Below are 109,244 nucleotides of genomic sequence, written 5' to 3'. Positions count from 1 at the left end.
CCCGCCCGTGGGGCCCGCCGCCGCCCGCCGCCGGACGCCACGATGGCGGGGCGGCCGGAGCACGAAGAGCGGGGGCCCGGCCTGTCGGCCGGGCCCCCGCTCTTCGTGCTCCGTGAAGTGCTCAGGCCGCGGCCCGACCCTCCGAACCCGAACCGGGCCGGATCAGCAGCGCGGCCAGCAGCGCGATACCCGCGCACACCGCCCCGGCCGTGAACCCCAGGGACATCCCGGACCGCGAGGCCACCGCCACCAGCATCGCCAGACCCAGCGAACCGCCCAGCGTCTGCACGGCATTGAGCATGCTGGAGGCCGCCCCGGCCTCCCCGCGCCGCAGCCCGGACGTCGCCAGCACCGTCGGCGGGATCACACAGCAGGCCATGCCCGCGCCCAGCAGGAGGAGCGGCGGCAGGATCCCGCCCGCGTACGAGGAACCCGGCCCGAGCTGCGACAGCCACAGGTTGCCGGTGAGCAGCAGCGCGGCGCCGCCGGCCATCAGATAGCGCGGCCCCAGCTGTCGCTCCAGCCGTACGGCCGCCCACGCCATCACCGCCATCGTCGCCGCGAGCGGCGTCAGCGCCAGCGCGGCGCCCAACGGGCCGTACCCCGCCTGCTGCTGGAAGTACCGGTTGAGGAAGAAGTACGCCCCCATGATCGAACCCGGCACGGCCAGCGTCCCCACGTACGCGAGCACCCGGTTGCGCGACCGGAACAGGTGCAGCAGGACGATCGGATGCGCGGCCCGCCGCTCGACTCCCGCGAACACCGCGAAGAGCACCACGGCGCACGCCACGCACACCAGCGCCCGCACATCGCCGAGACCCTGCTCCGCCGCCCGCGCCAGCCCGTACACGAGCGCGGCCGCGCCCACCGCCGACAGCAGCGCACCCGCCACGTCGAAGCGGCCCGGATTGCGGCGCGTCTCCGTGATCGCCACCGGCCCCAGCACCAGGATCAGCACGCCGAGCGGAACGTTCAGCAGCAGTTCCCACCGCCAGGAGCTCAGCGAGGACAGCGTGCCGGCCAGCAGCAGACCCCCGGCCGTACTGACCGCGCCCGCCGCCGTGCACACGGCGATCGCACGCTTGCGCGGCGCCCCCTCCTCGAACATGCTCAGCACCAGGGCGAGCCCGCTCGGCGCGGCCAGCGCCGCCCCGACCCCCTGCACCACCCGGATCACGGTGAGCAGCTCCACATCCGACGCGAGCCCGCGCACGGCGGCCGCCGCCGTGAACAGGGCCACGCCGGTGAGGAACACCCTGCGCCGGCCGAGGATGTCCCCGGCCCTCCCGCCCAGCAGCAGCAGACCGCCGAACGCGAGCAGATAGGCGTTCAGCACCCAGGACGAACCGACGTCCGACAGCCCGAGATCGGCGCGCATGCCGGGCAGGGCGATGTTCACGATGGCGTCGTCGAGCTGGATCATCGCGTTGCAGGAGGCGATGACGGCCAGGGCGAGCCCCGGCCGCGGCCGCCGGGCCTTCGGCGGGGGCTGTGCCTCCACGCGCGGTTCGAGCACGGGCGCGGACATGGCAGCCTCCTGACGACGGCAAACGGATTCCCGACACTGTCCCGCCGGCCCCTGGAGATCCCGCTGAGCCGGGCCGGAGGCCTCCCGCCGCCCGCCCGCCGGAAAACGCGGTGGGCAACCGGACAGGCCATGAGTACGTTGCCCGCATGGATCACAAGGCCGACCACCCAGCCACCGAGCACCCAGCCACGGACCACCCAGCCACGGACCACCGCGACGCCGACCGCCGCGCCGCCCTCGACAAGCGGGCCCTCGCCGCGGCGGCCGTCACCGTCGTCCTGTGGGCCTCCGCATTCGTCTCCATCCGCGCCGCTGCCCCGCACTACGCGCCGGGAGCCCTCGCCCTCGGACGCCTGCTGACGGCTTCCCTCGCCCTCGCGGTCGTCGTCCTGGTCAAGCGGGTCCCGCTCCCACCGCGCCAGGCCTGGCCCGGCATCCTCACCTCCGGACTGCTGTGGTTCGGGCTGTACATGGTGGCGCTGAACTGGGGCGAACAGGGCGTGGACGCCGGCACCGCGGCCATGGTCGTGAACATCGGCCCGATCGTGATCGCCCTGCTCGGCGGCTGGCTGCTGAGGGAGGGGTTCCCGCCGATGCTGCTCGCGGGCATGGCCGTCTCCTTCGCCGGCGCCGCCGTGGTGGGCCTGTCCACCTCGGACAGCGGCTCCGCCTCCCTCGGCGGCGTCCTCCTCTGCCTGCTCGCCGCACTCGCCTACGGCGCCGGGGTGGTCTCGCAGAAGCCCGCACTGACGTACGCGACCCCGCTCCAGGTGACCACGTACGGCTGCTTCGTCGGCACCGCCGTCACCCTGCCCTTCGCCTGGCAACTGCTGGCCCAACTCCCCGGGGCACCGCTGACCGCCACCCTCAACATGGTCTACCTGGGCCTCTTCCCGACCGCTCTGGCCTTCACCACCTGGACGTACGCCCTCTCCCGAACCACCGCCGGAAAGATGGGCGCGACGACCTACGCGGTCCCCGCCGTCGTGATCCTCATCGCCTGGACGGCCCTGAACGAGGTCCCGGCCCCCCTGACCCTCCTGGGCGGCGCGATCTGCCTGACCGGAGTGGCCATCTCCCGCAAGCGCCGCACCCCCCGCTGAACACCGGGCGGAACCAAGATCAGCTTCGGCAGAGGTCCGGATGGGCTGGGTAGGCCCCGTCAACACAGGCTGATCGCCAACCGGCCCGCGCCACAGCCCCCGTCCCGGCCCCGGCCGAAACGGGGGCTGTCCGGTCTCAGCCCGCCGGCTGGGCCGGCCCGGCGGCCCGCCCGCCGCAGAACACCTCGTTGACGAGCCTCTTCTGCGCCTTTCCGAACAGCTCCGCCGCCTGCGCGAAGCCGAGCTCGGTGTCCCCGGTGGTCAGCGAGGCGGTCAGGGTCGTACCGCCGTCGGGCGTGCTGTACATCAGCGCCGCCCAGCCCCAGAAGCCGCCGTTGTGGGTGAACAGGGTGCCGCCGCACTCCGCCTCCTGCACGAACAGCCCCAGGCCGTACCCGAGTTTGGGGTGCGGCGTGCGCATCTCGGCCAGCAGCGGGGCCGGCAGCAGCTTGCCGCTCATCAGGGCGGAGAAGAACGTGTGCAGGTCCCGGGTGGTCGAGATCATGTCGCCGGCGGCGGAGATCCAGGAGGCGTTCCCCCGGGTGACGTCGACCGTCTTCCACTGGCCGGCGTCCTGGTAGGTGTAGTAGCCGTGGGCGTGCGGCTCGGAAATCTCCGGCGAGGCGTCGGGCACCGCGGTGCCCGACAGGCCGAGCGGGCCCAGGATCCGCCGCTGCATCTCCTCGGCGAACGGGCGGCCGCCGACGTTCTCGACCAGCAGCCTGGCCAGGACGTAGTTGGTGTTCGAGTAGCTCCAGTCCGTCCCCGGCTCGAACCGCGCCGGCTTCGACAGCGCCAGCCGCACCAGCTCCTCGGGCCGGTAGGTGTGGAACCGGTTGTCCACCCACTCCTGGCCCTGCCAGGGGATCCCCGGCGCGGTCGTCCCGTCGTCGTAGTACTCGCCGGTGTAGTTGAACAGTCCGCTGGTGTGCTGCAGCAGCATCCGCACCGTGATGCGCCGGTCCAGCTCGAATCCGGGCAGGAAGTCGGCCGCCGGGCTGTCCAGCCCGACCTTTCCTTCGGCCACCAGCTGCAGCACCAGGGTCGCGGTGAAGGTCTTGGTGTTGCTGCCGATCCGGAACCGCCCGTCCGTCGGCGGCTTGGCGCTCTCTCCCAGCTTGCGCACCCCGGCGCTGCCGACCCACTCGCCCCGCGGATCGTTCACGCGCAGCTGCACCCCGGCGAAACCGGAATCGACGATCTCCTGGATGGCCTTCTGTAATTCCGGGCGGTGCTGCCCGGCGGTGGTCTTCGGTGTGAGGGACATGATGGCGGGCTCCTTCTGGCTAGAGGCTGCGGGCGGTGATGTTGCCGTAGGCGGTGGTGGCGTGGATGGTGAGGGGGGCGGTGGTGCCGTCGGTGTTGTTGAGGGTGTTGTGGATTCGGCCGTAGGTGGTGCCGGCGTCGAGGGTGGCGGAGGTTCCGCGGGCGGCGCCGACCGTGAGGTCGCCGGCCTGGGTGCGCAGGGTGAGGGTGCCGCGGGTGGCCTCGGTGATGTGGATGTCGCCCTTGTGGGTGCTGATGTCGGCGGGGCCGTTCAGGCGGCCGATGCGGATGTCGCCGGCGAGGAGGGTGAGGCGGGCGCCGGCGGTCTCGTCGAGTTTGACGGTGCCCTGGGCGCCGTTGAAGGTGACGTCGCCGAGGCGTCCGACGCCGCGGAGTTCGGCGGCGGCCGTCGTGGCTTCGACGCGGGAGCCGGCGGGCAGCTGGACGGTGACCTCGATGGCTCCGGAGCTGCCGAGGAACCGGTTCTTCGCCGGTGCGGCGCCGATCCGCAGGACGCCGTCACCGTAGGCGACCGTGGCCTGCTCCGCCGCCTTCACGTCGCGGCTGTTCGAGGCGTCCGCGGGACGCACCTCGACCGTGGTGTCGGCCCGGTCGGCGGCGATGAACCGGATGGCTCCCGCGGGGACGTCCAGGACCACGGAGACCGGCGCGGGGGTATCGAACTTCTGCATGGTGTTCTCCTGCTGCTCGTTGTTTCTGACACCAGAAACGCTACGTTGTGTTCACCATTGCAGCAACACGCTCGTTGCGAATAAAAGTCATCAGCGCAGCTCAGCGGCATGTAATCGTTGCAATGTCTGTAAATCCAATGCAACGAATGCCCTACTGGTCGTTGCATTGGGGGAGAAGTGAACGCTATGCTGGGGGCATCAGGAAGACGAGGGAACGTACGCAGGGAGATCGCGATGCCGGGAGGCAGGCTCACTCAGCAGGAACGCCAGCAGATCGCACTGGGCCTGGCCGACGGCCTCGCCTACGCGGAGATCGGCAGGCGCCTCGACCGACCCACCTCGACGGTCACGCGCGAGGTGATGCGCAACGGCGGCCCCACCGCCTACCGCGCCGACCTGGCCCACCGCGCCACCGAACAACGCGCCCACCGGCGCAAGCAGACCGCACCCCGAGGACCGCAGGAGGCGGCGTCCCCGCACGCCCACGGACGGGACCCCGAGGCGGTACGCGCGTACGAGGAGGTGTTCACCACCCTCCTCATGCAATCGGGCCTGCCCAAGATGATGTCCCGGGTGCTGACCTGCCTCTACACCACCGACGCGGGCAGCCTCACCGCGTCCGAACTCGCCCAGCGCCTCCAGGTCAGCCCGGCGTCCATCTCCAAGTCGATCACGTTCCTCGAAAGCCGAGACCTCATCCGCCGGGAACGCGACGAACGCCGCCGCGAGCGCTACGTCGTCGACGACGAGCTCTGGTACCAGTCGATGGTCGCCAGCGCCCGGGCCAACGCCCAACTCGCCGAAACCGCACGGCAGGGCGTCAGCGTCCTCGGCCCCGACACCCCGGCCGCCGCCCGCCTCGAGGGCATCGCCCGCTTCGTCGACTTCGTCGGCGAGAGCATCACCCGTGCCGCGGAACAGGCCCGCGAGATCCTCTACACGAAGCCCGAATCCACGCCGGGCTGACGCCTCCTCGGTCGTGCGCGCGGAGTTCAAGGAATGGGGAGCGCCGGGTCGACTGGTAGGAGCCGGCGCAGCAGGGACGCCCGCATCCACGAGTACCGCCGCACCGAGGACGGCTGGGTGACGTCAGGCGCAGCGGGGCAGACCGGCCACCTCGGCGACCCGCGCGCTCCAGGCGCGCCGAGGCCGTGCGCTCAGGTCTGGCACTGCTTCGTGGAAGCAGGGGACCAGCCGCTCCAGGCAGCGCCGTCGGCCCGCGCATGCACCCGGATCTCGACCTTCACGGGACCGCACACCCGGGTCGTGCTTCCCACTTCGAGAGGGCCGATGGACTCGCCGGCCGGGACATGGGAACGACCGCTGCCCACCTTCTCCCAGTGACCGCCCTTGACCACACGGAAAAACGCTTCGTAAGAAACGTTCAGCCCCTTCTTCCCCGTGTTGCGCGCCTTGATGTACGCCGTGATCTCCCGCGTGGGGAATTCGCCGACAGACCCCCGCTGGGCACTGATGCAGCCGTTGACGGCCACACGGCCGGTCGACGCACCCCCGCCACAAGCGACCGCCGCAGCATGAGCGTTGGCCGGCACGGTCAGTACGGCCACCGCGGCTGCGCCCAGCATCGTTCCGATACGCCTCACATACACGTCGTTCCACACCCTCCGTCGGACCGGTCTTCTCCGAACAGACCATGGCCCGCCCCGGGGCACGACGAGCAGAGCCTCATCGGGTTTTTCGCCCGAACGAGTGCAGGTACGGGTGCAGGCGCATGGCAGCGGATGACAGCGCCGTCCCGCGTCACGCCGTCTGCCGGCGGGCCCGTTTCACCTCGCGGTCGATGGCCCAGGCGTCGGCGACCGGCCCGAGGTGGCCGAGCTTGTCGGGGTTGATCACCGAGCGGATGGTCTGGATCTGCCCGTCGAGCACCTCGAGGGTCAGGGCGTGCAGCACCTTGCCGTCCCGGTCGAGGAAGATCGCTCCGGGCTGGCCGTTGAGCTCGTGCTGCTCGAACGTCACGTCGACCCGGGCCAACAGGGGGACGACGGAGGCGAGCAGCCGGGCCGCGTTCTCCGCGCCGATGACGGCCCTGGCCAGCTGCGGGGCCTTGCCGCCGCCGTCGCCGACCATCGACACGTCGGCGGCCAGCAGGCTCTGCAGCCCGTCGACGTCGCCTTCGCGGAGGGCGTCGAAGAACCGCGACGCGAGCTCCCGCCGCTCCTGACCGTCCGCCTCGAACCGCGGCCGCCCGTCCTGCATGTGCCTGCGCGCCCGTACCAGCAGTTGCCGGCACGCCGCCTCCGAACGCCCCACCGCGGTGGCGATCTCGTCGAAGCCGAAGGCGAACACCTCACGCAGTACGAACACCGACCGCTCCAAGGGGCTGAGCCGCTCAAGGAGCAGCAGCGCCGCCATCGACACCGAGTCGGCGAGCTCCGCAGCGCGTGCCGGGTCCTCGTACGGGTCGGTGAGCAGCGGCTCGGGAAACCACGGTCCGACGTACTCCTCCCGCCTCACCCGGGCGGAGCGCAGCACGTCGATCGCGATACGGGTCACCGTGGCGGACAGGAACGCCTTGGCCGACGCGGGCCGGGTCGGCGATGCGTCGAAGCGGAGCCAGCTCTCCTGCACCGCGTCCTCCGCCTCGCCGACGCTGCCGAGAATCCGGTATGCGATCGAGAACAGCAGCGGCCGCAGCTCCTCGAACTCCCCGACCTTGCTCACGTGGTCTCCCTCCGCGCACTCCTCCGGCCGGCCGGACGCGAGCCGGCACGGCATCCTACGAAGATCAGTGGAACTGGCCCGGCTCGTAGTCGCCGGCCGGCTGCTGGGCGATGATGTTCAGCCGGTTCGCCGTGTTCATGAAGGAAACCAGGATCGCCAAGGCGGCGAGCTGCTCCTCGTCATACTGCTCGGCGGCACGCGCCCAGACCTCGTCGCTGACGCCGCTGCCCGCGTCGGCGACCCGGGTCGCCTGCTCCGCGAACTCCAGAGCCACGCGCTCGGCCCCGGTGAAGACCGTCGCTTCCCGCCACGCCGCCACCAGGTGCAGCCGCACCGAGGACTCGCCGGCGGCTGCCGCATCCTTGGTGTGCATGTCGATACAGGCGGCGCAGCCGTTGATCTGGCTCACGCGCAGCGCCACCAGCTCCTGCGTCGCCGCCGGCAGGGACGACTCCTTGATCGCCTTGCCCGCCGACATGAAGTGCTTGAAGGCCTTGCCGGCGGTCGGGCTGGCGAAGTAGTTCAGGCGTGCGTCCATCGTGTGCTCCTCCGTCGTCGTCACTGGCTACACCCCCGAGACGAGGCAGCCCGCCTCCCTGTGACACGTGGCGTGTGTGACCCGCGTCTCCCCGCTGCCGGGGGCCGCCGTCTGCCCTCGGTGGCGAAGCAAATAACGGGTTGCTTCTCGGCGTTGGTGCTGGATGCAATGTCCGGCACGGCCCCCGGGCAACCGGGTAACCGGCAAGCGAATCGTCACAGGGGAGACGCCAGCGCATGACTACGCCACCACCGCCGCTCAGGGCGGCTCGAACTGATGGACCATCCGTCCGGATCGGCGCTCTCGTTCCGCTGACTCGGCCCGGCTGGGTCGAGGCGGGCCACCACCTCCTCGCCGGACTGGAGCTGGCCGTTCGCGAGGTCAACGACGGCGGCGGCATCGCCGGAAGGCCACTCGAGCTGGTGGTCCGGGACACCGCGGCTGATCCACAGAGGGCCGCGGCGGCCGTAGACGAACTGGCCGGCCTGGGCGTCGCCGCCGTGGCGGGGGAGTTTCACAGCGTCGTCGCCCGCGCCGCCGCCGCCAGGGCCGACGCCCTCGGCCTTCCGTTCCTCTGCTCGTCAGCGGTTCTCGACGCGCTCACCGAACAGCCGACGCAGTGGGTCGCGCGCCTCGCCCCGCCGCAGTCCCGCGGCTGGCAGGTCTACGCGGACTTCCTCCTCGGCGCGGGCCACAGCCGCATCGCCGTAGCAGCCCAGCCGAGTGTCTACTGGGCATCCGGGACCCGCATCCTGCGGGAGTACCTCGCTCCACGCGGCGGCACCGTCATCGAACTCGACATGAGCGCGCTCACCCCCGCGGCCGTGTGCGACGCACTCGTCGAACACCGCGCTACAGCCCTCCTCCTCCTGGTCGGCCACCCGGAGCCGGCCGTGTCGATCGTCACGTCCGTCCGCCGCGACCAGCGCCTCGCCGGGATCATGATGGGAGCCCCGGCCGGGCAGCCGGAGTTCACCGAATGGTCGACGTCGCTGGGCGACGACAGCGCCGCGATCCCGTTCTTGCGCTACCTGCCCGAGCGCTTCAGCCCCCTCGGAGTACGAGTCGAGACGGCCCTGCGCGAGCAGCTCTCCGAAGCGCCCTCCTTCGTCGCCTTCGAGGGCTACGACACGGTCGCCGTCCTCGCCGATGTGCTGCGTTCTCACGGCGCGGACCGGGCGCGCATCGCCGCATCCTGGCCGCACACGGCAGTCGAAGGCACCCGCGGGCAGATCCGGTTCTCCCGCACGCCAGGCGTCGGCGTCTGGCAGTGGGCTCGGACCCCGATCCAAGTCGTGGACCGGGATCCGGCGGCACCCGATCGCTTCCGGGTCCTTCACACCGGCTGAGAGGGGGCGCGGCGCAGGCCCGGGTGCGGGTCCAGGCCCAGGTAGAGGCCGGCGACGGCCTGTCGCGGGGTGGTGGGCAGGGGCAGCATGTGGCTCGTCCCGTGGCCGCCGAGCCCCCGCGCGGGGCTGTCGCCCCCGGGGCGGCGTACGGTCCGCAGGAAGGCGCCCACGGCATCCGTCTGGCTGTCGTGGAGGTCTTCGGTACCGGTGACGATGTCGAGGAACGACTCGTGCAGCCGCAGCCGCGCCTGGTCGCGGCTGCTGAGCGCCTGAGCGGTGCGGAAGTACGCGTCGCGGCCGTCGTGGACGCGGTAGAACGCGCCGACCAGGACGAGGAGGCGTTCGTAGGCGTGCCGGTAGGCCGTCTCGTAGAAGCCGCGGGCCGCGTGCTCGTCGACCTCGCCGCGCAGCACACTGCCGATGGCCGCGGCGGCCAGCAGGCCGCTGTACATGGCCAGGTGCACGCCGGTCGACAGCAGCGGGTCGAGGAAGCAGGCGGCGTCCCCGGCGAGGAACCAGCCCGGCCCGCAGAACTTCTCGCTCACGTACGAGTAGTCGCTCTCGGTCTTCAGCGGGCCGGCCTGCCGCGCCCCGGCGAGCATGCCGGCCAGCCGCGGGCACCGCGCCAGGGCATCGTCGTACACGGACTGGAGGGAGCCGCCCGCCGCCGCCCTGGCCTGCTGGAACGAGCGCTTGTCGGTGACCAGGCCCACGCTGAGGGTGCCGTCGTGCAGGGGGATGGCCCACAGCCATCCGTGGTCGGGCAGGGAGAACACCCCGATGGCCCCACGGGGCGCGCCCTCCAGTGGCGCCGCGCCGCGCCAGTACGTCCACGCGGCCACATTGCGGAAGACGTCGTGGAAGCGACGGGTCCGCAGCTGCCGGGCCGCCAGCACCCCCGCCCGCCCGGAAGCATCCACCAGGTGCGCGAACCCGATCCGCCCACCGGCACCGCCGACGCCGGCCCAGGAGGCCTCCACCGCCGCCCGGTCACGGCCTTCACCGGACCCGGGACCCGGCTCGAAGCCCACCCGCCGCACACGCGTCTCCTCCCGTACGTCGGCCCCCTGCGCCCGGGCGTGCTGGAGCAGCAACCAGTCGAACTCGGACCGGATCACCTGGAAGCTGTAGGCGGCGGGCCTGCCCGGTTCATCGAACCCCAGGGGCCACTCCTGCCCGCCCCAGCCGTAGAAGGCGCCGGTCTTGCGGACGAAGCCGTGCTTCTCGATCAGCTCCCGGGCGCCCATCACGTCCAGGACCGGCAGCAGGGACGGCAGCAGCGACTCCCCGATGTGATAGCGCGGGAACCGCTCCCGTTCCAGCAGGGTGACCTGGTGCCCGGCCCGCGCCAACAGGGCCGCGGCGGTCGCGCCGGCCGGGCCGCCTCCGACGACCAGGACGTCGGTGCGTTCACGCATGCTGTGCTCCTCACGGGAGTCGGGCACTCACACGATCGCCGATTCACCGGGTGCCGGGCGCCGCCCTCTGCCACAGTGCCTCACCATGACGAGTCAACCTCATGCGGCGCCGCCCCCGGAAGGCATCCTCGCGCCAACCCGCAGGACCGACTCCGCCGACACCACCAACCCGATGGCCCCGCTCACGGTGGGAGTCGAGGAGGAGTTCCTCCTGATCGACCCCGGCTCCCGCGCCGTCAGCCCGCAGGGCCCGCAGGTGGCGGCGCTGGCCGCCGGCGAACTCGGCGACCGCGTGGGCACCGAGCTGACCCGCTATCAGGTGGAGGTGCGCACCGACCCGCACACCGGCCTTGCGGCGGCCGCCGAGCAGATCCGCACCACGAGAGCCGCCCTCGCACGCGCGGCCTCCCGCCTCGGCCTGCGCATCGCCTCCACCGGCACCCCGGTGCTCGGCCAGTCGGCCCCGATCCCCGTCTCACCCGGCCCCCGGTACGCGAAGAGCGTCGCCGTCTTCCGCGCTCTGGACGACGAGCAGACCGCCTGCGCCTGCCACATCCACGTCGGCGTGGCCGATCCCCGCGACGCCATCGCGGTGAGCAACCACCTGCGGCCCTGGCTCCCCACGCTGACCGCGCTGACGGCGAACTCGCCGTACTGGGCAGGCCGCGACACCGGGTACGCCAGCTGGCGGAGCACCACCTGGGGGCGCTGGCCGGTGGCCGGCCCGCCGCCCTACTTCGAATCCCCCGCCCACTTCGAGGAGCTCGTCGAGCAACTCGTCGCCGTCGAAGCGGTCATGGACCGCGGCGGCCTGTACTGGGACATCCGCCCCTCCCACCACCTGCCCACCCTCGAGGTACGCGTCGCGGACGCGGCCCTGACACCCGAGGACACGCTCCTGCTCGCCGCCGTCGTGCGCGCCCTCACCGCCACCGCCCTCACCGCCATCCGCGCCGGTGACCCGGCCCCCCGCCCGGCACCGGAACTGCTGCGCGCCGCCTGCTGGCGCGCGGCCCGCGACGGACTCGCCGGGCCCGGCATCGACCCGGTCACCGGCCGGCTGGTCCCCCACAGAGCCCAGGTGGACCGCCTGCTGGAGCTGATCTCTCCCGCGCTGCGCCGACACGGCGACCTCGACCTCGTACGCACCCAGTGGACGCGCCTGCGTGCCGAAGGAACCGGAGCCGACCGCCAGCGGGCCGCCTACCGCAGCCGCTCCAGCCTCGACGACGTCGTCGACTACGTGCTCTCGGCCACGTGCCCCACACGGACGGCATGAACGAAAAACCCCCTGGGGACCGCCGCGCTCGGCCGCGTACGCTCGCCCGCATGCCCCGCTCTTCGCACAAGCCCCGCCGGCTCGTCGCCGACGGGCGTACCTACCTGTGGACGGTTCGCCACGGCCACTGCGTGCTGGAAGACGGCGGCTGCCGCAAGACCCTCACCCTGCGCTCTCACCCTCCGGGCACCGGCGGCCTGCTGCGCTTCGTCTTCGACGAGGGCCCTGGCCGGTACGTCGCGGGCTTCACCACGGGGTCGGGGGAGGTGGGAAGCGCCGGCATCGGCGCCCTGAACCTGCACGAACCGGGCACCGTACGGTTCCTGCTCGACACGGCGCTGGCCCGCGGATGGGAACCGGGGGAGAGGCGGGAAGCGAAGGCCGACGGCTGGACCTTCCTCGAGGCAGCGGTCGCCGCACGGACCCGCGCCCCGCGGTCGTGATCGCTCACGCGACGGACCGCACGGTTGCCATTCCTAGGACCTCTAGGTTAAAACTAGGGCTCCTAGGGTGATGGGAGGGTGCATGGCGCGGGCAGGGCTGACGGCGGAGCGGGTGACGGTCGCGGCCGCCGAGCTGGCGGACGAGGTCGGGCTCGACCAGGTGACCATGTCGCAGTTGGCGCGGCGACTCGGCGTGAAGGATGCAAGCCTCTACGCGCATGTCCGCGGCCTGGAGGATCTGCGCGGCCGGATCGCGCTGCTGGCGGCGGACGAGAAGACCATCCGTATCGCGGAGGCGACCTCCGGACGGGCGGGCAAGGACGCACTGGTCGCGTTTGCCGACGCATGGCGGATGTACGCCCACGAGCATCCAGGCCGCTACACGGCGACGCAGACCCCGATCCGGATCGACCCCGAGCTGGCCGCAAAAGCGGCCGGACCACGCCGCGCCGTCGAGCTGACCTACGGCATGCTGCGCGGCTACGGGCTCACCGAGCCCGACCTGACCGACGCGGTCCGGTTGCTGCGCAGCACGTTCCACGGCTTCGTCGCCTTGGAGGCCGCGGGCGGGTTTGCGCACGAGCGTTCGCCGCAGCAGTCCTGGGTCCGAGCCCTCGACGCCCTCCACATCCTCCTGGAGCACTGGCCCCCGTCCCGAGAAGGAGACTCCGCATGACTGCCCCGACCATCGGCAGCCTGCGCGTGAACGGCGCAACCCTGCACTACGAGGTACGCGGCCAGGGCCCGCTCCTGCTGCTGATCCCCGGAGGGGCGGGCGGCGCGGCTTCCTTCGACGGCATCGCCGACGGCTTGGCCGCCGAGTACACCGTCGCGACCTACGACCCGCGCGGCATGTCCCAAAGCACGCTGGACGACCCCGAGGCCGAGCAGAGCGTAGCCGAACACGCCGACGACGCCCTGCGGATACTGGAACTGCTGTCGCCCGATGACCCCGCCCGGGTGTTCGGCTCCAGCTCGGGCGCGATCGCCGCGCTGCACCTGCTCACCGCCCATCCCGAACGCATCGAACGCGTCGTGGCACACGAGCCGCCGGTAGTGGAGGTCCTGCCGGACGCCCCCGAACACCGCAGGCTCATCGCACGCGTACAGGCAACGTTCCGCACAGAGGGGCTCATGCCGGCGATGGCCGTGTTCGCCGCGGGCCTCAAGAAGGACGGCGAAGCCAACGAGCCGAAAGCCGAGATCAAGCTTCCACCGCAGGCGGCGGCGCGGGCTGAGCAGACGATGGCCAACCTGCCCTACTTCGTCGGGCGCATCGTGCCGAGCTTCATGTCCTACGCTCCGGACATCCACCGACTGGAGGCACTGTCGAACCGGCTCGTGCTCGCCTGCGGCCAGGACTCACGCGGCGAGCTGCCCTACGATCCGGCTGCCTTCCTGGCCGACCGTCTCAGCACGGAACTCCTGCATTTCCCCGGCGGGCACACGGGCCTGACCACGCACCCCGACGAGTTCGGCGAGCTCCTCCGGAAGGCACTCCGAGCCTGAGGCCGAGTCAATCCGCGCGGCGCCCTGCGGGCCCTGCGGGTGAAACTGCCGGGCGCCTGTGGCACGCAGCGGGCCGAAAACCTCCCGTCTGCCGCGTCGCGGACGGGGCGCCCCCGTTGCCCCCATGGCTTGCACACAGGTCTGCCCCGGCAGAGCGCTGGTGGAAGCGCTCTACCGGGGCGCGGATCAGCTCATCGGCCCATGCCGGGCCACTTCAGGAATCCCTTGACCACGTCCTTGGGGGCGGGAAGGGGGTTGGGGTCGGTGATCGCGTTGATGACGGGCTCGCCGTACTTGACCCCGTGGTAGAAGGTTTCGGCGGCTGCCTTGCAGGCGGCGAAGTCGAAGGGCATCTGGGAGGTGGGCTGGCGTGCCTGCTGGTGGCAGACGTTGTTCATGTCCTGGAGAAAGACCTCGTCGACCCGTGCCTTTCCGTTCGGGTTGGAGCGGAAGGCCTTCTCACCGTGCAGGTCCCGGTAGTTGCGGTACCCGAAGTCGTGCCGGACGCATGCGGCGGTGAAGTCGTAGCCGGCGACGGTGTTCTTGGCGGGGAGGTTGCATGCGTTGTTCGTCCAGCGGAATTCGTACCGGTCCGGCACGCCCCTGCGGTGTGCGTCGAGTGTCTGGAGCCAGTCGGCGGTGGCCTCCGGGCCGAGCTGGGTGAGGCTCTCCAGGCGGGCGATCTTCTCCGTGCGGGTGGCTGAGACTGCAGGGGAGCCGAGATCGCGCCACTTGTCGTTCGCGCCACTGCCGTCGTACTTCTGGACGGAGCGGTGGTCGGCGGCGAGTCGGTAGAGGCGGTCGCCGCTGGTGGCGAAGGCGGCCGCCCGACCACCGATGCGGTTCCACTTGTCGGGGTGGCCGTTGTATTTGTAGAGCTCGCCCGTGTCACGCATGGTCTTGTACAGGGTGTTGCCGGCGAAGATGTCTTCGGCGGGCCCGCCGACGGGCTTCCACTCGTTCTTCTTCCGGTCGTACTCGACGACGGCCGCGCGGTCGGGGGTCAGGCCGAAGAAGCTTTCGTCGGTGACGGCGAACGTGGCGCCGGGACCGCCCGCGAACTTCCACTTCCCGTCGTACCTGAAGACCTTCTTGTCGTCGGGGTTGGTGGCGTACAGGGCGTTGTCCGGGCCGGTGTAGAGGTTCTCCGCGCGCTCGCCGACCTTGTCCCACTTGTCACCCCGGCCGCTGTACTTCCAGACCCCGGAGTGGTCGGGGCTGATGCCGTAGAGGTTCTTGGAGGTGGCGGCGAAGGTGGCGCCGGGACCGCCGATGCGCTGCCACCCGCGGCTCTTCGCGTCGTACTTGGAGATGTCGCCGCGCCCGGGTTCGATCGCGTAGACGTTGCCACCGCCCGCGTAGAGCTTCTGCGCGGCGTCCTTCACCTTCTGCCAGTTGTCCTGGTGCGCGGACCATTCGTAAACGGCTTGGTCGCCGGCCAGCGCGAAGACGGACTTTCCGACGGCGACGATCTGCTTCATCGCCATGGGCTGTGGGGCGGAGGCCTGGGACCTGGGTGCTGCGTTGGCGGCGACGCCGAGGGCGATCACGCCGATCATGAGCAGGCACAGCATGCGGATGCCGCTGTGGAACCTGCTCCAGAGGGCGGCGGCCCGTTGCGTGGCCTGTCGGCCGTCGCGGGGCATGACAGGGTGCATGGTGATCCCTTTCCGGGACATTTGACGGGATGGAAACCGGGTGCGGTGGGCGCCGCTCAGAAGCCGAAGAGCCAGGTCCAAAGCGAGATCCGGACGGTGGGGGCGCAGCCTCCGCTGGGCGTGGGAGCGGAGGTGTCCGGCTGGGCGGCGCTGATGGCAGGGCTGGGCGCGGTGCCGGCCGGCGGCTCCGCGGCAAAGGGCGCGGGCGCAACCGGGGCGGTCGTGCTCGCCTTCGGGCTCGGTGCCGTGGTGGTGCTCGGCTTCGGCTTCGCCTTCGCCTTGGGCTTGGCCGGCGCCGTGGCCGTGGCCGCAGGGGAGGGCAGGGCGGTTGCTGTCGGTGCGAGCTGCGCGGGCTGTGCGGGTGCGGTGGGTCGGGCCGGCACCGGTGCGGACGCCCGGGTGGTGATCTTCTTGTAACGGAGGGGAATGTAGGCAGTGCGGGGGTAGCCGGCGATGCGGCTGTCGTGGATGTTGGCGCTCTCCTTGCGGGCGGGGCGTCCGCTACGGCTTTCGCTGTAGTACACGAAGTCGCCCTTGGCCTTGTCGGTCCAGCCGCCGAACAGCACGGCGTGGCTCCGCGGGTGGTCGAGGGCGTCGCCGGCCTCGAGCTGGTCGAAGCCGGCGAGCCGGTTCGCGACGGAGGGCAGGGTCTTGGTGGTCATGCTGTCCTTGAGCTGCCAGGCCATGGACACGAAGCCGGAGCAGTCCTGCCGGTAGAAGCCGCCGGTCGCGCCGTCCTTCCACCACAGCTTCTGGCTGTAGGGGACGGCTTCCTTCACCCAGTGCTTGGCACGGGCTATGACCTGCTCGCGGGTGACCGGCCCGCCCGGGGCCGCGCCGTTGCCGATGGTCCCGGTCGACGAGGGCTTCTCGTAGTGGGACGTACTGCTGGCCTGGGCGGGTACGACGGTCAGGCCGACGGCCATGATCAGGCCGGCCAGGGCCGCCAGGGCCTTGGGCCGGCGGATGAACGGTCGCTTCACGGTGGTCCCTTCGCTGCGGTGGGGCCGCTGCCGTGGTTGGCGGAAGCGGTGGAACACCACGCTGGAACCTGATCTGATTATCCGTCGGGGCGTGTTGGTGTCAGTGCAGGTCAGCGGTCGTGGGGGTACCGGACAACCGCGAACTTGCACGAACGTCCGCGAACACGCAGACAGCCGAAGAGGGGGAGAGATGAGCAGAGCGGGACGTCCGCCGGGCCCGTTGAAGGGGCGCACGCCCGAAGCCAACGCCCTGGCGCGGTTCTTGCGGGAGCTGACCGCGGAGGACACGGTCAGCCGGCTCGAAGAGCGCTACCAGCTGAGCAGGAGCGTGTGGAGCGAGTACCGCTCCGGCGTGAAGATCATCCCGCTTGCGCGGCTCAACCAGATCATCGAGAACCGCTACCCCCGCGACGCCCGCACCAGAACGGACAAGCTCCAGCAGGCGCGCCGCCTCCACACCGCTGCGGCGACCGCGGCCCCCGCGCCGGCCCCACCTCCGGATCCGGCTGCGCGTTCCGGACCCCCACCCACAGCCGGACATGAAGGGGGCCAGGGCAGCGCGCGTGCGGAGAACGGCGGCCCGGGCACGGATGGCGCTCCCGTCATGGCCGATGCAGAACCGATCCCCTCGGCGGTTTCAGCGGCCCCGCCGCCGTCGCGGGACCGAGCCGTCAACGAGCCGGCCGCCGGCACGGGCCGGCGCAAGGGGCGCGGGCCGCGCGCCGGGCGACGGGGACGCTGGAGCGCGCCCGCGCAGTGGGCGGCACTCGCGGCCCTGGTCGCGGTACTGGTGATGGCCAACCATTACGGCAGCTCGCAGAAGACGTCCGACAGGACCTCCTCACCAGGAGACACGGCGCAAGAACAGCCGATCTCAGCACCTGCCGCGCCGGACCCCCCTGCCACCACCCCCACACCGCTGGAAGGCTCGGTCCCCGCGTCCCCGCCGCCGTCGAGCTCCGGGGAACAGACACCCCCGCCGGTGCCGTCCGGCTGGCACATCGTCCGGGCGAAGGCGCTCCGCCTCGCCGTCGCCGTACCCGACGGCTGGAGACCGGACGTCGACAACGCGCTCCAGTCCACCTGGGTCTCTCCTGACGGGCGCTACGTGATCGGGGTGAAGCGGGACGACAGCAACGGTCGCACCGCCCAGTCGGCCGCCATGGGACAACTCGCCTGGTACGGCAAGACCGAGGAGTCGAAGATGGAGGCCCTGACGGCCGAGACCCACGCGGACGGACAGGGCGGGAAGGAGGCCGTGCGGCTGGAGCTGGACTACCACTGGCCCGCGCTGGAGGTCCCCTGCCACCGGACCGAACTCTTCGTCGCCGGCGAGGGCGGCCAGGTCTACCAGCTCCTCGTCAACGACCAGCAGTACGACGAGCGGACCACGGACCTCCCGCAGCTCCTCGCCACCGCCCGCGCCCAGTGGCGTACGGACCTCACCGACTGACCCCGAACGCACACGGCGGCGCCTCCGACACCGTAGGGGGCGCCGCCGGGCCGTGCCGCGGCTGTGTCACGAGACCTGCCTGTGACTGAGCTCTTTGGCGAGCCGGGCCACCAGCAGCTCCACCCTCCGCTCGGCGTCCCCCGGCGGCAGCCGTCCCGCCCGGGTCAGGGTTGCCAGGCCGTGCAGGGCCGCCCAGAACACCTCGGTGAACAAGCCCGGGTGGACGCCTTCCCCGGCGACCTCGCCGAGAGTCTCCAGCAGGGCGGCGAAGGCGTCCTTCAGGGGCTCCGGGGTCTCCTCGGCAGCGAACGCCAGGCCGCCGTCGAGCTGGAACATGGCGTCGTATACCGCCGGGTTGCGCTCGGCGAAGTCGAGGTAGGTGCGGGCGATGGCGGTGACCCGGGTGCGCGGGCCGTCCGCGGCGGAGGCCGCGGCCCGCAGCGCCGCGGCCATCTCGGTGGCGCCCTCCAGGGCGACGGCGCCGATGATCTCGCGCTTGCCGCGGAAATGGCTGTAGAGGACGGGCTGGCTGTACTCGATGCGCTCGGCGAGCCGGCGGGTGGTGACCGCGTCCCAGCCCTGCTGCTCGGCGAGTTCGCGGGCCGTCGCCACGATGAGGCGCTCGCGACCCGCCCGTTCGCGCTCCTTGCGTTCCTGTACCGACATGATTCGATCCTAGCATCGCTAGACAAGCGAGCGGCAGTAGTACTAGCGTTGCCTCATCAGCTAGCGATGCTAGATACCAGAGGGGTCGTCATGCTCAACGCACTCGAGGTCTTCACCACCGTGGTCGTCGGCGTGATGGTGGGGGTGGAGTTCTCCGTCGCCTTCGTCATAAACCCGATCCTCAACGCACTCCCGGAGGACAGCGGCCAACTCGGCCGCGCCCACGGCGGCCGGATGCTCGGCGCCGTGATGCCGGTCTGGTACATCGGCTCGCTCGTCCTCGTCGCGGTCTGGGCCATCGCCGGATGGCACCACCCCGGCACCGGCCTCGTCGTCACCGCCGGCGCGCTGCTGATCCTCAGCGTGGTCATGTCGCTCCTGCTGCTCGTCCCGATCAACAACCGGAACAAGACCTGGACCCCCGAGAACCGGCCCGAGGACTGGAAGGAGCAGATGCACCGCTGGGACCGCTTCCACTACGTCCGCGTCGCCGTCATCATCGCCGCCTTCACCCTGCTCGTCGCCGCCCTCACCTGAGCCCGCGGGCCACACCACGCCGGCTGGACGGTGCCCCGCCGTGGCACGCTGCTGAGCGCTCTTCCTGGCCGGACGGGCCAGGCAGAGCGCACGCCGTGTCAATACGAGCCTCACTGCTGCTGTTCCCGCCAGCGCGGATGAACCCTCGAACCAGCTCAACCAGCTCGGCCAGCTGAGCCAGGCCACACAGGCTCTCGATCCTGTGCTCGGCCCGTCCGAGGCGCCAATGGCCTCAGCGCCGTAATTGACCAGACGCGCCATCCACGACGCTCAGCGGGCGGGCGGGACGGAGAGCTCAGCCGTCGGGAGTCAGGAGCCGCCCAGGCCCCACGCATCGAGTCCGCCGTAGACATGGGCCCTCAGGCAGTGGGGGGCGTCAAAGCCCGAGGCTTCGCCGCGGTAGACGGCGATGAGCGAGTCCTTGCCCCGCCACCAGGTGTCAGCGAGTCCCTGGACTTCAGGTACCGCCTCGAATCCGTCGAGGTCCAGCTCTTCGACGGCGCCGCCTTTGATCTTCGTGATGGTGTTGGCCCAGTAGCCCGCGTGGTCGGCCAGTGCCAGGGCCTCCACCCACCCCTCTGTGCTGGCGTGCAGCGGTGTCCAGTGGTCAGCGTCGATCCCGAACTCGCCTCCCGGCCCGATCATGAACCCGTGGGCCATGGAGACGCGACAACCGCCGGCCGGGAACCGCCATCCGTCCGCGGCCGACCCTTCGGGCACATCGGCTTCCAGCACCCGGGGGCCACCCTCGTATGCGGGGGCAGGGGGCAGAGCGATGCCACCCCAGCGTTCTTGGAAGGCCACGGCCCGGTCGATCTCGGCAGCGGGTATCCCCTGCTTGAGCCATACCTCCCGACAGAGCGTGAGGTCGCGGCGGGGAACACAGAGCCCGTGCGCCTCAACGAAGTACCGAGCTCGTCGGCTCAAGCCTTCAGGCGCCTGAGGGGTCAGCGGCACTCGGTTGCCCGCCGTCACGGCTTCTGCCGCTCACAGGAGCAGGCCGGTACCGTGGCGGCGATCTCCCGTTCAGGGCGATGCGCACCACCGTATGAGCAGGTGAATCCGAATGTACTGGCCATGACCGGAGCCTAGTGATCGCCTCGGCCACCCACGTGCGGGCCCCTCTTGCGGCGCCGACGGCCCAGTGGCTTTGTTCACGGGTTGTGGTTCTGGCTCAGGTTCTGGTGGTGCGTCACGGTGAATGCGGTCACCCCACCTGAGCCGGACGGCGTGTCTGCAATGCCTCTCTGCTCCCGAGCCACGCAGCCAGTTTCTCCGACTTGAGGACTATTCATCGGGGGGTGATGCGGCGGTGTGTCCGCATGCCCGGCGCCGGTCTGTTGTGGCTTGATCGTCGGGCGGCCCCAGGCGGGGACCGGAACATCCATCCCAGTCGCCATCCCTGGTCGAGGAGTCCCGAGCGTGAGACTGACCAAGCACCATGCGGTATCCCCACGACGTGGCGCCGAACGGCTGCGGCATCCGGTCCGGCGCAGCGCCCTCATGCTCGCCGTGGCGGCGCTGCCGGCGGCGTTGGTGGTGCCCCTGGCCACGCCCGCCGAGGCTGCGCCCGTGACCGTCACCTTCAACTCCGGAGTCAATCAGCCCTTCACCGTGCCGTCCGGCGTTACCCAACTGACCATCACCGCCACCGGCGCCGCAGGGCAGAGCGGGATCAACGGAGGGATGGGCGGTGACGGCGCCACCGTCACCGGCACCGTCAACGTACCGTCGGGGACCACCACCCTCTACGTCAACGTCGCCACGGGCGGAGGCACCAGCGGAGACCTGACCGACTTCGGCGCGGGCGGCGGAGCCAGCGACGTGCGCACCTGCGACTCCACCATCCCGAGCTGCGTCCTCACCGGCGAGCCCGCCACCGACCCACGCCTGATTGTCGCGGGCGGCGGAGGAGGCGGCGGAAGCATTAGCCCGGTCGCACCCATCATCCTCACCGAGGCCTTCGGAGGAGACGCCGGAGTCACCGGTCAGGCGGGCGGCAGCAGGCCCACCGGCGGCGGCGGAGGGGGCGGAGGAACTCAGACGGCCCCCGGCGCAGGCGGCGCCGGATGCTCCGCCGAAAGCGAACCCGGCGCTCCTGGTGGCCCCGGTACCGGCGGTGACGGAGGAGATGCTGGTTATGAAGGCGGAGGCGGCGGAGCCGGCTGGTTCGGCGGAGGCGGCGGCGGCGGCTGCGACCAAGTCACCAGCGACGGCTTTGGGACGGGTGGCGGTGGTGGCGGGTCCAACCGCGTTCCGACGGGCGGTACCTCCAGACTCGCCACCGGCCCAGCCATGGTGACCATCACCTACGAACAGGGTGGCGGGAACAACGGGGGAGGCGGCGGGTCGATCCTGCCCGTCAACCTCAACGGCATCCTCCCGATGTTCAACAACGTCAGCATCAACAACAACATCAACAGCCCCGGCGCTAGCAACACCACCACACAGAACTTCGGCCTGAACACGCCCTGAAGACGCCGCTTCGGAGCGTGCAGTGAGGTGAGCGGGGCCGTACGTGGCGGTCCCGGCGAATGCCGCCGGGACCGCCCCTGGTCTCCATGCGATTCGGGCGGCAGCGCTTTGACACAGCAGCAACACCCGACTCCGACGGGTTGCTCGTCCAATACGGCACGCATGCCTTCAGCGGGCGACCGATGTTCACGGTAGACCCCACGCGGCAGTTCGGCATCAGCGATGCCGATGCCGATGGTGAAAGCCAGCCCAGCCACCTCCGGCACTCACGCAGTCTCGGCTCCGTGGACTTTGCTGAGGATGCGCACGACGCTCCAGATCCGTGACTCACTCTTCCAGCGACGACGGCCAGACGTACCCGTAGGCTTCGGCGCACTCTCGATAGCCCGCACAGACCACCGCGCCGTTCAGGGGGTGCGGGCGCTGGAGGGCGGCGACGATGCGTTCGGTCTGGAGGTCGGGGCTTTCTTCGGTCACCGCGAACCCGATCCTCAGCTGGATGAACGGATCGGCGCTCTCGCGCGGAACCACCAAGGAGACAAGGACCTGTCCGGGGTCCGAGTCCCACACGGAGACCCAGAACGTGTCACTGTTCCACGCGGCCAGGGGATTCGGCACGACGAGCAACTGCTGATCCACCAGGTCGGCGACATCCCACGCCGGCGAAGGCCGCTCCGCCAGAGCCACAGCGCTCCCCCCATTCGGACCTACGCGCCCCAGCCCGGAGCACACACAACCCCTCCACATCGAGTACCCCGCGCGGGACGAGGATGAGGCACTTTCTGCACCGATGCCGAGTGAAGAGTCGCGGACGTTCCAGGTGAACCTCAGCGATCCAACGCCCGTGCCGAAGCCGGCCAGGCGCGTGCCGAAGTTTCCGTACACGGTCTCGCATCTTGATCCCGAGCGATTCCGCCTCCGGGTGATCGTCGGCACGCCAGGAGATGTCACGTGGCGTGTCGATGTCCATTGGCGATGCAATGGACAGTCAGGCATTGTGGTCGCTGACGAGGAAGGACAGCCCTTCCGGCTGGTAACGCCGTTGCCGCCCAGTGCCTGGCCGATCACGCCCCGTGCGGTGACTCGCACCCGGCGAACCCTGGCAGTGTGTCCGTCATGAGCTCCCAGTCCGCGCACCCCACACCGGTCCGCCACCACGACCACGGCACGTGGCTCGTCCAGTTCACCGGCCGGGTGCTCGTGGTCTGCCCGAGGTGCGGTGGCCGCGCGCTCGTCGTGCCTGTGCCCGGCCTCGCGACCCCGAAGTACTTCAGCGCCCTGCTGTTCCAGCCCCGCCGCCTCTCCTGCGCCGGGTGCGGGGCGGTCGTCGGCTGGACGGCTCAAGAGCGGGGCGCCGGCCTGGTCGGCGCGGTGCCCGGCGGCACCGAGGACCCCTTCTTCCGGCGGCCGCTCTGGCTGCAGACCCGCTGTGCGGGACGAATCCTGTGGGCCTACGACGAGGAGCACGTCGACGCCCTTACCGCCTATGCAGGCGCTCGGCTGCGCGAGCGTCACGCCTCCCCGACCATGGCGATGTTCGCCCGGCTGCCGGCCTGGATGAAGTCGGCTGAGCGCCGTGACGACGTTCTGGCCGGTCTGGCGACCCTCCGGGCTCTCGCCCGGCTCTCGGCTCCCGCCGACCGCTCCGACGCGGCCCACGAACGTGGCGACCGCCCGCGCCACCACGGCAGCCTGCTGTTCCGCGGCGGCCCGTACTAGAGCGTTTCCCTCGGACCGTATTGCTCCCCGGACGGGGCGGCATCGGGAGGACGCTCTTCCTCGACCTGGGCAGCGGCGAGACCGTATGAGCGCCGGCGGCGGCGCTCTGCTGATCGCCCTCCTGACCAGCCATGGCCAGCGGCTCCTCTACATTCCCGGCCGAACCGTCCACCAGGCCTCCCGTGCTACCGGGGCGACGGCAAGACCGACGCGAAGGACGCCTGCGTCATCGCCGGCCGTTACGGTTGCCCGCATGAATGAGAACACCTACTGGACCTCTGCGCCGGACCGGATCGTGCGCGGCTCGATGAGTCTGTGTCACCTGACAGTGTTCGAGCCGCCATTCAACGTCGACGCCCGTAACCTGCCTCCCAACGACCCCGAGCGGGCACGCGCGTTCGTCGAGTCGTTTGAGGGCATCGAGGCCGTCCTGGAGGACCTCGGGCCGCGCTCGGCGCAGACCCCGCTCCCGTCGGCAGCACGGTCTGACCTGGACATCGTGCACGCTGCCGCGTGGGGCGGCATGTTGAGCATCGTGACTCCCGCGTTCGCGACCGACGGCAACGACGAGCCGCTCCGGTTGGCGGCGAAGGAGTTGCGGGAGCGGTTCCCGGATGCGCGGATCGTGGGACGGGTCTCCTACCACGGGGGGATGGAGCACACCGAGAACATCGTGTGGTTGCCGGACGGGGCGATGTTCCACGCATCGGGATGGCCGCATGACGAGCCGTTCGTCATCTCGGGCGATCCGCGCGCGGTGATCGCGTCCCTGGATCTCAGGGGGTGGATGGTGGACAACGCCGGCGTCGACCTGGACGAGCCCGCGAACGAGGTCTACTGGGCGGGCCTGGGGGGCTTGGCGCTCGGCCATTCGGATCCGTGGGGGTGGGAGGAGATGGAGACGACGGCGTTCCGTGTGCGGCACTCCGAAGACGCGGTCAGGGACATGGAGAGCTTGTACTTCGTCTAGGCGCAAGTCGCCGGGTGCCCCTGGGGCCGAGGGTCGTGACGTGTGAACTGGTGGCCCGCACAGTGGTGTTGATGCTCCGTCGACACGCCTTAACTCGTCTTTACTCGTGACGGGTGAGGACTATGGTGGTCGGGTGGCGCGTACATGTCACGGGGGCCCACGCGCCGCCCACACCCCCCTCAAGGCCCCACCGGAGAGGGAAAGACGAGCTCTTGAACTTACACATTCGCATACCGTCCAAGTGGCGGTTCGCGGCCAGGTTCACGGCCGCTGTCGGCCTGACGGCCGCGATCGCCACAACGGGGCTCCAGGCCGTCGAGGCCGCACCACCGAAGCTGCCGCCGGTCTCGGCGAAGATGAAGCCAGGATCCGGGAAGCGCTGCGACACCCGCAACGGCCTCCCGGCCGCCCCGACGACACCGCCGGGCTCCGGGTTCCCCGACAACCCGACCGGGAACCTGTACAAGGACACCGCCCTCCCCAGGAACTTCGAATTCGACCTTCCGGGACAGGCGTACGACGGCCTTCAGACACCGACAGCCGCCCAGAAGACCGAGGCCCTGTCGAAGGTCCCCGGGGACCTGGACAAGAACGTCGACGCATGGAAGAAGATCGCCAACGCGTCGGGGAATCCTGCGGACCGGGCGATGGAGATTTACGCCCGGTACTTCGCGAACAAGGAGAACCTGGGCTTCAAGCACTGGTTCGACAAGCGGTACATCCGCAACCAGATCAACAACCACAAGGGCTCGGGCTTCGAACGGCAGCTCGTCAAGGACTACAAGCTGATCGGCCCGGACTGGCTGTGTGAGGTCACCGTCGAGCTGTTCGACAAGAACGGCGACAAGGTCGGCGAGCGCCGGTACGACGCCTACAACCAGAAGAGCAAAGAGTTCAACGAGTTCAAGTCGAACTCGAAGCTGACGGCGAAGCAGCTTGCGAAAGACCGGGTCGTCGCCAAGTCGATGCCCGACCACAAGTTCCGGTTCACCGGCGCGAAGCCCTTCACCAAGGGCCAGATCAAGCACATCGACGACCTGGAGCGCGACGTCCGCAACATGCGGAACGGGAAGACCGGGCAGGTGCGCGGAAACCAGCGCATGTACAACCCGGTGCCCAAGACCACCCCGATCAAGGGGTACTCGGACCACCAGCGGTGGTTCGCGCCCGCCTGCCAGACCACAACGCAGCTCGCGGCGGTCGGCGCCAACACGTGCGGCACCCGCGGCCCCGCCAACGACCGGGCCCTGTCCTCCGGGAAGAACCTGGAAGAGGCGAAGCGCTACCAGCGGGACGCCAACCGCCTCGACCCGAGGGGCACCCTCCCCAGGGGCGGCCCGGGCGGCGTCGACTTCACCACCATGGAACTCCGGTACGTCGGCGGCCTCGAAAAGGGCAAGGGCATGACCTACTCCATGCGCGCCGACCAGATGCCCGACCCGGACAACAACCCCGGCTTCGGCGGCGAAGCCCGGATGCAGCTCTCCTCCGACGCCCTGTTCACCTGGCTCGCCCTGACCCCCGAAAAGTTCTGGGTCAACCTGAACCCGGACCAGCCGGACAAGGTCATGGACGCCAAGTTCGGCAAGACCGACGCCGGCCGCGTCCTCCTCGACGCCGACCTGGTCATGAAGCACGACTTCTCCGAGGCCCTGAACCCCGACAAGCATCCCGGGGGCAAGCTGTACTGGGACACCGCGCCGCGCCGCAACGGCATCCCCTGCTTCCCCGGCACCCGCTTCTGGATCGAGCCCGACGAGGCCAAGGTCCGCGAGCAGGACGGCGGGATCTACATCCTCGAATCGCCCATGGACGTCTCCGCCGAATGGCTGGACGTCGACTACACCGTCCCCGGCTCCACCGAATGCACCGACCTCTCGGACGCCGAGAAGAAGGCCATCGAACTGTCGGTCAACGCCAACATCGTCCCGGTCATCCAGGAGCGGGTGAACAAGGACCCCAAGTACGCCGAGCTGCGCGCCGTCTACAACGCCCGCGTCGCCGCCGAGTACATCCGTCAGCAGGACGCCAAGTCCCCGACGGACTTCCACGACATCATCAACTCCAACGACGTCTCGGCCTGGCCGATCCGCGCTCCGCATGAGGACTGGACCCGCGAAAAGGTCTGGGACGAGTACATGCAGTCCATCAAGGAGGGCATCGAGTGGTTCGAGCTGGAGTACGGCGGCAAGCTGTACAAGCAGGGCGTCGGCGGCGTCGACTTCTCCAGGCAGCCCAAGCAGAACATCCCCAAGGCCCAGTTCGACACCCAGAACCGGGACCTGGACAACACCACCGTCAACTCCGTCAAGTCCGATGACGCCTCCTACCGGGACCTCGACACCCTGTACCTCGGCGCAGGCCCGGCCGCAGAGGGCAGCGGCGAGGACCCGGGCGGCGAAGATCCCGGCGACGACCCCACCCCGACACCGACCCCGACCCCGTCGGGCACCGGCAAGCCGACCAACCCCCCGACGACCCCGGCCCCGGACCCCACCAACCCCGGCGGTGACGACACGCCGCCCGCACCGGAGGACCCCGACGGCGACCTCGCCGACACCGGCTCCCACACACCGGTGGGCCTCATCGCCGGTGCCGCCGCTGCCCTCGCAGCGGCCGGCGTCACCCTGACGTGGTGGATGCGGCGCCGCCGCACCGCGCAGGAATAGCCGGACCAGGCACTCACGTCCCACAGTGAAGGGCCCCACCCGTAAGTACGCGCCGGGTGGGCCCCTTCGCCGTCCCCGCCCAGGATCCAGACGGGCCCCCGCGTGCCCACACCAACGCGGCTGCGGCGGCTGATGTTGATGGGGACCGTAACTGGCGGGGCCGGGGCCGGGGCGACCCTGTGCGCGGGTGCCTGGCGGGCCAACTTCATGGTCGACGCCGATGGTGAGCCGCACTCGTACGGCTCACCCTTTTGAGGGTGCATACCTTCCCCCGTCGCTGTCACCAAGCCATCTGCAACGCTCTTCAGGCTGGCCAGCTGACCTGCCCGCTCTTGACCTGGAGTACATCCGGAACCTCGGCTTCGTAGAACCTGAGGAATCCGACCCCTACCGCGCCATCCTCGAGCAGGTGCGTTTCGTGAGCCCTTGTGGCCAGCCAGCAGAGCAGCTCGCCGACCTTCTCGAACTCGTCCGGGTGGATCTCCTGTCGGGACGTCAGCGACCAGCCCTCCCGCGGCAGGTCCGCGCGGTTGGCCAGTGTCGAGCAGAGCACACCACCCACCCGCGATGCCGCTCCGCGCCTGGCCAGTAGTGGGTAGGGGTCCTCCTCAATCACGGGGATCCCCGAGTCGTCCACCACCACGACCGGGAACTCGGTGATGATGGACAGTCGCTCCGGTTGGGGTCCGATCCCGAGATGCCAGCTCAGTTCGGCGAGCTCCTGCGCGGAGATCTCGTCCTGCAGGTCGACGCTGATCATCAGCTCATGGATGTCACTCACCCGGTGAACCCTATGGCCGACCACCGACAAGGCGAGCGGCGCCGACAGTTGGTCCTGGGGATGTGGCCAGGGGTGAGGTGTCGGCCTCGGGCTGTGGTCGCGAGCAGTGGGGAGGGGCTGGCGGGCGGTGTTTACGGCCTGTCCGGGACGCCGAGCGGTGCGGTGAACCGCGGCTGCCAGCCTTCCTCCGTCAGCACCACCAGCTGGACCGCAGCCGCACGGGTGTGGAGCGGCAGCAGGCTGGCGATCGCAGCGCGGACGTGGGCGGAGGCTGTCGGGTTGTCTGCACCCATAGCGACCGTGACATGGGCGGCGGGCTGCGCCCCGAAGCGGCCGCTGTACGGGCGCAATTCGGGCCACTGGGCGCGGAACGCATCGACGATCGTTTGGAGTCCCGGAACGGTGACGGCGACGAAGCCGGACGCCGTTACGACCTCGTCCAAGAGCAGATCGGCTGCCGGAAGACTCGCAGCCAGGGAACGCACGCCCTTCTCGTCCTGATCTGTCAGTGCCGATTCCGGCACGAACGGGTAGAGGAGCGAGACGTGCGCCGGCACCTCAGGACGCACCAGAGCCGGGTCGATACGCCACGCCGCCTCGAGGAGCGGGGCGGCATCGGGCAAGGCAATGACGACGGCAGTGGTCCCTGGCTCTGGCACGCCGTCATCATCGCAGGCCAGTCCACTAATGCGCCCATTGCAGTCCGAGGTGGCCGAGGGCAACGACGGTGCCCGCTCCCGTCCGGGTCGTGCTCGATGCGGGTTCGTCCGACGATGCCGCCTGCGACACCGCGGGTGATTGCCACTAGGTCGCGGCGGTAGTTGTCATCGCGGGTTCGTCGTCGTTGTCCCTGGTCAGGGGTCGGTCTACTTCGGGGTTGTAGATGAAGTACACGAAGGCGGCGATTGCCAGCCAGACCACGATGGGTAGCCGCGGGGTTGTCCGCGCCTGGCCGGGAGTCGGGCGCCATGCATGTGCGTCCGGGTGCATCCAGTGGGATCCGGACGGACGCTGGGAGAGGGCTCGGGAGCGGGCGCCCGAGCCGTCGGTCAGCGAGCACGTCATGGGAAGTGATCGGCATGACTCACCGTTCTCGGACACAGCGCCTCGTGATGCTCTCGGCCTCCGTAGTCCTGATCGCAGGGGGTGTGCCGGCTTCCACCACAGCGTTCGCCGCCCCCTCCGCCCCTGCGTCGCTGCACGTCACGGCCATGACCGGTACGCCCACCGTGGACTGGGTGGAAACCACCGATCCGCCCAGTGGCATCACCGCCGAGCTTCCCGGGAAGGCCACCGTCCGGAAGACGACCGTTTCCATCGAAGGCAAGGCCGTCGACGCACGCGTGTACGGCCTGGATACCCCGGACGGAGCGGTCGGCTTCGCCGTCCACGATATGCCGGGCGACCAGTACCCGCTCGAGGACAATCTCCAGCGCGTTCTCGAGTCGTACATGCAGAACACCGCCGAGCCTCTGACCAGCAGCAACGTGCGGAAGGTGACGTTCGACGGCCGTCCTGCCCTCGACGCGCGTCTGACCTCCGAGACAGACAGTGAGCCCGTGACCGGCTTTATTCGCCTCATAGCGGACGACAAGCACCTCGTGCAGGCGCTGGTCCTCGGTCCCGAGGCGAACGAGGAGGCGCTGAAGGCAATGCAAGAGCGGCTCCTCGCCGGCCTCCGCATCCCCTGACCCCGGACCCGCGGCGCCCGGGAAGCGGTGGTCACGCGGGTCCAGCTACGGCGGAGAGGAAGCGCCACAGATGTTGCTGGTCCTGGAGATGCAGGACGGTGCGGAGGAGGTGCGGGTGCCGGCGGCGACCAGGGGCCACACCTCCCGGGAGCTCGCCTTGTCCCAGCGCCTCCTGGCCCGCTTCCGGGAGGGCACGGCAGACCCCCGGACCCTCACGACCTGGAGCCGGGACCACAGCGGTGGCCGCCCGAAACCGCCCGAGCGCGAAGCCCTCCTGCAGGAGTGGACACACGCGTGAGCCCGGCGGGCGGACGGCGCAAATCCGCGCAGGGCCGCCGCCTGGCTCAGGACGCGGCGGCCCGGCTGCGGCAGTACCACAGCGCCGTGGCCGAGCGGCACCAGAGGATCCGCGACGGCGACACCGCCCAGTGGCGGCCCCGAGTCGCCGCATAATTCCTCGGTAAGTAGAGCGCGAAGGCGCTCTGGGTGAGCATCGCCCAGCGCTCCTCCTGGTCGCGGGATCAAAGCAGCCGCGAGCGCACGAGCTGCCGGTCGTGCTCGGGTAGATCGATGACGTAGAGCCGGGCTCGGCTGATGCCGACGCCGATCTGGCCGAAGGTCTCGAGCTCCTGCCAGCACATGGAAGCAGTACTTGCTCGGGCTCGGCCAGCGGGGCCGGCCGCCAGGAGGCTCCCATCGGGTGTCGCCCGTCGCGATGGATCCACACCGTCATCGCTGGCCAGGGTTGGCCGTCCAGTGCAGGGGCCGCAGTGCGGCTTCATCCATGTCTGCTCCGTGCCGTTGTATTTGGGTCCACCGCCAGAGTATGGAGCCACGGCTCGCAGGCAGATCGGACAGCGGGGGGAGCAGCTGAAGCAGCCGCCAGACGGGATGCTCCCTTCACTGGTGGCTGTGCGGCCATCCGTCACCCCGAGCGGCGAGGAGCCGTTCCAGGAGGATCTCGCGCTGCGCGTCTTCCATCTTCTGGAAGACGAGGTCGGCAACCCCGTTTCCGTCATGTCGTCCGTCTGAGGTTCGTCGCTCGCAGGGGCGCTGGCGGCGGGGGACGGCGGCACGTACTGAAGGGTTTCCCTCAGACCGTCTTGCCTCCCAAGGCGCCTCGCACCGGTCGTGGCACGGAACCGTCACTGTCCACCGTCGATGCGCTACGGGGCCGGGGGCCCCGGCTGTCGGTGCCGGGCGCTAGCTTGAGCGGCAGCACAGCACGTCGGTCGACAAACGGGGATCCAAATGCGGTACCGCTTTACGTCCTATCACCCGGCGAATGACGCCGAGGCAGCAGTCACGGACGGCACCAGGCTGGGCGGTCTGCCGCACTGGCTGGAGGAGCCGCAGTGGCCGGTCGACCCGTACGAGAACGAACTCGCGCCGTTCATGGGGCAGTTCCGGGTCCCGGCGGCAGACGGCGGCGGGGACGGGGACCGGATGGTGTACCTGTTCGCCATTGGGTTCTCGGGTGAACACGCTACCGTCGTCCAACCGGGCGGGCAGGTCACCGAGTCCTTCGAGACACGGGGAGCGGCCACCGGGCCGACCGACCTGGACCGGGTCCATCTGCTCCGGGTAGAGGAGGAGGTCGACTTCTCCCACGTCGAGCGGGAACTCGAGCCGGTCGAGGACGAGCACGATGACGACCGGGAGGAGCGGTTGGAGGCGCTCTACGAAGAGCGCCAGAAGGACGCTGCAGGCAGCATCCGGATGAACCAGCTCGGCGGCCCCGACGTGGTGCCGGTCTGGTTGCAGCGCGACGACCTGCCGGGCGAGGGCTGGCAGCTGATCGCCCAGCTCGACTCCCGCCAACTGCCCTTCGATGTCAACTTCGGTGACAGCGGGGTCGGATACCTGTTCTTCTCGCCGGACGGCAAGAACGCCGAGTTCTTCTTCCAGAGCTGCTGAGCGGTCGGGCATAGAGCGTCACCGGTTCCGCCCCGTGGCCTTCGAGTCCGCCCCCGCCGGCAGTCCCGTCCCCGGCCCGAGCCGCCACCCGGCTGGGCGGGCAGCCGCACCGGCTGGAGGAACCGCAGTGGCCGTACTCAGAGACCACCACACCCCGATGAATTTCCTCGGGCAGTTCCGGGGGCGCGGTCAGATGAGCTCCGCGCCTGGCATATGTGTCCGTGCAGATCAGCAACTTCCGATGGCCACGTAGTGCACGGTGGTGCTCAGTCCATCCGAATCGACGTACATCTCGTACTGAACACCACCGGCGCACGTCGTACCTGCGTAGACGCCCGAAGAGTCGACCCTAGTCGTCGGGCCTTTGCACCCGCAGTGATCCGTAGACAGCCGATGAGTCAGCCGACATGGTTCAGACGGCAACCGGCCCCTCGCATTGCCGAGGTCGCCAGCTCGCGTCCGAATCGTGAGTTCAACGGCGATGTTGGCATTCAGGTCGACTCGGAATTCGTACAGCTGCTCCCCGTCTCTTGTGCGGCGGTCAGTGGGTACTCGTTCGCGGATCGCTTCTTCCGGTAGCCAGATGATGGGTCCGTCGCAGTCGCATGGGTCCGTCGAACACTCGCACCACTGGAGGGGAAGGTGGTCTGCGCCACCGATCCTCAGCGCCAGATCCGCCGGAACGTCCACCGGGACGCCCATGAGCTTCCTCGTGGTCTCAGCCGTCAGGCGCTGGTTCCTCGCTTGACCGTAGCTGCGCATGCCGATCGCCCTTCTCATGACGAATAGGGAGCGATTCACGCGATATGCCCAGTGAAACACCGAAGCGACTGGTCGGCATCTGAGGCAAACGGCATGTGTGCGGCGGCCAGGGCGTGCGCTGCCGCCGGAAAGAGCCGAGGGCACCGCGCCTCATTCGGCCGACGCCGAAACGCCGCGCGCGGTTCACCAGTCGACCGCGCCCCAGCCGCGGTTCGTCTCGGGGGGAGAGGGAGGGTGCCGGGGGGCGCGGCCGCAGCGGCGGAACATACGACGGGTCATCGGATCGGGTGGCGGCGTCTCGAGCACCCACGGCAGATGGACGTGCAGGTGCTCAACTTCGACCTCGCGGCCGCGGTCCCGGAGGGCGCGGGCCAGGGTCCAGCCAGTCCGCTCGCGCTCTACCGGACTACCGAGGGGTTCCAGCCGTGACGAGGGCGAGGGCGGCGGCCACGGTGTCGTGCAGGGTCTCGGCTACCGGTACCCCGTGGCGGCGCGCGACGTAGATCAGGTAGCGGTTGCGCTCGGGGTTGGGGCAGTCGGGCGGGCATCCGAGGACGGTCCTGCCGGTGGCGACGTCGAGGCCGAACTCGACGTTGGTGGTGAAGCCGGGGAGCGACATGAGGTCACGGGGGATCCAAAAAAGGATCGCGTCGGCGTACCGACGGGCGCCGGTCTCCCAATCGACCTGATCGTCGTAGTGGGCAGCGCGGAAACCGCCCCGGGACTCAGGGGTGAGGACGGTCAGAGGCTGTCGGCCGGTCCACTGGTGGGCGAGCTCGCCTATTGCGTCGGGCCGCCAGGAGGGGACGGGGCTGTCGGCGCGCGGCGTGGGGCCCGCGAGGAAGACGCTGGGTCCGGCGGTCGGAAGGGGTTCGCGAGCGTAGACGAGGATCGGGGGCACGGTCATCGGGCTTCTCCGGTTTGTAATGGGGTCCAGGGGAGCGGCAGCTGGTCGCCGCTGGTGCGGGGCACAACGTGGACATGCAGGTTCTTTGCGATTCGGGTGTCTCACGAGACCGGAGGATCGCGGTGGCATCAGCTGGCCACGTTCACCCAGTGGGGACTGTCGGCAGTCCCTCCGATTGACTCTGAGAGATGCTCCGTCGTGTGTGACCCTGCCAGTAGCGCTTCGCTCTCACCCGGACGCGGCACGGCACGGTGCCACGTGGGATCAGCGCGACTTTGATACGCCAAGGTGCTGATGTTTCTGCGGGGCTCTTAAGCGGAGATGGCTACGTGCCGATGTCGTCAGGGGAAGTTCGCACTGGCTTCCGGAGCATCACTCCATTTGGTTCCGTGAGGAGAATCGTATGAGTCCTGGGTCCAGGGCGAAGTCGTGTCCGAACCCGCTCCCGAGTAAGCGAAGGTGGGTGGTCGGCGGGGCGATCGCGTTGGCTCTCGGGCTTGGGGGGATCGCGAGCCCCGCCGCAGCTGTGGCGCAGGGCGACGAGAGGTCTGCCACTCGGCGCGTTACCTCCCCCTCGGGCGGGGGCGACTGTATCTCCACGCCCCAAAGCCTCCTGGGGCTGCTGGGCGGGGTGCTTGGGGCCGACAGAGGCTGCCCGGCCGGGCCTCCCGGGCCTCCCGGGCCTCCCGGGCCTCCCGGGCCTCCCGGAAGTGCGGGGTTGACAGGATTTGATCGGGGATTTGCCATTAGTGGGGTGATTACTCCTGGGGGTACGGCAACTATCACCGCGCAGTGCCCCTCAGGAAAGATGGCCACTGGTGGAGGGTACGACCGCTCAACAGGAGTTCAAATCCGGAGAAATGGGCCTACTGCGGACGGTACGGGCTGGACGGTCCAAGGTGACAACCTCACCAACACAAGTGAGAGTTTTGCGGTTTGGGTCGTCTGCTACGACGCGGCCAGCTGACAGCGCGTTTTCGGCAGTGGCCCCGCCTTCGGCGGGGCCACCCGTGCGACCGGCAGGGAATACGGCCATCTCAGGGACAGGCCCTCCACTCGCGGCCGCCCATTGGGGCGCACCCGCCTACCGATCACATGCGTGTGCGTCGACGTGGCCTCCCGGAAGAGCCCATGCGCCCTCGAAGGGCGGACAGCCCCGCTCGATCAGCAGGACGTCACCGCCAGGGGGCAGGGCTACCACGTCGGCGATGTAGCGGATGGCCTCTGTCTGGGACATATTCGCCTCTCGATCGGGATGGGCTAGTGGTGGTGGGTGTCGGCGACGACGAGGAACTGGTCGCTGGCGAGTTCCATGACGACGCGGGCGTCGGTGCCCTGGGCGCGCTGGATGGCGGCGTATTCGTCGGTCGGGCCAGGAGCCGCGGGGGTGGCCGGCGGGGAACCGCTCCAGGACGGTGCGCTGCGCGGGGAGAGTGGTCGTCATCGCGCGAGGCCGTTCTCGTAGGCGTCGATGAGGTCGCTGATGGCGTCGGGGCTGGCTGCCTCGCCGACCCACTTCCCGTCCACGGTGAACACCGGCACGGTGTCGCGGTCAGCGTTGAAGACCGTCGCGTAGTTGCCCCAGCGCTCGATCACGAGGTCGTACAGCACGGGGGCCGGCGCTGCGTCCAGGACCTCCAGGGCCTCGACGGTGAGCCGGGCCGGGGCGTCCGGAGCATCGGACTGGACGACGGTGCCGGTGACACGCAGGAGGTCACCGGGCTGGATCTCGCGCAGCAGCACTTGGGCGATACGCGGGTCGCCTGTGGTGCAGGCGTACACGGTGTCCGGGGCGTCGGGGGCAAGCCGGTCTGCGTCGGCGGGGGAGTGGATCAGGTCGAAGATGGCGGTGCCCCAGCCGGTGCCGGGGGCCGGGATCGCGTCGACGTAGCCGTCTATGGCGATGTGCGTCTGGGAGTTCATGAGCTGGCCTCCGCCAGGGTCTCGGTAGAGCGAGGTGAGCGAGGTCGAGGGGTATGCAGGGCTTGGAGCAACCGCTCTGTGTTGCGCTGTTGCTCCTCGGAGGTGAGCGGCCGACCCTTGGGGCCGTGCCTGTGCCACATCGGGTGGGGAGGCGGCTCTGGGTAAGCCAGGGCCTGGTCGACGTCGTGCTGCGTGCTGTTCATGGGGGCCTCCAGGTGGAGGGGGTCAGGCGTGGTCGTCGTCGCGCCGGCGCTTGGCCTGGACGGCGGAGGCGAACCGGCCGAGGCGGCGGGCGTCGGTGGGGTTCGCAGCGAGCCAGTCCTCAGCGCACGCCTTGTCGGACGGGCTCCCTGAAGGGGGAGCGCATCGGCGTGGGCTGTTCGCACAGTGCGCAGGGGCGGTCCTGCCAGCGGTCGAAGTGCTGGGCGTCGCGCCGGTCCAGCAAGCCGCCGGGAACCGGGATCTTGCCCGGCTCCCGGAGCGGCTTCTTACCTCGGGCGCGGGTCATGGCCGCAGGCGGTTCAGCCTGCTCGCCCCCACACGGCCGTGCCCGGCCTGCCCGCCCGGCGGCCGTTGATGGACGGCACCGTGGCGTGCCGCGACGTCGCGAGGACGGCGCGGCCGGAGTGCTTACCGTCGTAGAGGGCGGCGTCGGCGGCCCGCTGCAACGTGCTCAGGTCGCGTACGCCGATCACGTCCGGCGTCGCGGCGCCGACCGAGGCGGCGACGTCGATGGTGCGGCCGTCGTCCAGGGTGACCGGCGCGTGCAGCCTCCGAACCAGCTGCTCCAGGCGGTGCGCGCGGCGGGCCGGGTTCAGTCGCAGGACCACGGCGAACTCGTCGCCTCCGAGCCTGCCCACGGCGGCGCTTGGTACCGCCCATGACGTGAGCCGGGCGCCCAAAGCGGCGAGGACGGCGTCGCCCGTCGCGTGGCCCATGCCGTCGTTGATCCGCTTGAAGTGGTCAATGTCGACCATGACCACGGTCAGGTTGTCGCCGTGGCGGGCCAGGAGCCGCCGGGCGCGGGCGGTGTAGGAGTCACGGCGCAGGAGGCCGGTGAGCGGGTCGCGCTTCGTTGCGGCGAGGCGCCGGTGCAGTGCGATGGCGTGGATGGTCCAGCCGGTCAGCGGGAGAGCAGCTGTGGTCAGTAAGAGGGTGCGCTGCCCGATCCGGGCCTGAACGCGCGGGAGGGACGACATACTTGGGTTCTCCGTCTCGTCTCGTACGGGATTGGTGGGCCCGGGACAGCCGTCGAAGCCGCCAAGCAGAGCGGCTGTCCCGGGGCAGAGCTACATCTCGAAGGCGTTGGAGTTGAGCCAGCTGTACGGACTCCTCCAGGGGCCGGCCTTCGCGGCGGCCCAGTCGAGCTCCCAGCCGGGCCGGTAGCCGCACGCGCCCCAGCCGTCCGGCCGCCCGTGGAGAATCTCGAGTCCGGCCTCCGTCGCGGCGCGCGCCTCGTCGTAGACCTCGTGTGCGGCCTTGACGGCGGCGCTGCTGCTGTCGGCCCGTCCGGTGAAGACGTGCACCCCGCGCAGACCGGCGGTGCTCCGTATCGGGACGTCGACCTCAAAGTACGGGTGGGTCATGACGTCCATCTCCTCTCGTGATCGTGGTGGTGAGGGACCACCGCGACCGCCCCGGCCCCGGCCGGGCGGCTGGGGTCGGCGCAGCACGGAGTGTCCGTCAGCCGTGGACCGCTTCGAGAGCCGACGCTTCGAGGTCGGCGCGGCCGTCGGGGTCGTCGTCCTGGTCGTCGTCGACGTGGTCGGCGTGGACGGTGCAGACAATGTCCGGGTCGTTGTCCATGGCACCGGTCAGCGCCCGGTGCAGGTCGATGACCGAGTAGACCGGCGCCCAGGCACGCCCGGGGCATTCGTCGCCGAAGGGGCAGGGAAGAAGAACGTTGAAGCCGAAGTCGCCCGCTCCGTCGGCGTCGTCGCGGTACGCCAGGGTGAGGTACTGCTGCCCGAGGTGGACCTGCGCGACGCGGTCCCGGACCGACACCAGGTTGGAGCCGGGCTTCCACCGCCACAGCGGCAGGATCTCGGGACCGAAGTACCGGCGGACCAGGAGCAGGTCACCCAGGCCGTCGCTGCCCTCGCGTCCGAGGTCGGCTTCGCGGGCCTGGGACAGGCGACGCAGGAACGGCTCCAGCCGGCAGAGGCTGTCGGCGAACAGGACCTCGTTGAATCCCTCGGACAGCAGCGCCGGATGGGAGTGCACCATCGCCTTGTGCTGCCGACGGACCGTGTCCTCCGGCACGCTCCGGTTGGCCGCCTGCCGCTCGACACACACCGAGGCCGGCGTCGACATCATGACCGCGACGGTGTGCATCCCGTGGCGCTTCGCGGCAGCGACCAGCGGCGCCCTGGCGTGGTGGGTGACGTTGGTCGCGTCGATCAGCGTCGTGGCCTTGCGGGCCATCCGTCGCTCCAGGAGCAGGTGCATGTCGTCGACCGCGTCGGCGGTCGCCTCCTGGTTGCCCGGGTCGTCGCTCACCGCGCCTCGCAGCGCGTCCAAGGAGAGCACCTGGGACGGGGGTCAGGTTCGGGCCAGCGTCGACTTCCCGGCGCCGGAGGGCCCGATGAGCACCACCAGGGCGTTCTTGTTCAGTTCCAGATCGAGCAGCTGCATGCTGGAGTTCTCCTGATCTCGAATGTGTGAGGGAGTGGGTGGCTGGCCCTTTGCCGATGCGCGGCCACCCTGCGGTCCCGGCCCGGCTTGTGTGGCCGGGGCGGGGCTGTTTCAGATGCGCACCGGGCTACTTCCGGGGCGGGTGCGGCTGGACCAGGAACTGGGTGCCGGTGCAGCTGGAGTACGGCTTGGCGGTGAGGAAGTCGGGCTCGCTCTCGGTGAGCTGGAGCATCGTCTGCTTGATGAAGTCGGCCGGGCGCTGGAGGTCGACCCGGTCAGCGTGGAATTCGCTCAGGCTGACGTAGTGGGGGCTGTAGGTGCCGTGCGGGCGCAGGCTCCAGAGCCGGGAGCGCACGATCGTCGCGGCTTCGGTGTCGTCGGGCGCGGCCGGGATGCCGCGGTTCATCGCGCGGCAGCCGGCGGCGTGGTCGTTGGCGAGTGCGGCGGCCTCCGTCTCCGTCAGCCGCGAGCGGCGGCTGTCGCTGGTGGCGCGGTAGGTGCAGCCGAGGCAGGCGGCGGCGAAGTAGGGGGTGCCGCGGTCGCCGTCGGTGGTGTAGACGAGGACGATCGCGCCCTCGCCCTCGCCGAGGGTGTTGCGGTAGCGCTGGGCGACGGTTGTGCCCGGCGGCGTCCAGAGGGCCGGGTCCTGCGCGTCGGTGCGGCGGGCGAACAGGCTGCTGAGCATCGGTGGCTCCTTGGAGGTCGTTGATCAGGCGGCGAGCCGGTGGGTCACCGGGGCCGTGGAGGCGAGATAGGTGTCGGGGCTGGGCTCGTAGCCCTTGTGGCACGGGTCGCAGCAGCCCTGGGTGCGCAGCGGGAGGCAGAAGTAGTAGCGGCGTCGGCACTCGGGGCAGGTCTGCCGTGCTGCCATCGCCTGGCCCAGCGCGCGCTCCTGGGCGAGCGTCGGGGTCCGCTTCGGCCTGGCGAGGTCCACGCTGTAGAGCCAGGCCCGGGTGGGGTGGTTGCACGCCTGCTCGGGCCGGTAGGAGCCGTACTTGCAGCGCAGGACCCCGACCGGGCCGTGCCCGGCGGGGCTGAGGTTCAGCGCCCGTAACTGCCTGCGCGTGACCAGCCCCTTGGGACAAGCGCGCCGGTCGTATTCCGAAACCAGCGGGTGCCAGGGATCTGGACGGTGCTCCGGCGAGAACCCGCCGGCGTGGTGGTCCTGGGAGGAAGTACCGCGCGGGTTCGCCTTCGCCGTCTGGGACAAGATGGGGCCTCCGATCTGGAGGGGGCGTAGGGATGGGTTACGACCTGCAAGCAGTGATCGCTGAAAGGGAGGCGCTGCGCGGCGTGGCGCGGGAGCTGCCCGCCGCTCGGCTGGCGTCGATCGGACAGGGCCTGTCGCTGATGCCAATGACGGAGGCCCTGTTTGATTCCGTCGCAGACGGCAGTGGCGTAGAGGCGTTGGGGTTCTGGCGGCTGCCAGGAGGGTTCGAGAAGACCCTCGCTGCCTGGTCAGCCGGTGGGCCGGTGGCCTACGTGGAAGCTGAGTACTTCGGCGGCGTGGGCGAGCAGCGGGCTGTCGTGTGGGATGGCGGCACCATCGCGCTGGGCCCCCTTCACGTGGAGGAGGGCCAGTCCTTCCCGCCAGCCGGCAGTCCGATCTCTCAAGCGCTGCGGCGGTTGGGCGCACTGGCGCTCGCCGGCGAGGACGAGTTCTCAGCTGTGGGGTTGGGCCGGCATCGACACGGCGAGGCGTGGATTGACTGACGCGCGACTTCCGGATTCCCGCACTCACGGGCAAGTTCCCGGCTCACCTCGCGGAATGTGCCCGTGAGTGCGAGAACCTCGTGCGTTCGCTGATTCGCCCGGTGCAGGTTGCTCACCTGCGCACTTGCACGGATGCGACCGCGGTACGTCTCGAGGAACCCGCGTGAACTCCAGTTGGCAAGGTCGCGGTGCTGCGTGGCACACGTTTCGCCTCGCGGCGGCGCCTCTTCCGGGGCGGGGCATCAGCTGTTCCAGGTACCCGGGAGCCGGGAGGAACGCTGCGGGTAGCGGGGGCCGGGACGCTGCGGGCGGGGCCGGCCGATCCGGCGACGCGGGCGGGGCATGAGCACGAGCGGTTCCTCCAGACGTCGGTGGACAGCACCGCGCCACGCCGACGTGGGGTTCGCCGGCGGGGCTCGCAGCGTGGCGGCCGGGCGGCCTGTCCGGTCCTCGCCCGCAAGGTGCGGGCGAGGACCAGGCAGCGCGACGGGTCAGCGCTTCTGGAGCGGGTGCACGTTGTCGGGGGTCGCTTCCGCCGGCGGGGCGGCCGGGGCAGGGACGTGGATCTCGGGGTGGATCTCGATGCCGGGGGCCGCGTTGTGGACGAACAGCGACGGGCGCAGGGTCAGACCGCGCAGCGCGAGGGCGGAGGCGGCGGTCCAGGCGAGGACGGCGAGCCCGGTGGCGATGGTGCGGCCTTCGTCGGGGGCGGCGCTGTAGACCATGGCGATGCTGGCCGCGCCCCACGCAGTCCAGGTGATGCGGGCGCCGCTGCTGCGGGCGAAGCCGCCGATCAGGCCGAAGAGGCCGACCAACTGCCAGACGGTGTAGACGGTGGAGGCGCTGATCGACAGCGAGGCAGAGTGCGCGGCGACGTACGTGCGGATCGGCTGGTCGATCACGGCGAACACGCCGGTGGAGGTGTCGGTGCCGACCTGGACGCGGGGCGCGGCCGTCAGCAAGCCGTGCAGCATCGCGGCCAGGGCGTCGGTCGCGCTGTCCAGCAGCAGGATGACGAAGCAGATCCCGGCGAGTCCGATCGCCGCCTTCACCCAGTTCGCCATGCCGTGCCAGCCGAGCGCGGGGGCGCAGCGCAGGTCTTCCCAGCGGTCGTGCAGGAAGCCGCCGTCGTCCCAGGCGTCGGCCCACCAGGCGCGCAGGGCCGCCGTGCGCGGCTGCTTGTCGTCGAGTTCTTCGAGCAGCAGGGGCGCGGCCGCGGGGAGGCCGTGGGCCTGGCCGTGGCCGGCGGCCGGGTGCTCCTGGCGGGGGCCGGGGATGTTCGGGGTGCGGTCGTTGTGGTCAGCCACGGTCGGCTTCTCCTTCGAGGACGGTGACGGCGCGTACGGGATGGGAATGGCTCTGTTGCCGGGGCCTGGTGGTGCGACAGGCTGGGGCGAGGCCAGGGAGCAGCAAGGGGGCGCGATGGCAGTCGAGTTCGATTCGGTGATCGCCGACGGGGTGATCTATCCGGCGTTCACGGACGACGACGGCGTGCTGTGGATCGACGACGAAGAGGACTACGAGGTCGTCGTCGACCACGCGATCGTCGACGGGGTGATCTACGAGGCGGAGGTCGATGAGTACGGCCGCCTGCTGATCTACCTGGACGACTGAGCGCGAGGGCTGCCCGGGCGGCCTGCCCCGTACTCGACTCCCGGCCGTGCGGGCGGGGTTCGAGTACGACGCAGGGTGTCCGGTCAGTTGTGGATGTCGTTGCGGGTGCGGGCGAAGAACATGCCGCGCGTGGTGCTGTGGCTGTTGATCTCGGTCCGCATGGTGACCGGGCCCTCGTAGATGTTCTTGGTGACGACGGAGCGGGCGCGGTTGATCGCGCCGCCGATCGCGGTGGCGGCCATGGCGAGGCCGGCGAACGGCAGGGTGACCATCAGGACTCCGGCGAGGCTGACGGAGGCGAGGCCCTGCAGGACCAGCCAGGCGCCACAGCCGATGCCGGTGACCCCGGCGCCGACGCCGATGGAGGCCACCGCGATCCCGGCCGCCCAGGCGGGCACGATCCGGTGGTCGGGCTGATGGACGGGCGGGGTGTCGCCGTAGGCGGGCACGGGGGAGTGGTCGCGGTACGACGTCGGGAAGTGGGCCGGCTGCTCGGTCCGGAAGCTCGCGTCCATGATCCGCTTGGCTTCGGCGGCGGCCTCGGCGTCGGTCATCGGGCGGCCGGCGGTGGGGTGGAAGTCCATCGTGCTTCTCCGTTCGGGTACGAGCGCGCCCTCCCGGCCGGGACGGCGAGGAGGGCGCGAGGGGGAGGGTGGGGGCGGAGCGGTCGGGGCTACTGCCGGTGGGCGGCCGCCTCGAGTTCGGCGAGCGTCGGGTACTGCCGCAGCCGCAGGCCGGTCTCCGGCTCGGGCTGGTCCTGGACGCCGTTCTTGCGTCCGGCGAGCAGCAGCTCGGTCAGCAGCTGGCGGGCCTCGGGGTCGTTGGCGAGGACGGCGGCGGCTTCGTCGATGACGAACAGGGGGCGGTTCATGGTGGTCTCCGATCGGTTCATGAGGCGGGCTATCCGAGGGTGCTGATCCATCCGGCGATGCCGCTGATCGCGTCGTTGATGGCGGGCGCGATGCCGGTGGAGGCGAGGGAGAAGCCGAAGAGGATGGCGGCGAGCGCGGGCCACAGCCGCAGGTAGCCGGTGCGGACCAGGACCACGACGAGGACGCCGGCGAAGAAGACCAGAGAGACGGTCAACGCCACAGGAAGTGAGCTCCTTCGGGAAGGCCGGCGGCCGGGCGGGCTCGGGGCCCGGCCCGGCCGGGCGGTGAGGGGTTGGGGTTAGGCCGTTTCTTACCGATCATCCGATCGTTGGTTGATGTGTGTCGTTGACTGACGCCCAGTGGGCGCGGATCGAGCCGCTGCTGCCGGACCGGACACCTCGGCGGGGTGGGCGATGGCGTGATCACCGGCAGGTGATCGACGCGATCGCGTTCAAGTACCGCACCGGAACGCCGTGGATGGACCTGCCCGAGCGTTTCGGCTCGTGGAAAGGCGCCCACAGCAGGCTGCGGATGTGGGCCATCGACGGCACGTGGGAACGTGTCTTCGCAGACTTGCTGGCCCAGGCCGACGCCGAGCACGACTTGGACTGGGTCGTCGCCGTCGATTCCACAATCGTCCGCGCCCACCAGCACGCCGCCGGGGCCCGTCAAAAGGGGCTCCGGCCGGCGAGCCGGCCGATCATGCCCTCGGACGCTCCCGCGGCGGGCTGACCACGAAGATCCACCTCGCCGCCGACGGCCGCTGCCGGCCGCTCGCGTTCATCCTCATACCCGGCCAGGCCGGTGACGCACCGGCGTTCACCCAGGTCATGGCCGCAATCCGGGTTACAAGGCCGAACGGCAGGCCACGAACCCGCCCCGTCGTCGTGTTGGCCGACAAGGCGTACTCGTCCCGCGCGATCCGTGAGCACCTGCGCAGACGCAGGATCCGGGCCGTGATCCCGCAGCCAGCCGACCAGATCGCCAACCGCAGACGACTCGGTAGCAAGGGCGGCCGTCGGCCGGCCTTCGATCGCGAGGCCTACAAGCAGCGGAACACCGTCGAACGCTGCATCAACAAGCTCAAGCAGTGGCGCGGCCTGGCCACTCGTTACGACAAGACGGCTACCAGCTACCAGGCAGGGCTCCACCTCGCGGCCATCTTGATCTGGTCAGCGAGGTGATCCCAAAAGCCGGCCTATGAGCTGGAGCGAGAGGACCTGCCCCAATTCGGCGGCATCAAGTCCCAGGAGTCGTAGCAGAGCCACTCGCTGAACGTGACGGGGTGGGCGCTGCCCATGTGGTCGAGGGACAACGGGATGATCAGGTCGCAGGTGGCGCGACCATCCCACCACACCGTGCCTGCGAGTGGGCCGGTTACCGCCAGCAGAGTGTAGAAGGCGCAGCCGTTGTCCTGCAGGGTCACGGCTCCGGCGGTCTTCCGGTCTTCGAAGACCTCGTATTCCCTGTCCCAGGCCTGCCAGGCATCCGCGTGGTCCGGCCCGTTGGTGAAGTCCTCCAGGCGGGGTTCGCGTGCGTCCAATTCGGCGTTCGCGTTCACGTAGGAGTCGGGGTGTGGAAAGGGCAGGGCAAGCAGCTCCGCCAGAGGCTGACGGTCCGCGCCCCAATCCCAGCCCCACTCTTTTCGACAGGGCCGGAACACCGGCTTGGCGGGCTTCGCCTCCTTGAGGTACGCGCGGTAGACGGCCGGGAAGGAAACACCGAGCTCGTGCTCGGCCATGACCAGCTCTTCCTCGGTCAACGGCGGGGATATGGACTGGTGGTGCATGGTGTCGAGCCTAGAGCTGACCGAGCTGTGCGTGCCACGGGATGAAACGTACGCTGCCGCCACATCTCTACGTCGGTCGGATGATCCACAAGAAACGGCCTAGCTAGTTCCTGATCGCGGTCAGGCTGTTGCGGACGCTGCCGAGCTTGACCTCGCGGCCGCCGTCGGCGTTGACGAGTTCCAGGATCTGGAGGGCGTCCAGCGGGTCGTCGTGCGCGTCCAGGACGGACTGGATGCGGTCGCGCAGTGTGCGGGCCTTCGGCTTGGTCGCGGCGGCCGGGACCGGCGAGGGTGCCGTCTTGGCGCCGCCGCCGCTCTTCTTCTTGCCGCCTCCGCCGCCTTCGCCGTCTTCGTCTTCGTCGGGTTCGGGGAAGACGGCCCGGTACGCCTCCATGCCGTCCAGGCGCTGGCAGTAGGCGTCCCCGATGAGGCCCCAGGCGTCTTCCTCGATCTCGGGCGGGGCGCCTGGGCCGTAGAGGTTGAGGACTTCCGGGTCCAGGCCCTCGGTGGGCTCGTCGGAGCCGATGTTCCAGAACCGCATCTTGCTGGTGGGGTAGCGGCCGTTGACGTTGTAGGCGGTGCCCTGGGTGCCGGGCAGATCGCTGTCGTCGTGCTCCTCGTCGAACTGGCTCACCAGGTCGACCTCGCCCGCGTACTTCGGGATCGGGGCGAGGACCTGACCAGCGGGCAGTAGGCCGTCGGTCACCAGCTGCTTCATCATCGAGCTGGTCCAGCGGAGCAAGACCACCTCGCCCTCCTTGAGCATCGCGCGGAGGGTGTCGCTGCCGCCCATCTCCTCGAGGTGGCCGGCCTGGGCGAACAGGCCGATGCCGACGCCGAGGGAGCGGCCGGTGCGGCCGATGTCCTTGATGTAGAAGGTGGCCTCGTCCCGGTAGGGCGCGCCCTTCTCCAGCAACCTGTTGGCCTCGTCGATGATCTGGTAGATCAGCGGGTCGGGCCGGTCGCGCAGGAACTTGGAGCGGCCCAGGCGGGCGTAGCGCTCCTGGCGGTCCATCATGGTCAGCCACGTGGTGCGCAGCTGCGCCATGGTCCCTTCCTGCGTGGTGACCCTCCAGGCCACGTTTCCGTCCGAGCCGGGGGCCGTCTGCCCGAACGCCTCCGGTGCGCTCTGGCCACCCTTGAGGTCGGCGTAGAGCACGGCGATCCCGGAGCGCTTCATCGCGGCGAGGATGATCTGCCCGGCGGTGGACTTGCCCGCGCCGGTGGTGCCGAACAGCAGCAGGCGCTGCGCCGAGCCGGAGGCCGGGTCGTACAGGCGCAGCAGGGAGGGCCGGCCGTTGTGGTAGCGGCCGATCCAGATGCGGCCGCGGGCGTCCATGACCAGCATCTGCGGGTCGGCGAGGATGACGCGGGCGAGCGGGTCGTGCGGGTAGATGGTGACCAGGGCCTTGGTGCCCATGACGCTGGTCTCTACCGCGAGCCGGTTGACGTCCGCGATGTGCAGGGCTGCGGCGAGGCGCTGCGGGTGGTAGGTGATGATGTCGCCGGGCTCGGCCGCTTCCACGGTGAGCTCGTAGATCCGGCTCATGCTCCGAGCTCCTTGGCCTCGTCGTCGGGGATGTCGACGGTGCGGATCGCGGTGATGACGGTGGAGGGCATGCCCTTGGGGGCGATGAGCTTCTCCCAGGCCGTGTAGATGTCCATGGCCGCCTCGGGGGCCTGGCCGACGGTCAGCCGCCGCACGCCTGCGCCTTGGCGGGGCACCGGGGTGATGGCGATCTCGTCCTCGGGCCAGTTGATGGCCGCGGACAGCTCCAGCAGGTCGATCTTCGGGACCGGCTTGCCCGGGAGGGTGGAGCGGATGACGGCGGTCATCGACTGGTCGCCGGTGCGTTCGATCTGCTCCAGCACCGTGTTCGGGGCGGCGCCGCCCTCGATGGCGACGTGCTGCGCCCAGAACAGGGCTTGCGGGTGCTGGGGGCCGGCGGGGACGTCCTCCTGGACCAGGAGCTCGCGGGTCTGCTCGATCGCCTCGGGGGTGAGCGACTTCTCGCGGCCGACCAGGATGCGGGCCACGCGGGCCGGGCGTACGTAGAGCACAGCGGCGGTCCAGCCGGCGTCGGCGAGGAGCTCCCAGTACCAGTCGATGCCGGGGGTGATCCGCTGTGCGGTGAGCAGGACGGCCATGGAGACGGAGGGGGCCATGTAGAGGCCCATGGCGGTGTTGCCCGTCGGGTCGCGGCGCAGGGTGAGCGACCAGGCGGCGCCCCATCCGGCGCAGCCGAGGGCGGCCAGGACGGAGGGGGCGTAGAGGTCGGGGGTGAAGGCGCCGGTGGCGAGCGCGCCGGTGCCGGCCACGGTGGCGACGCGGCCGAGGGCGTTGCGGGCCAGGGCGAAGCGGCTGCGTAGGGGGCCGAGGCGGATCATCGGTGAGCGCTCCTTCGAGGGCATAGGGAAGGGCGGCGAACCCTCTTGGGGTTCGCCGCCCTTCGTGCTGGTGCGGGATGGGTGGGTCAGCGGTTGCTGTAGAAGGTGCGGTCGGCCATCTCGATGCCGTCGGGCATGTTGTTGGCGGCGTCCGCGACGGCGCCGTAGTCGGCGATGTGCCCGTCGGCGGTCTCGTGGAAGAGCGTGGACATCTCCTCGCACTCCACGGCCATGGCTTCGGCTTCGTCCTTGCATGAACGCATCACGGTCGCTGCCTCGCGGTGCTCGTTGACGGTGGACTGATCGACGCTGAGAGCGGCGGCCTGGTCGGCGAGCCTGTCGGCCGACTTCGCGCAGTCCTCCACGTACTTGAAGGTGGAGCGGACCTGCTGGGACAGGCCCGCCATGGTGGCGCTGGCGGCGGTGAGCTGCGCGACGACGATGCCGAAGCGGACGGCGCCGACGATGGCGGAGCCGGTCTTCTGGAGAGCGCCGCCGATGACGGGTACGAGGTCGGACATGGTGGGTTCTCCTATTCGACGTGGTAGTCGCGCTCGGCGGGGGCGGCGTGTCCGTGGTCGCGGGTGACGTCGGCGAGCGGCTTGTGGCGGCGCTCGGCGTTCTCGCCGGCGGTGCGGATGGCCTCGGAGGCGGCGGGGAGCTTCTCCGCCAGGGCCTCCGCTTTCGCCTTCACGCTGACGGCCTTCTCGGCGAGGATCAGGACCCAGCCCTCCAGGACGCCGGGGACCTTGAGTTCGACGATCTTCGTGTGGAGGGCCTCCAGCCGCGTCATCATCTTTTCGCAGCCCTCGGCGGCGGCGTTGGCCTCGTCGACGCCCGCCATGATCTCCTCGGCCATGTCGGCGTCGGAGTCGATGACGTCGTAGATCGTCAGGTCGCTGTCCGCGTACTGGGTGCTCGGTGCCTTCGTCGGGACGGGCACGGTCACTACGGTTCCTCCTGTCCTTGCTGCGGGAATCGCTCCGGCGGGAGCCCCGGCCCGGCGGCGCGCCTCACGCTGGCGTGCCTCCCAGACCTGGCCGCCAGCCTGTTCGACGGTGATCGTCGTGCCCTCGCCGTAGCCCCAGCCCGGGGGAGGGCCGAACCCTCCGGCCGGTGCCGTGTCCGGACCGGACGTCGTGGCGGAGCTGGTGGAGCTGGGCGGGTCCGGCTCCGGCTTCCCGGAGCGGCGCGCGCCCGCCCGCTCCCACCAGCCGCGGACCGCACGGCGCTTGTCGCCCTTCGGCTTGGAGGCCGGACCGGCCGGCTTCGGACCGGTCGTGCCCGTGCTGCCAGTGGGGCCGGTGGCCGGGCCCGGTCCGGGCTTGCGCGGCCTCTTGGTGAGGCGGACCTTCTTCCGCAGGTTCACCTTCGGAGTGGGGCCGGTGGGACCTGCGGGCGCGCCCGGTCCCGGCTTGCCGGGCCTCTTGGTGAGCCGGACCTTCTTGCGCAGGTTCACCTTCGGAGCCGTACCGGCCGCGGTGGTGGTGGCGGGCTTGGGCTTCTTCGTGAGGCTGACCTTCGGCGCCGTGCCGGCCGCTGTGGTCGTGCTGGGCTTGGGCTTCTTGGTCAGGTCGACCTTCGGAGCCGCCGCCTGGGTGGCCGGGGTCGTCTTGGGCTTCTTGCCGTTGAGGATCCGGCCGACCGTCCGGTGCCGCAGTGCACCGCGGATCGTTGTCGGTGTCGCCGCTGCTCCCGTGCCGGTGGTTCCCTTGGGCTTCTTGGTCAGGTCGACCTTCGGGGCTGCCGGATCGGGCTTGGGCTTCTTGCCGTTGAGGATCCGGCCGACCGTCCGGTGCCGCAGCGCGCCCCGGATCGTCGCCGGTGTCGCTGACGATCCCGAGCCCTTGGTGAGGTCGACCGGCTTGCGGCCGGTCGGCGTCCAGGAGCCGGTGGTGATGCGGTCGGCGACCCGGGCCCGCGCCGCGTCCTGGACCCTGGGGCCGCGGTCCGGCTTGGTCGTGCCTGTCGTCTCCTTGGTGTCCTTGCCCTTGCCGTCCGTGCTGGACGTCGGGGTCTTGGGCTTGGGGCCGTTGCGGACGCGGTCGGCGGCACGGTCGCGGACGGCGTCCCGGATTCCCGGGGTGCGCGTGTTCGTCGGTGTCGGGGTCTTCGGCTTGGGGCCGTTACGGACCCGGTCCGCCGCGCGGTCGCGGACGGCTCCGGAGAGGCCGCCGGAGTTGTTCCGCGTGACGGCTGTCGGGGTCTTTCCGCCCCCAACTCCGAGCTTTCCGCCACCCTTTGTCCCGGAGGGCTCCAGGGCGCCCTTGCGGCCTCCGCCGCCGCCTCCGCGCCCGCCGGTGCCCTGCGTGGGCGTACGGCCACCAGAGCCCCCGCCAGGGGCCTTGCTGGGCGTCTTAGATCCGGAGGTCCCCGGCGACTTGGAGCCGCTGGGGGAGCGGAACGTGCTGGGCGCGGAATTCTTTCCGGAGCTTGTCCGACCCCCTCCGCCGCCCGACGTGCGGGTGCTGCGCCCGAATTCGGGACCGGGCTGCAAACGGCTTTTCTGGCGGGCCGCTTCCACTCCGGTCTCGGCTTTATCGGCCGCCGCCCGCTGCTGATCTGCAATGGCCCGATGGTGTTCGTGGCGGGCTTTCAGATAAGCGGCGGCATTCCATGCACCGCGCATCGCAGCGACGGTAATACCGGCCATCATCACCACCGACATGGCAGCGATTCCAGGCCCCTGCGGGCTGTCCGGGATTCCGGGGTCCGCGTGTGCGGCCGTCGTGCTGCCGCCTCCGCCGACGTCGGAATTTCCCGCCACCAGCAGGGAGGGCGGGGGCGCCAGGGTCGGCAGGGCGGTCAGGGTGGGGGCGGCGGCCCCGGGGGCCGGTGGGCCGCTGCCCACCGGCCCCGGGATCGTCAGCCCGCCGGGGAAGCCGAGGACGGTCCCCCCGGCGTCGTCGTCGGCCATCGGCCGTCTCCTTCCATCAGTCACTCCGGGTCACGGATCCGGGGGGCCTCACGCGCGCGTATAGGCGCGCATGTTGGGCTCCCCGGATTCACGGGGGTGAGGTGGTGATGATGAGCAGTGATGAGCGCGGAGCGTTACGGCGAGGTCGGCCGGCCCTGCTGCTCCGTCGTCCAGCGCTGGAGCAGCAGGACCAGGTCGGCCCACGCCTTGTCGTCGGTGCCCGCCAGGAGGCGGGCCAGGTCCCACAGCGCGGTCGCCCGCGCCTTGTTCGTGGTGGTCTCCGCCAGGCGCTTGTTCCAGCGCGCCGTCTGGCCCTTGGAAAGGTGGCCGGGCACTTATCAGGCCCTCTTTTCCAGGAAGTCCAGGAAGGTGTTCTGACCGCCGTCCGTGCCGGTCTTCTGCACGACTCCCTTTCCGTCGCCGGTCGGCTCGGCCAGGGCGCTCGTGAGGCCGTTGAGGTGTCCGGCGTTGTTGACCGCGCGGCCGGTGGCCAGGCCCTTCTTATTGGCCTTTTCCAGCTCCTTCTTCTCGGCCTTCTTCTCGCGCCTCTCCGGCAGTTCGACGTAGCGCCGCTGGAATTCGGCGTCGAGCTTTCCGGCGTGGTTTACGGCGTCCCGCAGGTCGCTTTCGAGCTGCGCCAGCGGACGCGAGGCGAGATAGGCCCGGATTCGGGCCTCGAAGGGCTTGTCCGCGTCGAACTTGATGTTCTCCAGGTCGGACCGGTACTCGCCGAGCAGCGCCCTGACCTCGTCGGCCATCTGCCGCAGCCGCTCGCGCTGCTGTGCGGCGTACAGGGCGGTTCCGCCGGGCTTCATCAGGTGGTCCGAGGTCCACCGGTTGTTGTTCTCGGGCATGGCAGAAGACCTCCAGGTCTCGGGGGTGGGGAGGGGAAGGGGTTCGTGGGTCCGTGTCCCCGAGGCGTGCGTGCGGGGCCGGGATGGTGCTCGGTTCGGGCTGGCTGTCCGCGCCCCGCTCGGGGCGGGCGCGGACAGCGGGCCTGCCGGCCGTGGCCGTCACCGGTCCGCGCTCACGCTCGGGGAGCGTGGGCGCGGGCCGGGGGCGACCATGAGCGGCAGGGAGGTTGAGCGCCGGATGGGCGCTCAGGCGTTGACCGGGACGCTCGCCCCGGCGCTCACGCTCGGGCTCGCCGGGGCGCTCGGGGTGCCCTCTTCGACCTGCTCGCGCAGGCGCTGGGCGGTCGGGCGGGAGACCGGCTCGTCGGACAGGCCCGCTTCGGTGAGCGCGTCGCGGATCTCGGTCCACTGCGGGCGGCGCCCGAGCTCGGTGTAGAGGAGCCGGATCCGTTCGTGGCGGCGCTCGGTGAGCGCGCCCTGCTCGCTGCGCGTACGTGCGCTCTCCGCTCGGTGAGCGTCGTCGTCCTCCCCGGGGCGCTCACCATCGTGAGCGCCTGCGGTGAGCGCCGGGCGCTCACGCTCACCCTGGGCGTTGCCCGAGGTGAGCGCGCTCACCTCGGGGGGAGCGCCGCCCGCATCCGGGTGAGCGTCCGAGCTCTCCTCCACGCGCTCGATGGTGTGAGCGTCCTCGGGGGTGAGCGTGTCGGCGAGCACGGCGGGCGCGCTGCCGAGCTTGAGCGCCATCCGCTGCTCCAGCGGAGCCTTCCACCGCCACAGCAGACCGAACTCCTCGCGCAGCCGCGCTCGCAGCCAGGTCTCCTGCTGAAGGCGGGTGAGCGCCTCCTCGTAGGAGGTGATCTCCCACAGGATCATCCGCCGGCGAAGGCGAGCGGTGGGGATCGGGGCGAGCACCCAGCGGCTGCGGCGCACCGTCTCCATCCGCACCTTGCCGGTGACCGCGCCGATCCGCGTGGCGTACACGTGGGAGGCGATCTCCGAGAAGACGACCCAGAGCAGGGTGAGGGCGGCGTGCCCAAGGCGACCGGAGGCGCTGTGCGACGCCGACCAGTTCAGGTACACGGTCACCGCCGTCAGTGCCCGGGGCACCCAGCGGATCCAGCGCAGCTCCATCCCCATGCGGATCAGGACCAGGTTGGCGCCGGTGAACGCGGGGATGGCAACGTCGATGCCGACCGGGAGCAGCCACGGCCACTCCCAGCCCCACCCGGCGGCCTTGGCCTCCAGGGCGGTGTAGGAGGAGAGCAGGCCGAGGGTGGAGACGACCGCGGCCGCCAGGACGATCCCGACGACCAGGACCAGCTCCTGCCCGGACAGCGGCGGAACACCGCCGACGGGCCGGGCCTCGTCGCGGGCCTTGCGCCGCTTGGCGCGGGACTCGGCCCGGATCTCGCGGCGGCGGGCCCGGCGCACCGTGCGCTGGGTCGCGGCCTCAAGGATCCGCTCGGCCTCGGCCAGCGCCTGCGTGGCTGCGGCCTGGTCGGCCGTGGCCTTGGCCGCTGCCTCCCGGGCCGTCGCCTGGTCCGTCTCGGCCTGCTCCCGCAGCCGGGCGACGTCCTTGTCGACCGCCGTCCGCAGCTCCTCAGCGGAAGCGCGGGCGTCGTCCAGGGCGCGGTCGGCGTCGGCGCGAAGGCCGGCGGCCATCTTCTCCGCCCCGGCCCGCACCTGCGCGGCCTGTTCGTCCGCACTCCCGCGCGTCCGCTCCGCGTCGGCACGGGCACGCTCCAGGACCTGCTCGGCGTCCTTGGCCGCGCCCGTACGGGTGTCGGCGGCGGTGCGCTCGCCCTCGGCGAGGAGCTCGGTGCGCTTCTCCGTCGCGTCTGCGAGGACCTGCGCTGCCTCCCGTCCGGCCTCCATACGGACCCGCTCCGCGTCGGCGGCCGCATCGGTCAGGGCGTCCTGCGCCCGGCGCCGCGCGTCGGCCAGGGCCTCCTCGGCCTTCCCGGCCGCGGCCGTGGTGAGGGCCTCGGCCTCCCCGTGCGCGTCAGCGAGCAGCTGCTGCGCCGCCGTCTTGGCGTCGGTGCGGACCTGCTGGGCGTCGGCGGCCGCATCGGTCGCGGCGTCCTCGCGGATCCGGTCGGCGGCCTTGGTGGCGTCGGCCAGGAGGCGGGACTGCTCGGCGGTGGCCGCCTCGGTGAGGGTGGCCGCCTCCGTGCGGGCGTTGTCGAGCAGTTCGGCGGCGCGGGCCTCGCCCTTGGCGACGATCTGCGCGGCGTCGGCGGCGGCCTGGTCGCGGAGGTCAGCGGCGCGGTCGGCTGCGTCGGCCAGGACCGGGTCAGCCTCCTCGTGTACCAGCGGCACGGTGTTCTCGGCGGCCGGGGCGGCGGCCTGGTCCGGGACGGTGGTCTGCGGTGCCGACGGCCGGGCGGCGGTGCGGGGCTGCCGCTTGGGCTGGCCCCGGCGACGGGCGGTGGTCTTGGTGGCCACGGGGGATGTCCTCTCGTACTTTCCGGCGCCTCCGTGAGGAACGGCACCGCGGGGCAGCGTCGGTCGGTAGGGTCAGGACCAGGTCCTCCGAGGCCCCGGCAGCTCTAATGCCGAGGACTCGGAGGACCGTTGTGCTGCGGGGCTAGTGGTCATTCGTGGGCGGGCAGCTCCGGGCGGCGGTTGGCCGTCAGGTGCTGCTGGGTGAGCCAGGCCATCGCGGCCGCCGTCATCTCGTCCGCCGCGCCCACGGTGTTCAGCGGGGCGGTGTCGATGTCACGCATCGCGTCGGCCGGCGGCAGCAGCCGCATGTACGCGCCCTGCGCGTCGTTGATCACGCCGCCCTTCACGGGCAGCAGGGTGTAGCGGACCCCGCCGGAGACGTAGGTGTTGACCCAGCTGACCCGGCAGACGACCGTGTGGTTCGGCTCGCCGCGCCAGAACCGCTCCGGATCTCGGTAGAGCACGAAGTCGTCGCGCTGGAACGAGACGGCCTGGCCCTTGGCCGTCGCGGGCTCGGAGAAGGCGTGCATACAGGCTCCCTGGGTGAGGTCCGGACTGTCCGGCTCCCAGTCACCGCCCGACGGCCGTCAGGGTTCGGCGGCCGGGTCGGGCGGATCAGGCAGCCGTCAGGCCGACCACGAGGTGCTGTTGGCCAGGGTCGCCGCATGGAACGCGGCCGCGCTGGTCTTCCCGCTGGGCGCCGTGCCGCCGATGAGCGCGTGGGTATCCGCGATCCGGAGGGAGAGCGCGGTGTCCGTCGGGCCGGTGGGCCTGTGCGGGTCGACGATCCGGCCGTCGGGGAGCAGCTCGCCGGTGTCCTCGAAGACCAGGACGGCGTTGCAGAGGAGGCTCCAGCCCTGCTCCGGGTGGGAGGCCACGACGCGCGCGGCCTCCCGGTCCGGGCTGTCGGCCGTCGGGCACTTCGGGGTGTGCGTGCAGAGCGAGTCGGGCAGCCGGGTGGTGCCGGTGGCCGCCGCGGTGTCGAGCAGGGTGCTGGTACGCATGAGCTCTCCTGCGGGGATGCGGGCCCGAGACTCTCCCGGGCTGGAGGCGTGCGAAAGGCCGGCCGCCCGTCTGGCGGGCGACCGGTCTGGTCGAGCGGCGCGGTGCGGGACGGAAGTTGGGTTTCCGTCCCGCACCGCGGTCAGCCGTACGGGGTGTCAGCCGTGCAGGCGTCGGCCCAGCTCGTGGTTCTCGTTCGTGCGTCGGAGGTTGTCCTCCAGGCGCTTCTGGTCGGCGTCGCTCATGCCGCCGCCCTGTTCTTCTTGTTGTTCCGGGCCCGGTTGCGGGCGGCGCGGCGCTTCATCGCCCGCCGCTCGTCCTCGGACAGGCCGCCCCACACGCCGGTGTCCTCACCGGACTCCAGCGCCCACTGCAGGCACTGCTCCATGACCGGGCAGCGGCGGCAGACGGCCTTGGCCTCCTCGATCTGCAGGAGCGCCGGGCCGGTGTTCCCGATGGGGAAGAACAGCTCCGGGTCCGCCTCGTCGGCGCAGACCGCGTTGTGTCGCCAGTCCATCCCGGTCACCGCCCCTGTCCGACGACGGTCATCTCGGCGAGCGTGCGGCGGGCCCTGCGGCCGGCGCGGGCCGCGCGACGGTCGCCGTCGGCGGTGAGGTGGCGGACGAGCTGGTGGAACGCGGTGAGGTCGTCCGGCTCGAAGCCCTTCTTGTTGTCCTCACGCTCGATGTCGTCGATGATCCCGGCGTTCGGCCGAGGCACCACACGTGTCATGCTGAGCTGCATCAGGTCCTCCGATTCAGGTCCTGGACAGCCCCCGGGGGCGCAATCCCCGGGGCTGTCGTCGTTCAGGCTGCCCGTACGAGCAACCACGGCCCCGGCCGCCCCCGATGGATGCGGGGCGGCCGGGGCCGTGGTCGATCGTCGCGGTGTTCGAGTCAGGCGGCTGCCGTGACCGAGCCCTTCCTTGTGTACTGCTTGCCGAGCTCGGCCTGGCGGCGGTCGTGCGCACCCGGGTCCTGCGGTGCCAGCGGAAGCTCGGGGCCGCGGAACTCAGAGAGCGACCCTGCGAGGCGCTCCGCGCAGCGGTTGTTCGCCGTCTCGACCTCCGACCCGCCGTGCTTGGCCCACTGCGCCTTGCGGGCAGTCGGCGCCGTCTGCTTCCGCATGGTGCGGCGCTCCTGGCGCTCCTGCTCCTCGCGGGCCTCTCGGCGGGCGGGCTCCTGGTTGAGCGCGAGGACGTAGCGGCGGGCCAGGATGCCGCCGTCCGTGCAGTGCTGGCCCTTCACGCACCGCGTGCAGCCCTTGCGGTGGGCGAGGTAGGACTGCCGGGCCGTCTCCAGCGTGACCTCCGCCGTGATCCGGGAGACCGGAGCGGCCAGGGCCGGGAGCGGCTTGTAGAACTGCTGCGCGGCGCGCCGGTTGTCCTGCGGCATTGCGTCGCGTAGCAGGCGGTTCTGCCTGGCCTGCCAGCGCTGTACGTCGATGTCGATGACGACGACCTGGTCGGTACCGGGGCAGAGGGTGTGCTTCTCGCCCTCGGCGACCTTGTCGGAGATGCAGTGCTCGCGGATCTTGAGGACCTTGTCGCCCATGATCCGGCGCCAGGTGCGGCAGTCGGGGCAGGCGATCGACTTCGCCTCGTCCGGGCGGACGTTGAAGTCCTCCGGCGCCATGCTGCTGAGCAGCAGAGGCGCGCGGCGGTTGGTGTTCTTGGACCGGTTACGGCCGGGACGGATGCGGGGCATCGAGACCTCCTGACGACGCGGAAGCGGGTGCTGCCTTCTCTGCCGCGCCAGGCCGGCCTTTCGGCTGGTGGTCCTGACGGACAGACAGCGCAGCAGCGCTGTTCGAGGTGGATCAGGTGGAGCTATTCGGTACAGGCGCCTCGGCCGGGGGAGCTCGGCTCACCCCACTGCCTCCCGTCCCAAAGGACGGAGACCCCCACTGTTTTGCGGTGGTGCTCACTCGGTGCTCCCGAAGGACACGAGCTTTACGTACAAGGTGCACTATGTGTATAAGGTTGTCAAGGAGGTGTTACCAATGACGACCCCGACCCTGCACCCACTGCTCTCCGAGCCCATGTGCTGCACTATGAGCAGCTCAAGCAAGCGGGCACATGAGGAAGGAGCAGCGGTGGGCAGCGGTCAGCCGGAGTACCAGCGCGTCATGGAGGACCTTCGCCAACAGATTGCCGCTGGTCGTCTTGCAGTCGGAGATCCGATTCCCTCGACAGCCAAGTTGGGATCGCAGTACGACGTCTCCAGCACCGTGGTCCGGCGCGCCGTCACCGAACTGACCGCCGAGGGCATTCTGTATGGACAGGCAGGAAAGGGCGTATTCGTCCGAGCCCGGCCGACTCCTGTCGCAGCGCAACCTTCCACGGCCGACCTTGCTGCCACAGTCGAGAGGCTTGAGGCAAGACTTGAGGCCATGGCCGCCCGACTCGAAGCCCTTGAGCAACAGCGGAAGAACTGATCGCTCCACACCAACTGAAGCAAGTTGACCTTGCACAAGGCACCTCCTCATCCAGAACCCGGCTGCGCTGCTGGAGCAATCACACCGCGTGCACTGCGGCGGGGACATCACAGCGCGCTGTCGAAGCACGTACACGGGTTTTCAACATCCGCGTACACACGGGATTTCGGGCCCACGCCCTAGGCTCGCGGGCATGACGATGACGGAGGGGCAGAGGGTGGGGAAGCAACGAGCGGGGTGGCGGCCGGACCGACTGCGTGAACAACGCGAAGCACACGGTCTGACCCTGGAAAAGGCTGGCGAGCGACTTCGCGAAGTCGCTGAGCGGGCCACGTTGAAGGGGATTCCCGCCGCGAATCCGCAGACGCTTTGGCAGCACGAGCAGGGCGAGGTCTACCCGGGCCCGCACTACAGGCGGGCCTACTGCCTTCTCTACCGGGCCACGGAGCCCGACCTCGGCTTCCGCAATGCTCTGCCGGGTGAGGAAACGTCCTTCAAGCTCACGCCCATGGACGATCGCCTCAATGGCTCGCACGTCTTGGCTGTCGAGCGGGCGATTCACCGAATCGGACCTGGATCCGGCTCAGGGGAAGGCGATCACTTCGCCCTGCAGCAGCGCATCATCGACGCCTGGAAGCGGAGGCACACCGGCGGCGATCCGCACCGCCCCGTCCTGATCCTGGTCGGCGGGTACGCCGGCAGCGGCAAGACCGAGCTCGCGAGGTTCTTCGTGCAGCTCACCGGCTGGCCTCTGCTCGATAAGGATCCGCTCACCCGACCACTGGTGGAACGCCTCCTGGTTGCGTTGGGCGGTGACCCCAACGACCGGCACACGGAGCTCTACAGGGAGCGTGTCCGGTCGGTGGAGTACGACTGCCTCATGCAGTCAGCCATGGCCAACATCAGGTGCGGGATCAGCACGGTGCTGACCGCGCCGTTCATCGCGGAAATGACCGACACGGCTTGGATGCAGCGCCTGGCCAACCGCGCAGGGGCTATGGGCGTCGACGTCTTCCCGGTGTGGGTGCGCTGCGATGAGGAGTCGATGCGGGAGTACATCACCTTCCGCTCCGCAGCTCGGGACGCGTGGAAGCTCCAGCGCTGGGACGAGTACATGGCAACGATCAACCTGGACCTGCGCCCTGCGGTGCCGCACTTGGTCGTCGACAACACATTGGGCACCGCGGTGAGCCTCGCTGATCAGGCCCGGCAGGCGATGGGGGCAATGTACGCATGACCGCGAAGCAGGGAGTCGTCCTGTACGGCCCACCGGCGGCGGGCAAGGACACGGTCACCAACGCGCTCACCGAGCTGCGCTCGACGTACGCGCAGTTCGCGCGACTCAAAGTCGGATCGGGCAAGTCTGCGGGGTACCGCATGGGCACGGCGGAGCAGCTGACCGCGCTGGAGGCCGCTGACGCCGTCGTCTACGCGAACTCCAGGTACGGCAACACCTACGTCATCGACGCACCGGGCCTGGATGCCGCGTTCGCCGCCGGGGTGCCAGTAGTGCACCTCGGGCAGGTCGACGGTATCCGGGCCCTGGTCGACGGCTACGCGGCCGACTGGACCGTGGTCCTGCTCTGGTGCCCGCTCGAGGTGACGGCGCAGCGGTCTGCGGGCCGGGGCGACAGTGACACCACGGCGCGCTTGTCGGCGTGGGAGGCGACCCGCGAAGACCTGGACGCGCACCCAGACGTGGTCTGGGACCTGACCGTGGACACCACGACGGTGTCGCCGCAGGAGGCTGCGCTGCTCATCGACCGGCTGCTGGCGCAGGGGGCTGGGGCGGCAAGGGCATGAGCGCGGGTTACGGCTGGGCGAGGCGGTCCAGGGCGTCGGTGAGGGTGAGCTCGCTGTCGTCCCTGACCTCATGCCACCGTGACAGCGTGGACGCGGCGGCGTGCAGCATCTCGGGCGGCAGCCCGATGGCCGTGAGCGTGTCGGCGGCTTCCTCCAGCTCCGGGCCCCATCGCCAGGCGCGGGCCGCCGTCTTGGCGACGTACTCCGGCTCCGCGAGGTACGAGTCGGTGCGCCGAGAGGCGATGTCGATGAGCTCCTGGTCGACGCCGTGCTCACGCGCCATGCCGACCGCGAGCGCCACCAGCACGCGACTCGTCTTCTGGAACGATGCGTACGACAGCTTCAGGGCGGAGGCCTTCCCGACTTCCGTGCCCAGGGTCCTCGTCTTCACGGCGGTGCCTGCGAAGAGCGCCTCGATCCGCGCGGTCGCGTCGGCCGGGCCCGACAGGTACAGCGTCGGCGCTTTACCGCGTACGGGCGGGGAGCCAACGACGCCGCCGTCCACAACGGTAGCGGCCGGTTCGAGCAGCTCGGCAATCCGAGACGCCCGCTCGGGGCTGATGGCGTTCGCCTCCACATACACCCCGGTAAAGCCGTGCGCAGCAATGTCGCGAGCCAGGTCCTCGGCGGCCGCTGGTGGGCAGAGACTGATGGCGATGTCGCTGCGGTCGAGCAGCTCGGGCAGCGTGCCCACCGGCGTCAGGCCGAACTGCTCGGCGCGCGCCCCGGACGCTGTGCTGCGTCCCGCCTCACACCAGAGGACGGCGGCGGCGTTGGCCGCAGCGCAGGCGGCGACGGCCGCACCCATGCTGCCGGGGTGGAGGATGCCGACGGTGGGCTGGTCCACGGTGCTACTCCGAAATCTCGTTGAGCAGGATGGTGATGGCGTCGGTGGCGTCATCAACGCTGTGGTCTGCGGGCTGAAGGCCCTCGGGCCAAGGCCGACCACGAAGCCAGATGGTGCGCAGGCCCGCCTCGTGCCCGCCTCCGATGTCTCCGGCCGGGTTGTCGCCGATCATCCAGCCGCCGTCGGCCAGGCTCCGTCCGCAGCGGCTGGCCGCGAGCTCAAAGAGTTCGCGGGCGGGTTTGCGGATCTCCAGGTCGCCGGAGGCCGCGACGCCGTCGACCAGGTCGGTGATGCCGGCTGCGGCGAGCTTGGCCCGCTGGATGTCGCCGGCCCCGTTGGTGATGATGCCGATAGTGCAGGCCGCCGCGCGCAGTTGGCGCAGGCCCTTGAGGACCTCCGGTCGGCAGGTGACGGCCCCGGCGATCAGATCGACGTACTCCTGCCACAGCTGCTCGGCGGGCTCCGTCAGTCCGAAGTAGGTGCGCAGCTGGGCGAAGTCACTGGGGTTCGCGCGGTCGGCCAGCGCGGCGCGAAGCCAATGCTCGATGGGGGTGTTGAAGGCGTGGGAGCGGCACAAGGCGGGCACGGCATCGCTGAGCGCGGCCTGACGGTCGATCAGCGTGCCGTCCAGGTCGAAGAGGGCGAGCATACAACCGACCCTATCGAGGGATTGCTTGACGCCCTCCCAGATCGGTCCCGTGGTGTATCTTTCGGGGAAACATCGATCATGAGAGGTTGGGCCATGACCGACGCGGACCCCCTGCAGCGGGTGAACGCCCTATTGGACGACGTCCTGCCGCCGCCGCGTGTGCGGCAGCGGCTGCGCCTCGCCGCGGGCCTCACCCAACTGGAGGTCGCTGAGGCCGTGGGCGTCCAACGCCTCGCTATTGCTCGTTGGGAGCTGGGGCAGGTTCAGCCGCGCCGGCCTCACCGGGCCGTCTACATTCACCTGCTCAAGCGACTCGCGGAGCGTTTCCCCGAGGCCGCACAGCTGGATGAGGGCATGCCGACGCCGATCTCCGAGAGGGGATCGGGATGACCTAAGGCCATCGACCGCGCGCACCAAGAAGCGGACTAACCTCCCGCTGGCCTCGCGCGGCCCGTCTACCGACCGGGCTCTTAACCCGTGTCGGCCGCTCAAGTCCCAGTTCCTAGCTGGTCCTGAGCTGCGGCTTATCAAGCCGCCCATTTCCAAGTCGGCCCCTCATCAGGGCCACTGCACCACCGGCCACTAACCACGGCCACCACAGCCGTAGCAGCACCGATCCGCATTACCTGCGGCCCCCACCACAGGGGCTTCGCAGTTCAGCAGGACCGGGAGGGGAGGAGAAATCTCCCCCCGCCCGATCGGTGTCCGCCTTCTTCTCACGAAGGGGGCGGCACCTGACGCATCCGCACACCCGGTCGTCCAGCCCGGAGGGCTCGGTCGTCCAGCTATACGGAAGGCAGGTCGTTCTCATAGTGCACGAGAGTGGTGTCCGCTGTCAGCTTGACCTTGTCCGTTTCACCCCGGTTCGGGCTCGGCAGGCTTCTCGCGTTACGGGATCGGTATCCCGTTCGCGGCGGCATGAGCGATTCGTACCGGAAGTGGGTTTTCCGGTACGCCCCTACGAGAGCAGCGCTCTCCGGGACTCCTTGGCGAGCCCTATCGCGGTGTCGATCGCCTCGCTCATGCACCCCGTCGCGAAGATCATTGGCAACGCCGTCGACGGACGGCTGTCGCCGTCCCCGACTCGCGTCTGGGAGACCGTCGTCCCGCGTGGCGGGACAAAGTTCAAGATTTCTGCCCGCCGGGCGGGAGTGAACCGGGTCCTCGCCGCTTACCGGACTTTGTCCACAGGCTGTCTGCACCAGGCTGCCGAGATGATCTCTATCTCCTCCGTCCGGGCGGGCCGGTGAGTGCCGTGGCGGCGCCGGCCGCCGTGGTACTCCCCGCTCCGCGCCGGGCGGCCGACGACACTCGAGCGGTCGCCGTGATGCCCGAGCTGTTCGTGGCCGAGGCGTCGCAGTGGCTGTCGACCTCCTCGGGCCGGATCGCGGGCGAGGGCTACTCCTGGATGCAGGCGGTCCACTGGGTCGCCGGGTCCGGGCTGTATCAGCCGCGGCGGCACCGGTCGCACGGGCCGCGCTCCTTCGGCCCGACGACCGTGCGGGTCGCCCAGGAGCTCGCGGCACTGTCGCCGTGCCGTCCGGGCATCAAGTACCTGATGCGCCGTGTCGGCCTGTCGGAACGGGCGGTGCAGGACCACCTGCGCATCCTGCGGGAGACCGGGCTGCTCGCGTGGATCGTCAAGGGCACGCGGGTAGCCGGCGACGGCGGCCAGGCGTCGGAGTTCGCGCGGATGATCCCTGTGGAGTTCGACGTCGCGCTGGGGATCCGGACGGTACAGCGGGACCGGGACGCTCCGGCGTACACGCGGGCGGTGTCCGGGATCGCGGAGTCCGGCCGGGAGCTGATCGCGAAGCTGGCGAAGAAGGCGTCCCGGAAGGTGCGCAAGCCGCGGTCGAAGACGTCCTCGAAGGCACCGGCGAAGGGTGCCCGCGAGGCTGCTGATCAGGGCGTTGTGACGGCTGTTTCCGGCGATGCCCGTTGCACCCCAAAGCAGGTGGGTACCTCTAGCTCTTCTTCTGCCGGTACTACTTCGCTTCCCTCTGAGAGCAAGCTCGTCAGCGGGGAAGCCCAGTTTTCCACCCCGAAGAAGTCCAAGGGCAAGGACGGCGGTCGCCGGGGCCTGAACGTGGTCGGCCGCCGTTTCCGGCTGGCCGGTGAGCTGGTCCGTCAGGTGCCGTGGATGGGCCGGGCCTCGGTGGCCCGGATCGCCTGGATCCTCAGCGAGGTCGCGGACGCCGGCTGGACCGCCGACGAGATCATCGCGTTCCTCGACCTCGGCGACGCCCCGGAGCGGGTCCACCGGCCCTCCGGGTTCCTCGCCGCACGGCTGGCAACCGCCGTGGCGCAGTGGCCGACCGCTGAGGGCCGGGCTCGAGCTGTCCAGGCGTACCGGGACTCCCGGCGCGCCGAGCAGGCCCGCCACCGAGAGTGGGAAGGCCAGTGGCAGGCACCGAGGAGCGAGTCCGTCCGCCGCCTGGTCGCCCAAGCATTCATCCCGCGTCAGCAGCAGCCGGCAGACGACGCCCGGGGCGAAGTCCTGCCCGCACAGACCGGGATCGACGACCTCGACCAGGAGCAGCAGCGCGAGCTGCGGGTGATGGCCCGGGGCGAGTTCGCGCGCGGCGAGACCACGCTCGTCATCGGCGCGGTCGACACGTTCGGACAAGCCGCCGCCGAGCGGCTTTACGGCGCTGACCTGGTGCGGCGCGCACTTCGACTCACGAGCGGCAGGCGCAGCTCGCTGATGGCCCTCGGAAAGCGGTAGGAGGCCGAAATGACCGAAACGATCACCCACAGCCAGCAGGACCGGGACCAGGAGCAGCCGGGTCCGGCCGCAAGGGAACTGTCCGGTGTCGACCTGGCCCGCGTTGCCTTGCACCAGGCCCGCGAAGCCGCCAAGGCCCGCGGCGCCTCGGGCAGCACCCGGAAGGCGAAGCAGGATTCCCGTACGGCGGGTGTGCGACGTGACGGGCGCGAGGTCGCCGGGTTCGGCGCCGTCCTCCAGGGCCTGCTGGCCGACCGGGCCTGGGACATCCCGGCCGCAGGCGGTGGCGTCCTGAACCAGTGGCCGGACATCGCGGACGCCGTCACCTCGAACCTGTCCGCGCACGTCACAGCGGCCGCCTTCAACGCGGACAGCGGGCAGCTAGACCTGCGCCCAGACTCTCCCGCATACGCCACCCAGCTCCGACTGCTCAGCACCCGCATCATCGCCGCGGCCAACGACCGGGCCGGGACCGAGGCCGTCCGAACCATCCGGGTCCTGACCATCGGCAAGACCACGGTGCCCGAGCCCCGCACGCCCGCTCCGGCACCGGCCACCGTGCCCGAAGCGCCGGTGCTGACCCGGGACATGGCCCCCGACGGCTTTCACCGGGCACTCGCGGCCCACCAGGCCGTCCCGCGCAGGCGAGAGATGGCCCTGGACACCGCGCAGGCAGCCGCCCGGCAGGCCCGCGTGCTGCGGGAGCTCAGCCAGTGGGCCTTCCCCGACCCGGAGGAGGTCGCCGACGAGCAGCCAGCGCCGATCGACAGCGCAGTCCTACAGCGGCGTCGCAAGTTCGCCGCCACCGAAAGCGCAGCCCAGCACCGGGCCCGAACCGAACCGCCCAGCGGTCCGGGGCAGCGATTCTCCGGCCGCAAGGCGCCCGCCGCGGTACTGATCCTGCCCGGACCGTGAGCGGGCGGGCAGGATGACGTCACGCAGCTGCTCCGGGCAGCGACCGGCGGTCGGGGCCGTTGTGCTCGCGCCATCTCGCACTGGTCACGCTGCTGGTGAATTGGCATCACCAACGCCTTCATGGACATGCGGCTTCGTGAAAGGGATCGCACACCGGTGACAGCGGACTTGCGCGCAGTGTGGCGCGACGTGGCCGGTGAAGCAGCTGACTGAGTGCGCCCCAGCCATATAGCCCCATTCGGCACGTGAGCTCCCGATCAGCCGGCACACGGCAGCGCGTTGGTCCAGCGCGTAGCGAGGGGTGTACCTGTGACCGGGGTCTGGGGTGGGTTACGGCCAGCCGCCGCCGGACTCGCCCGGATCCGCTTGCCAACGGCGGTGCGTGGCACGTCGGGCTGTGTGCTTAGGACGGCACCTATAACACATCCAGCCCAAGCCCTCCACGACCTCCCTTTCCGGTACCGCTCCGACTTTGCCCGCGTCGCATCCCTTGCCGGCACAGATCAGTCGCGCCCCCTTACTCGGCGGCTGGGCGACCGTGGGTGCGGTGGCAGGCCGCTGGTAACGGATGTGGCTGCTGTGGCGGAAGGCGTCGAAGTGCTCGCATTCGCGAGGGTGGGCGTCAGGCACGGTGCTTTCGGCAGCGTGGGCGGGGCAGTGCTGGTCACGCCAGCGAACGCTCTCCTTGTAGCTGACATTGTTCAGGCTCCACACCCACATGGTTTGGCCTTCCCAGAGCGGGGCGTCGCCGTTGCGGTCGCGAGGGTAGGGGATCTCGATCTCCGCCCACTCGCCCTGGAAGCCCGCCCGATCATCGCGCACCTGGTTCTCGCACCGCTGTCTTGTTGCTTCCGACAACGCGACGCACAGCAGCTCATCGGCCGTCGTAGGAGCGAGGAGGTGCACGGAGTGGTAGGCGATCACGTCCCGGCGAGAACAGCGGCCACCTGGCTCGCGGCCAGTGGTCTTGTCGTCGTTCTCCGCCCCGGTCAGCGGCGCCGAGAATCTCCCCTCCCGAATCGCGGACTGCATATTGATCGCGGACTGCCGGTGCAGATCGGCAAGACCCACGTCCGTGAACCCTTCATGCTCAATGCCCGGACAGATGGCCGGGTGCGCGATCCAGCACGTGTCTTCCACCGAGCCGAGGCGGGCGACACCGGCATCCACGCTCCACCGCGCCGGAGCCGGAACCCGGGAGGTGGGGAACTGCTTAGGCATCAAGGGAATCCTGCCGCCGTCAGCCCGGTCGAACCACCAGACCAGGTTGTAGCAGTACAGGCAGCGCCCCGTGTTGTCACTGCGCAAGGACTTCGACGGTGCATGGGGATGAATGCGCATGGCCTTCGGCATCTGGCCGCCGCTGTCCCAAGGAGCCGTGTTCACACCCCCCTTTCTAAGGCTCCAGCACATGCCGAGTACAGGAGAATCGTGAACCTGGGGGAGACCGGCATCGCCATAGTCCAGGAGGGTGCATGGAGCAGCGTCAAGACCTAGCCCGCCTCGCACTGCAACAGGCCAAGCAAGACGCCCGATGGCGACGCGGCAAGCGCGTTCCGCAACGGCGAAGCCGGCCCAGGTCGGGCCCGGTGCCCCTACAGACGGCCTTCTCCGACCTGCTGCGTGAACGCGGATGGGTCATCCCGGCCCTGAACCCCTTGTTCACGGCCTGGCCTGCCATCGTAGGACCGGAGATCGCCGCGCATGTCACAGTGGTCGACGTCGACGGTGTCCAGTTCATCGTGCGTGCCGACTCCAAGGCGTGGGCCTCCCAGGCGCGGCTCCTCGAGCCTCAGCTCGTCGCCCGCCTGAACCACCACCTGGACCACGAGGCTGTCCGAACTCTCCGGGTCCTGTCCCCGCAAGACCCGCAGATCCCAGCGGAAAAGGTCCCCCTCTGGCGACGAGACGGCCTGGTCACCACCGCGCCTGCCTCCGGAGCCTCCAACGGCGCGCAGCAGCCCAGCGACGAAGAGCCGTCCACCCCCTTCTACGCCCCACCAAACCCACCTGGCGCCCCGCCGGCGGAGCAAGCCGTTCGCCACCTTGCACTGGCCCGCGCCCGCGCGGACAGGCGTCCTTGAGAGCCACATGAGGAGGCACACGGGCTGGCTACCCTGACCAGGGGCACCTGCGCACGGTGCCGGACAGCGAGAGGAACCACATGGCCGAGGACGGCATCGAGCAGGCCCAGCCAAACGACCTGCAGGCGGAAAAAGCTGTCCTCCACGACATGCTGATCTCCACCGACGCCATCGCAGACACCGTCGAAGTCCTCCACGGCCACGACTTCTACCGGCCCGCCCACGCCATCATCTACAACAGCATCCTGACCATCTACGCGGCGAACCAGACACCCAACCCGTTCTCCGTGTGCGAGCACCTCACCAAGATGGATCAGCTCGACGAAGCGGGCGGCACTGACTACATCAACGGCCTTGCCCGGCAGAAGGCCGGCGGCATGAGCCGAGCGAAGAATGCCGAACGGGTGCGGTCAACAGCCAAACTCCGCCGCCTGCAGGCCGCTGCCCTGCACATCCACGACCTCGCCGTCGACGGCACTCCGGAATTCATCGACCGTATCGCCGACGCCGCGGAATCCGAGATCTTCGCAGCCACCGCCGAGCACCCAGACAGCGTCCCGCCCGCCTTCGTGCTCGGCGAAATAATGGAAGACGCCCTCGATGAAATCGAAGCCGTCGGCCGACGGGGCGGCAACCTGATCGGCGTACCCACCGGCTTCACAGACCTCGACTCGCTAACCGGTGGCCTCCATTCCGGCCACCTCACCGTGATCGCCGCCCGCCCTGCCATGGGCAAATCCACGCTGGCCCTCGACATCCTCCGCTGCGCCAGCATCAAGAACAACCTGCCCGCCGTCCTGTTCACCCTGGAATCCAGCCGGACCGAAGTCGCCATGCGGATCCTCTCCGCCGAGTCCCGCGTCGCACTCCACCACATGCGCTCAGGGACCATGACCGACGACGACTGGACCCGCCTGGCCCGGCGCATGCCCGACACCTCGAAGGCCCCGCTCTACGTACAGGACAGCGCGCACGCCACCTTCACCGAACTCCGGGCGCAAAGCCGCCGACTGCGCAGCCAGCGGAGCATCGAACTCATCGTCGTGGACGACCTGCAGATGTTCACGTATGGCACCCGCCCGTTCTCCTCCCGATACGAGGAGATCTCCGAAATCGCCCGCTGCCTCAAGCTCCTCGCCAAAGAGCTCGAGATCCCGATCCTGGCCGTATCCAAACTCAACCGCGGCCCCGAACAACGAGCCGACAAGAAGCCGCAGCTCAGCGACCTCCGGGACTCAGGCGCGCTGGAAGACAATGCCGACCTCGCGATCCTGCTCCACCGCGAGGACGCATACGAAAAGGAATCCCCCCGCGCAGGCGAGGCGGACCTCATCGTGGCAAAACACCGAAACGGCCCCACGGCAACCATCACAGTGGCCTTCCAGGGGCACTACTCACGGTTCGTCGACATGGCATCCACCTGACAGCCGCACCACCTCGCCGATCAGCCCGGCACAACCTCAAGACCCGACAGGCAGGAGCAGAGCATTGACCCACCACGACGCGTTACCGCAACGGCGAACCATGGAAACCAGCACCTCAATCCCAACACCATGGCCCGACCTGACCGACCTCGCCGAGCTGAACTTCCGCCACAAGGTGGGCATCATCGCGCAGCGGGGCAGCCGGGAAGCCAAAGTCGGCCGGGACATCGCCGTCCACGCCGCGAAGGCCGGCGTACCAACACTCCTCTACACCGGCTATCCCCCCAACGAACAGCCCGACTGGCTCGCCGTCGACGAGACTCCCAACCCGACCCCCACAGACGTGAACGCACGGGCACAACGACTGATCAACGGCGAGAAACCCTCCTTCGTGGTCATCGAGCGCTACGAACGCCTCAGCCCCACACCACCGCCGTACCGCGAATGGGACGACCCCATCGACGACCCGGACGAACCCGAGTCCCGGGCAGACCAGCTGATGTGGTCCGTCAGGGAAATCAGAATCGACCTGCCCCTCCTGCTCACCACCGTCGTCGATCCCGAACCGCAACTCTCCCGCCGGATGGCCACCTGGCTGCACATCGATCACCCCGCGATGGTGATGACCGATGTCTGCAAACCCACCCTCGTCGTGCACCGCACCAGCCCCCAGACCGTGGACACACGGATGGAAGTCGACCCCCACGAATACCGCACTGGATCTCGAAGCACCTTGCAGTGGACCCCGCTGAACCTGCGCCAACCCTGAACAGGACGTTCGGGCCTGGCGGGCTTGCATCCTCTCCCTGCCAGCCCCCGACCCGGGTGCGTACGGGTGCGCGGCCATCCGGGCGGGCACCGGCTGCTCCCGCCCTGCCGTAGACCACAAGATTCTCGAGGCGGCGGCACCAGCCGCCGCCCTACTCGGCAGCCAGCGGCACCCGCTGCGCCGGTGGAGCGCGGATACCGCCGGATGGATACCGCCGCGCGATCGAGGCAGCACTGCGAGGCCGTCCTGCCGTGCGCCGCCGCGGTGCCGTATTCCATAGGCGACTACCTATGAAACACCCGACTCGTCGGGCCCTACCTTCTTCCCATCGAGCATCCGCTGGAGGGATGCCAGAACCTCTTCGTTGATGGCTCGCTGCTCAAGAGACAGGCCGGGATCGGCGAGCTTGGCTCGCACGTTCTCGACCGCGGACCTGATAGCCGGCCCCGCGTCCGACGCCTCTGCCTGTTCAAGAGCCATTCCTCCCCGCCGCCTGTTCTGAAACTGCTCCCGGGTGATGTGACCGTCCCGGAAGGCCGCCTCCCACATGGACTCCGCATGGTCCGCGTCGAACCTCGTCTCCCGGAAGCCGTAGTCCGTGTTCTCGTCCGGCACTGGGTCCGCCCATGGGTCGGGTTCGTACGACAAGCCGTAATCCGGGCTCCCCGGGCCATAGACGTCCGCCTGTCCCGCCGACGGATCCGGCTCGTACGACAAGCCGTAGTCCGGGCTTCCGGGTCCGTATTCCTCTTCCTGCCCCTGTGTCATGTGACATCCCCTCCAGCTCGCCTGAGTCGAAACGAGCCTAGGACTCCTTGCCTACCCAGGGGGCAAGCCGACGAAGGCCGTAGTCCGGGCTCTTCGACCACATCCGCGCTGTGATGCCCAAGCCCTGCCCGCCGGCGGGCAGCGGCGGCTCCATGTGTGCGCCGCCGCTGCCGGGCTGGGGAGCCGTATCCGCGTGGTCACCCGCCCCCACCTGGAGGCCCTCTGTCAGTGGCGCCTGCTATCTGCTGTCCTGTCAGATACGCCGCGAGTACGCCGGATCGCCAGGAGATGCGATTCATGCCTTTCACCGCGCTGCACCCCGCCCTGGGCCGCCTCGACGCCACCCTTGCCGACCTCGGGCACAAGCTGGACTGGGCACAGATCCACAAGGCCCGCCCCCGGATCCAGCTCGCCTGCCCGGAGTGCGACTGGACTCTTCATCCGAAGGTCTCCCAGTACGGCGTGCGGTTCTTCTGCCACGACCCGGGACGGCCGCCGTCGTGCGAACTGTCGAATGAATCGTGGGAGCACCACATGCTCAAGCTGGAGATGGCGGGCGCGATCCGGGCAGCCGGGTGGTTCGCCACGCTGGAAGTACCGGCCGAGGACGGCTCCTGGCGCGCGGACGTGATGGCGGCCTCGACAGATGGCACCCGGAGGATGGCCTGGGAGGCACAGTTGTCGCCGATCACCCTGGACGACATCCAGGCACGCACCGACCGCTACCTCGACGAGGGCGTCCGAGTGTGCTGGGTGTCCCCGCACAAACGACCGCCGCGTTGGATCAGCGCGGTGCCCGCGGTCCGGGTGCGCGCCCCGGAAGAACATGAGCCACAGCTCTGGATGGTGGACGACGGCCTCGCTGGCTTCGATTACGCCGCTGGCCGTTGGATGTTCCGCGAGGAGGAACTGGTCCAGTTCGTCCGGTGGGCGCTCCACGGGCAGGTCGTTCCGGTCGAGAGCATGCCGCGGTACCGGCGGGTGTACCGCGTCGTCGACGGCGAGCAGCGGCAGTTTCGGCGCGGTCAATGGTGGACGTCTGCGCAGTCAGCCGCGGCCCAGGAGAAGCACAACGCGATGCGCCAGCGCCAAGAGCTGGCGAGGGAGGAACGCGAAGCTCGCCAGAAGCAGTTGGAGGAGGAGGCTGATCGGCAGAGCCGGCTGCGGGCGGAGCAGGAGCAGGCCCGGAGGGCGGAGGAGGCTGAACGGCTTCGGGAAAAGCGGGCGGAGGAGTCCCGCGTCTACTGGGAGAAGGTGCGTCAGCTACGGGAGGTGGAAGATGCCCGGCGGGCCCGAGAGAAGGCGGCGGAAGACGCGCGACTCGCATTGGAGCAGGCCCAGCGGGAGGAAACGCAGCGGTTGGCGCTGGAGACCGCGAGGACGTGGTGGAGCAAACTGTCGCAGCAGCAGCGGACCGAACTGCTCACCGCCGTTGCCGAATACGCATGGCGCGAGTCGAACGTTCGGGTCGACATCCCGGAGAAACTGATGATGTCCTCGGAGTACGCCTACGGAGTGCCGGTGTACACGACGGGGAAGCGACGGCTCTTGTACGGGGTCGTACGCCCCTGCCCCAGCCTGGTCGCCGCCTCACCCGGAATCGTGCGCCTGCACGCCTTCGCGCGCAGTGCCCAGGAGGCCCGGAAACTGGCCACAGTGATTCCCGAGGGCCGGATCACCAACCTGGACCTGCCCGAGCATGAGCAATTGACCATGTGCTGAGCTGCCGCGGTCTAGCACCAGCGCTTCTGACCCACCCGCGGCTGCCTCTCCCACGCGGCCGGGCGGAGGCCCTAGTGGAGGAGCGCGCGGAGGACTCCGGCCGGTGTGGCACGTCTTGCGGGGCAGCGTGTTTCCCCCGGCTCCGGCGACGGCAGCAACCCTGGGGGCAGCCGAAGGGGAGGGGCGGAGCGTGCAGGACGACTTACTGGTGGTCGGGTTCGATCTGGAGACCCGTCGGGAGGTACACATCGCCGAGGGGCCGCCGGAGCGCTGGAAGCGCCTCGGGTACGGCGGCACGGGTCAGCTGGTGTGCTTCTACTGCTTCCACGGGTTCGAGGCCCCGGTGGGGACCCGGGTACCGCTGGTGACGCGGGGGCGGCTGGGCGGGAAGGTCCGCCGGCACTTCGCGCACCCACCCGGGCAGGCCCCGGCCGGTGGCCACGGCCCGGAGACGGTCTGGCACATCACGACCAAGCACGTCCTGGCGGCCTGGGCGTGGTCGAGGCCCGGAGTCGACCGGGTGCGGCTGGAGCAGTGGACGGAGGATCACGACCGGCGGGCCGACGTCGAGGTGCTGCTGCAGGACGGCACGAAGGTCGCACTGGAGGCGCAGCGGAAGCTCATGACCGACGACGGTTGGCGGGCCCGGCACCGGGACTACGCGCGCCAGGGCGTGGTCGACGTCTGGTTCTGGCGGCCGCGGGTGCACTTCCCGCACGTTGTGCTCGACGAGGGTCTGCCGGTGTGGTTCTACTCCGTCTCGAAGAGGGAGGCGGCGACGTCGGTGGCGCGGCCGCACGCGCAGGTGCACCAGTGGTGGCAGGCGCCGGATCTGTCGATGTTCGGGCTGCACCACCCGCCGTGCGCGTTGGACGAGCTGGAACGGGTGGCGATGCCGCTCCGGACGCTGGGGCTGGGGCCGGGTGGTGCGGTGCTGCCGGAGGACCTGCAGAAGCGGTTACTCGATTCACAGCTGGCGATGCGGGAGGAGGCGGAGCGTCGGAAGGAGAGCGAGGTCCGGTACGCCCGGGCGCTCCAAGCGGCCCGGGAACGAGCGGCGCGGGCACCGGCTCCCGAATCCCTTCCGCCTCTGCCCCCGGTGCCGGCGGGCGGTCTGCGGTGCGAGGTGTGCCGCCGTCCGCTGGACCCGCTACTGGCGAGGAACCGGCGCCACATCCTGTGCTGACCTCTCATTGACCCCGTTAGACCGGTTGGGACTAACGGTGGGGCGGGCACTTGGACCGGCCGTTCCCAGCCAATGCATGCGGCGAATCGGGCAGTCCACTCCGAGTACACCTCGTCACCGGTGCGCTCGTTGATCCGTTTGTTGCGGATCCGGTCGGAGGTGCCGCGCTGGAGCTGGTGGAAGTGGATGGTGTGGCTGTCGGTCGCCGTGTAGAGCCCCACGGGGAGGCTGACCAGCCCGAATGACAGGACCCCCGCCCATACCGACGCGCCATGACGCTCACCGCCTCGATGCCATGCCCCTTTGGCGGGCGTCTTCCCGGTCACGGCTGGTGCATCCCTGATGGGCGGGACGGCCTCATTCGGTTTCGACTGCCCCGGACGCAGCTGCGGGCATTGAGTGCTCAGGTCCCACTTCGGACCGCTGGCGCCGGGCCGGGTTGGTGAGAATGGGACGTAGTGCGGCGATCAGTTCGGCGTCGGGCGGTGGGGCTTCTGCGACCCGGCGGTGGATGTATTCGATCATCTCGTCGCCGAGGAGGGCTCGGCGCTCGGCACGGTTCACCTGGCGGTTCCTTCCGTGTGACGGCATACGGCAGCACGCCCGGCTGCAGGCCCCCGGGCAGGCCGGCATGCAGCCGGGCTTTGGCTGACCAGCGGAGCAGGTCAGGGTGCGGTCTCGTAGACGACGGTGGTTGTCGGGCAGTCCTCTGCCAAGCCGAGGAGGGCCTGGCGCTCGGCGTCGTCGGTGGCGAGGTTCCAGCGGAGCTTGGTGCCGACCCAGGTGGCGGCGTAGGTGCAGTGGTAGGAGCCGTCCAACGGAAGCCATTGCGCCGGGTCCTTGTCGCTCTTGGACCTGTTGGAGGCGGCGGAGACTGCGATCAGCGTGTCCGGGGACGCCTGGTCGTTCGCGTACGCCTCGCGGCGGACAGCGTCCCAGCCGTAGCCACCGGAGTCGTGCACCTCAGCCAGGGGTACAAAATGATCAACATCCAGGCGGGCGGCGTCGGTGACGACGAGGTTGTCGTACGGGCTGCGCCAGGATCCGCCGGCCAGCTTGCACCCCGCTGCTACCTGGGGCGCGACCACCGCTTCACTCAGGATGACCTCCTTGCGGGTGTCGCATCCGTCCGAGCTGTTCTGCCCGCGGTTCCAGTGCTTGTACAGGTCCCGCTTGTAGCCGGCGCGCTGTTCGTCGGCGAGGGGGATCTGGTCGATCGCTTCGAAGAGCGGGATGGGGGCGCGGAACCCGATGGTGCCCGGGGTGGCCACGGCAGCGGTGCGGGACGGTTCGGCGTGGGCGGCGGGCGTGCCGGCGGTAAGGAGGGGAAGTGCGGCGAGGGTGAGCGCGGGCAGGCCACGGAGCATCAGGTTCTTGATCACGCTCGGGTTGTAGCGGTCGCGGAAATCGGTGCCCAGCCCGAGAGCTGCTGTTTCACCCGGCTGGGGGGCCGGATTCACTGCGGAAACGATCGCCCAATGGACGCGGTGTCACATCAGCGCTGCGGGGACGCCCGGGCGCGTGGGGGCGCGCAGGGAAGCACCCCATAGCCAGCACAGGGCCCCCGCTTGTGGGCGACCCCAGCGGGATCTCCTCGCTCGCTGTGATCGGCCCCTATCAGATTGTCAGTGCCACGTCCTACCGTGAAAGCAGGGATCGCCGGCAGGGGAGGGCACACCGTGGCCAACATCGTCTGGCACACAAAACTCAAGATGCTTCTTGATCTCAAGCAGGAAAACCTTGGGCAGGACACCATCGATGGCCTGTGGGAATTCCTCTACAAGACGGACCGGGTCCTGGCCCAGCGCAACGTCCCCGTCTCCGAGCGGGAGCTGCAGTGCGGGGGAGTCTGCAGGGACGCGGGCGTAGTCGCGTGGATGTACCTGCGACAGCAGGCCAACGGCCGCCGCGAAGCCGTCCATGAGCGCAAGGAAGACGAGGAGCGCCACAAGGCGCCGATGAGCGACGAGCACAAGGCTTATCAGGAACGGATCCTGCGTGCGGCCACGGAGGGCGGCTTCCACGGTGACTGCGAGGTCCGCACACCAGTCGGTCGCAGCTGGATCCAGACCGACACCCTGATTGAGGGCGAGGACGGAAGGCGCATCGGGTGGGAGGTCCAGCTGTCTTCGGCCGGCGTCGACGGTCCGAGCAGTGTGAAGGCCCGGGCGACGAAGGCAGCGAAGCAGGGCATCACCCCGGCCTGGCACACCGACCGGGAGGATTACGGACGGCGTAGCGATACGCAGTGGACCAGGAGCAACAACCTGCCCGCACATGTCATCGCGCAGATCGGCGACCTCCGCGTGATCTCCGGCTACCGAGCCTTGGACTTCTGGCTCTGCGACCTGCGCGCCGTCTACCCGTGTCCGGACGGGGTTCGCAGGTGCGGCAAGCCACACGTCACGCCCAAGCCGCGAGATGTGCTGTTCGACGATCTCGTGCGCCAGACGGCTGCCGGAACGATCGTGCCGGTCGAGTACCGCAGGGGCACCAGGATCGACAAATTCTGGGTGACAGACGCGGACAGCGACCGCCTTGCCGAACTCCAGGAGGGCACCCTCACGGTGCCTCCGGCCCGAGGAGACGACACCGCCCCGAAGTCGAGCCCGAACCGACCCACGTGCCGCCCCACAGCAACCCTGGCTGCTCCCGTCCCGGTCGGGGGGCCCGTAGCGACTGCGCCGCCGATCCCGCAGCAGCGGGCTTTCGCACAAGCACCATCTCCTGTGAAGCCCTTCTCGCAAGAGGCCCAGCTCCCTCGCCACAACGCAGTGCCAGTCACGCCCTTGGTGTCGCCAGCCCCTGCCGAAGCCTGCATCGGGGAGCCGGAGCCCGAAAAGGTGACCTCCCCGAGCGTCGACTTCCCTTCCGAAATCGAACAGGTTTACGATCGCGGCGTGACCACGACCGTATTCCCCGAGGACCTCCTCCAGCTTCAGGAGCGCCTCCACCGCGCCCACGCCGAGCACCGCGCCTACCTGGCAGGGCTGCCCTGGAGCGTGGAGCCCATGGTCGGCTGGACACGGGGCGAGCGCTACTCCCATCGCGGTGACGTACCCGACAGCCCTGGCTGGAGCGACGAGCAGAAGCAGAAGGTCGACGAGATGCGGACGGAGATCCTGGAGCTGTCGATCGCCGTTGTAGACCACGCGCACTGGGCGACGGTTCCCCGTGAGGAAGTAGTGGCCGCACGCATGCAGCTGAAGAAGCAGGCGGCCTCGTCGGACGATGCAGGAGCAGAGGCGGCGTAGCACTGCGTGCTCCTCCCCCACGCAAGGGTGCACAAAGGTGGACAGCAGACAGCCGCGATGCGGGGCTCAGCCGTGTGCGTGTCCGAGCTGACGTCTCGGACGACTCGCCGACCCCGATCGAGCAGATGGACCCGACCGGACACGGCCTGAGTGCGGCCCCGGGCATCGGCCGCGACTCTGGAGCCATGGCCGAGTCCAAAGTGACCATCCACCCTCCCGACGAGCGGGGCCGCCGCCTGGTGACCTACCGGCGCGAGGAACTCGGCCGCGCGACCAGCGAGCGGGACGTCCGGGAGTTCCTCTACCGGGCAGGCATGGCCGACGCCGAGGACGTCGACCTGACCGACGGGGCCCTCTTCGACTGGCAGGGCACCGGCCCCGAGTCCTGGGCCTGAGCCGTGAAGGCCCTGTGGAACGGCGCGATCTCGTTCGGGCTGGTCAGCGTCCCGGTGTCCGTCGTGCCTGCGACCGAGCGCCACGCCGTGCACTTCCGGCAGATCCACCAGCACGAAGGCGGACTCATCGGCCGCGTCCGCAACCTCAAGGTCTGCGAACTCGACGGCGAGCCCGTCGGCCTCGACGAGATCGGCCGCGGTTACGAGACCGCCACCGGAACGATCCCCGTCAGCGACGCCGAACTCGACGCCCTCCCCCTGCCCACTGCCAAGGCGATCGAGATCGTCAGCTTCGTCCCTGCAGCCTCCATCAACCCCGCCGCCTTCGGGGCCGGCGCCTACTACCTGGCAGCCCCGGACCCCATCGCGGCACGGCCGTACGTCCTCCTGCGCGAGGCCCTCAGCCGCACCAGCCGCGTCGCGGTCGCCAAATTCGCCTTCCACCAGCGCGAACGCCTCGGCCTGCTGCGCGTCGTCGGCGACGTCCTGGTCCTCCACGGCCTCCGCTGGCCGGATGAGATCCGCGAGGCCGACGTTCCCGCCCCCACCGTGGACGTCACCGATGACGAGGTCCAGGCCGCCCTCGCCCTCGCCGACGCGATGACCACCGACACCCTCGAAGGCATCCCCGACAACTACCGCGACGCCGTGGAGGAACTCCTCGCGGCCAAGGCCCACGGGGAGCGCACCCACGCCCCCGAGGCACCCGCCCCGGTGATCGACCTGATGGCCGCCCTGGAGGCGTCCGTGCAGAAGGCGCGGGAAGCCCGGGGTGAGACGGAGGCCACCGTCCACGAGCTCTCCGCCAAGAAGAAGACCGCGAAGAAGACGGCCAAGAAGACCACCGGGGCGGCCGAGGGCCGCACACCGCGCCGCCGCGCCTGATCGCGGCCCGGCCGGATCCGAGCGAGCCACCACCCCTAAAATAGAACATGTGAACGAAAATCTTGCGGAACAGATCGCCCGGCACCGGGCGGTCGTCGGCTGGCTGGAGTGGCAGCTGGTCCAGACCCGCGAGGCCCTGGCCCGCCTGGAAGAGGCCGTCGCCACCGCCCGCAGGCCGGAGCCACGGGTACCCGACTGGAAGCTCGAAGTGCACCGCACCGGCTACGGTCCCCGCCCCTTCCGAGTCCACGCCGGCCACTGCCCCGACGGCCACGGCAAGGAAATCACCCGGCACGAGGCCCTTCGCCTCCTGGTCGACGGCATCGAGGCGTGTCCCTTTTGTGGGCCGGACCGTGAGCTCCGGATCGACGGCGCCGCATAGTCGGCGCAAGCGGGCACCGTCGCCACTCCGCAGCGCCGACCCAGGTGCACGGCGTGCAACGCGGGTGCAACACCCCGACTGCAACAGACCCCGCGTTGCGGCCCTGACCTGCCAAAACAGCTGCTCACGCAGCACGGCTGCGCTTGGGTACGTTGATTACGCTGGATCGCTGGCACCGGACGGTCGTCGGCTGGCTGGCGGGCCAGAGCCGCGAAAACGTCACCCGCCTGCTGCCATAGCTCGTAGGCGAAGCCGGGTGCCCGAGTGGCAGCTCGAAGGAGATCACCCGGCGCGAGCCGTCCGCCTCCTGGCCGACGGTACCGAGGCGTGTCCCTTCTGCGGGCCGGACCGTGAGCTCCGGGTTGACGGCACCGCATTCGGCGCCGCCGCCGTCAGTGAACGACCGGGTCCGGCTCAGCGGTAACCGCGGCCGACGACGCCTGCTGACTACATTGTTCCGGGTTCCTTACCGGCAAAGTGCCGTGCACGCTGGCGCCCTGTGCCATGTCGTGACGGCTCGAACTCCGGCCGCCAGTCCTCCGTGCTGCTGTCATGCTGGCGGCGGTCCCGTGGGCGGTGCCTGGTCCGCTGGCTGATCCAGTTGCTGTTGACGCCGGCGCTGCTCGTTGCGCAGGGCTTCCACCCGTTGGGTGAACCGGGCCAGTGCTTGCTGTTCCTGGCCGGGCGTGAACTCGCTGTACTCGCCGACGCCAAGGGTCACAGCGTTCGCCTCCTCCTCGATCGCGTCGGCGGTCTGCTGGAGAAAGTAGCTGCGCTCGCGAAACTTGTAGTACCCGTTGATCATCGATGCCACGGTGATCGCGAAACTAATGGAGAGCACGGCGAGGTTTTGCCAGGTCGGCTCCTTCGCGTCGAGGGCTGCGATGGTGGTGGTGCACGCCGACCCGACCATGACCAGGTTTTGCAGGCTGTTATGGGTCCGGCGGTACTTGCGCGAGTCCTGCTGATAGTTCTCGATGAGGGCCTGAACGTCCTCGCGGTACAGGGCACGTTGTTCGGCCAGGCCGGGACGGACGAGGGCGCTGAGGAAGCGCAGCTCGTCCCGGTGCTGATCGAGGTTCCCATCCATTTCGTCGAGAGAGCTGTCGACGGGGAGGGCATTGTTGGCCAGGAAGGCGGATATGAGAGCGATGAGGGCCAGCGCCCCGCAGATGATGTCCGGTTTCAGGAACCGCGACGGCTCCCACACGGCGACGCTCCAGGCACCGGCTCCGATCAGCAGGGCAAGTGCGACGAAGAAGGTCGTGTTCCGGACCCGTGTGAGTGTCTTCGCCCTGGCCAGCTGAGACTCGATGTCCCGGACCGTACGGGTGAGATCGAGCAGCTTCCGGCGCTCCTCGTCGTGTAGGGCTTGCTCGGCTGCCGACAAGCGGTATGGGCCGTCATCGTTGATATCTCGGGGCATGGGTCTGCGGGGCTCCTTGCGCTGCCGTTGGATCCGTGAAGGTGGGTACCGCCTACCGACGTGCCTGTCGTTCTTGGACGAGCTGCTGCCACCGGAGGCGGACAGCTTCGGGCCCGTCGAGCCAGGTCACGGCGGACGGAGCGGCCAGCGGCAGGCCGGCCATGTAGTGGGCGACGTGGGCGTAGTAGGCGTAGTCGCCCCGCTGGGCCAGCTCGTGCAGCCGGTGGATGACGGTGCGGACCTTGTCGTGTTCGCCGAGGACGGCGTGGTGCAGGGCGAGGGCGAGTTCAAAGACGGCTTCGGCCGAGGTGATCCCTGCTGCGTGGATCTCGGCGCGCAGCGCTCGGGCGCCCTCGAGGTCGGTGAGGGTGCCGGCTTCGCGGGCGAGGGCGGCGACTCTGAGGGTGAGAGCGGTGGCGCGCTGGTCGAGTCCGGCCAGGAGCTGCTCGGTGAGGGCGATTTCGTCGTTGGCCCGGGCGGGGTCGGTGAAGGCGTACGCGAGGGCGAGGTGGGACTGGGCGATGGCCTGCTCCCCGGTGTTGCCGTGCTGTTCGGCCTGGGTGCGGGCGGTGGCGAAGGCGGTGGCGGCCTGGTTCATGTCGCCGTGGGCGAAGTGGATGTCGCCGAGGACCCGGTTCCCGCGCCCGCGCCAGCCGAGGGCGCCGGCGGTGGACAGTGCTGTGGGGAAGTCGCCGGTGGCGCGGGCGAGGTGGGCGAGTCCGCGGGCAGCGTCGGGGGCGAGCCGGCCGCCGCCGTCGGCGACCAGGCGCATCCCGTCGTGGGAGGCGTCGTTCTGGCCGAGGTCGCGATACGCCTTGGCCCGGTAGTAGAGGGCCATCTCGGTGAGTTCGGCGGGCAGGAGGCCGGTGTCGATGATGCGGGTGAGCCGGGAGGCGGTCACGGACCGGTGCTCGTGCTGGCGCCGGGCCAGCGCGGCCAGGAGCTCGGCCAGGGCGTCTGCGGCGGTGGCGAGCTCGCCGTCCCCACTCTCGCGTGCCGGGAGCGGGAGGGGTTCCCACACGTAGTCGTCGGTGTAGGCCCAGGCGGCGTCGGTGAGCCAGCCCAGCTCGAGCCGGTGGTCGCGGGCCAGAGCGAGGCCCTGGCGAAGGCAGCCGACCAGCAGGCGCCGGTCCGGCCCGCTGCTGGTCTGCCACTGCGCGCCGAGCGCGGCCAGCGCGCGGGCGGCGGCCTGGTGCCAGTCGGTGTCGGTCCAGCGGTCGTCGGTGGCGTCGTCCGCGGTGCGCAGGGTGGAGCGGATCAGGGCGTGAAGGTGGTAGGGCCACAGCGCGAAGGCGTCGTGCCGGACGAAGGGCCGCTCCACCAGCCGGGCGGCCGCGGACAGGTGGGGCAGGCCCGCGGCTGCGGTGGCCAGGGGAAGGTCGAAGGCGTCCACCAGGCTGACCGCGCGCAGGAGGTGGCGTTCGTCGGGGGTGAGGTCGGCCAGGGTGCGGGTGAGCAGCGCGGGGAAGTCGGTCCCGAAGTCCGCGGGCGTGGGGGTGCGGCCGGCTCGGCGGAGCTCCAGGAAGCGCAGGACGGCGAGGTCGAGGTAGAGGGGCAGGCCGTGGGAGCGTTCGGCGATCACCGTGCGCAGGTCGGCGTCGATGAGGGGCTCGCCGTCGCGGGTCAGGCGCCGGGCGAGGTAGTCGGAGCAGTCCTCGGGGGAGAAGTCGCCGATGAGGACCTGGCGGCCGCTCTCGGTCGGGGTGCCGGCGGTGCGGGGGCCAGGTACGGCCTGTCCGACGAGTCCGGGCCAGGCGGTGGGGCCGGTCCAGTCGAGCTGGCCTTCCAGAGCTGGGTCGGCCCACTGCAGGCGGCCGCGGCCGGTGACGATGAAGAACGCTCCGGGCATCAGCCACACCAGGCGCTGCAGGAGCCGTTCGAGGTCGCGGTGCGTGCGGGTGCCGGTGTCCTCGAAGGTGTCCAGCAGGATGACCGGCACCGTGGCCTGGTCGGCGGGCAGCTGGGCGAGCTCCCAGGCCAGCAGGTGCGGGTAGTAGGAGAGCGCGTCGACGTCGGGCTCGACGTCCAGGAGGTCGGCCAGGCGGGCGCAGCCGGCCAAAGCCCGGACCGTCTGGCGGCGCTCGCGGATCGCGGTGGTCAGGGCGCCGGTGAGCTGGCCGATCGCGCTGCCGACGGTGCCGGGCAGGAGCAGGGCTTGGGCAACATCGCTGAGTGCGGACTGCATCTGCTGCGGCAGGTTCTTGCCGAACTTCGCGGCGAGGCCGCCGCGGCGCAGGTACTCCTCCAGTGATTCGCCGGGGTGCTGGTGCTCCCAGTAGCGGCGCAGCGCGATGTCGAAGGCGGGCAGCGGCCGGTTGAGGTGGGCGGCGAGGGCGAGACGGATGGTGAGGACGACGCGCTCGAAGTCAACGCCGGCGGACCGGGCGAGGTCGATCCGGACCGGCAGCAGGGTCGGTCGGGCGGGCCAGACGGGTTCACCCCAGCGGGCCGGGCGGCTCTCGGCGCCGGCGATTGCAGCCTCCAGGGTCCGCGACAGCGTGGTCTTCCCGATCCCCCCGACTCCGTGCATGACCAGGATGTTGTTCCGAGGGGCTTCCAGGTCCTCCACGGTGAAACCGGGGGCGGTGATGCGGGCCAGGTGTTCGCCGAGGGCGGCCTGGACGATCTGCCACTGCCCCTGCCGGTTCGTGAACGCCTCCGTCGCCGACACGCTCCGGTCGTTGGTACTGAACAACGCCCGCAGATCCCGCCCCGCCATGGCTCCCCCTGGTGATCGTCTCCTTGCTCCTCAACCTATGCCCGCCCAGCGCGCAGTGAAGGTGCGTCAGCAAGAATTGGCTGGTCAAGTACGTCAGCACGACCAAGGTGGTACGCCATGACCGGCCCCCTCACCCCCGAAGACCCCACATCCCAGCCGCTCCACCAGGCCGGCGGAGACGCAGAGCAGGCCGAGCGCACGGTGAAGGAGGTGATCCGCTGGTACAACGCCCGCCTCCGTGAGGCCCGTGACAGCGGCCTGGACGCCGAGACGGTTCAGGAGCTGCGGGGAGCGCGGGACCAGGCCGCGGACGATCTGGGCCGGCTTGAGGACGCCGACGACGACGAGACGGTGCAGATCGGCCTGGCCTACGCCGCCCGGCTCAAGGAGGTCACCGGTAGTTGATCCGTTGGCCACAGGCCTTAGACGTCATCTCACGTGGTGCGTTTGGCGAGCCGCTTGTAGCAGATCAGGGTGACGGCAAGGCTGAGGAAAGCGGCGAAGTGCCGACTCTTTCGTTCGTAGCGGACGGTCAGGCGCCGGTAGTTGAACAGCCAGGAGATGCTGCGTTCGACCTTCCAGCGGTAACGGCCCAAGCGTTCGCTCGACTCGATGCCACGTCGCGCGATCTTGGGCGTGATGTTCCGATTCCGCAACCAGTGGCGGATCTCTGGGTAGTCGTACCCCTTGTCTGCACGGAGTTTGGCGGGCCTGCGGCGTCGGGGCCCGCGCCGCGAGCGCACGGCGGGGACAGCCATGACCAGAGGCTTGAGAGCAAGGCTGTCATGGGTGTTCGCAGCAGAGACTGCGGTGACCAGCGGCAGGCCCTGGGCGTCAGTCAAGATGTGGAGCTTGGCGCCTGGTTTGCCCCGGTCGACCGGATTCGGCCCTACGAGCTGGCCCCCCTTTTTCGCTCTAACCGAGGCAGAGTCAACCAGGGCAGCGGACCAGTCGATCACGCCTGCGGCGCCCAGCCGGTCGAGGACTTCATTGTGGAGGCGCCGCCACAAGCCGGCTCTTGTCCAAGCGGCAAACCGGCGGTGAGCAGTGGCTGGGCTCACGCCGAAGCAGGGCGGCAAGCGACGCCAAGCACACGACGTGGTCAGCGCATACACGATCGCGCAGAACACTTTCCGGTCTGCCACCGGAGCTGTTCCGCCGCCCTGCCGACGCGGCTTGAACGGTGGTATCAGCGGCGCCGCAATCTCCCACAGCCCGTCAGGAACGAGATCGCGCTCAAGATCTACAGCCATGGTTGGCGATCATGACCAAAGGGGTTACGCCCGCTGCCGACCCGTCCGAGAGCGGCGGCTGCCCAGCCCGGTCTTCTAACCTGATCGCGTGATCGACTACGACGATTCCGGCCGCCCTGTGGTCCAGGTGGGAGACTCCGGACCCGCACGCCTACTGCTCTCGGAGCCGACCCGGCGGTACGAAGACGAACCAACGCTCGACTTCCTTGTCAGGGCCCGCGGGCCCTGGGGAAGTGTCGAGACCTCGGTGGAGACCTGGGACGGCGACGGCCTCGACACCTTCCTCGCCTCACTTGCCGAAGACTTCCGGGGCTGGGAGGGAGTGCGTACCTGGCACTCCCTCTGCTACGACCTGACCCTCTCAGCGGAACACCATTCTGGCGGCCATATCCGACTGACCTGGGGAATCCGTGACCGGGCACCCTCCGAGGAATGGCAGTTCGAGACCACCACGGTGCACGCGGCAGGAGAGGACATGCGCAACCTCGCCGCCGAAATCCACACGTTCATCGCGAGCCTCGCAGAGTAGCTGGACGAGCCCCAATGCCGAGCCCCACCACATGAGATGACGTCTTAACCGCTCCGAATAGAGATGTTCGGTCCAAGTGATCTGTCATCAACTTGTCCCCGGGCTGGCCCGGCGGCCGAACGTCCAGATCTCGACCCGACACAACAATAGCAAAGTGGCGCTATCCGCACGATAACCCTGCAGATAGCGCCACTTCAGCTCCGATATTCAGTTCACTACTGAACCTGGTCGCGCTCCCTTGGTGCCGTGGGCACCCAATCGGGATTAACTGTCACCTGTTTGGGGTCTGGCTCGAGCATTTTCAGGCGCCAGCCGCCCCTTCCGCCATTTCCATCGAGGCGGACGTTGATCGATTTAATTTGGCTAGTCTCGTGAAAGTACAGCACCACGGCTTGGCGATCGACGCCGGAGCCGTAGAAGTCAGCCGTGACTTTCCCTTGAGCCCCTTTTTGGAACTCATTTATCCAATTCGCAGCAGTTTTCTTCCGAGCAGTCTCTGTCGCGTCACTGCTCGAAAGGGCCTCAAGCCCCTCGGTGTCACCCTCGCCAAGTCTCCAGACTGCCTCCTGGACGACTTGCAACGAACCAGCCGATGGATGCCCCTGTACCCGTAGAGGCTCATGCCGTGCATAATCCTCGATATATCCAATGTCCCGATTTGAGGCGCCAACATCATGCCTCACAAAGCAGTACCCTGCGACACTCAGCAAGATAGCTACCGACACCAAGAGAATTATTACTCGCAGGGATTTCAATACCGAGCCTTCGGTCGAATGGCTATCGCACGCTCGATGGGCTCGTGAAGGATTTCATCGTAAGTGTGACGGATGTCTGCGAATGTCGTCCTATTTTTGCGCCCATGCTGCGCAACCTCAAAGTATAGGTCACTCGGGGGCTTGCCGACAGGTTGAGCTACAGATGTGATGACGGCTACGTGATTGAAGACTGGCTCCCCTACCCACTTAAAGAATATTATATCGCCAGGCCTAATGTCCGGACCCTTGGTTATCACCTCGGGCGATCGGTAGCCGAGGTGCCGCCTGAGGTTTTCTGCGCCAGACCATGTGCGGCTATTTTTGGGAACGAGCGGTGGACTCCAGGAGTTACGCCACCAGACTTTGTCGCTGGTATACCAGCCACCACCACGCATCTTCATTCCGCCGCCATGATAGAGGGCCTTGGAGATGAAGTTTGCACAGTCCTGGGGATAGTCAGCCTTAATATCGGCGTTGTTCCACGCCCATTGCGCAACGGCGCTGTTGTCAATCCCGGAGCCAAGATTAGCGGCTTTAGCGTCGAGTGCCGAAGGAGCGCTCAGTTCGCCTAGGGCGACTGCCGACAAATCCGGCCCAGTCTCCGTGGTAGTCAGCGTTTCCGCCGATGCCACCTCTAGCTGGCTTTCGGCTGCAGCCGTCTTGGAAAGTTTGATGCTGGCGGCAATGTCGTCGGATTCTGCGGTGAGTGTCGCAATTCCAGCCGCAACGGTAAAGCTGAAGCGCTTGTCGGTGAGGTCCTCAGTGCTGGTGTCCCCGGACGTGTCTAGATGCACTGTCTGGTTCTGCCGCACGGTAGCGCGTACCAGAACCTGTCCTGTGGTCGAGCCTGGGGAGATCTGCACCTCGGTGAGTTCAGAATCGGACTTGGTGTAGGTATAGCCGTCGCTCTTCGCTACTTCTCGGGTGTTGGCGAGTCCGGACCCTTGAGAGTTCAAGATAGCGCTGAAGACCTGGCCATGAGGGGATTCAGCGATGGCGTCGCCAGCCAGTGGGCTCTGGCCGGTAATGACTTTATTTCTAGCCTTAAGATATTCCACTACGTAGTCGCGATATGATGCAGCACCACCGGGAACTTCTGAGCCCTGCGTCAATGGCGATCGGGTTACTGGCCCGGTTCCAAAGAAGTTCTTGGGTGTGACCGACACGCGGTACGACTGCGACCTGTCGGGGGCAGAGAATACAGCGCGTAGCGTGGTTGTTTCTTTTTCCGCGAGGATGCTTCCGTCGGCTTTCTCGACCTTCACTACGTAGGACGGATCGGTGGCGGCGCCGAAGTCGATAGGATGGGACCAGGTGGCCACCAGGCCGGTATCGCCGGGAGTGGAGACCAGATCTGTCACTGCACCCGGAGCCATAGGAGCAAGGTACTCCACGATTAGTTCTGGCCGACGCGTAAGGTCACTGACGTCGCTTGCCCAGTAGGCAGCTCCTGCTGCTCCATCGGGGACGGTAATAGCGACCCCATGGTTATTTCCCTGTTCGAGCCAAGATTGGATCAGCGGTGCGAGGTCGAGATCCGAGACGAGAGCGTCAGATATGAATGCTTCTGTGTCAGCCGCAGCAAGGAGATCCTGACCGGTTCCGGTCTTGTTCCACGCGGAAGCAAGCTCCTGGAGCTTCAGCTTTTGCGGTGTGCACGTGCCAGATGCGCAGTCGGAACGGTTCAGGGAGAATTTTGCTGATGTGACGCGTGCTCCCTTCGGAATCCCGGAAAGGTCAGCCTTGATCCAGGTCGCGGCGGTTGCATTGCCTTGCTTGCCGATGATCAGCTGGTCACCTGCCAGCAGACACGAAGCTACGGAACACGCGGTGACTGCCGATTTTGTGTCCAGTGCCGCGTCTCGGATTACCAGCTTCTTGAGCGTGGCGGGCGGAGCAGGAGGCTGCTGCACACTTACCGGCAGGCTCTGATCAGCGGACCAGGGTGAACAACCGATTTTGCTACAGGCTCGTGCCTGCCATTTGTATGTGACGCCGTCCCTGAGCGCATTGTTCTCGAGTTGCAGTGCTGCACGGCTGCCGCTTTCCTTCCACACGGGTGCAACCTTCAGACCCGGAACGATCGTGCCTGCGGAGTCCTTGACTCGGAATTCGGCACTAACCCGGCGCTGCGCGGGGTCGGTGATGAGTGCGGAGAGGATGGGACCGGTGGATTGAACGGCGCCGGCCTGGAGGTTCTGCGGGGTGTCGGGCAGATACGCGACCCTAAGCCTGCTCCAGGGCGACCACCCGCTGTTGGAGTGTGTTCCGTCATCCGGCATGCTGCGGAACTGGTATGTGTGTCCGCGCTTGAGCAGTCCGGCTGGCACAGTGACCTCTGCAGGTGTGCCCGGGGCTACTGACGGAGATACCAAGTCGGTCCCGACCTGAGTGTTCGTGTCCGTGTCGAAGATCTGGAAGGTGCCGCTGACCTTGTCGCCATCCTGGTCAAGGAAGGTGTCGCGCAGGGTCGGTGTGGTGCCGGGCGTGAACCAGGTGCCTGTTGAGTCGGCGGAAAACGGTGGGCCGGCCTGTCGAGTCTTGCTGCCGTTTGCGTGAGTCGGCTGGTAGTTGTAGATCACGGTGAGCTTCGGCGGATTCGCCGAGGCATTGGCGGAGTTGAATCGCTTCCACTGGGCGACCGGCGTTTCCGAGGAAGCCCTCAGCCCCATGCTCGAGTAAGCCCACCTCTGGCTTGCCCAGTGCTGCACGAGGCTGGTGACGTCGGCGTTGGCCCAACCGTCCGGGTTGGAAGCGCAGCCAGGGTTTCCGTGGGTCTCGGTTGAAGTCGCGTACTTCGCGGCCATCCGCGGCTGGTTCGTCCAGCGCGAGGCGGTGGTGGGGCCGTCAGCACTCCACACCTCCCACGGCTGTGCGGTGCAGTCGGTGTTGCCGGAGTGGAAGTTCCACAAGCCCAGCTGCGCGTAGGTGATGGGCAAGTCCGCGAGGGGAGCGGTGTTCCAGGTGATGAAGGAGCGGGCGAGACGCGGGGTCCCGTTCGCGTTGGTCGTGCCGGGATTGCCAAGGTCAAGTTCGGTGTCGTTCGACCAGTCGACGGTCTCGCCCTGCTGGACGTAGGTGTCGAAGATGTTTCCCAGCATCGAGGTGGAGGGGTCCACGACGACGGGGTACTTCGTGCTGGGGTCGGCTAGGAACTTCGCGTCAGGGGTGACCACCAGGTCGACGACCCCCTTCTTCTGCACGACCTTCATCCCCACACGCACCCTGCGAGTGTGCTCGCCGGAGACGGGGTCGACCGTGGAGTCCCACATCACAGGCGCCGGCATGACTGACGTCTTGTGGCTCTTGCGATCGGTGAACAGCACACTGCCGTCAGCCTGCTGCTCTACCTTGAGGCCCTTGGCCGTAAGGGGCAGCGTGTACGAGTAGCCGTCTGCTGCGGGCCGCTGCTTGAGTTCCACGAACTGCTCGAAGCCGGTACGGGTCGCCTCAACGACCACGTCGCCGCCAGCGACGGCGTTCGTGTATTCGGCGCGAGTGCCCTTCAGCGTGGGCGCGGGAAGGGTTCCCTTCCATTGAAGGGTGATCTGCCGGTCCCCCTCGCCCAGGGTCACCAGATCCGTGCTGGAGTCAGAGGCGGCTGCCTTCGAAGCGGACTTGGCCGCCCGGGCAACTCCGCTGCCGAGCTTCAGGCCGTGTGGATGGGCCTTGGAAGCGATGGCACCATCGGCGCTGCGGGCCAGATTCACATCGACATCGCGCCAGACACGAGCCTTCTGGTCATAGAAGCGAATAGGGCCGGCAGACACATCGGTTGTGAGCGTGCCGTCCGGGTTGGCCCACGTCGTTGTGGTCTCCGAACGCTCGGTCACCGCCTCAACACGGCGGCCGCTCTCACGTGCTGCTACACGCGCACGAGAGATATCGGTAGCGAGGACTGCGCGGGCAGTCTCGATGCCAGCCTGTGCCGCTTGACCCTCGCCCAGCTCAGCGCCCGCTGTTGCCGCTGTGGCCGTGCCCTGAAGCAGTGTGCCCGCAACGAGCAGAGCTGCTCCGCTGGCTATCCAACGCGAGGCCCCCCCGGACCCCCACCATCCGCGATGATCCGCGGACATACGAGTTGTCATTATTCCTCGGTCTGTTGTCATGAGCACCAAGTGATCTAGGTGCGAACGGGCACCGTAACCTGCCGACACGAAGGTACAAGTACCGCGAATCGGCCAAAAACTGTGGAACAGCGCATTCAGTGATGTGCGTCACAGGACGGCATCTGAATTGCGCTGGATAACTCGACGGCACTCACTCAGACGCGCTGGCAGTAGATCGCAGATCACAGGCGGCCGGACCCTTCACAGCCCTGGCAGGCCAGCGATCGAGGCCCGCCCGCAGCAGGGGGAGCCGTCCAGGCGCGGGCCGGTACTCCACCGGCACCGCTTGCCACGCGGCGGGCATCAGCGGCTGCGCCCGGGCCGTGATATCGGCGATCTCCTCCCGCAGGCGGGGCAGCACCTGGTGCAGCGCCCGCTGGACGGAGTGGAAGCGGGCGGCCTCCCCGTCGGTGTACGGGCGGCGCCGGGCCGCAGCCAACGCCCAGGCCGCCCACCGGTCCCGGCCCAGCGCCCGGTGGTCGCCGTCGATCACACGCACCGCGCTGATGATCGGGTCGCCGGCCGCGGCCGCCACGATGTCGGCCGCCACCCGGCAGGCCCGCGCGTGCGCGGCCGGGGTGGGGAGCGCGGTGACGACGTCGAGCTCCAAGGCGCGGGCGTGGTTGACGAGGGTGCGCTGCCGACTGTCGGCGGCCCGTCCGGCCAGGGCCACGACCTCGATCCGGTAGCCGGCCCGGGCGAACCGGCCCGAGCTCACAGCGAAGTCGGCGGCGCTGGTGAAGTCCGCCTCGATGAGAAGGTCGCCGCGCCGTTCGCGGACGTACGCTTCGGCCTCGGCTTGCCAGTCCTCGGCATCCGGCCTCACCAGCTCGTCTGCGGTCCTCGGGGTGTCGTTGACCAGCTGGAAGTGATCCGGGTGATGGCCACGCAGCAGATCGGGATCCACCACCACGGTGCGCGGCCGCATCGCCCGGCGCAGCATCCGCCGCGCCTCCAGCTGACGCGCGCCCGGCTCGCCGACCAGATAGACGACCAGCGGGTCCGGGCGGAAGGTGGCCTTGCGCAGGAAGGTCGGGGCGATCAGCTCGTCGAAGGTCCACCGGTGCTGGTCCGGGCTGAGGCGGTGGTAACCGGTGCCCGGCGGGCCGGGAAGCGGGTGCGCGATGCGGCGGACCGGCTCGGCGGCCGCAGCCGCCCGCTCCGCATCGCGGGAGACGGCCAGCCGGCGGTCCGCGGGCAGGCGCTCGTCGTGGACCAGCACCTCGGCGCGCACCAGGTTCCGGCGGAAGATGCGGGTACGGGATGCGCTCCAGGGCCGTAACCGCTCCGTGCGTACCGTCGCGGTTGCGGCTGGCGGACGGCCCCAGGCGCCGTGGTCAGTGAGCTCGTTGTCGTACAGCGGCTCCAGCCCCCGGCGGACCACGGTCACCCGGTCCACCAGATGCTCCGCCTCGATCACCTCGAGCGAATCCAGCAGCCCATCGGCACAGCGGTCCTGGTTCTCCCAGGCGACGTACCGGCCTTCGGGGCCGAAGAACCGCTCCAGGACGCCGAGCTGGCTGTCCGCGTCGGCCACCGCCAGGACGACCAGCTCGATCCTGTAGCCGGCCGCCCGGTACAGGGCCGCCACCGCACGGGCCTCAGCCGGGTCGGCCAGCGCGAGCTCGACCACCACGTCCAGCCCGGCGGCGCGCGCGTACGCCTCGAGCTCCGCCTGCCACCAGCAGGTCACCGGCCGCACCCCGGCCCCGGCCGTCCGTACGTCCCGCTCCAGCAGCGTCTCGTACTTCCGGTGCGCGGTCTTGTAGAGGTCGCTGCCGATCCGGACCGCTCCTCCCCGGCGGCTCAGCACGCTGTGGATGACGCCGGCGGCCCGGGACTTGCCACTACCGGGTGGACCGGCGACGACCACGACAACCGGACGGTCCTGCGGGACCGCCCCGGCGGTCCACGTCGGCAGCAGGACGTCGGTCAGGACATGGCGGAGCTCCGTCTCGGACAGTCCCGTCGGCACCACGTGGTGCTCTGCCACCTCGCCCCTCCCCAACCCCAGGTACAAACCCAGGGTAAATCCATAGGAAAGCAAATGCCAAATCTGCGGGTAAAGAATGGTAGGATGGGTGGCGGAGGTGACGTATGCCCACCGAAGAAGAGCTGTTTGACGCCGTGGACGCACTGCTCGCGGGTGAACCCGAGATGCCGCCGCCGGCGGAACGGGCCCGCCTGCGCGAGGCGGCCGGGATCACCCAGGCCCGGCTCGCGCAGGCCCTGCAGACCACGACGCAGTCCATCAAGAACTGGGAGGCGGGCCGCAGCGAGCCGCGGCCGCCGCGTCGCCAGGCGTACCAGCGGCTGCTGGACGGCTGGATCGCGCAGTACGGCGCGCAGTCCCAGGCCACACCCGCCACGTTCACCGGCGCCGCTGCCGGTTCCTCACCCCAGGAACCGGCCGCACGTATCGAGCCGGCGGCGCCCGCGGCCACCAAGCCGACCGTCTCGTCGCGACGCCCGGGTGCGAAGAAGGCCGTCGCGAAGCCGGCGCCCGCGTCGGCCGCCGTCGACCCGCGGTTCGAGAACGGGCCGCTCGCCGTCCTCGACGTCGAGAACGGCCAGGTCGTCGCGTACTGCGTCGGCGGCTTGGTCCTGGACGTGCCCGCCAAGTCCCTGCCGTCCTTGGTCGACTGGACCCTCACCCACTCCAAGCTCGGCGCGCCCCGGCTGCACCCGCTCGGCAAGGACTCCGATCCGCTGATCGTGCTGACCGCGGCCGCTGCCGTCCGGTACGGGCTGCCCGAGAAGCTGAGCGATGAGGAGCGCCTGGCGGGCCGGCTGCCGGAGGGCCACAAGATCTGCAAGCAGCTGGCGAAGGCCGACTGGCAGCTCACCCAGCGCGGCTTCGGCCCCTGGGCTCGGATCTACCGTCCCGCCGAGTCCGGACAGCGGCGCTGCGTCCAGCTGTGCATCGTCCCCTGGGACGCGCTCGACGTCCGAGACTGGGGCGACAAGGACAAGGGCCTGCTGCCCGCCACGCTTCCGCCGGGGGAACTCGCTCGGGTCCTAGGCACGTTCGCGAGCCGGGTCCTCACCAGCTGGGGCCTCGCCCGTTTCCTCGGCGACCAGGACGAGGAGCGGGAGAGCGCCACCGGTGGGGGCGAGGTATGAAGAAGACCGCCGACCTCGGCCTCGGACACGAGCAACACCCGCTGCTGGATCGCCGAGTCCGCGACGTCGCCTCCGGCACTGAGGGCGAACTGATGGCCGTCGTCCTCGAGGAAGTCGCCACCCACACCGGACCGCGCTGGACCCGCCGCACCTAGATCCGCCCCGAGGCCGGCGGCCGCGAGCTGCCGACCGGTGCGTGACGCTCGCTCTCGACCTCAATGCGCCTGCTTCGGCCGCCCGGTGCCGACCCTGTTGAAGGTGTCGATCACCCAGCAGCCGACGGCCAGCACCCGATGAGGGACTGGCACATCAGAGCGGTGGTGCGTAACTCGGTGCGAAGAAGCGGCGGAAGCGCCTGTTACAGAGCCGTGAACCCATTCGGCGCACAGCACACGGCATGGCGCGAATGAACTGCTTATGTGGCTGAAACCTCCTTGCTTCGGCATCGGACGGGCTGCCCCACCTCCCGCCCCAACTTCGTCAACTGGACCTGACGCTTGCATCTTGCAAGGGAGAGTTACGGACATGTCCGCATTGAGCAACGTGAGTCCGAGGTTGTGGCGGTTAATGGTGGGTGCGGGCCAGAGTGTGGCTCCTCGGCAAGGACGCCGGGAACCGTACGGAGTCCGCCCGGCTTGCACGAGGCCGGGCCGGCCTGACTTTTCGAAGGAGTCGTCTCCATGTCTGCTTCTCCCGCCGCACGCCGTCTTCTCGCCGCGGTCCTCGCCGCCGGCGCCCTGGTCGGTGCGGCCGCCGTCCCGGCCGCCGCGCACGACGACGACCGGCGCGACCACCGTGGCCGGTACTCCTCGATTGTCATCGGCGACGTCCAGAACGAAAGCCACAGCCGCGGCCGCGGCCGCGACAACCGCGTCCTCAACCGCGAATGGGTTGAGGTGAAGAACACCGGCCGTCACTCCGTCGACCTGCGCGGCTTCACCCTCACCGACCGCGACGGCAACCGCTACCGCTTCCCCGGCTTCCGCCTCGACGGCCGCTCCAGCGTCAAGGTCCACACCGGCCACGGCCGCGACACCCACCACGACCTCTACCAGGACCGCCGCCACCAGATCTGGGACGAGCGCGACACCGCCACCCTCCGCGACGACCGCGGCCGGATCATCGACACCGAATCCTGGGGCGGCCGCAGCCACCACGGGCACCACGAGAACCACCACCGCTAACCCAAGCCGGCAGCCACACCATCGGGGACAGTGAACTGCCAGCACCAGCACCAGCAGCAACCGCGTGCCGCGGCCACCAGCCGCGGCACGCAACCCCCGACCACCTTGGGCGCCTGACCTGTCCGATCCGTCAGCCTGCACCCCACGTCTGTGGCACCCACGGGCGGCCTGCTACAGGCGGAGCCCCGAACATTCTGGAAGCAGCAGCGACACAACCGACCCCCGGGAGATTCCTTGTGGAGTTCTGGCAGTATTCCCCGTCCGAAGTGACCGCCCCTCAGCTGGACCTCGACCCCTACCGCTTCCCCGGCGCAGACACCGGCGAGCCCGCGGCCTGCGAGGCCTCGCCGCGCAGTCGCCCAGGTGATACGGACTGGCAACTACCTTCCTGCGGCGAACAGCATCCGCAGGCACACAGGCCGACATCCGACCCCCGCCTCGCCTGGTCGCTGCAGCCCGCAGACGAGCGACGGTTGGACCTGCAGGCGGCACTGACCACCGTCGGCATCCCACCACTCCCCGGTGACCTGGAAGCCATCCACACCCTGTCCTCACTCGACGACACAACCAACGCAGCTCTCGTACGGTGGATCACCACCAACCGCTGACCCCCGGTACTGCCCGTACTGAAAGCATCCGACGACTGACGGAGCTCGGGCGGCCGCAGTGAAAGTGGTAGACGGTCGGGGATCCGGCGTATCGTGACGCTGGTGGCCGCATGCAAGGACGCCCGTTAGCATCGCAGCCGTCCACACGCCGACTCGTGCCCAACCAGAAAGTCCGGCCATCACCGGCACCCCCACCCCGTAAGCCCAAAAGGCACCAGAGTCCCTCGGGTTGGACCGTAGGGCGAGTCGGGAGGCTGTTGCGATCTGGATGCCACAGCTGTACTGCGGCACGGGGGCATTCCACGGGATTCCCCCCTCGGCGGCTGCGGTGCCAGACGAGACCGTGGACGCGTGCATGGCCGCCAGCGGATCAGCGGTCGCCGGTGCGGGGCTGTGCTACTGGCGATGGGAGGCGACGATGATCCCGGCAACAGTGACGACGAGCGCGATGCCCGCGACGGCAACAGTCAGCGGTGTGGCCAGCCGAGGGTGAACGGCGGTGACGTACAGCAGCATCGCCCCGATCACGAGGATCAGGAGTCCGAGGACCAGGGCGAGCAGCAGCGTGACCGCACGCCCCGGGGAGCTGGTTGGTGAAGGTGGCTGTGGGGCGGTGGGGGTTCCGGTGTCGGGTGGGGTCGCAGTCGGCTCAGACACGGGTGTCCTTCGGGATGTGGGCATGCTGAGGTCGCACGCGGTGGGAGAGGTTCGGCGCGCGATCCGGGCGCTGTGGACTGGACGAATGGGTTCCGGCGGGAAAGCTTGGTACTGCGCGGCGTGGCGTCTGTTGCCCCTCGCACCGGTGCGGCCCGCCTACGTGAGGTGGGTCCGCTGCCGGGCGGGTCCAGGAGCGTCTGAGCGTCTTAGGTCTCGAAGACCATCAGCGGGTCGGGGAGCATCCGGGTGCCTGTGCTTGTCGAGTGGTGCTGGTGCAGGTCGGTGACGCGCTGGACGGTGTAGGCGTGGGGGAGGGCAAGTTGGGCGTCCCCAGGGCCGAGAGCCTGCGGTGGGGCCGCGGCGAAGAGGTAGAGCGCCTCGGTCGGTTCGGCCGCGAGGTGTGGTCCTGGGGCGGGGGAGTGGGAGGCCTTGCGAATCGCACTGGTGGTGACCAGCGGGGTGCGAAAGACACGACGCATCCGCTCGAAGGCAGCCTGGCTGATGACGTTGTTCCCCGTACCGGGCAGCTCCTTTGCAAGGTGGCCTGCTGGCCGGGGCAGCTTCGCGCCGGCCAGTAGGAGGGCGAGCAGGACGGGTACTGCCTTGTCCGCCAGTGTCTGGGTGGCCTGCTTCAGACGGTGGGCGCTGCTGTGGGGCAGGGACAGGGCCAGGGTGCCGGCCTCGGTGCCCACGGTGATGGGGACTGCCGCGCATACGGTGTGCGGGGAGTATTCGCGCAGGTCGAAGACCGGGTCGTTGGGTGTGATCCGGTCCAGGCGGTCGAAGAGCTTCTTCGGGCTGGTGATGGTGCGGTGGGTGAGGCGGGCTGCCTTGTGGCGGGTGAGGTGGTCGGCACGCGTGCGTGGGTCGAGCTGGGTCAGCAGGCACTTGCCGACAGCGCTGGCGTGCGCGGCTGATCGGAAGTCGACCCATTCGTTGACCGCGGGCGTGACAGGTCCGTCGGCCATCTGCGTAATGTGCACCTCGCCGTCGATGTAGCGGCCCAGGTAGACCGCGGCGCCCGCGCTGTCGCGGGCCAGGGCGAGGGTGTGCTGCAGTTGCAGGCTGGTGCCGTCGGGCGTGGCCAGGCGGGTGAGCGCGGGGCCGGGGAAGTAGACACGACGGTCCGCGATCTTAGTGGCGAACTCCTCCTCGACCAGCATGAGCATGATTCCGTCAAGCTGTCCTGTGGGGACGCCCGACTCCCTTGCCAATTGGGAGAAGGTCGCGCCCAGCGGGTGTCGCTCCAAGGTGGTCACCACCGTCTCGGCGGTGCGCGCCTGGAGCAGGGCGTCGCTCTGGTTGGCGCTGTGGGGGTTGTCGGGGTGTGGCAGGGTCAGCCACGGCCAGCGGGTGTCCGTCTCGGGAGTGGGCTTGTCCTCGGCCGGGGCTCCCGGCTCCTCGGTGCGGGCTGCGACGTAGGGCGGGACCTGTGGTTCGACGATGTCGTTTACCGCGTATGGCAGGGCCGGGCCAGCGACGGCGATGACGCCGAGGATGTCGTCGTCGAAGGCGTTGATGTGTGTCACGAGGGTGGGCGGCAGGGGCTTGCGGGCCTTGGTGTCGCTGTAGCTGCCCCACCAGCGTTGCGGGTCGAATGTCCTGGGGTCCAGCTGCTGTGCCCAGACCTGGGCGTCGTTGTACTCACCGTGGCGGGAGTGTTCCAGGAAGAGGCAGTACGTGGCCGTCTGGCTGCCGGCGGCGGCCGCGAACTGCCACCAGAACTGTGCTCCCTCATGTCCAAGGAGGTGCAGTAGGCAGGCGAAGACCAGCACGCCGTTCGCGTCGGTCGGGCCCTTGCTGACGAGGTCGTGCAGGGCGAGGCCGGTGCTGGGCCCGAAGACAGTTCGCAGGGACAGGGTCTTCAGGGCCCGGCGGGCTTCCTCGGCGTCGGCGGGCTGGTCGAAGCGGGGGTCGAGCCACGTCGACCTGAGGGGCGGGACTGCCGCGGTCTCCGGCCCTGGCTCGGGCAGGTCGGCGACCGCGCCTGTCCCCCCGGTGCGCAGGATGGAGTGGGCAGTGGTGCCCGAGCGGCGTAGAAGGCGCTGCTGGGCGGCGGCGATGTCGTAGGCGGCGAACCGGTTGGGGACCTGGGGCCGGACGTAGAGCCCCTTGAGGTACTCGGTGAATCGGTCCCTCATGCTCTGACCTTCCCGTCTTCGTTGGGGGAGTTGGTGGGGGCGCCGAGCAGGTGAAGGAGGCGGGCACGGGCCAGGCGTAGCTGGGAGCGGACGGTCCCTTCCTCGACGCCCATGACCAGGGCGGTGTCGCGGGTGCTGTAGTCCAGTCCGTAGTAGAGGATCACGGCGTCTCTCTGACGCTCGCTCAGCCTCCGGACGGCCGTATAGAAGTGGATAGTTCCGGCGAGGTACTCGAATGCGTCGGCCCCCCGCGTGAGGAATCCGTCGCTCTCGTTGAGGAAGGCCTCGAAGGCGGCGACGTCAGCAGGCTCGGGGCGGCGCCGACGGGCGCGCTGCTGATCGAAGATCCGGCTGTTGAGGACGGTCCACGCGTACTTGTGCAGGTGTTCCATTCCGAGCATCCGCTGCCAGTTGGCCAGGATGTAGTCGAGGGCCTTGTCGACGGCTTCCTCGGCGTCCGCGTCGGAGCCCAGTTTGATGTAGGCGACTCGCAGGTATGACTCGGTCATTGCCTCCTGGAAGGCCCAGTAGGACTTGCGTTCGGTATCGCCCCAGCCGTCCATCGGCTGACCCTTGAACGGGGGCCCGTAGGACTCCTCTGGGCCGCCGGGGTTGCCCGGCGCGCCCTGGGTCACCTGTCCACCTCACGGTGATCATGCGGCTTCGTGCGGGCGTGGCGAGCGGGGCCGGTCATGTCCGTGATTCCGATCCGAACGCCTGCGGCAAGCAAGCGCCTGCAGCTGCGTACGGCGTCGGGTCCGAAGACCCGCGCCAACGCGCTCTGAAGCACCGTCGCGGCGGTGATGTGCCGCACGTGCCCCTCCCGATAGTCGAAGGTGCGCCGTAGAGCCCCGCCCCGGCGCAGAGGCTTCATGCCTCCACCTATAGAGCGTCTGGGAGGCCCCGGAACGTGCAGTCAAAATTCGATCACTTCCGAAACCTCATTGCGCAATAGGAGGAACACAATCGTTCAGGGGACCCACAGGTCCTGCGCCCCGGTGCCCGACCCACCCCGACTCCGCGGGCTACACCGAGGAGCAACAGCTGCTGCTGGCCCGGCTGGAGCGCCGGCTGCGGCGGCTGACCGGCGTCGTAGTGACAGACGCGTTTTGGCAGAGCGTGGAGCGGGAGAACGTCGTGGCCGCGCGGATGGCCCTCAAGCGGGCCCACGAGCCGGTTTCGGGGTAGCTGCTGTGTCCGGGCGTGATTCGCGTGCGCTCTTCCCGCCGGATCTGGCCCGGCTGGAGGTGGTGGAGCGGCAGCTCCACGCGCTCCTCATCGAAGTCCGGACGCTGATCGCCGAGGCCCGCCGCGACCAGCGCCTCGCCGAGACCCCGCACCGGCCGGTGCACAAGGTCGAGTGGCGGATCCAGTACGGGATCGGGGCGGTGCGGCGGCCGGTGATGGTGCACGCCGGGGACTGCTCCATGGGCACGGCGCGGTCCCGCCCTGCCACCCGCGAGCAGGCCACCGAGGCCCTCACACAAGGGGTCGAGGCGTGCCCGATCTGCCGGGCCGACTCCGGGCTGGGGATGCTGGAAGCCTGATCCGAGCGAGCCTGTGATCCGGTTTACCGGCCACAAATGGGACGCAAGCGAGGCGGGTAGGTTCCCTAGTACGGGGTGTGGCCTGGCCAACCAGGCCGAGACGGGCCGCACCCCAGCCAGCACCTTTGCGGCGGGGCGCTCACTGGCACCTCGCGGTGAAAGTCGACGGCGGTGACGATCATGGCGCGTCCGGTGTGGTCGGGGGTCCTAAGCTTCGGCCTGGTCAGCCTCCCGGTGGGCCTCTACACGGCGACCGACAGCCACACGATCCGCTTCCATCAGCTGCAGCGCGGCACCGCCGACCGGATCCGCAACAAGCGGATCAACGAAAGGACGGGCAAGGAAGTCGCCCTCGACAACATCGTGAAGGGCTTCGACACCGGCGACGAGTACGTCCTGGTCGAACCCGCGGAGCTGGACGAGATCGCCCCCGGCCGCTCCCAGTCCCTGGACATCACCGGCTTCGTCGACCTCGAGCAGGTCGAGCCGATCTACTTCGACAAGACCTACTACCTCGGCCCGAGAGGCGAGGAGTACGCCAAGGCGTACTCCCTCCTGGTGAAGGCCCTGGCCAAGGCCAACCGTGCTGGCGTCGCCACCTTCGTCATGCGCGGCCGCGAGTACCTCGTCGCGCTCAAGGCCGACGACGACCTCGGCCTCCTGACCGTGCACACCCTCCACTGGGCGGACGAGATCCGAAACCCCCGCAAGGAAATCCCCGACCTTCCCGGCGCCACGAAGGTCTCAGAGCAGGAGATGAAGATGGCCGAGCAGCTGATCAGCGCCCTGGCCATGGACTGGGATCCCGAGACCTTCCGCGACACGTTCCAGGAAAAGGTCGCCGCGCTCATCGAGGCGAAGAAGGCCGGCAAGAGCGTCGAGAAGGCCGAGCCCCCGGCCAAGGCCACCAACGCCGTCGACCTCATGGAAGCCCTGCGCGCCAGCGTCGCGCGGGCACGCAGCCCCAAGGACACCGGCGAAAAGGCCACCACCGCGGCAAGTCCGCAGAGGAAGAAGGCCGCGCCCGCGAAGAAGCGCGTCACGTCCAAGGGCAAGTCGCTTCAGTCGCTGACCAAGGCCGAGCTCTACAAGAAGGCCGCGGCCGCGCACGTGCCCGGCCGCTCCACCATGACCCACGACCAGCTCGTCGCCGCCCTCACAGACACGGCAAGCAGTCGGTCCTGAGTCAGAGGAGGCCCAGCAGTGCATATGGGAACTCGCCCGGCCGGGCGTGAGGGCGTGGACGGGCTGCGACGCTGAGGCCGTTCCGGGCACGGCGCTCTCGCCCTCGGCCGGCACTAGGGATAGCCGCGATCCTGTGCGTCGCGGGGTGACGCACAGGACAACCCGGCGTTGTTCCGAGCATGAACGACATGCTGGACGTGCTCCTCGACGGCATCACCGAGCCGCGCCTGAAACTGATCAGCGAAGACGAGGCGAAGGCGCTGATGGTCTTCCTCGGGTTACTTGACGATGACAGGCAACCCGAGGACGTCCGTCAAGCCGCCGGGGAGATGCGCTTCCGCATCGGATCCCGCCTGGCGCTGCCCACGTAGGGAAGCGTGCCGGACGACTCCGACGTCGCCGACACCGACCTTTTCGACTGGCTCGACGGTAGGCCGGAGACCTGGGCCAAGTCCCCGCCGTAGGTCAGCTCGCCCGCTCGAATGCGAGGTTTGCGTTCGGGCAGTCGGCGGCGTACCGCAGCAGAGCCTCGCGCTCGGCCTGGTCGACGGCGAGGCCCCAGCGGTGCTTCGTGGCCACCCACTCGCCGATGTACCGGCAATGCACGGCGGGGGCGGGCATCCAGGTCGCCGGATCCTGGTCACTCTTCTGGCGGTTGGAGCGGGCCGTGACACCGACGAGGGTGACATCCGAGCCGAGGTCGTTGGCGTAACGGCGGCGGCGCTCGGTCGTCCAGCCGTAGCCACCGGAATCGTGGACTTCGGCGAGCGGAATCATGTGGTCAATGTCGATCCCTGCCGGGCCTTGGACAAGGACGTCGTCGTAGTACGAGTGCCAGACGCCCCCGGTGAGCGTGCAGTTCGCGCCGACTGTCGGCGCCTCGATCGCCTCCGCGATCAGTACGTCCGACCTCGCCGGGCAGCCGTTCTTGTCGTCGTCTTTCCAGTGTGGGTAGAGCTCGCGCTTGTAGCCGTCGCGGATCTCCTCGGCGATCGGCAGGGAGGTGATGGCCTCCATGAGGGTGTATTCGTCGGCGTGGGCGGCGGTGGCCGGGGCCAGGACGGCGAAGGCCAGGGCGGTGGCGGCGAGGCCGCGGCGAAGGTTCGTGATCACCGCCCGGTGATAGCGCGTCCGTAAGCCCCGGCTCGACCCCGCAGCACGACATCCACTCCGGTGGGGGAGCGGATTCACCGGAAAACCGATCAAGCAGCTGCGCGACTCGGCGGCACGACCTGTCGGGCTCTACTTCGCTGAGAAGAAGATGGAGTGCGGCTACGCAGGCGACACCGTCCATGTCCGCGCCCGTTGCCCGAGGAACCCATCGCCCAGCGAGCTCGCTGCCCTGACCCTGCGTTTCGAAGAGGTCGCGGAGAAGCGCGACGGAGTTCGGGATCATCAAGTCCGACCTCACGCTCGGTCCTGGGTGCTGAAGAGGCGCGCCGGGCGCTGGTCGAAGGCGTACCTATCTGCATCCACTGCCGGTCGGACGTCGCCCTCGGAATGTTGGAGTAACCCGGCAGCGGCATCGCATCGCGAGTCGCTCAGGGCCAGGTCTGCCGGCGTTCATCGGTGTGAGAGCCCGGCGAAGAGGAAGAGGGCAAGAAGGCCGAAGATCACCAGCAGGCAGCCGTTGAACATGATCCGCAACTTGCTTGACGGGCATCCACAGCCGGGCCTCTCATTGGCCCATGAACGAGGAACAGCTCAGGCAGGACGCCGAAGCACTGGCCACGCGCATCGTCCGGAACGTTCCCAAAGACCTCCGTCGAAGCGAGAGGCGACGCAGTCAGTTCCGAAGCGGACTCCGACGGCACTGGGGACGCAGCCTCGACCTCTATTCTCTGACGCTGAACCACGCCCATGAACTAGGCGCCGCGATCAACCAGCACGCACCACGGCCGCGCGACCCGCTCACCGACGTATTGACACAGATCCACGCTCGAGCCTGCCGAGCCGCCGACGAAGTCCACTGCCTGCTGGAAGCCGGCCACGGTCACGGAGCACTGAAACCCGCCCGGCTCCTGTACGAACTCGCCGTGGTTGCGTACGTCCTGGGCAACTACAGCCGCCAAGCCCAGTACGGCGACCTGGTCGACCGCTACCTCGCGCACCACGACAGCGTCGCATTCAAGTCGATGGAGACCTACCAGAAGCACGTCGAAGCCCTGGGGCAGCACCCCTTCTCCGACGAGGAAGTAGCCGAGGCCCGGCAAGCCGCGGAGAACGCCAAGCAGCAGTTCGGCAAGAGCATCGGAAGACAGTTCGGATGGGCAGACCCGTTGCCCGGTGAGAGGCAGAAGAACACCGAGGACCTGGCGAAACTCGCGGGCATCGCCCACCTCCACCCCTACTTCGAATGGGCCTCCGCAGAAACCCATGCCGGAGCCCAGGGCATCGCCATGAACACCGTCGGCACCCGCAGCGGACCCGTGCTAAGAGCAGGTCCGAGCGTCGAGGGAATCCCCGAGCCGGCCAGCCTCGCCCTTCTCTGCCTGTACCACTGCACGATCGCGCTCGGCGTTCATGGGCCACAACTGGCGGAGCCGGTTCTGATGCACCTCATGGTGGTGGAGGAGCTGCGGAAGAGGACAGACGCGGCGCTGGGGGCCGCCCACCTCAAAGCCGAACGCCGACCTCTGATCGCGACGAACTGAGGAGCAAAGACGCCAAGGCCCCAGGACACGGGAGGACCAACGGCGAGCGGCGCCTCGACGCAGGGGCGGGTGGCGCCGCGACCGTTAGCGGCACCGTCTACGCTCGCTCCGGTGAGTACCGCCGACCCCCGCGCGATCCTCGAAGCCTGGCTCGCCGGCCGCTACGTCCGCGCCGACGGCCAGCCCGTAGCCGGGCGCGCCTGGGACCTGGACACCAAGTACCGCTACCGCGCCGCCCTGGCCCACTGGCCCGTCCACCCGCCCGTCCAGGCACCGTACGACCAGTCCTGGTTCACCTACATCGGCCTCCGCATCTGGGAGGTCACCGCCCATAACGTCCGGAACTGGACGAGCGACCTCAAGAACCAGGACGGCATCGCCATGAGCGGCGCCGCCCGCGCCGCCTCCGCCATCCGCTCCTACTACGCCCACTGCGAGGACGCCCTCGGCGCCACCTCTTGGAGGCTGCCCCCGCGCTCCCGACTGGTCGGGATCGTCCCCACCACCAACCAGCCAACCCTGACCCGCGACCAGATGGAGGCTCTGCGCTCCGCCGCCGACATGTACCGCGGCCCGATGCCCGAACGCGCCCGCCTCGCCGTCTACCTCACCCTCGCCGGCCTGCGCCCAGGGCAGTCGATCGGCCTCTCCCTGCTCCAGATCCAGCAGGACAACCAGCACCACCCCACCTGGCGCCTCCCCGCAAAGAACAACTCCGCCTCCGCCGTCGCAGCACCCGCCCCCATCCCCCTCCCCGTCGTCTGGGTCCTCGACGACTACCTTGCCGTCCGCACCTGGCGGGCTCCCCACTCCACCGAGACCACCGGCCCCGTCCTCGCCTCCCGCCTCGGCCGCGTCCTGGCCGAGACCGCAGCCTCTCTCTCAGCCGACGCCATCGTCCACTCCCCATCCCCCTTCGCATGACCCGCTGATCCACCCAGGACTGGCCCCCAGATGAGGAGCCGTTGTAGCCACCCCGAGGGTCTCGACGCGGTTCTCGTACTCGCGGGGAAGTCTCGGTAGGTGACGGCTTTCCGCGAGGCCCTGTGGAGGAATGACCGCGGCTGCGATGCTGTCCTCCTCCGACAGCGTCTCGCGGACGCCAACTCAGCTGGAGGGAGCCGCTGATGCCGGTCTTGGAAGGGTGTCTTTGGGGCCTGTTAGGCGCGGCGCTCATTGAGGGCCTGGACCTCTATACCGCAATCCACACCACCGACGGCTGGCCCTGGAAGAAGAAGGGTGAGCCGGCGTTCGCACCGTATGCCGTCGCCGTGATCATCAGGCTGGGTGTGGGGATGGGGCTGACCGCAGCCTTCGCCGCCTCAGGACAGGTGGCCGGGCCCCTCGCGGCCCTCACCATAGGGATTGCCGCTCCCAAGATCCTGCAGCAACTGGCGAAGCAAGGGCTCTCACACCCAGTGGTTACCGCCCCACCCATAGAGCCTGCCGCCGTACCGGCACCCGCTGCTTCCTCTCAACAGCTGGCGGCTCCGGAGATGACGACGAACCAGGGAGGGCAGATCGGTGCGCTCTGACTCCTTCGCGTCCCAGGTGCTGGGGAACATCGCCCGGACGGCTCCACCGTTCGCAGAACGTCAGTTCCGTCAGGCTGAGAACCGCACTGCCCCTGAAGCGGAGCCTCGATCCTTCTTCTCCTGGCTACGCCATGCTCTGGCCTACGAGCCGCTGCACGACGACTCGCCAGGCCGAGACGCGATGCGTGTCCGACATGACGAGGAAGCGACCCAGCCTCGGCGGACATTCCCCCGGGTGCCGACACAGCACGGCCACCAGAGCGAGACGGGTCCCGTTCAGCCCGAAGACCACGGCCTTCGGGAGCACCAGGCGCAGGAGCCGGTTGACCAGCCGACCACGACCGCAGCGCCGGAGTCGCACGCCGACCTGCATCAGCAACTCGATCAAGCAGAACGTCAGCGCGTCACGACCGTTCACCAGATGGCAGACATGGAAAACCTGGCATCCGCGGCGTCGGCACGAGAAGTCAGTTCGGACCAAGAGACAAGGGGCCGAGTACGGCTGGTCCTCGAACTCCTCCGGACTACGGACCTCAATAGCCTTGACCCGTCCGACCCTCTGTACGTGCAGTATCTGGGCGAACTGATCGCGCTCCGGGAAACCCTGGAGACCGTCTTGGGCCGCTCCCAGCTCGTCCTCTCATCTCAGCGCCGTAACCCGCGTTCCGTACCTGCCGATGCTGATCTGTCCGATGAGCAGTCCCCGGATCAGCCGACTACCCACCGGTCTTCGTCCGCCCGTTCGAGCAAGGCGCAGGAACTGCTCGAGGGTGTGGTGTTCCTCACCGTGGCCGAAGTTGCCTCGGTGATGCGCGTCTCGAAGATGACCGTCCACCGCCTCGTGCACAACGGCCACCTTCCGGCGATCAGGGTTGGCCGCTCGTTCCGTGTCCCCGAAGGCGCCGTTCACGCACTCCTCCGGGAGCAGGCGGAAGCACTCGCCTCCTCCCCAAAGCCACGAGATGGACAGTAGGGACCGGGCCTGGCCTCGTCGCATTCGCTGAAGGGTGCCGGCCGCTGACCCTACCCTCGTACAGCGGCTTGTCATCGACCCCGGGCGGGCGGGACGATTGACCGGCCCCGCCGGCTGTGCACGGGCCCGAGCACCGACCCCCATCTCTCCGGCTCTGGGGGCACTGCAGGCAGCGGGTGGGAGGGGATCGCGTCGTAGGCGACGCACCGGTACGGCTGGAGGACCTCGGCGGTCACCCACGTGGTGAAACCGACCAGCTCGACGCCGCCGCCACAGCCGCCTGCCGCCTGCCACAGGGACGCCGCGATCTTGAACTTTCAGATCCCCCGGCCATCGAGCTCGATCTGCTGCCGCTCGAGAAGGGATGCTGGTAAGAAGCACGTCACCGATCCTGCTGGCTTATTCCGTGCCCGGCGCGGCTGGCGGCTCGTTGATCGGGACAGCAGCGGCCGGTCTTGGCGTTCCCGGTCGCGGGTGGGGTGTGGGATGTCGATGCGGCCGAGGCCGTGGCCGAAGGTGCCTGAGCTGACCGCGCAGGTGGCGCGGGCGGTGGCGGCACGGGGCCCGTACCCGTTGGCGATGCGGGTCCGTGACGAGCTGGGCGAGTTGTTCGCGGACGCCGAGTTCGCCGAGGCGTTCCGATCCAGAGGGAGGCCGGGCTGGTCACCAGGCCAGCTGGCGCTGGTGACGGTGTTGCAGTTCGCCGAGAACCTCACCGACCGGGCGGCAGCGCATCGGGTGCGATACGGCATGGACCTGAAATACGCGCTCGGCCTGGAGCTGGATGATCCCGGGTTCGACGCCTCGGTGCTGTCCGAGTTCCGCACGCGACTGGTCGAGCACGGCATGGAGGAGACGGTGCTCGACCTGCTGCTGACCGCCCCCAAGGACCGGGGCCTGGTGAAGGCCGGAGGCAGGCAGCGCACCGACTCCACCCGCGTGCTGGCGGCAGTACGCGATCTGAACAGGCTGGAGCTGGCCGGGGAGACGCTGCGGGCCACGCTGGAGGCGCTGGCCTGCGCGGCCCCGGACTGGCTGGCCCAGGCGGTGCCCATTCGGGAATGGGCCGAACGCTACGGTCCGCGGACTCACTCCTGGCATCCGCCGGCTTCCACGAGCAAGCGCGAGGAGATGGCCCTGGTCTACGGCCGGGACGGGTTCGCGCTGCTGGAGGCGGTGCACGCCCCTGATGCCCCGGCCTGGCTGCGCGAACTCCCAGCGGTGCAGGTCCTGCGCACGATGTGGGTGCAGAACTACCACCGCACCGTGACCGAGGCCGGAGCGGAGGTGAAGCGGCGGGAGAGCAAAGACCTCCCGCCCGGCAGGCTGCGGCTGGCTTCTCCGTACGACACTGACGCGCGCTACGGCCTCAAACAGGGCTCCTGGTGGACCGGCTACAAGATCCACATCAGTGAGTCCTGCGACGAACCCGACGACCAGGACCCGGCTGCCGGAGGCCAGGCGCTAATCCCCGGAGCCGACGGACCGCCACCCCGCTTGATCACCAGCATCGCGACCACCGACGCGACAGTGACCGACGCGGAAATGACCGAACCGGTCCATCACATCCTCGCTGCCCGCGATCTCCTGCCCGCCGAGCATTTCCTCGACTCCGGATACGCCTCCGCCGAGCTGATTGTGGGCATGAAGAAGAACTTCGGGGTCACCCTGGTCACTCCGGTCCTGATGAACAGCTCACCCCAAGCACGTGCCGGCACCGGGTTCGACCGCACCGCGTTCACCATCGACTGGGACAAGAGGCAGGCCACTTGCCCGCGCGGAGAGACCAGCACCTGGTGGAGCCCCGCCAACCTGCGCGGCACCAAGGCTATCGTCATCAAGTTCGACAAGGAGACATGCCGCCCCTGCCCGGTGCGCGACCAGTGCACCCGCTCGAAGACCGGCGGCCGGACCCTCTCCCTGCAACCCCGCGAGCTGCAAGAAGTCCTCGACCACGCCCGCCTCCAGCAGGGCGACGAGCAGTGGCGAGCCAAGTACGCAACCCGCGCGGGCATCGAGGGAACCATCCACCAGGCCGTCGCGGTCACCGGAATGAGACGTGCCCGCTACCTCGGTCTCCAGAAGACCCACCTGGAGCACGTCTTCTCGGCCGTTGCACTCAACCTCATTCGCCTCGACGCCTGGTGGAATGGCCACCCGCTCGACCGAACCCGCGTCAGCCACCTTGCCCGACTCGACCTCTCCCTCGCCGCGTGACCGAATGAAGCCGGCAGGATCGGTGACACGGTGCTTACCGGCACCCCGACTCGCGGGAGGGCACCGCTGTCCATTAGCAGATCGGCGGATTGGCTGGGTGCCTCAGCCAAAGAGCCACCAGACAAAGCGGGAGGCCCACATCTGCAACCAGCTCAGGCCAAGGATGAACGCAGCAGAGGCGGCGAACACGAAGCCACGTCGCAGCAGGACGCTGAGCTTGGTCAGGCCCTCTTCGAAACCCGGCGCCCATGGGTCCGGGGCAAGCCGTCGTACGCTCCACACCCACAAGCCTGCGAGAAGACCGAAGGTGCCACCCAACGCAGCCCAATCCTCAACGGCGTCGTCAGTCGGGATCCAAATCCAGGCCGTTACCGCGAAGCCAAGACCGGCCAGTGTCAGGCCTCCGGTCTCACCGGCCAGCTCAGAAAGCGACGTGTGCGCGGCGACGAGCCGCTGGGGCGTCCGGCCACGCACCGTTTGCCAAACGTCGATCGCTGGGCCCAATGTGCTCGTGCCATACGCCATGGCCAAGACGAAGTCCCAGTAGGAACGCGACATCGCAAGCTCCCCGATACTTTCCGAGGCACAGGATGTCGTAGGGGGATCTTCACTACCAGGCGCCACACACAGTTCTGGCCCGCCCGCACCCGGGCAGTTCATAGTGTGGCGCCATGAGATCCCCGACCAACACGGCGCTGGTGTCCTACGGCCTCGGGGAACAACGAAGAGCCATTAGCGCTAAGTGAATGATCTTGAAGTCGGCGTTTCTGCGACGTCGTCCTCGGTCGGCCACGTCGGGAGGGTGCCGCGGTGCGGTTCGGCGGTGGAGCGAGCCGCCAACCCGCCGGGCACGGAATAAGCCAGCAGGATCGTCACCAGCCGCAAACGGCTCCCTGCCTGCCCCGGGGCAGCTCGGGCGACACCGAATAGGCGCCGTCCGGTCGATTCGGTGCCACGGTGATGACAGTCATCCGATCGACCGGACAAGCCCTGGCCGACCGCCACTGCCCCGCCCGGACACCTGGGGGATGGGTCCCTCGTCGGGGGTGGTTTCCGGGGCCCGGCCGTGTCGCCGCCGCCTGCGGTACCGGCTTTGACCGGCCATGAACACCATCAAGCACGCTGCGGTGGCAGCACTGGTCGTGGTCGCTGCGGCGGCACCGGCCGCCACCGCGACCACGGCTGCGCCGGTCTACAAATGCGCCAGCAGCACGAACGACATTGACGACACCAGCTATGACGGGCCGTGGCCCGACAACTGGAAGATCACGGTGAAGCGTGCGCGGCCGGGTCTGGGAGCACGGTCTACGCCTACGCCGAGGCTCGGTGGGACGGTCCCGGTTTCTATCCGGTGGACGATTCGACGATCTTCGACGTGGCCAAGCTCTGGCGGGCGAGTAGGAGTGGGGTCCGCCGGTCGTCTGGAAGGGCGCCTGACTGCCTCATCCGGGTGGAATCTTTCCTCCTGTTCAGGGATCGGTGCTGGTCACATGGGGTGAAAGGTCCGCGTGGCTCGTTTCCCGGCACCGGGTGGGAGGCGTTGATGGGGACGTGAGTACCTCAATCACCTCCCCGATACTGTCCGCCGCTCTCGCGCCCCTGACTCCTCCCACCGTGCACGACTCGGGCGCGGACACCGCGCCCGGCGTCATAGTCGTCCACTCCTGCACCACCCTTGGCACCACGCTGGTCGTCCGCCTCAGCGGAGAGATCGACCACTGCAGCGCCACCCCGCTGCGGGCGCTCCTAGCCTCCGCGGCCGATGCCGGCTACACCGGCCTCGTACTGGACACCGAGCGGGTCACCTTCGCCGACTCCGGCTTCCTCGCCGTCCTCGACTGGTGGCTCCGGAACGGACGCCGCCTCAGGCTCGCGAACTGCTCCCGGTCCGTGAAGCGCCTCCTGCACGCTGCCGCCGCAGCGACACAGGAGCAGGCCCAGGTTGTCTCACTGACGGCGGCGACGTCATGATGTTCATACTCCTGACCTGCACCCCGATACTCGCGGCGTTCCTCCTACTGCACTGGGAACCCCGAGAGCCGTAGTCTGCCCAGCCGCCTGGGCGCACACCTCGCAGGAACCTGATCCACTGCCCCCTGGCGCCCCCGTTCCTCGGCGCGATGGCATAACTGAGGACAAGGGGTGGGCCTGCGATGGTCGCGGGCCTACCCCCTTGTCCTGCCTCGTCCTCGAATGCGGAAACCTGCCCTCTCCTGCCTCGAACCGCCTTGGCCGTCACCAGCGACGAAAATCAGCAAAGGCAGTGGGCCGGGCGCAGGCCGGCGGTCAGCCGAAGCTCCGCCTGCGGTCCCCGGCCTGCTGCGGTGGAATGCTGTGCAGCCGGAGGGAAGGACGTCTGCTCGGGCCGGTCCCTCGACCACACCAGCCGGGCAGCAGCGGGTACCGGCGGTGAGGCGTAATCACGATCTGGGAGGGGCGAAGGTGACTGACGCCAGATTGCGAGCCGTTGGCCCCCGCGTCTCCCATGCCATGCGCGACCTGATCAGCGCGCGGGACTGGCTGACGGTGTTCATCCAGCCCGCAACGCGGTCGAGTACCTGTGGGCCCACGTCAAGCAGCCTCGCGAACCTCGCCCACGTCGCACTTGACCGACTCGAAGCCCTCGTGCACAACCGGCTCAAACGCCTGCAGTCTCGATCCACGATCCTCGGGGTGTCCTCACGATGTCGGGCCGCGTCCGGAGATGTCGGTGCCGGGCGTAGGACGGATAGGCCGCGGACTGGATGCGCGGTGTAGCCGACGGGACGGTGTGCCGCGTCTGCGGTACCGGGGACGGGCGGGACGCGGGATAATCGGGTCCATGGTCATGTTCTCCTCCAGCAGCGCGGCGCCTTCGGCGGCCGAGGTGCTGCACGCCCGATACGCGGGCCGGCTGCCCGCCTCGCTGGAGAAACTCGCAGGTCCGCGGCACGGCGTGGTCGAGCTGCCCCTGCACGTGGCCTGGTCCGGACTGCGCGCCTACGACCTGGACCGCCCCCGCCTGCGGATGGGCCTGTACCGCACTGTCCTGGCCGAAGGGCAGCACGAGGACCTCGTGACTCTGCTGAATCGCGACCTCCTCCTGGCGCAGTGGCCCGTCCTGCGCACGCTGGTCAGCCGGCACGTACGGCAGGTCTGGGAGGAAGCCTTCCCCGAGCTGGCGACCGCGGGGTCCGCCGCAGCGTGAAACTGGGCGACCTGCACCGGCGGCTCCTGGCCGCCGTCCTCGACATCGGCGCCCCGTACCCCCTCGTGATCACGGGCGGGTACGCCGTCCAGGCCCACGGCCTCGTCGAACGGCTCAGCCAGGACCTCGACGTCGCCACCGAGAACCCGGCCCCCATGGGGGAGATCATCGCGAGCCTCGAGCAGGGTCTGGCCGCACGGGGCTGGCACGTGCGCGTGATCGACGTGGACGCACTCTCGGCCCGCCTGATGGCCGCCGACCCCGACACCGGCGAGGAGTGTGAGGTGGACGTCCTCAAAGAACACTTCTGGACGCCGCCCGCCCAGACCGAGTACGGGCCGGTCCTCGCCTTCGACTCCGTCATCGGCACCAAGGTCCGCGCCCTCGCTGACCGCGGCGCCGTCCGCGACCTCATCGACGTGCACGCGGCCTCCCGCCACCGAACCACCAACGAGCTGGAGCGCCTCGGCGAGCGGCATGGCCGCGACGAGTTCCGCCTCCACGACCTCCGTGACCGCCTCGCAGGAGCGGACTGGGCCGACGACGAGGAATTCGCCGCCTACGGCCTCACCGAGGAGGAGACGGCCGAGCTGCGCGCCTGGGCTCAGGGCTGGGTGAGCGACCTCGAAGAGCGCCTGCACGACCACGAGCATGAGCGCGATGGCCAGGAGGACGAAGCCTGACGCGCTGGGCGAGCCGGACGGGGCATGAGCTCTTGCCGCAAGATCATCGGCGGGAGCGCAGGCTCTAACTCAGCTCCGCCGTCTTCGGAAGTACGGGTTCGGGGGCACACGTCTGAGGTGCGGAGAACCGCGTGCTCCGTCCTGCCCAGACGTATCTGGTACAGGACATCTGTTGTCCCGGATTGCCGCTTCCTACGCGCCCCTGGAGAGCGGAGCAGTCGTCTCTCGAGCTCTTCGCAGCGAAGATGGCCATGAAGCGCACGTCGGGCACGGCGAAAGGCGGTCCCCGAAAAGGAAGCCTTCACGCAGCACGTGAGCGGCGCTCGTCAGTCGAAGTACATGACGGCGATCCGTCGGCCGTGTTCATCCTCCTTGCCGGTGAGCTGATAGCTGTAGCCGCCGTCCGCGCCTTGGACTTCGCCGTGGGTTCGGGCCAGTCATGGTGCGGCCGTGGCCCGGTCCGCCGCTCAGCACGATCTTCATGGCGTGCACCGTAGGGCATGGGCCTGGCTTATGTCCCGGGCTGGTCTGATTGCGGGACGTACGCCGCGGCGGGTCGGGACCCATCATCACTCAATCAGGTTCCCAAAAGCCTCAAAAGAGGCAGGGGTAGACGGGAGGCAGGATGAGTTGAAGCATAATGACACCATGAACGATCTAGCGCCGTGGGACTTGTCGAACCTGCACCGCTTCCTGGTTGGATGGTACGGAGACCCCACATTCCCGGCCATAAAGCGCGAATTTCCCCCCCTAGCGCCTGAAATTCTCGTAAAGTGGCACGATATCTCCAGCGAGTGGGGAGATGTCATCACGCCTCAAAACTATGCAATTCCGCTGTCGGAACTGGAAGCTGAAGGCGACTACGTTCCATTTTGGTCTGAGTCGCAAGGTGGATGGACTTGGTCCTTCCGTCTGGGAGACCCGGATCAGCGAGTATATGAAAGAGATGAGGGTGGAGAGGGCAGCGGCTGGGTCGCTACAGATGACCGCCTCTTGGAGTTTTTGATCCATGCCACGGTTCTAGAGGCAATTCTCGGGGCAAAGGAGATGAGGGTGGCGGGCGGGGTCGCCCTGAAGGACGTTCTGTCGCAGGCGGACAGGAAAGAGGTTCAATTCTCTGAATGGAACTGGCCTGCTCCCGGATCGCGCATTCTTATGGGTGAGCGCTGGCTTGCGCTAGTCCATCCCGATCTAGACGCACATGAAGTCACCGTCGCGGCAAATAGGCCAGAGGATTTGGCGTGGGTTGACGGAATTTCGAGTGCCGGATGGCAATCTTACACACTTGAAGACCACTCGACCGATGACCCTTTGCCGTGGTAGTAATTTCAGAGGGCCGATGGCCAGCATCTGCTGACCATCG

107 protein-coding genes and 7 pseudogenes are annotated in these 109,244 nt (G+C 69.3%); 55 read left to right on the top strand and 59 right to left on the bottom strand.

All coding sequences use genetic code 11. From position 1 onward, the window contains the following. Positions 1–121: 121 nt before the first annotated feature. Positions 122–1,528, bottom strand: a complete 1,407-nt coding sequence (locus tag ACIPUC_RS32310) for an MFS transporter (RefSeq protein WP_446593942.1) — start codon at positions 1,526–1,528, stop codon at positions 122–124. Between the two features lie 146 nt (positions 1,529–1,674). Here ACIPUC_RS32310 and ACIPUC_RS32305 point away from each other — a divergent pair, with 146 nt between their 5' ends. Then, positions 1,675–2,631, top strand: coding sequence for a DMT family transporter (locus ACIPUC_RS32305; RefSeq protein WP_446593941.1), 957 nt, complete (start codon positions 1,675–1,677; stop codon positions 2,629–2,631). Positions 2,632–2,767: 136 nt separating this feature from the next. Here ACIPUC_RS32305 and ACIPUC_RS32300 read toward each other — a convergent pair whose 3' ends face one another. Together ACIPUC_RS32300 and ACIPUC_RS32295 are read right to left on the bottom strand one after the other, a co-directional pair. After that, the gene (locus ACIPUC_RS32300) at positions 2,768–3,898 is read right to left on the bottom strand and encodes a serine hydrolase domain-containing protein (protein ID WP_446593940.1); all 1,131 of its coding nucleotides are present in this window, start codon (positions 3,896–3,898) and stop codon (positions 2,768–2,770) included. 19 nt (positions 3,899–3,917) lie between these two features. Then, positions 3,918–4,589, bottom strand: coding sequence for a DUF4097 family beta strand repeat-containing protein (locus ACIPUC_RS32295; RefSeq protein WP_446593939.1), 672 nt, complete (start codon positions 4,587–4,589; stop codon positions 3,918–3,920). Positions 4,590–4,823: 234 nt separating this feature from the next. Between ACIPUC_RS32295 and ACIPUC_RS32290 the strand changes: the two genes are divergently transcribed. Continuing rightward, entirely contained in the window at positions 4,824–5,555 is a 732-nt protein-coding gene (locus ACIPUC_RS32290) for a helix-turn-helix domain-containing protein (RefSeq protein WP_446593938.1), read from the top strand. A gap of 191 nt (positions 5,556–5,746) precedes the next feature. Here the strand turns inward: ACIPUC_RS32290 and ACIPUC_RS32285 are convergent, their stop codons facing one another. From ACIPUC_RS32285 to ACIPUC_RS32275, 3 genes are all read right to left on the bottom strand, one after another. Further along, entirely contained in the window at positions 5,747–6,157 is a 411-nt protein-coding gene (locus ACIPUC_RS32285; protein WP_446593937.1) for a hypothetical protein, read from the bottom strand. A gap of 193 nt (positions 6,158–6,350) precedes the next feature. Continuing rightward, positions 6,351–7,274, bottom strand: a complete 924-nt coding sequence (locus ACIPUC_RS32280; RefSeq protein ID WP_446593936.1) for an RNA polymerase sigma-70 factor — start codon at positions 7,272–7,274, stop codon at positions 6,351–6,353. A gap of 64 nt (positions 7,275–7,338) precedes the next feature. After that, the gene (locus ACIPUC_RS32275) at positions 7,339–7,812 is read right to left on the bottom strand and encodes a carboxymuconolactone decarboxylase family protein (RefSeq protein ID WP_446593935.1); all 474 of its coding nucleotides are present in this window, start codon (positions 7,810–7,812) and stop codon (positions 7,339–7,341) included. 236 nt (positions 7,813–8,048) lie between these two features. On the opposite strand from ACIPUC_RS32275, the gene ACIPUC_RS32270 reads away from it, so the two are divergent. Next, a complete protein-coding gene (locus ACIPUC_RS32270) occupies positions 8,049–9,161 on the top strand; it encodes an ABC transporter substrate-binding protein (RefSeq protein ID WP_446593934.1) in 1,113 nt (370 codons plus the stop codon). Here the strand turns inward: ACIPUC_RS32270 and ACIPUC_RS32265 are convergent. Further along, the gene (locus ACIPUC_RS32265; protein ID WP_446593933.1) at positions 9,149–10,579 is read right to left on the bottom strand and encodes an NAD(P)/FAD-dependent oxidoreductase; all 1,431 of its coding nucleotides are present in this window, start codon (positions 10,577–10,579) and stop codon (positions 9,149–9,151) included. The two genes, ACIPUC_RS32270 and ACIPUC_RS32265, sit on opposite strands and share 13 nt — an antisense overlap. An 85-nt stretch (positions 10,580–10,664) precedes the next feature. Between ACIPUC_RS32265 and ACIPUC_RS32260 the strand changes: the two genes are divergently transcribed. The 4 genes from ACIPUC_RS32260 to ACIPUC_RS32245 all read left to right on the top strand — a co-directional run bounded on the left by ACIPUC_RS32260 (position 10,665) and on the right by ACIPUC_RS32245 (position 13,810). Next, positions 10,665–11,858, top strand: coding sequence for a carboxylate-amine ligase (locus ACIPUC_RS32260; protein WP_446593932.1), 1,194 nt, complete (start codon positions 10,665–10,667; stop codon positions 11,856–11,858). Between the two features lie 50 nt (positions 11,859–11,908). After that, positions 11,909–12,301: a hypothetical protein gene (locus tag ACIPUC_RS32255; protein WP_446593931.1), complete on the top strand. Its 393-nt coding sequence runs from the start codon at positions 11,909–11,911 to the stop codon at positions 12,299–12,301. A gap of 82 nt (positions 12,302–12,383) precedes the next feature. Beyond that, positions 12,384–12,977 carry a TetR/AcrR family transcriptional regulator gene (locus tag ACIPUC_RS32250; protein ID WP_446593930.1) on the top strand — a complete coding sequence of 198 codons (594 nt, stop codon included), beginning with the start codon at positions 12,384–12,386 and terminating at the stop codon, positions 12,975–12,977. Then, a complete protein-coding gene (locus ACIPUC_RS32245) occupies positions 12,974–13,810 on the top strand; it encodes an alpha/beta fold hydrolase (protein WP_446593929.1) in 837 nt (278 codons plus the stop codon). Before ACIPUC_RS32250 ends, ACIPUC_RS32245 begins: the two co-directional genes overlap by 4 nt. A gap of 191 nt (positions 13,811–14,001) precedes the next feature. Here ACIPUC_RS32245 and ACIPUC_RS32240 read toward each other — a convergent pair whose 3' ends face one another. Together ACIPUC_RS32240 and ACIPUC_RS32235 are read right to left on the bottom strand one after the other, a co-directional pair. After that, positions 14,002–15,468 carry a phospholipase A2 gene (locus ACIPUC_RS32240; RefSeq protein WP_446593928.1) on the bottom strand — a complete coding sequence of 489 codons (1,467 nt, stop codon included), beginning with the start codon at positions 15,466–15,468 and terminating at the stop codon, positions 14,002–14,004. Between the two features lie 56 nt (positions 15,469–15,524). Further along, complete coding sequence (locus ACIPUC_RS32235; RefSeq protein ID WP_446593927.1) at positions 15,525–16,451, bottom strand: hypothetical protein; 927 nt, start codon at positions 16,449–16,451, stop codon at positions 15,525–15,527. Between the two features lie 190 nt (positions 16,452–16,641). On the opposite strand from ACIPUC_RS32235, the gene ACIPUC_RS32230 reads away from it, so the two are divergent. After that, the gene (locus tag ACIPUC_RS32230) at positions 16,642–17,904 is read left to right on the top strand and encodes a hypothetical protein (RefSeq protein WP_446593926.1); all 1,263 of its coding nucleotides are present in this window, start codon (positions 16,642–16,644) and stop codon (positions 17,902–17,904) included. 66 nt (positions 17,905–17,970) lie between these two features. Here ACIPUC_RS32230 and ACIPUC_RS32225 read toward each other — a convergent pair whose 3' ends face one another. Next, on the bottom strand, positions 17,971–18,570 hold the full coding sequence (locus ACIPUC_RS32225; protein ID WP_446593925.1) for a TetR/AcrR family transcriptional regulator: 600 nt from the start codon (positions 18,568–18,570) through the stop codon (positions 17,971–17,973). Between the two features lie 90 nt (positions 18,571–18,660). On the opposite strand from ACIPUC_RS32225, the gene ACIPUC_RS32220 reads away from it, so the two are divergent. Continuing rightward, positions 18,661–19,107 carry an anthrone oxygenase family protein gene (locus ACIPUC_RS32220; RefSeq protein ID WP_446593924.1) on the top strand — a complete coding sequence of 149 codons (447 nt, stop codon included), beginning with the start codon at positions 18,661–18,663 and terminating at the stop codon, positions 19,105–19,107. Between the two features lie 309 nt (positions 19,108–19,416). Here the strand turns inward: ACIPUC_RS32220 and ACIPUC_RS32215 are convergent, their stop codons facing one another. After that, positions 19,417–20,064 carry a hypothetical protein gene (locus tag ACIPUC_RS32215; RefSeq protein ID WP_446593949.1) on the bottom strand — a complete coding sequence of 216 codons (648 nt, stop codon included), beginning with the start codon at positions 20,062–20,064 and terminating at the stop codon, positions 19,417–19,419. Between the two features lie 465 nt (positions 20,065–20,529). On the opposite strand from ACIPUC_RS32215, the gene ACIPUC_RS32210 reads away from it, so the two are divergent. After that, entirely contained in the window at positions 20,530–21,582 is a 1,053-nt protein-coding gene (locus tag ACIPUC_RS32210) for a hypothetical protein (RefSeq protein WP_446593923.1), read from the top strand. A gap of 327 nt (positions 21,583–21,909) precedes the next feature. Here the strand turns inward: ACIPUC_RS32210 and ACIPUC_RS32205 are convergent, their stop codons facing one another. Continuing rightward, entirely contained in the window at positions 21,910–22,269 is a 360-nt protein-coding gene (locus ACIPUC_RS32205; RefSeq protein WP_446593922.1) for a hypothetical protein, read from the bottom strand. A gap of 429 nt (positions 22,270–22,698) precedes the next feature. Between ACIPUC_RS32205 and ACIPUC_RS32200 the strand changes: the two genes are divergently transcribed. The 4 genes and pseudogenes from ACIPUC_RS32200 to ACIPUC_RS32185 all read left to right on the top strand — a co-directional run bounded on the left by ACIPUC_RS32200 (position 22,699) and on the right by ACIPUC_RS32185 (position 26,940). Beyond that, a complete protein-coding gene (locus ACIPUC_RS32200; protein WP_446593921.1) occupies positions 22,699–23,301 on the top strand; it encodes a hypothetical protein in 603 nt (200 codons plus the stop codon). An 85-nt stretch (positions 23,302–23,386) separates the two neighbouring features. Beyond that, positions 23,387–23,559: pseudogene (locus ACIPUC_RS32195) on the top strand (IS110 family transposase); the annotation flags it as partial. Continuing rightward, positions 23,555–24,271 carry a DUF6333 family protein gene (locus ACIPUC_RS32190; RefSeq protein ID WP_446593920.1) on the top strand — a complete coding sequence of 239 codons (717 nt, stop codon included), beginning with the start codon at positions 23,555–23,557 and terminating at the stop codon, positions 24,269–24,271. The pseudogene ACIPUC_RS32195 and the gene ACIPUC_RS32190, both read left to right, overlap by 5 nt. Before the next feature lie 212 nt (positions 24,272–24,483). Then, positions 24,484–26,940, top strand: a complete 2,457-nt coding sequence (locus ACIPUC_RS32185; protein WP_446593919.1) for a hypothetical protein — start codon at positions 24,484–24,486, stop codon at positions 26,938–26,940. A 304-nt stretch (positions 26,941–27,244) separates the two neighbouring features. On the opposite strand, the gene ACIPUC_RS32180 is transcribed toward ACIPUC_RS32185, so the two are convergent. Both ACIPUC_RS32180 and ACIPUC_RS32175 read right to left on the bottom strand, forming a co-directional pair. Further along, positions 27,245–27,721, bottom strand: a complete 477-nt coding sequence (locus ACIPUC_RS32180) for a hypothetical protein (protein ID WP_446593918.1) — start codon at positions 27,719–27,721, stop codon at positions 27,245–27,247. A 131-nt stretch (positions 27,722–27,852) separates the two neighbouring features. Then, positions 27,853–28,380: a 2'-5' RNA ligase family protein gene (locus ACIPUC_RS32175; RefSeq protein WP_446593917.1), complete on the bottom strand. Its 528-nt coding sequence runs from the start codon at positions 28,378–28,380 to the stop codon at positions 27,853–27,855. Positions 28,381–28,932: 552 nt separating this feature from the next. On the opposite strand from ACIPUC_RS32175, the gene ACIPUC_RS32170 reads away from it, so the two are divergent. The 4 genes from ACIPUC_RS32170 (at position 28,933) to ACIPUC_RS32155 (ending at position 31,329) form a co-directional block, all read left to right on the top strand. Beyond that, a complete protein-coding gene (locus tag ACIPUC_RS32170; protein ID WP_446593916.1) occupies positions 28,933–29,412 on the top strand; it encodes a hypothetical protein in 480 nt (159 codons plus the stop codon). 70 nt (positions 29,413–29,482) lie between these two features. Next, entirely contained in the window at positions 29,483–29,710 is a 228-nt protein-coding gene (locus ACIPUC_RS32165) for a hypothetical protein (protein WP_446593915.1), read from the top strand. Beyond that, a complete protein-coding gene (locus ACIPUC_RS32160; RefSeq protein ID WP_446593914.1) occupies positions 29,707–29,865 on the top strand; it encodes a hypothetical protein in 159 nt (52 codons plus the stop codon). The genes ACIPUC_RS32165 and ACIPUC_RS32160 overlap by 4 nt, the downstream gene beginning before the upstream one ends. Positions 29,866–30,663: 798 nt before the next feature. Next, entirely contained in the window at positions 30,664–31,329 is a 666-nt protein-coding gene (locus tag ACIPUC_RS32155) for a hypothetical protein (protein ID WP_446593913.1), read from the top strand. Between the two features lie 1,168 nt (positions 31,330–32,497). Here the strand turns inward: ACIPUC_RS32155 and ACIPUC_RS32150 are convergent. From ACIPUC_RS32150 to ACIPUC_RS32105, 10 genes and pseudogenes are all read right to left on the bottom strand, one after another. Next, on the bottom strand, positions 32,498–32,998 hold the full coding sequence (locus ACIPUC_RS32150; protein ID WP_446593912.1) for a nucleoside 2-deoxyribosyltransferase domain-containing protein: 501 nt from the start codon (positions 32,996–32,998) through the stop codon (positions 32,498–32,500). A gap of 1,084 nt (positions 32,999–34,082) precedes the next feature. After that, entirely contained in the window at positions 34,083–34,235 is a 153-nt protein-coding gene (locus ACIPUC_RS32145) for an NUDIX domain-containing protein (protein WP_446593911.1), read from the bottom strand. A gap of 23 nt (positions 34,236–34,258) precedes the next feature. After that, positions 34,259–34,442: pseudogene (locus ACIPUC_RS32140) on the bottom strand (hypothetical protein). Then, positions 34,439–34,921, bottom strand: coding sequence for a hypothetical protein (locus ACIPUC_RS32135; RefSeq protein WP_446593910.1), 483 nt, complete (start codon positions 34,919–34,921; stop codon positions 34,439–34,441). Before ACIPUC_RS32135 ends, ACIPUC_RS32140 begins: the two are co-directional and overlap by 4 nt. Positions 34,922–35,243: 322 nt before the next feature. After that, the gene (locus ACIPUC_RS32130; RefSeq protein WP_446593909.1) at positions 35,244–35,429 is read right to left on the bottom strand and encodes a hypothetical protein; all 186 of its coding nucleotides are present in this window, start codon (positions 35,427–35,429) and stop codon (positions 35,244–35,246) included. Positions 35,430–35,442: 13 nt separating this feature from the next. Beyond that, entirely contained in the window at positions 35,443–36,120 is a 678-nt protein-coding gene (locus tag ACIPUC_RS32125; protein ID WP_446593908.1) for a GGDEF domain-containing protein, read from the bottom strand. A gap of 90 nt (positions 36,121–36,210) precedes the next feature. Beyond that, the gene (locus tag ACIPUC_RS32120) at positions 36,211–36,507 is read right to left on the bottom strand and encodes a hypothetical protein (RefSeq protein WP_446593907.1); all 297 of its coding nucleotides are present in this window, start codon (positions 36,505–36,507) and stop codon (positions 36,211–36,213) included. Between the two features lie 97 nt (positions 36,508–36,604). Continuing rightward, positions 36,605–37,555 (bottom strand): annotated as a pseudogene (locus tag ACIPUC_RS32115) (AAA family ATPase). Positions 37,556–37,682: 127 nt separating this feature from the next. Further along, a complete protein-coding gene (locus tag ACIPUC_RS32110; protein WP_446593906.1) occupies positions 37,683–38,240 on the bottom strand; it encodes a hypothetical protein in 558 nt (185 codons plus the stop codon). Between the two features lie 24 nt (positions 38,241–38,264). Continuing rightward, on the bottom strand, positions 38,265–38,765 hold the full coding sequence (locus ACIPUC_RS32105; RefSeq protein ID WP_446593905.1) for an RRQRL motif-containing zinc-binding protein: 501 nt from the start codon (positions 38,763–38,765) through the stop codon (positions 38,265–38,267). A 32-nt stretch (positions 38,766–38,797) separates the two neighbouring features. On the opposite strand from ACIPUC_RS32105, the gene ACIPUC_RS32100 reads away from it, so the two are divergent. Further along, entirely contained in the window at positions 38,798–39,268 is a 471-nt protein-coding gene (locus ACIPUC_RS32100; RefSeq protein ID WP_446593904.1) for a hypothetical protein, read from the top strand. A 491-nt stretch (positions 39,269–39,759) separates the two neighbouring features. Here ACIPUC_RS32100 and ACIPUC_RS32095 read toward each other — a convergent pair whose 3' ends face one another. Next, complete coding sequence (locus tag ACIPUC_RS32095) at positions 39,760–40,575, bottom strand: hypothetical protein (protein ID WP_446593903.1); 816 nt, start codon at positions 40,573–40,575, stop codon at positions 39,760–39,762. 115 nt (positions 40,576–40,690) lie between these two features. Here ACIPUC_RS32095 and ACIPUC_RS32090 point away from each other — a divergent pair, with 115 nt between their 5' ends. Continuing rightward, positions 40,691–40,882 (top strand): hypothetical protein, encoded by a 192-nt coding sequence (locus ACIPUC_RS32090; RefSeq protein ID WP_361755527.1) that lies wholly within the window; start codon positions 40,691–40,693, stop codon positions 40,880–40,882. A gap of 83 nt (positions 40,883–40,965) precedes the next feature. On the opposite strand, the gene ACIPUC_RS32085 is transcribed toward ACIPUC_RS32090, so the two are convergent. From ACIPUC_RS32085 to ACIPUC_RS32075, 3 genes are all read right to left on the bottom strand, one after another. Next, the gene (locus tag ACIPUC_RS32085) at positions 40,966–41,466 is read right to left on the bottom strand and encodes a hypothetical protein (RefSeq protein ID WP_446593902.1); all 501 of its coding nucleotides are present in this window, start codon (positions 41,464–41,466) and stop codon (positions 40,966–40,968) included. A gap of 89 nt (positions 41,467–41,555) precedes the next feature. Next, on the bottom strand, positions 41,556–41,753 hold the full coding sequence (locus ACIPUC_RS32080) for a hypothetical protein (protein ID WP_446593901.1): 198 nt from the start codon (positions 41,751–41,753) through the stop codon (positions 41,556–41,558). Between the two features lie 29 nt (positions 41,754–41,782). After that, positions 41,783–41,974, bottom strand: a complete 192-nt coding sequence (locus tag ACIPUC_RS32075; RefSeq protein WP_446593900.1) for a hypothetical protein — start codon at positions 41,972–41,974, stop codon at positions 41,783–41,785. A gap of 119 nt (positions 41,975–42,093) precedes the next feature. On the opposite strand from ACIPUC_RS32075, the gene ACIPUC_RS32070 reads away from it, so the two are divergent. Continuing rightward, positions 42,094–42,938 (top strand): IS5 family transposase gene (locus ACIPUC_RS32070; protein ID WP_446593899.1). Its coding sequence is split into 2 segments (ribosomal slippage): positions 42,094–42,436 and positions 42,436–42,938, totalling 846 coding nucleotides; the frame shifts between segments, so codons are not numbered across the junction. Between the two features lie 14 nt (positions 42,939–42,952). Here the strand turns inward: ACIPUC_RS32070 and ACIPUC_RS32065 are convergent. The 13 genes and pseudogenes from ACIPUC_RS32065 to ACIPUC_RS32005 form a co-directional block, all read right to left on the bottom strand. Then, positions 42,953–43,543 carry an SMI1/KNR4 family protein gene (locus tag ACIPUC_RS32065; RefSeq protein WP_446593898.1) on the bottom strand — a complete coding sequence of 197 codons (591 nt, stop codon included), beginning with the start codon at positions 43,541–43,543 and terminating at the stop codon, positions 42,953–42,955. 103 nt (positions 43,544–43,646) lie between these two features. Next, complete coding sequence (locus ACIPUC_RS32060) at positions 43,647–45,092, bottom strand: DNA/RNA helicase domain-containing protein (protein ID WP_446593897.1); 1,446 nt, start codon at positions 45,090–45,092, stop codon at positions 43,647–43,649. Next, on the bottom strand, positions 45,089–45,931 hold the full coding sequence (locus ACIPUC_RS32055; RefSeq protein WP_446593896.1) for a hypothetical protein: 843 nt from the start codon (positions 45,929–45,931) through the stop codon (positions 45,089–45,091). Before ACIPUC_RS32055 ends, ACIPUC_RS32060 begins: the two co-directional genes overlap by 4 nt. A gap of 86 nt (positions 45,932–46,017) precedes the next feature. After that, positions 46,018–46,452, bottom strand: a complete 435-nt coding sequence (locus ACIPUC_RS32050; RefSeq protein ID WP_446593895.1) for a hypothetical protein — start codon at positions 46,450–46,452, stop codon at positions 46,018–46,020. An 11-nt stretch (positions 46,453–46,463) separates the two neighbouring features. Then, a complete protein-coding gene (locus ACIPUC_RS32045) occupies positions 46,464–48,848 on the bottom strand; it encodes a hypothetical protein (RefSeq protein WP_446593894.1) in 2,385 nt (794 codons plus the stop codon). 134 nt (positions 48,849–48,982) lie between these two features. After that, on the bottom strand, positions 48,983–49,183 hold the full coding sequence (locus ACIPUC_RS32040; protein ID WP_331761852.1) for a hypothetical protein: 201 nt from the start codon (positions 49,181–49,183) through the stop codon (positions 48,983–48,985). A gap of 3 nt (positions 49,184–49,186) precedes the next feature. Then, positions 49,187–49,702, bottom strand: coding sequence for a hypothetical protein (locus tag ACIPUC_RS32035; protein ID WP_446593893.1), 516 nt, complete (start codon positions 49,700–49,702; stop codon positions 49,187–49,189). Positions 49,703–49,948: 246 nt separating this feature from the next. Then, the gene (locus tag ACIPUC_RS32030) at positions 49,949–52,147 is read right to left on the bottom strand and encodes a DUF2637 domain-containing protein (RefSeq protein WP_446593892.1); all 2,199 of its coding nucleotides are present in this window, start codon (positions 52,145–52,147) and stop codon (positions 49,949–49,951) included. Between the two features lie 149 nt (positions 52,148–52,296). Then, positions 52,297–52,677, bottom strand: coding sequence for a hypothetical protein (locus ACIPUC_RS32025; RefSeq protein WP_446593891.1), 381 nt, complete (start codon positions 52,675–52,677; stop codon positions 52,297–52,299). Positions 52,678–52,899: 222 nt separating this feature from the next. Next, positions 52,900–53,151, bottom strand: a pseudogene (locus tag ACIPUC_RS32020) (DUF5999 family protein); the annotation flags it as partial. A 239-nt stretch (positions 53,152–53,390) separates the two neighbouring features. Further along, positions 53,391–53,666 carry a WhiB family transcriptional regulator gene (locus ACIPUC_RS32015; RefSeq protein ID WP_446593890.1) on the bottom strand — a complete coding sequence of 92 codons (276 nt, stop codon included), beginning with the start codon at positions 53,664–53,666 and terminating at the stop codon, positions 53,391–53,393. 5 nt (positions 53,667–53,671) lie between these two features. Continuing rightward, a complete protein-coding gene (locus tag ACIPUC_RS32010; RefSeq protein WP_446593889.1) occupies positions 53,672–53,881 on the bottom strand; it encodes a hypothetical protein in 210 nt (69 codons plus the stop codon). Between the two features lie 164 nt (positions 53,882–54,045). Then, the gene (locus ACIPUC_RS32005; RefSeq protein ID WP_446593888.1) at positions 54,046–54,855 is read right to left on the bottom strand and encodes a hypothetical protein; all 810 of its coding nucleotides are present in this window, start codon (positions 54,853–54,855) and stop codon (positions 54,046–54,048) included. 223 nt (positions 54,856–55,078) lie between these two features. On the opposite strand from ACIPUC_RS32005, the gene ACIPUC_RS32000 reads away from it, so the two are divergent. From ACIPUC_RS32000 to ACIPUC_RS31990, 3 genes are all read left to right on the top strand, one after another. After that, the gene (locus ACIPUC_RS32000) at positions 55,079–55,585 is read left to right on the top strand and encodes a GntR family transcriptional regulator (RefSeq protein WP_446593887.1); all 507 of its coding nucleotides are present in this window, start codon (positions 55,079–55,081) and stop codon (positions 55,583–55,585) included. Positions 55,586–55,778: 193 nt separating this feature from the next. After that, positions 55,779–56,822, top strand: a complete 1,044-nt coding sequence (locus ACIPUC_RS31995; protein WP_446593886.1) for an AAA family ATPase — start codon at positions 55,779–55,781, stop codon at positions 56,820–56,822. Then, positions 56,819–57,388 (top strand): phosphotransferase-like protein, encoded by a 570-nt coding sequence (locus ACIPUC_RS31990; RefSeq protein WP_446593885.1) that lies wholly within the window; start codon positions 56,819–56,821, stop codon positions 57,386–57,388. Before ACIPUC_RS31995 ends, ACIPUC_RS31990 begins: the two co-directional genes overlap by 4 nt. A gap of 7 nt (positions 57,389–57,395) precedes the next feature. On the opposite strand, the gene ACIPUC_RS31985 is transcribed toward ACIPUC_RS31990, so the two are convergent. Next, entirely contained in the window at positions 57,396–58,235 is an 840-nt protein-coding gene (locus ACIPUC_RS31985; protein WP_446593884.1) for a DUF1932 domain-containing protein, read from the bottom strand. Positions 58,236–58,239: 4 nt separating this feature from the next. Next, positions 58,240–58,884, bottom strand: coding sequence for an HAD family hydrolase (locus ACIPUC_RS31980; RefSeq protein WP_446593883.1), 645 nt, complete (start codon positions 58,882–58,884; stop codon positions 58,240–58,242). A gap of 93 nt (positions 58,885–58,977) precedes the next feature. Between ACIPUC_RS31980 and ACIPUC_RS31975 the strand changes: the two genes are divergently transcribed. The 3 genes from ACIPUC_RS31975 (at position 58,978) to ACIPUC_RS31965 (ending at position 62,527) form a co-directional block, all read left to right on the top strand. Further along, positions 58,978–59,274 (top strand): helix-turn-helix transcriptional regulator, encoded by a 297-nt coding sequence (locus ACIPUC_RS31975; protein WP_446593882.1) that lies wholly within the window; start codon positions 58,978–58,980, stop codon positions 59,272–59,274. Positions 59,275–60,130: 856 nt separating this feature from the next. Next, the gene (locus ACIPUC_RS31970; protein ID WP_446593881.1) at positions 60,131–61,612 is read left to right on the top strand and encodes a transcriptional regulator; all 1,482 of its coding nucleotides are present in this window, start codon (positions 60,131–60,133) and stop codon (positions 61,610–61,612) included. A 9-nt stretch (positions 61,613–61,621) separates the two neighbouring features. Further along, entirely contained in the window at positions 61,622–62,527 is a 906-nt protein-coding gene (locus ACIPUC_RS31965) for a DciA family protein (protein ID WP_446593880.1), read from the top strand. 330 nt (positions 62,528–62,857) lie between these two features. On the opposite strand, the gene ACIPUC_RS31960 is transcribed toward ACIPUC_RS31965, so the two are convergent. Next, positions 62,858–63,913, bottom strand: coding sequence for a DUF6083 domain-containing protein (locus ACIPUC_RS31960; RefSeq protein ID WP_446593879.1), 1,056 nt, complete (start codon positions 63,911–63,913; stop codon positions 62,858–62,860). Positions 63,914–64,002: 89 nt separating this feature from the next. Here ACIPUC_RS31960 and ACIPUC_RS31955 point away from each other — a divergent pair, with 89 nt between their 5' ends. From ACIPUC_RS31955 to ACIPUC_RS31945, 3 genes are all read left to right on the top strand, one after another. Next, a complete protein-coding gene (locus ACIPUC_RS31955; protein WP_446593878.1) occupies positions 64,003–64,611 on the top strand; it encodes a DciA family protein in 609 nt (202 codons plus the stop codon). An 80-nt stretch (positions 64,612–64,691) separates the two neighbouring features. Next, the gene (gene dnaB / locus ACIPUC_RS31950; RefSeq protein ID WP_446593877.1) at positions 64,692–66,035 is read left to right on the top strand and encodes a replicative DNA helicase; all 1,344 of its coding nucleotides are present in this window, start codon (positions 64,692–64,694) and stop codon (positions 66,033–66,035) included. A 64-nt stretch (positions 66,036–66,099) separates the two neighbouring features. Continuing rightward, positions 66,100–66,804, top strand: a complete 705-nt coding sequence (locus ACIPUC_RS31945; RefSeq protein ID WP_446593876.1) for a hypothetical protein — start codon at positions 66,100–66,102, stop codon at positions 66,802–66,804. 288 nt (positions 66,805–67,092) lie between these two features. Here the strand turns inward: ACIPUC_RS31945 and ACIPUC_RS31940 are convergent, their stop codons facing one another. After that, positions 67,093–67,572 (bottom strand): hypothetical protein, encoded by a 480-nt coding sequence (locus ACIPUC_RS31940; RefSeq protein WP_446593875.1) that lies wholly within the window; start codon positions 67,570–67,572, stop codon positions 67,093–67,095. 297 nt (positions 67,573–67,869) lie between these two features. Between ACIPUC_RS31940 and ACIPUC_RS31935 the strand changes: the two genes are divergently transcribed. Both ACIPUC_RS31935 and ACIPUC_RS31930 read left to right on the top strand, forming a co-directional pair. Beyond that, positions 67,870–69,294, top strand: coding sequence for a competence protein CoiA family protein (locus tag ACIPUC_RS31935; RefSeq protein WP_446593874.1), 1,425 nt, complete (start codon positions 67,870–67,872; stop codon positions 69,292–69,294). 190 nt (positions 69,295–69,484) lie between these two features. Next, on the top strand, positions 69,485–70,480 hold the full coding sequence (locus ACIPUC_RS31930) for a competence protein CoiA family protein (RefSeq protein ID WP_446593873.1): 996 nt from the start codon (positions 69,485–69,487) through the stop codon (positions 70,478–70,480). A gap of 104 nt (positions 70,481–70,584) precedes the next feature. On the opposite strand, the pseudogene ACIPUC_RS31925 reads toward ACIPUC_RS31930, so the two are convergent. The 3 genes and pseudogenes from ACIPUC_RS31925 to ACIPUC_RS31915 all read right to left on the bottom strand — a co-directional run. Continuing rightward, positions 70,585–70,806, bottom strand: a pseudogene (locus tag ACIPUC_RS31925) (Ku protein); the annotation flags it as partial. 31 nt (positions 70,807–70,837) lie between these two features. Beyond that, complete coding sequence (locus tag ACIPUC_RS31920) at positions 70,838–71,044, bottom strand: hypothetical protein (protein ID WP_446593872.1); 207 nt, start codon at positions 71,042–71,044, stop codon at positions 70,838–70,840. A 101-nt stretch (positions 71,045–71,145) separates the two neighbouring features. After that, on the bottom strand, positions 71,146–71,847 hold the full coding sequence (locus tag ACIPUC_RS31915) for an HNH endonuclease family protein (protein WP_446593948.1): 702 nt from the start codon (positions 71,845–71,847) through the stop codon (positions 71,146–71,148). A 312-nt stretch (positions 71,848–72,159) separates the two neighbouring features. On the opposite strand from ACIPUC_RS31915, the gene ACIPUC_RS31910 reads away from it, so the two are divergent. The 4 genes from ACIPUC_RS31910 (at position 72,160) to ACIPUC_RS31895 (ending at position 75,396) form a co-directional block, all read left to right on the top strand. Next, positions 72,160–73,734: a hypothetical protein gene (locus ACIPUC_RS31910; RefSeq protein ID WP_446593871.1), complete on the top strand. Its 1,575-nt coding sequence runs from the start codon at positions 72,160–72,162 to the stop codon at positions 73,732–73,734. A gap of 185 nt (positions 73,735–73,919) precedes the next feature. Further along, positions 73,920–74,129: a hypothetical protein gene (locus ACIPUC_RS31905; protein ID WP_446593870.1), complete on the top strand. Its 210-nt coding sequence runs from the start codon at positions 73,920–73,922 to the stop codon at positions 74,127–74,129. Positions 74,130–74,132: 3 nt separating this feature from the next. Beyond that, on the top strand, positions 74,133–75,014 hold the full coding sequence (gene ku, locus ACIPUC_RS31900; protein WP_446593869.1) for a non-homologous end joining protein Ku: 882 nt from the start codon (positions 74,133–74,135) through the stop codon (positions 75,012–75,014). A 49-nt stretch (positions 75,015–75,063) separates the two neighbouring features. After that, on the top strand, positions 75,064–75,396 hold the full coding sequence (locus ACIPUC_RS31895; RefSeq protein WP_446593868.1) for a DUF6233 domain-containing protein: 333 nt from the start codon (positions 75,064–75,066) through the stop codon (positions 75,394–75,396). Positions 75,397–75,946: 550 nt separating this feature from the next. Here ACIPUC_RS31895 and ACIPUC_RS31890 read toward each other — a convergent pair. Together ACIPUC_RS31890 and ACIPUC_RS31885 are read right to left on the bottom strand one after the other, a co-directional pair. Then, positions 75,947–76,822 carry an SLATT domain-containing protein gene (locus tag ACIPUC_RS31890; RefSeq protein ID WP_446593867.1) on the bottom strand — a complete coding sequence of 292 codons (876 nt, stop codon included), beginning with the start codon at positions 76,820–76,822 and terminating at the stop codon, positions 75,947–75,949. Between the two features lie 52 nt (positions 76,823–76,874). Continuing rightward, complete coding sequence (locus tag ACIPUC_RS31885) at positions 76,875–79,493, bottom strand: ATP/GTP-binding protein (RefSeq protein WP_446593866.1); 2,619 nt, start codon at positions 79,491–79,493, stop codon at positions 76,875–76,877. Between the two features lie 165 nt (positions 79,494–79,658). On the opposite strand from ACIPUC_RS31885, the gene ACIPUC_RS31880 reads away from it, so the two are divergent. Then, complete coding sequence (locus ACIPUC_RS31880) at positions 79,659–79,946, top strand: hypothetical protein (protein WP_446593865.1); 288 nt, start codon at positions 79,659–79,661, stop codon at positions 79,944–79,946. Between the two features lie 29 nt (positions 79,947–79,975). On the opposite strand, the gene ACIPUC_RS31875 is transcribed toward ACIPUC_RS31880, so the two are convergent. Then, entirely contained in the window at positions 79,976–80,794 is an 819-nt protein-coding gene (locus tag ACIPUC_RS31875; RefSeq protein ID WP_446593864.1) for an IS5 family transposase, read from the bottom strand. An 88-nt stretch (positions 80,795–80,882) separates the two neighbouring features. Here ACIPUC_RS31875 and ACIPUC_RS31870 point away from each other — a divergent pair, with 88 nt between their 5' ends. After that, positions 80,883–81,323 (top strand): DUF6228 family protein, encoded by a 441-nt coding sequence (locus ACIPUC_RS31870; RefSeq protein ID WP_446593863.1) that lies wholly within the window; start codon positions 80,883–80,885, stop codon positions 81,321–81,323. 215 nt (positions 81,324–81,538) lie between these two features. On the opposite strand, the gene ACIPUC_RS31865 is transcribed toward ACIPUC_RS31870, so the two are convergent. From ACIPUC_RS31865 to ACIPUC_RS31855, 3 genes are all read right to left on the bottom strand, one after another. Beyond that, a complete protein-coding gene (locus ACIPUC_RS31865; protein ID WP_446593862.1) occupies positions 81,539–82,048 on the bottom strand; it encodes a hypothetical protein in 510 nt (169 codons plus the stop codon). 26 nt (positions 82,049–82,074) lie between these two features. After that, entirely contained in the window at positions 82,075–86,154 is a 4,080-nt protein-coding gene (locus ACIPUC_RS31860) for a DNRLRE domain-containing protein (RefSeq protein ID WP_446593861.1), read from the bottom strand. Positions 86,155–86,338: 184 nt separating this feature from the next. Next, complete coding sequence (locus tag ACIPUC_RS31855; protein ID WP_446593860.1) at positions 86,339–88,180, bottom strand: zeta toxin family protein; 1,842 nt, start codon at positions 88,178–88,180, stop codon at positions 86,339–86,341. A gap of 104 nt (positions 88,181–88,284) precedes the next feature. Between ACIPUC_RS31855 and ACIPUC_RS31850 the strand changes: the two genes are divergently transcribed. From ACIPUC_RS31850 to ACIPUC_RS31835, 4 genes are all read left to right on the top strand, one after another. After that, positions 88,285–89,310, top strand: coding sequence for a helix-turn-helix domain-containing protein (locus ACIPUC_RS31850; protein WP_446593859.1), 1,026 nt, complete (start codon positions 88,285–88,287; stop codon positions 89,308–89,310). Beyond that, positions 89,307–89,465 (top strand): hypothetical protein, encoded by a 159-nt coding sequence (locus tag ACIPUC_RS31845; protein ID WP_446593858.1) that lies wholly within the window; start codon positions 89,307–89,309, stop codon positions 89,463–89,465. Before ACIPUC_RS31850 ends, ACIPUC_RS31845 begins: the two co-directional genes overlap by 4 nt. Positions 89,466–89,990: 525 nt before the next feature. Then, complete coding sequence (locus tag ACIPUC_RS31840) at positions 89,991–90,494, top strand: lamin tail domain-containing protein (protein WP_446593857.1); 504 nt, start codon at positions 89,991–89,993, stop codon at positions 90,492–90,494. A gap of 236 nt (positions 90,495–90,730) precedes the next feature. Next, complete coding sequence (locus ACIPUC_RS31835) at positions 90,731–91,102, top strand: hypothetical protein (protein ID WP_446593856.1); 372 nt, start codon at positions 90,731–90,733, stop codon at positions 91,100–91,102. Between the two features lie 396 nt (positions 91,103–91,498). Here ACIPUC_RS31835 and ACIPUC_RS31830 read toward each other — a convergent pair whose 3' ends face one another. The 3 genes and pseudogenes from ACIPUC_RS31830 to ACIPUC_RS31820 all read right to left on the bottom strand — a co-directional run bounded on the left by ACIPUC_RS31830 (position 91,499) and on the right by ACIPUC_RS31820 (position 94,535). Then, positions 91,499–91,759, bottom strand: a complete 261-nt coding sequence (locus ACIPUC_RS31830) for a hypothetical protein (RefSeq protein ID WP_446593855.1) — start codon at positions 91,757–91,759, stop codon at positions 91,499–91,501. A gap of 572 nt (positions 91,760–92,331) precedes the next feature. Next, positions 92,332–93,048, bottom strand: a pseudogene (locus ACIPUC_RS31825) (IclR family transcriptional regulator domain-containing protein); the annotation flags it as partial. An 848-nt stretch (positions 93,049–93,896) separates the two neighbouring features. Then, entirely contained in the window at positions 93,897–94,535 is a 639-nt protein-coding gene (locus ACIPUC_RS31820; RefSeq protein ID WP_446593854.1) for a sigma-70 family RNA polymerase sigma factor, read from the bottom strand. A gap of 558 nt (positions 94,536–95,093) precedes the next feature. Here ACIPUC_RS31820 and ACIPUC_RS31815 point away from each other — a divergent pair. From ACIPUC_RS31815 to ACIPUC_RS31805, 3 genes are all read left to right on the top strand, one after another. Continuing rightward, a complete protein-coding gene (locus ACIPUC_RS31815; RefSeq protein WP_446593853.1) occupies positions 95,094–95,447 on the top strand; it encodes a DUF6233 domain-containing protein in 354 nt (117 codons plus the stop codon). A gap of 180 nt (positions 95,448–95,627) precedes the next feature. After that, complete coding sequence (gene ku, locus ACIPUC_RS31810) at positions 95,628–96,632, top strand: non-homologous end joining protein Ku (RefSeq protein ID WP_446593852.1); 1,005 nt, start codon at positions 95,628–95,630, stop codon at positions 96,630–96,632. A 179-nt stretch (positions 96,633–96,811) separates the two neighbouring features. Continuing rightward, positions 96,812–97,003 carry a hypothetical protein gene (locus tag ACIPUC_RS31805; protein WP_446593851.1) on the top strand — a complete coding sequence of 64 codons (192 nt, stop codon included), beginning with the start codon at positions 96,812–96,814 and terminating at the stop codon, positions 97,001–97,003. Between the two features lie 94 nt (positions 97,004–97,097). Here the strand turns inward: ACIPUC_RS31805 and ACIPUC_RS31800 are convergent, their stop codons facing one another. After that, positions 97,098–97,745 carry an HNH endonuclease family protein gene (locus ACIPUC_RS31800; RefSeq protein WP_446593850.1) on the bottom strand — a complete coding sequence of 216 codons (648 nt, stop codon included), beginning with the start codon at positions 97,743–97,745 and terminating at the stop codon, positions 97,098–97,100. A 575-nt stretch (positions 97,746–98,320) separates the two neighbouring features. Between ACIPUC_RS31800 and ACIPUC_RS31795 the strand changes: the two genes are divergently transcribed. From ACIPUC_RS31795 to ACIPUC_RS31775, 5 genes are all read left to right on the top strand, one after another. Further along, positions 98,321–99,286, top strand: coding sequence for a DUF5677 domain-containing protein (locus ACIPUC_RS31795; RefSeq protein ID WP_446593849.1), 966 nt, complete (start codon positions 98,321–98,323; stop codon positions 99,284–99,286). A gap of 111 nt (positions 99,287–99,397) precedes the next feature. Next, on the top strand, positions 99,398–100,210 hold the full coding sequence (locus ACIPUC_RS31790; protein WP_446593848.1) for a hypothetical protein: 813 nt from the start codon (positions 99,398–99,400) through the stop codon (positions 100,208–100,210). A 203-nt stretch (positions 100,211–100,413) separates the two neighbouring features. After that, on the top strand, positions 100,414–100,821 hold the full coding sequence (locus ACIPUC_RS31785; RefSeq protein ID WP_446593847.1) for a hypothetical protein: 408 nt from the start codon (positions 100,414–100,416) through the stop codon (positions 100,819–100,821). A gap of 760 nt (positions 100,822–101,581) precedes the next feature. Next, positions 101,582–101,794, top strand: a complete 213-nt coding sequence (locus tag ACIPUC_RS31780) for a helix-turn-helix domain-containing protein (protein ID WP_446593947.1) — start codon at positions 101,582–101,584, stop codon at positions 101,792–101,794. 516 nt (positions 101,795–102,310) lie between these two features. Next, positions 102,311–104,011: an IS1182 family transposase gene (locus ACIPUC_RS31775; protein WP_446593846.1), complete on the top strand. Its 1,701-nt coding sequence runs from the start codon at positions 102,311–102,313 to the stop codon at positions 104,009–104,011. A 102-nt stretch (positions 104,012–104,113) separates the two neighbouring features. Here the strand turns inward: ACIPUC_RS31775 and ACIPUC_RS31770 are convergent, their stop codons facing one another. Continuing rightward, complete coding sequence (locus tag ACIPUC_RS31770; protein WP_446593845.1) at positions 104,114–104,569, bottom strand: hypothetical protein; 456 nt, start codon at positions 104,567–104,569, stop codon at positions 104,114–104,116. A gap of 993 nt (positions 104,570–105,562) precedes the next feature. On the opposite strand from ACIPUC_RS31770, the gene ACIPUC_RS31765 reads away from it, so the two are divergent. The 5 genes and pseudogenes from ACIPUC_RS31765 to ACIPUC_RS31745 all read left to right on the top strand — a co-directional run bounded on the left by ACIPUC_RS31765 (position 105,563) and on the right by ACIPUC_RS31745 (position 109,204). After that, on the top strand, positions 105,563–105,982 hold the full coding sequence (locus ACIPUC_RS31765) for an STAS domain-containing protein (RefSeq protein WP_446593844.1): 420 nt from the start codon (positions 105,563–105,565) through the stop codon (positions 105,980–105,982). Between the two features lie 507 nt (positions 105,983–106,489). After that, positions 106,490–106,768, top strand: a pseudogene (locus tag ACIPUC_RS31760) (hypothetical protein); the annotation flags it as partial. Between the two features lie 64 nt (positions 106,769–106,832). Continuing rightward, entirely contained in the window at positions 106,833–107,198 is a 366-nt protein-coding gene (locus ACIPUC_RS31755; protein ID WP_446593843.1) for a hypothetical protein, read from the top strand. Beyond that, the gene (locus tag ACIPUC_RS31750; protein WP_446593842.1) at positions 107,195–107,881 is read left to right on the top strand and encodes a nucleotidyl transferase AbiEii/AbiGii toxin family protein; all 687 of its coding nucleotides are present in this window, start codon (positions 107,195–107,197) and stop codon (positions 107,879–107,881) included. Before ACIPUC_RS31755 ends, ACIPUC_RS31750 begins: the two co-directional genes overlap by 4 nt. A 648-nt stretch (positions 107,882–108,529) precedes the next feature. Further along, entirely contained in the window at positions 108,530–109,204 is a 675-nt protein-coding gene (locus ACIPUC_RS31745; protein ID WP_446593841.1) for a hypothetical protein, read from the top strand. The last annotated feature ends 40 nt before the right edge of the window (positions 109,205–109,244 follow it).

Source organism: Streptomyces sp. LARHCF249 (assembly GCF_052871255.1).
The sequence above is the reverse complement of the archived record's forward strand: the minus strand, read 5'-3'. Positions and strand labels throughout refer to the sequence as shown.

Excerpts from the sequence above, each read along its gene's own strand:
- ACIPUC_RS32310 (WP_446593942.1), bottom strand. The coding sequence starts at position 1,528 with ATGTCCGCGCCCGTGCTCGAACCGCGCGTGGAGGCACAGCCCCCGCCG.
- ACIPUC_RS32305 (WP_446593941.1), top strand. The coding sequence starts at position 1,675 with ATGGATCACAAGGCCGACCACCCAGCCACCGAGCACCCAGCCACGGAC.
- ACIPUC_RS32300 (WP_446593940.1), bottom strand. The coding sequence starts at position 3,898 with ATGTCCCTCACACCGAAGACCACCGCCGGGCAGCACCGCCCGGAATTA.
- ACIPUC_RS32295 (WP_446593939.1), bottom strand. The coding sequence starts at position 4,589 with ATGCAGAAGTTCGATACCCCCGCGCCGGTCTCCGTGGTCCTGGACGTC.
- ACIPUC_RS32290 (WP_446593938.1), top strand. The coding sequence starts at position 4,824 with ATGCCGGGAGGCAGGCTCACTCAGCAGGAACGCCAGCAGATCGCACTG.
- ACIPUC_RS32275 (WP_446593935.1), bottom strand. The coding sequence starts at position 7,812 with ATGGACGCACGCCTGAACTACTTCGCCAGCCCGACCGCCGGCAAGGCC.
- ACIPUC_RS32270 (WP_446593934.1), top strand. The coding sequence starts at position 8,049 with ATGACTACGCCACCACCGCCGCTCAGGGCGGCTCGAACTGATGGACCA.
- ACIPUC_RS32265 (WP_446593933.1), bottom strand. The coding sequence starts at position 10,579 with ATGCGTGAACGCACCGACGTCCTGGTCGTCGGAGGCGGCCCGGCCGGC.
- ACIPUC_RS32260 (WP_446593932.1), top strand. The coding sequence starts at position 10,665 with ATGACGAGTCAACCTCATGCGGCGCCGCCCCCGGAAGGCATCCTCGCG.
- ACIPUC_RS32255 (WP_446593931.1), top strand. The coding sequence starts at position 11,909 with ATGCCCCGCTCTTCGCACAAGCCCCGCCGGCTCGTCGCCGACGGGCGT.
- ACIPUC_RS32250 (WP_446593930.1), top strand. The coding sequence starts at position 12,384 with ATGGCGCGGGCAGGGCTGACGGCGGAGCGGGTGACGGTCGCGGCCGCC.
- ACIPUC_RS32245 (WP_446593929.1), top strand. The coding sequence starts at position 12,974 with ATGACTGCCCCGACCATCGGCAGCCTGCGCGTGAACGGCGCAACCCTG.
- ACIPUC_RS32240 (WP_446593928.1), bottom strand. The coding sequence starts at position 15,468 with ATGCACCCTGTCATGCCCCGCGACGGCCGACAGGCCACGCAACGGGCC.
- ACIPUC_RS32230 (WP_446593926.1), top strand. The coding sequence starts at position 16,642 with ATGAGCAGAGCGGGACGTCCGCCGGGCCCGTTGAAGGGGCGCACGCCC.
- ACIPUC_RS32225 (WP_446593925.1), bottom strand. The coding sequence starts at position 18,570 with ATGTCGGTACAGGAACGCAAGGAGCGCGAACGGGCGGGTCGCGAGCGC.
- ACIPUC_RS32220 (WP_446593924.1), top strand. The coding sequence starts at position 18,661 with ATGCTCAACGCACTCGAGGTCTTCACCACCGTGGTCGTCGGCGTGATG.
- ACIPUC_RS32200 (WP_446593921.1), top strand. The coding sequence starts at position 22,699 with ATGAGCTCCCAGTCCGCGCACCCCACACCGGTCCGCCACCACGACCAC.
- ACIPUC_RS32190 (WP_446593920.1), top strand. The coding sequence starts at position 23,555 with ATGAATGAGAACACCTACTGGACCTCTGCGCCGGACCGGATCGTGCGC.
- ACIPUC_RS32170 (WP_446593916.1), top strand. The coding sequence starts at position 28,933 with ATGACCGGTACGCCCACCGTGGACTGGGTGGAAACCACCGATCCGCCC.
- ACIPUC_RS32165 (WP_446593915.1), top strand. The coding sequence starts at position 29,483 with ATGTTGCTGGTCCTGGAGATGCAGGACGGTGCGGAGGAGGTGCGGGTG.
- ACIPUC_RS32155 (WP_446593913.1), top strand. The coding sequence starts at position 30,664 with ATGCGGTACCGCTTTACGTCCTATCACCCGGCGAATGACGCCGAGGCA.
- ACIPUC_RS32150 (WP_446593912.1), bottom strand. The coding sequence starts at position 32,998 with ATGACCGTGCCCCCGATCCTCGTCTACGCTCGCGAACCCCTTCCGACC.
- ACIPUC_RS32145 (WP_446593911.1), bottom strand. The coding sequence starts at position 34,235 with ATGTCCCAGACAGAGGCCATCCGCTACATCGCCGACGTGGTAGCCCTG.
- ACIPUC_RS32135 (WP_446593910.1), bottom strand. The coding sequence starts at position 34,921 with ATGAACTCCCAGACGCACATCGCCATAGACGGCTACGTCGACGCGATC.
- ACIPUC_RS32130 (WP_446593909.1), bottom strand. The coding sequence starts at position 35,429 with ATGACCCGCGCCCGAGGTAAGAAGCCGCTCCGGGAGCCGGGCAAGATC.
- ACIPUC_RS32125 (WP_446593908.1), bottom strand. The coding sequence starts at position 36,120 with ATGTCGTCCCTCCCGCGCGTTCAGGCCCGGATCGGGCAGCGCACCCTC.
- ACIPUC_RS32120 (WP_446593907.1), bottom strand. The coding sequence starts at position 36,507 with ATGACCCACCCGTACTTTGAGGTCGACGTCCCGATACGGAGCACCGCC.
- ACIPUC_RS32110 (WP_446593906.1), bottom strand. The coding sequence starts at position 38,240 with ATGCTCAGCAGCCTGTTCGCCCGCCGCACCGACGCGCAGGACCCGGCC.
- ACIPUC_RS32100 (WP_446593904.1), top strand. The coding sequence starts at position 38,798 with ATGGGTTACGACCTGCAAGCAGTGATCGCTGAAAGGGAGGCGCTGCGC.
- ACIPUC_RS32090 (WP_361755527.1), top strand. The coding sequence starts at position 40,691 with ATGGCAGTCGAGTTCGATTCGGTGATCGCCGACGGGGTGATCTATCCG.
- ACIPUC_RS32085 (WP_446593902.1), bottom strand. The coding sequence starts at position 41,466 with ATGGACTTCCACCCCACCGCCGGCCGCCCGATGACCGACGCCGAGGCC.
- ACIPUC_RS32080 (WP_446593901.1), bottom strand. The coding sequence starts at position 41,753 with ATGAACCGCCCCCTGTTCGTCATCGACGAAGCCGCCGCCGTCCTCGCC.
- ACIPUC_RS32065 (WP_446593898.1), bottom strand. The coding sequence starts at position 43,543 with ATGCACCACCAGTCCATATCCCCGCCGTTGACCGAGGAAGAGCTGGTC.
- ACIPUC_RS32060 (WP_446593897.1), bottom strand. The coding sequence starts at position 45,092 with ATGAGCCGGATCTACGAGCTCACCGTGGAAGCGGCCGAGCCCGGCGAC.
- ACIPUC_RS32055 (WP_446593896.1), bottom strand. The coding sequence starts at position 45,931 with ATGATCCGCCTCGGCCCCCTACGCAGCCGCTTCGCCCTGGCCCGCAAC.
- ACIPUC_RS32050 (WP_446593895.1), bottom strand. The coding sequence starts at position 46,452 with ATGTCCGACCTCGTACCCGTCATCGGCGGCGCTCTCCAGAAGACCGGC.
- ACIPUC_RS32045 (WP_446593894.1), bottom strand. The coding sequence starts at position 48,848 with ATGGCCGACGACGACGCCGGGGGGACCGTCCTCGGCTTCCCCGGCGGG.
- ACIPUC_RS32035 (WP_446593893.1), bottom strand. The coding sequence starts at position 49,702 with ATGCCCGAGAACAACAACCGGTGGACCTCGGACCACCTGATGAAGCCC.
- ACIPUC_RS32025 (WP_446593891.1), bottom strand. The coding sequence starts at position 52,677 with ATGCACGCCTTCTCCGAGCCCGCGACGGCCAAGGGCCAGGCCGTCTCG.
- ACIPUC_RS32015 (WP_446593890.1), bottom strand. The coding sequence starts at position 53,666 with ATGGACTGGCGACACAACGCGGTCTGCGCCGACGAGGCGGACCCGGAG.
- ACIPUC_RS32010 (WP_446593889.1), bottom strand. The coding sequence starts at position 53,881 with ATGACACGTGTGGTGCCTCGGCCGAACGCCGGGATCATCGACGACATC.
- ACIPUC_RS32005 (WP_446593888.1), bottom strand. The coding sequence starts at position 54,855 with ATGCCCCGCATCCGTCCCGGCCGTAACCGGTCCAAGAACACCAACCGC.
- ACIPUC_RS31995 (WP_446593886.1), top strand. The coding sequence starts at position 55,779 with ATGACGATGACGGAGGGGCAGAGGGTGGGGAAGCAACGAGCGGGGTGG.
- ACIPUC_RS31990 (WP_446593885.1), top strand. The coding sequence starts at position 56,819 with ATGACCGCGAAGCAGGGAGTCGTCCTGTACGGCCCACCGGCGGCGGGC.
- ACIPUC_RS31980 (WP_446593883.1), bottom strand. The coding sequence starts at position 58,884 with ATGCTCGCCCTCTTCGACCTGGACGGCACGCTGATCGACCGTCAGGCC.
- ACIPUC_RS31975 (WP_446593882.1), top strand. The coding sequence starts at position 58,978 with ATGACCGACGCGGACCCCCTGCAGCGGGTGAACGCCCTATTGGACGAC.
- ACIPUC_RS31965 (WP_446593880.1), top strand. The coding sequence starts at position 61,622 with ATGACCGAAACGATCACCCACAGCCAGCAGGACCGGGACCAGGAGCAG.
- ACIPUC_RS31955 (WP_446593878.1), top strand. The coding sequence starts at position 64,003 with ATGGAGCAGCGTCAAGACCTAGCCCGCCTCGCACTGCAACAGGCCAAG.
- dnaB (WP_446593877.1), top strand. The coding sequence starts at position 64,692 with ATGGCCGAGGACGGCATCGAGCAGGCCCAGCCAAACGACCTGCAGGCG.
- ACIPUC_RS31940 (WP_446593875.1), bottom strand. The coding sequence starts at position 67,572 with ATGACACAGGGGCAGGAAGAGGAATACGGACCCGGAAGCCCGGACTAC.
- ACIPUC_RS31935 (WP_446593874.1), top strand. The coding sequence starts at position 67,870 with ATGCCTTTCACCGCGCTGCACCCCGCCCTGGGCCGCCTCGACGCCACC.
- ACIPUC_RS31915 (WP_446593948.1), bottom strand. The coding sequence starts at position 71,847 with ATGCTCCGTGGCCTGCCCGCGCTCACCCTCGCCGCACTTCCCCTCCTT.
- ACIPUC_RS31905 (WP_446593870.1), top strand. The coding sequence starts at position 73,920 with ATGGCCGAGTCCAAAGTGACCATCCACCCTCCCGACGAGCGGGGCCGC.
- ACIPUC_RS31890 (WP_446593867.1), bottom strand. The coding sequence starts at position 76,822 with ATGCCCCGAGATATCAACGATGACGGCCCATACCGCTTGTCGGCAGCC.
- ACIPUC_RS31880 (WP_446593865.1), top strand. The coding sequence starts at position 79,659 with ATGACCGGCCCCCTCACCCCCGAAGACCCCACATCCCAGCCGCTCCAC.
- ACIPUC_RS31875 (WP_446593864.1), bottom strand. The coding sequence starts at position 80,794 with ATGGCTGTAGATCTTGAGCGCGATCTCGTTCCTGACGGGCTGTGGGAG.
- ACIPUC_RS31860 (WP_446593861.1), bottom strand. The coding sequence starts at position 86,154 with ATGTCCGCGGATCATCGCGGATGGTGGGGGTCCGGGGGGGCCTCGCGT.
- ACIPUC_RS31850 (WP_446593859.1), top strand. The coding sequence starts at position 88,285 with ATGCCCACCGAAGAAGAGCTGTTTGACGCCGTGGACGCACTGCTCGCG.
- ACIPUC_RS31845 (WP_446593858.1), top strand. The coding sequence starts at position 89,307 with ATGAAGAAGACCGCCGACCTCGGCCTCGGACACGAGCAACACCCGCTG.
- ACIPUC_RS31840 (WP_446593857.1), top strand. The coding sequence starts at position 89,991 with ATGTCTGCTTCTCCCGCCGCACGCCGTCTTCTCGCCGCGGTCCTCGCC.
- ku (WP_446593852.1), top strand. The coding sequence starts at position 95,628 with ATGGCGCGTCCGGTGTGGTCGGGGGTCCTAAGCTTCGGCCTGGTCAGC.
- ACIPUC_RS31805 (WP_446593851.1), top strand. The coding sequence starts at position 96,812 with ATGAACGACATGCTGGACGTGCTCCTCGACGGCATCACCGAGCCGCGC.
- ACIPUC_RS31795 (WP_446593849.1), top strand. The coding sequence starts at position 98,321 with ATGAACGAGGAACAGCTCAGGCAGGACGCCGAAGCACTGGCCACGCGC.
- ACIPUC_RS31785 (WP_446593847.1), top strand. The coding sequence starts at position 100,414 with ATGCCGGTCTTGGAAGGGTGTCTTTGGGGCCTGTTAGGCGCGGCGCTC.
- ACIPUC_RS31770 (WP_446593845.1), bottom strand. The coding sequence starts at position 104,569 with ATGTCGCGTTCCTACTGGGACTTCGTCTTGGCCATGGCGTATGGCACG.
- ACIPUC_RS31755 (WP_446593843.1), top strand. The coding sequence starts at position 106,833 with ATGGTCATGTTCTCCTCCAGCAGCGCGGCGCCTTCGGCGGCCGAGGTG.
- ACIPUC_RS31745 (WP_446593841.1), top strand. The coding sequence starts at position 108,530 with ATGAACGATCTAGCGCCGTGGGACTTGTCGAACCTGCACCGCTTCCTG.